We start from the raw sequence: 111,941 nt of genomic DNA, 5'->3' as shown, positions 1-111,941 counted from the left end.
TCGGGATCGTTCTCCTCGTACGCGGCGTCTGCTGTCAGGCGCAGGCGGGCGATCGCCTTGAGGCGCGCGAGCCCGAGGATTTCCCGGCCGATGATGGCGCCGAGCGCGAGAAGAAAGAGACCGAGGCAGGCAAGGCCGACCCAGCCGAGCCAGTCGGCGCGCGTGAAAAGACTGCGAATGAGATCGTCGATGGCAATGCCGATGGCAAGCGACAGAAGCGCGCCGGCCGCGGCGACTGCGAGCCGCCCCCAGCGGATGCCGTTCTTTTTCGGCTCGATGATGGTCGAGACGGCCCGGTCTGCATCCGTTTCCTCGGGATCGAGCTCTTCCCAGACCTCTTCTTCGATCTCGGCTTCCCCGGGCTCGTCGAGGCGGAAGGCTTCCGGGGCGCGGCGGGTCTCCGAGGCGGTCATTGCAGCCGGTCTCCGACAAGAAATTGCAGGGCCTGATCGAGGCGTATGTGCGGCAGTGAGAGTTTCAGGCCGGTTTCACTCCGCTCCACCCGGGGCGGGCGGAAGCGCAGATAGCGTAGCGCCAGCGTGTCGTCGTGGGCTTCCTCTGCAAGGTCCCTCGGCTTCGACTGGAACTGCCGGGCGGCTTCGAAGATCGATTCCGGATCTTTCGGCAAGTCCCCGGGAAACAAGGCGATTTCGCTTGCGCCGTCATAGACTTCGCCCGCGACCTCTTCACCTTCGAGCGGGACTCCGGCGATTGCTGGAAGCTTGCGTCCGCCACGGGTTACCGTCACCTCGCGGGTGGCGCGAACTGCCGCCATCGGCATGACGCTGACCTCGGCACCGGCAAATTCCGCGCGTTTTGCTGCCTTCTCAGTCAGGCGTGCGAGCAGGGCGCCGAGATTGTCGTGATCGGAGCGATGGACATGATCGGCCTTCGTCGCCGCAAACAGGATCTTGTCGATCCGGCGGCTCAAGATCGATGTCAGCCAACTCGCGCGACCCGGCCGGAAGCAGGCGAGGACGTCCGCCAGCGCCTGTTCGAGGTCGCGCAAGGCCGCTGGACCCGCGTTGAGCGCGGCCAGCATGTCGACAAGCACGATCTGCCGGTCGAGTCTCGCAAAATGGTTGCGGAAGAACGGCTTCACCACATGCGTCCGGTAGGATTCATAACGACGCGCCATCATGGCGGCGAGGCTGTCCTGCAGCGGCTCGCGGTCGGGCGAAATATCGAGCGGCGAAAAGGTGAGGGCGGGCGAACCTTCAAGGTCGCCGGGCATCAAAAAGCGACCGGGTGGCAGCATCGAAAGCGCATATTCGTCGGCTCGGGCTGCGCGCAGATACGAGGTGAAGGCGCCAGCGAGCTCCTGCGCCTTCAATTCATCGGCCGGCGCGTCGGGATCGACGCCCTGCAGACGGTGATGCCATTCGGACGCGAGCTCCTGGCGATGCGGTTCGCGTGACATGGCGACAGCCTCGGCCGACCATTCGCCGTAACTCTTGTTGAGAAGAGCGAGATCGAGAAGCCATTCGCCCGGATAATCGACGATGTCGAGATCGAGCCGGCCCGGCCCGAAGGTCCGTTTCCAGGTGCTCGCCGATTCGTATTCCAGGGTGACGCGCAATTCGCTGATGCGTCTCGTCGAACGCGGCCAGATGCGGGCATCGACCAGATTGCGCACATGCGATTCGTAATCGAAACGCGGGACGGCGTCGTCGGGCTGCGGCTGCAGCTTGGCTCCGGCGAGCCTGCCAGAGGCGTAGGCGTCGAAGAGCGGAAGCCGGCCGCCGTGGATGAGATTGTGAACGAGTGCGGTGATGAAGACTGTCTTGCCGGCGCGCGACAGGCCGGTGACGCCGAGCCTCAGGGTCGACGGGCCGCCGAGCACGCCTTCCAGGAGATTGTCGAACGCGTATCTGGCTTCGTCGGCGAGGGTGATGATGGATGCCACTGAGGTTCAGGCTCGTTTTGCGCGCTTTATATGGGCAGAGGCGGTCGCTGGTGCAAAGCGTGCCGTCACGACGTCAGATCGGCTGGCCGGACATATCCCGTCAGGCGTCCTGAGCCCGTCTTCAGCTCCGCCCAGGGCGCGTCGAATTCCAGGATCGAGAGGGTGCCGCTCGGATATTTCACGGCGAGACGCGCCATGTCGTGCGAGGCCCCATCTCCTGCAAGGCTCAAGGCCGCTTCATACGTCATCGGGTTGTGTCCGACGAGGAGACAGCACTCGGCCTTGCCCGCCTCGTCTCGGAGCACCGTCTGATAGTCGCCACCGTTCTCTTCATAGAGCATTTCCGGAAAACGCACGTCTTCCGGAAGCTGCAGGCTTTTGCCGACGAGTTCGAGCGTTTCACGGGTGCGCTTGGACGGTGAGCAAAGCACCAGATCAGGCGCCAAACCCTCCGCAGCCATAAAGGCGCCCATCGCCTCGGCGGCTTCGCGGCCACGCGCATTGAGCGGGCGCTCGAAGTCCGTGCGGGCGCCGGAATGCCAATCCGATTTGGCGTGACGTAGGAGGAGCAATTTCGGCATCATTGCGACTTAGACGAAACGCGGAGGCAGGGGCAAGCTTCACCTCGTTCATGATGCGGCGTCTATTGTCGCGCAGCCGCAGTTTCGCTTGCGTCCGTATCTGGCGCATCCGTGACGAGATGGTAGTCGGCGAGCTCTTCCGGAGTGAAGAGATAGAGCTGGTTCTTCGGCGTTTCCATGGCGTGGATCCAGACGCGCGGGTCGACGCCGAAATCGATCAAGAGGGCCTGGGCTTCGGCGGAAACCCGCTGTGCCTGATCAAACCCATCGGAGAGCGAACCGAGCGCATCTGCGCCCTTCATCGCGTAGATCTGATGAACGCCGATCCAGGCCTTCTTGCCGGCATGGCGTTCAACGCCTGACGCGAAAACGAGGGGGCAGGAGGAGGCGCAATACCCCTCTGCTGCGATCCGGGTGTTGAATTCATGCTCGCGGATCTGGCGGGCCATCGACATGGCGTCGGCGACCGAGCCACCCGGCGAGTGAAGCAAGACCTCCGTCCCTGTGGCGAACTCATTGTCCTGGAGGAAGCGCTCGAATTCTCCAGCACTGCCGGGAACGATGGTGCCTTCCATGGAGATCGTCTCGTCATTGAGTGCGCGGAAGCGAACCGGTTCGGCCTCCTCGAAACTGCGGGGAGGTTGCCGCCTTGGTGCGCCATCTTGATCGGGGGAGACCGGCCGCGTCTGAGGCAGATAGGGGCGGACCTGATCGCCGGGGGCGGGCCGCGGCATGGTGACCGGCTCTCTCGCCGGATTGACGAAAGGATCGCCACGACGTTCGTCGACGATCGATTTCAGATCGAAGCCGACCATTGCCACGGAAAGTGCCACGAGGCCGAAGAAAACGCCTTTGAGGATCGTGCCTTCCGGCAATTGCCGGATGCGTTCTGTAAAACCGGTCTCGGGCGCCACGGCTTCCCCGGCGTTCGAGGGCTCAGGAGCTGACATTGCCGTGGCCGCCGTGCTGCGAGGGTGCTCCGCCTTTCGGTGTCAAAGTGGTGATGTTGCGTGGCTCCGTCGTCTCGGGGTCGCGGGCGGCTGAGGCGGTGGCTTCGGCAGGCGCTAAAACGGCGGGCTCGGTGGCTCGGGCGGGGTCGGCGGCACGCATGCGCTCGTAAAGCCGCATGGCCACGAGCATGTCTCCGGCCGTCATGGCGTGCTCGTCGACATCGGGGTCTTCGTGATGGCGGATCGCGCCATGTACCGCGACCAGCATCAGAACGAGGACGGCCGGCAGAAGGTCGATGGAGATCGCGCCCGCCCAGGAGGGCAGGAAGTCGCTCGCGTAAAGCAGGACCGCTTCAGGCGTCGATAAAGGCACGAAACGCTTCGGCTGGACGGGCGGCTCGGAGAGGATGTTGTCGGCCGCCGTGGCGAGCGCCGCCGATTGCGCCTGCACGGCCTGCGCCACATTGCCGACGACCGCCGTCTGGCGCTGGCGAAGGTCCGCATCATCACCGTCGGCCACGGGGGCGATGAAAGATAGAGAGAGATCCTCTGCGGCACGTTTCACGGCGGGGGCGACCGAAGTCTGCTGCAAAGATGCGATGACGCCGGCCAGCGAAACGGCTTCTTCGGCGAAGGAGTTCGCCCGCGGATCGATCGGTCCGGAGGCCGAGACCAGGCGGCGCATCGAGGCGAGATGCTCGCTGCCCTGATCGAACAGGCTTTTGACGCGCTCGCGCGATGCCGCCACCTCATCGGCAAGACCGCGCAGTTGCTGCGACATCTGGTTGAGGAGCTGCACCACCGTTCCTGACCCTGAGGTGCCGGTGAGCGCGCCGGATGAACGCTCTTCATCGGCGAGGCGGGAAAACCTTTCGGCGGCCATCTGGATGTCGGGCAGAAGCGATTGCGCCGCGAGCGCATTGTTGTGCGCTGCGTCGAGATCCTGGGTGTAATCCTCCACCGTGTTCGCGAGGTGCTGTTCCAGTGCCGCAGAACCTGCGAGGGCCGCGGCGTTCAGCCAGGAGGACATGGCGACGATCATGATCGAGCCGATGCCCATTGCGGCCCATAAAACCCGCCTACCGCCGCGTTCTCGCATGAGAGGCAGGAAGCGCATGAGATAGGTCCAGAAGGCATAGATGCCGACGGAGACCGCCGCCGAATAGATGATCGCCCCGAAAAAGACGATCGAGGCGGAGCCGTCCAGGAGCCCGCGCACGCCCAGATAGGTGTAGACGCCTGAGGCCAGCGCCAGGACGGCGAGGGTGACCTTGGTGGTGAGTTCGAGGCGGTCGATGCTTTCGCGCAGAGCTCGCGCCATGCGGCTTCCCCTTTGTCGCAAAATAGACGGTGCCGCATATTCCGGCCGAGGGGCCCGTGCGACGCGAACGAAACGTGTTCTGTGGCTGCGGTTTATCTGGGGCCGAAGAGGATCGGCTTCCAGAGCTGGTGGAACAAACGCTCCATCGGCCGCCTCCAGCGCATTCGCCGCAAGCTTTCGATTTGCCAGGCAGGGGGTTGCGGCAGTAGGAGCTGCCTTAAAAGGACGCAACGCTGCTGGCTGCCGCGCAAAGAGGCAATCCAGGCCGATGGCGCCAGCGGCAGGTGAGGTGAGATGATGACGATCGGTGCCCAACCGCATGCCGAGAGCTGGTACGCCAGCAAGGAAGAAGGTCCAGTCTTCCCGGTCCTGGAAGGAGAAGAGGACGTCGAGACCGTGGTCGTCGGCGGCGGTCTTGCGGGCATCACCACGGCGTTCTGCCTTGCGCGTATGGGCAAGAGCGTTGCTCTTCTGGAGGCGAACCGGGTCGGCTGGGGTGCCTCCGGCCGCAATGGCGGCTTTGTCTCGCCAGGCTATGCCCAGTCGATCTTCGCCGTCGAAGCCAAGCTCGGTCTTCCGAAAGCCAGAGCGCTGTTCAATATGGGGCGGGCGGGCACGCAGTTCGTGGCGGAACGCCTCGACGAGTTCGGGCTGCAGCATCTCGTGGGTGGTCGCGGCTGGCTCAAATGCGTGCGCTATCCGGCTGAAGACGCGCTGAAAGAACGCGCGGAACGGATGGCGCGTGATTATGGCGTTCATTACCAGGTGTGGCCGCGTGAAGCGGTGCGGGAGACGCTTCAGACCGACCGTTATTTCGGAGCGCTTCACGATCCGGAGCCGTTTCATCTCGACCCGCTCGCCTACAGTCGCGCTCTCTCTGTCGCCGCAGCCGACAGCGGGGCCAGAATCTACGAGGCGAGCCCGGCGACCGGCCTGTCGCGCGAGAGCGGCGGCTGGCGCGTCACCACGCCCAAGGGGGCGCTTCGTGCGCGCCACGTCGTGCTTGCCGGCAATGCGACGCAGGTCGGCCTCTATCCCCCGCTCGAGCACGCCGTCCTCCCGGTTTCGACCTATGTCGTCACCAGCGAACCTCTGGGTGACCGGCTCGACAGGGCGATCCATTTTTCCGGCTGCATCGGCGATACGCGCCGGTCGAGCGACTATTACCGAATCGTCGGCTCAGGCGACGATCGCCGTCTCTTGTGGGGCGGACGCATCACCACGGCGCGCAGCGAGCCGAAAGAGCTCGCTCGGATGCTGACACGGGACATCTTGTCGATTTATCCCCAGCTCGGCGCCTTCCGCATCGAATACGCCTGGGCTGGCCTCATGGGCTATCAGCGCAACAAAATGCCGGTCATCGGGCTCCTGGCAGGTGCCCGCGATGCCGGGCTGTGGGGTGTGACGGCATTCGGCGGTCATGGCATGGGGGCGACCGCCACGGGCGGCAACCTCATTGCTGCGGCGATTGCCACAGGCGACGAGAGTTGGCGGGCGTTCGAGCCGTTTCTGCCGGCCTGGATCGACCGTCTCGTCGGCGGCCGCAACATCTTCGGGCAGGCCGCGACTCAGTTGGTCTATTGGCAGCTGCGCCTGATGGACCGCTGGCAGGAATCCCGGGGCAAATTGTGAGAATGTCAGGCGGCGCGGGCGTGCTGACCGGGGATCTTTGGCGGTTGGGTGCGCGCCAACCTTTCGGACTGGGGCGGGAGGCTCTTTTTCCCGGCAGACGGCTGCTTGAAGACGAGGCCGGCCTCCGAACTCAGGCGGGCCGTGGCGAGAGCCGCGAGCTCGACGCGCAGGAGGTTTGCGAAAGCCCGGCGTTGCGCTTCGAGGCGCTCGACTTCGGCCTCGCTCGTCACCTTGCGCCGCACGGCGTGAAGGGTGGCGATATAGGTTCGCGCCGCCTCATTGAGGGCCGTGCCGTAGGCCTTGGCCGCGAGCTTCCTCCCGGCCTGCAAGGCCGCGCGCTGCTGCGCGATCGCATCCGTGACCATCGCTTCGGCTACAGCCATGGCGTGCAAATGAGCCGCAGAAGAGTTCGCCTGATTGTTCATAAAGGGAGAATGCCGATGACACGGTTAACGTGAGGTTAGCCATGGCCTTTGACCCTACGTCATATCAAAGGTTCATATTCGAACGCTTGCGCGCCAGTGGTCTTGACCGTATAGGGCACGCCAAGGGCAGACGCGGCACTGCGGGGAAGACCGATGGTGTTGGAGGCAGAGAAAATCTATTCGCCAAGCGAAGATGAGCCGTTCATGAACGAGCGCCAGCGCGAATATTTCCGTAAGAAGCTGCAGGCTTGGAAAGAGGAGATTCTGGCCGAAAGCCGGGAGACTCTGCAGGCTTTGCAGCAGGAAAACCAGAATCATCCCGATCTTGCGGATCGGGCATCGTCGGAGACGGACCGCTCGATCGAGCTCCGTGCCCGCGACCGGCAACGCAAATTGATCGCCAAGATCGATGCTGCGTTGCGGCGAATTGAGGATGGCAGTTACGGATTTTGCGAAGAAACCGGCGAACCGATCAGCCTGAAGCGGCTCGACGCCCGACCGATCGCCACTTTGTCGGTCGAAGCGCAGGAACGCCATGAGCGTCGGGAAAGAGTCTACCGCGACGACTGAGGTCTGGGCGGAGATGAATTTTTCTTCGAAGGCGTGAGAATCAAACACCCGGCTGAGCGATCAGCCGGGTGTTTACGTTTTGGATTGAGCGACAGCGCGGGCACCTTTGCGGGCGCCCAGGGCTCAACGGTTCTTCAGATCGCCCGTCAGCTCGCCCAAAAGGCGCGCCATCTCGTCTTCGAGCTGTTCCTGCTCCGACGCCCATTTGCGCTTCGGCTCGAAGGCAACGACGCTCGCCGATTCGTCGTTTTCAAGATTGGCGGTCGAGCGACGCTCCCGCTGCTCCTCGTCGTTTGCCTGATCCTGGCTCTCTCCCGTCTCCGACGAGAGGGGAGCTGGAGCGATCGCAGGCGCTTCCGGTGCGAGCCGTTCTTCGACCCCATGAGCGTCGTCTCGGTGGATCTCCGGCACTTTTGCCATGACCGAGATTTCGTCGCCGCCGCTTTCGGCCTCCGAAACCGTGTCAGGCCTTGCTGGTGAAACGTCCGGGCCTTCCGGTTGCGCACCCGCCGTCACCTGTTCGCTCGTGTGCGTGCGGGGCGTCACATGTTCGGAGAGCGCGCTTTCCAGCTGACTTGCGATGTCTGCAATCGTCGTTGGCTGCGGACGTTCATCTCTCGGGCTTTGGGCATCTCTCGGGGTCTGGGCCTCGGTCAGTCCGACAGGAGTGTCCGACCTTTTTTCTCCGGCCATGGAAATCGTTGGCCAGGTCACCTGAGCGGTGGTCGTTTGTGCCTCTCCCTTATCCTCGTTGAGGGCAGGGGGAACGTTGAGAGCGGAGCGGTCTGCGCCTCCCGGCCTCGCATCGGCCGCATCGCTGCGCTGGGCCGCGATCTCGCCGAAAGCCTCGCCGATTTCCTCTTCAAGCGAGCGGGTATCGGGCTTGGAAGTCTCGGGTTCGGCAGTCTTGGGCTCGGAAGTCTCGGGCTTGGCCGGCGCGACCTCCTCGGTTGCTTCCTTCGAAACCCGGCGGATGTTCTGGAAGAAGCTGACGGTCGCTTTTTCGATCGCAGCAGTTTCCTGAGGGGCGGCGACCAGCTCCGGTTTCGGGTCGGCCGGTTCCAGGTCGGCGGGGGCTCTGCTGACTGGAGCTTTGTCCTGCTGAGGAGCGGGCCGCTTTGCAAAAGGAAGGGTGTTGGAGGGCGTCTGACTGGCCGGCGTCTCGTCCGGCACCGGCTGTCCCGGTTTCGGGGCGGGACTGAAGAGACCCGAAAGCATCCGCGCCCTGAGGGCTGGCGGCATGTCGCCGAAGGGCGTCTCTTGCACGGCCTTGGTTTCATCTTTCGAGGTGTCTGCTGCGAGGTTCTGCGCCGGTGCATTCCTTATCTCGCGGGCTTTCGCGTCGGACGCGTCATGACGCGGCTCTGTCCTGGCGTCCGCGGTCCTGCTTGAAAGGTCTGCCGAGGAGGGAGCCGGGCTGTCGTCCTCGTCCATTCCGAAGCGATAGGCCTCAGGCACGGCGCGCCTCGTGCGAACCGGTTCCGCCTCAGCTTCCGAAACCTCCGCCGCCTCTGGGCGTGGCCTCGAAAGGTTCGGCGCAAGCGGCGCTGCCTGCGCAACGCCATGCCCGGGGCCGTGTTCGGGGCCATATCCGGGCCCACCATCTCCTGAGGCTCGTCGGAGGGCGGGCGCGGGGGCGCGGGGTTCGGCCGGGGAAACAGGGGTCTGTCCCATCGGCTGCGGTGCACTCGATGTGGGGAGATACTCGCCACTGCTCGGTGCGGGCGCGCGATGCGGCGCTTGGTAGTCTGGCATCTGCGGAGCAATCGAAGGGCCGCCTGGCCGCCGGGGTGTCGGCTGAGCCGTCGGCCGGCCGCGCACGATCTGCGATTCGACGACGATGTCCGCCGGGCCGCCAATCATCACGAGATGTTCGACCTGATCGCGCCGGATGAGCAGCAGGCGGCGCTTCTGGTCGATGGCATGGGTTTCCATGACCTGCAGCCGGGAAACCCGCTGCGCACCGGCGCCGCGCCCCGGAACGATGCCGCGCCGGGTGATCCAGACGACAAGTCCCAGGATGACGAGAAGGACGGCTATGGCGAGGAGAATGGGGCCCGCAAATGCCCCTGTTGAAAGATCGGTTAAACCGCGCATGGACGCCTCCTTGACTTACGCTACACTCAACCCACGCGGTCGATATGGCACGATAGCCCGGATATTAAGGCTTTTCAAACGAAGCTGTGCCTTGCGAGTCAGTTGCGAGCTCTCGTCAAGGCTGTCACAAGTCACGCAAAGGCCTGCGGCGTGGTTCGCCGAATCGGCTAATCTCACTTAATGGCCGTAACCAGCGATCCCATGGCAGACAGGCAGAGCACCGAGGCTGCAGAGGCCGGAGAGCGGCGCGACAGCATGATTCGTATTTTCCTCTTGTCGCTCGGACTTCTCGTCGTGGCAGGCTCTTACCTCTTCGTCCCGCCGGAATGGACCGATACCGTTGTGCTCGTGTGCCTCGGTATTCTTTCAACCGTCGGCGTCATGTGCCTGTTCATGGCGGCCGGGGGCCTCATCCGCTTCGTGCGCTCCCGGGTCGCCGACACGCGCGTGCCGGGTCTTCCCGAACAGCTCTTCGAGGCGATCGGCGAGGGTGCCCTGATCGCCGACAGCGCTGCGGGCGCCATCAAGGCCAACCGTGCCTATTATCGCCTCTATGGTGAGGAGAGCGACGATTTGCGCTCCATCGAGCGGCTTTTCGCGGAAAGCCCCGATGCTTCGGAGGCGATCTATCGGCTTTCCGGAGCCGCCGAAAAAGGCCGTCGGGCGATGGAAGAGATCCGTATGCCGGGCGGGATCGGCGGGCAGTCCGGTTCGGCGCGCTGGTACCGGGTCAAGGTGAACCCGATTGCTGGGCGCCCTGAGCTCGCTTTGTGGCTCATCTCCGACATCACGCGCGAGCGGGAGCATCAAGAGAACATTTTTCAGGAACTGCAGAACGCGATCGATTATCTCGATCACGCTCCTGCAGGTTTCTTCTCCATGCAGCCGGACGGCCGCATCCGATATGTCAATGCCACCTTGGCGGAGTGGCTCGGCATCGATCTCGCGGATTTCGAGCCGGGGGCGGCAGAAATCGGCGATTTCGTCACGGCCGAGAGCCTGTCGGTTCTGGAGGCTTCGGGCCAGCGCGGCGAAACCGCGACGGAACGGCTCGAGATCGACCTCGTGCGGGCGAACGGGACACGCAAACCCGTGCGTTTGCTGCACCGCGTGCCGGTTTCGGCCGATGGCACGGTGGGCGCCTCGCGCACGCTCGTTCTGGAAGTTGGGCTTGCCGACGGGGATGCCGGGCTTGCGGCCGAACGGCGGTTCACGCGCTTCTTCAACAACACGCCGATGGCGATCGCCTCCGTCGACCATAGCGGGGCGATCAATCTTTCGAATGCGCGTTTCCTGAAACTCTTTCGCAAGAGCGGTCCCGCCCGCATCGAGCTGACGAGCGTTGTGAAGGCCGCCGACCGCCCTGCGCTCAAGGCCGCTCTCCATGCGGCGATCAACGGTCAAAGCGATATTTCTCCGGTCGACGCGCAGTTTGAGAGCGACGAGGAAAGAAGCGCGCGCTTCTTCGTCAGCCCGATCGTCGAAGGCGAGCCCGGGGAGGACGCGGCGATCGTTTATGCGCTTGAGACGACCGAGCAGAGGGCGCTCGAGGCGCAGTTCGCGCAGAGCCAGAAGATGCAGGCGGTCGGACAGCTCGCCGGTGGCATCGCGCATGACTTCAACAATGTGCTGACCGCCATCATCGGCTTTTCCGACCTGCTTTTGTCGAACCACCGGCCATCCGACCCGGCGTTCGAAGACATTATGAACATCAAGCAGAACGCCAATCGTGCCGCGGGTCTGGTGCGGCAGCTCTTGGCGTTCTCCCGCCGGCAGACGCTGCAGCCGCGCGTCATTCGCCTCGACGAGGTGTTGTCGGATCTCACCGTGCTGCTCGATCGCCTCCTCGGGGAGACCGTCGAGCTCAAGACGGATCACAAGAGCGGGCTGTGGCCCGTCAAGGCGGACCTCAACCAGCTGGAACAGGTGGTGGTCAATCTCGCCGTCAATGCGCGCGACGCCATGCCGAACGGCGGCATGCTTACGATCCGCGCCAGCAATCTGGAGGAGGCCGAGAGCCATCGCTTCCGCCAGGACGGGTTCCGGCCCGCCGATTATGTGCTGATCGAGATCACCGACACCGGCACAGGCATGACGCCGGAGGTGATGGAAAAAATCTTCGAACCGTTCTTTTCGACGAAGGAGATCGGCAAGGGAACCGGCCTCGGCCTTTCCACGGTCTACGGCATCATCAAGCAGACGGACGGCTTCATCTTCGTCGACAGCGAGCTTGGAAAAGGCACGACCTTCTCGCTGCTTCTCCCGCGCTATGTGGCGGAGCGGGAAGCGGAGGAGGAGGTGGCCTCGCCCAAGTCCGAGCCGACCGATCTCACCGGCAGCGCCACGATCCTTCTCGTCGAGGACGAAGAGGCGGTGCGCGCCTTCGCCTCTCGTGCGCTCGCCGCGCGCGGCTATGAGGTGCACGAGGCCGCGTCGGGACCGGAAGCGCTTCGCATCATGAAGGACATGGACGGTGCCATCGATCTCGTCGTATCCGACGTCGTCATGCCGGAGATGGACGGGCCGACGCTCCTGAAAGAGCTGCGCAAGACCAATCCCGCCTTGAAGATCATCTTTGTCTCCGGATATGCCGAGGACGCTTTCGCACGGCATCTGCCCGAGAACGAGGACTTCCACTTCCTGCCGAAGCCGTTCTCGCTCAAGGATCTGGCGATCACGGTGAAGCGTGTCCTGCAGCCTTAGCGGGCGAAAAGGTGCCGGGCGGAGGCCGTTCGATTGGATGGGGGGCGGATAGGGTGAGCTGACGTTCTCCCTTGCCTGTTCATATGTTTTCGGCGAATCCGCCGGCCGAGAGGTGTGTCACATGCGTTTTCCCGAGCGTCTCCTTCAGGGCTATCAATCGTTCCGCGATGGCCGGCTGCCCATCGAGCAGCATCAATATGCCGAGCTCGCAGAGGTTGGGCAGAGCCCGGAGATCATGGTTATCGGCTGCTGCGATTCGCGGGTTTCGCCGGAAGTCATCTTCGATGCCCGGCCCGGCGAACTCTTCGTGGTCCGCAATGTGGCCAATCTCGTGCCGCCTTACTCTCCGTCGGCTTCGCAGCATGGTGTTTCCTCGGCGATCGAATTTGCCGTCGAGGCTTTGAAGGTGAAGCACATCGTCGTTCTCGGACATGCCCGATGCGGCGGCATCCGGGCTTTCGCCGATGATGAGGTTGGCCCGCTTTCCCCCGGCGACTTCATCGGCAAGTGGATGTCTTTGATCGCACCGGCCGCCGAAGAGCTCGGCCCGCGCGATGCGGCGCCGCTCGACGACTACCTGCAGCGGCTCGAGCAGGTATCGGCGGTGAAGACACTCGACAATCTGATGACGTTTCCGTTCGTGAAAAGGCGCGTGGAAGAGGGCTCGCTCCAACTCCATGCGGCCTATTTCGCGGTGGCGACCGGCCTTCTGATGGTGCGGCGTCCAGACAGCGATGTCTTCGAGCCCGTAGGTGCCGCAGCGCCGGGAAATTAGGCTTTCCGGCGCGCCTCTTTTGGCCCGCCGAGAGGGGATGCGGCGGTGTTGACGCTATAGAACAAATAGAGTACGAAATTCTCTGAGGAGCGGGTGGTCATCCGCTGAACTTTAGAGGATAGTCCGATGGCGAATCCGTTGCGTGTAGTCGAAGGAGGCAAAGAATCCATGGATCGAACCAAGGCTCTGGACGCTGCTCTCAGCCAGATCGAGCGCTCCTTCGGCAAGGGGTCGATCATGCGGCTCGGACAGGAGGGGCAGGTCGTCGAGGTTGCCACGATCCCGACCGGTTCGCTCGGACTTGATATCGCGCTCGGTGTCGGCGGTCTGCCGCGCGGGCGTGTGGTCGAGATCTACGGGCCGGAATCCTCGGGCAAGACGACGCTGGCGCTGCACACCGTGGCGCAGGCGCAGAAGAAGGGCGGCATCTGCGGCTTTATCGATGCCGAGCACGCGCTCGACCCGATTTATGCGCGCAAACTCGGGGTCAAACTCGATGATCTCCTGATTTCGCAGCCGGATGCCGGCGAGCAGGCACTCGAAATTGCCGATACGCTGGTGCGGTCGGGCGCCATCGACGTGCTTGTCGTCGATTCGGTCGCGGCCCTTACGCCGCGCGCCGAGCTTGAAGGCGAGATGGGTGATTCGTTGCCCGGCATGCAGGCGCGGCTGATGAGCCAGGCGCTCAGAAAGCTGACGGCCTCGATCTCGCGCTCGCATACGATGGTCATCTTCATCAATCAGATCCGCATGAAGATCGGCGTCATGTTCGGCAGCCCGGAAACGACGACGGGCGGCAATGCCTTGAAGTTCTATTCCTCCGTCCGCCTCGATATTCGCCGGATCGGTGCCATCAAGGACCGCGACGAGGTCGTTGGCAACCAGACCCGGGTCAAGGTGGTGAAGAACAAGCTCGCGCCGCCGTTCCGGGAGGTTGAGTTCGACATCATGTATGGCGAAGGCATTTCCCATACGGGCGAGCTGCTCGATCTCGGCGTGAAGGCCGGTATCGTCGAAAAATCCGGTTCCTGGTTCTCCTACGACAGCCAGCGTCTCGGTCAGGGACGGGAAAACGCGAAGAACTTCCTGCGTGAAAACGAGGATGTCGCCAACGCCATTGAGAAGGCGATCCGCGAGAACGCCGGTCTCATTGCAGACGAGCTTCTGGATGGTCCGCGCCAGGAGGATGAGGGCGGCAAGGCGGCCAAGGCCTGAGTTTTGCCTGCCGTTCGTCCTCTTGGCTTCGCTGGCATCTGCGAGCTGGCGGGGTGAGCGAGCGGGATCTCTTCATCAAGATGTCTTCATAGGGAAAGCCCGCTTCTGGCGGGCTTTCTGGTTTTTGGGCTATTGCATCTTCGGTCTTTTTCTTTCGCCCGTGTGGCTTTTCTGGTGATGTCGGCAGGGTCGCGCCGTTCGGAGTGTCACCGGAGAGCGGGCGCGGCCGATGGACGCCGACGTTTGTGGCTGGTCGGCTTCTCACCGGACGAGAGCGGGTATTTGCGGCGGCTTGTCGGACTGACGCGTGAGTTGCACAGCTTGCGGTGTTGCGGTGTCGTTTGGCGCCGGGTCGAGCCATGTGGACAGTTCTCTGGCCCATCGCTAAAACCACCGCCTGCGGGCTTTCGGTGATCCGATGACGGTGGTGATCCGACGACAGCCCGGAAATTCCATTACTTCGGTGCCGGCCGTAGATGTTCGGTGGCCATGAGGTCCAACCACAGGTGTTTCGCCAGATGATCGGCGTCAACGAGATCCGCTCTGCGTTCCTCGACTATTTTTCCAAGCACGACCACGAGATCGTCGCTTCCGGCCCGCTCGTGCCCCGCAACGACCCGACCTTGATGTTCACCAATGCGGGCATGGTCCCGTTCAAGGACTTCTTCACGGGGCGGGCGAAGGCACCGTATCAGCGCGCAGTCACCTCGCAGAAATGCGTGCGGGCGGGCGGCAAGCACAACGATCTCGACAATGTCGGGTACACGGCGCGCCATCACACCTTTTTCGAGATGCTCGGGAATTTTTCCTTCGGGGATTATTTCAAGCAGCGCGCGATCGAGCTTGCCTGGAACCTCGTCACCAAGGAATTCGGGCTCGACCCGAAGCGGCTTCTCGTCACCGTCTATGCCGACGACGAAGAGGCGTTTTCGCTGTGGCGCAAGATTGCGGGTCTGCCTGAAGAAAAGGTCATCCGTATCGCGACCTCGGACAATTTCTGGCAGATGGGCGAGACGGGACCCTGCGGCCCCTGTTCGGAGATTTTCTACGATCACGGTGCCGAGATCCCCGGAGGGCCTCCGGGCTCGCCCGACGAGGATGGCGACCGCTTCATCGAAATCTGGAACCTCGTCTTCATGCAGTTCGAGCAGGTGGCGGGCGGAGAGCGCCACGAGCTGCCGCGGCCGTCGATCGATACGGGCATGGGGCTCGAGCGGATCGCGGCCGTTCTGCAGGGCGTGCACGACAATTACGATATCGACCTCTTCCGGCATCTGATCGAGGCCGTGGAAGGGGCGACGCGCGCCAAGGCGACGCTGGAGAACCGTGCGAGCCACCGCGTGATCGCCGATCATCTGCGGGCGACGAGCTTTTTGATCGCCGACGGTGTGCTGCCGTCGAACGATGGGCGGGGCTACGTGCTGCGTCGCATCATGCGGCGGGCGATGCGGCACGCGCATCTTCTCGGCGCCGAGGAGCCGGTGATCTATTCGCTGGTCCCGACGCTCATGCGCGAGATGGGGGGCGCCTATCCGGAGCTGATGCGCGCGGAGGCTCTCATCACCGAGACGATCCGTCTGGAGGAGAGCCGTTTTCAGCGTACGCTGTCGCGCGGGCTGAGCCTTCTCGATGACGCGGCGGGCTCGCTTCACAAAGGCGACATGCTCGACGGCGAGACCGCCTTCAAGCTCTATGACACGTATGGATTTCCGCTCGACCTGACGCAGGATGCGCTCAAGAACCGCGGCATCAGCGTCGATCTCGCGGGCTTCAACGATGCGATGGAGCGTCAGCGCGCCGAGGCCCGGGCAAGCTGGGCCGGATCCGGCGAGGCTGCGACCGAAGAAGTCTGGATGGCGCTCAAGGAAGAGCATGGCGCCACCGAATTCCTCGGCTACGGCACGGAAACGGCGGAGGCCGTCACCCTCGGTTTCGTCAAGGACGGTGAGCGCGTGTCGGAGCTTGGTGCCGGCGATGCGGGCGCGGTGGTGGTCAACCAGACGCCCTTTTATGGCGAATCAGGCGGCCAGGTCGGCGACACCGGCGTCATCCGCAGCGAGGCGGGCGGCGTCTTCCGCGTGGAGGATACGCAGAAGAAGGCGGACGGGCTTTTCGTGCATTTCGGGCGGATGGAGGAGGGCAAGCTCTCCCTCGGCGACAATGTCCGCATGATCATCGAAGGCAGGCGCCGCACGACGATCCGCGCCAACCACTCGGCGACGCATCTTCTGCACAAGGCGCTGCGTGACACGCTCGGTCCGCATGTGGCTCAGAAGGGGTCTCTCGTGGCTCCTGAAAGGCTGCGGTTCGATTTTTCGCATCCGAAACCGATGAGCGAGGAGGAGCTGCGGCTCGTCGAGGACCGGGCGAACGCCGTCATCTTGCAGGATGCGCCCGTGACGACGCGGCTGATGGATCGCGAAGCGGCGATTTCCGCGGGGGCCATGGCGCTCTTCGGCGAGAAATACGGCGATGAGGTACGGGTCGTCTCCATGGGCACGGAAGTGGGCGCTGATAACGGCGAGACGAAACCCTATTCGGTGGAGCTTTGCGGTGGCACTCATGTCGGCGCGACGGGCGAAATCGGCCTCGTGAAGGTGTTGAGCGAAGGGGCGGTTGCCGCGGGCGTGCGCCGCGTCGAGGCTCTGACGGGCGAGGCGGCACGCCGCTATCTCGCCGAGCAGGACAGGCGCGTGAAGGATCTCGCCGGTCGTCTCAAGGTACGCCCGGAAGAGCTTGTCGAGCGTGTCGACGGTCTCATGGAAGAGCGCAGGCGGCTCGAACGCGAGCTCGCGGAAGCGAAGAAGCAGCTGGCCATGGGCGGCGGCAAGGCGGGCGCCGAGCCCGTCAGAGAAATCGGCTCAATCAAGCTGATGGCGCGCCTCGTCGAAGGCGTCGCGCTCAAGGATCTGCGTGGCATCGTCGATGAGGGCAAGCAGGCCGTCGGATCCGGCGTCGTCGCCATCGTGGGTGTCAACGACGGCAAAGCGGGTCTCGCCGTCGGCGTCACGAGCGATCTGACGGACAAGTTCAACGCCATCGACCTGGTGCGGCTCGGGTCTGAAGCCCTGGGCGGCAAAGGCGGTGGCGGGCGCCCGGATATGGCGCAGGCTGGTGGTCCGGATGCCGGCCAGGCCGAAGCCGCACTCGCGGCGATCACCGCGCGGGTCGAAGAACTCGCGGCATAGGCCTGTTTTGTTAAAAGGGCGGGCGCGGCGCCGTTGAAGATCGCCGCCCCATCTTTCAGGCTGTTGCTTTCGGGCTATTTGTGACGGCGGTTTTCGGCGATTTGCCGAAGACCTTCCTGGTCGACGATCGCCACCTTCTGGCGCCCGCTCTTGACGAAACCAGCCTCTTCCCAGGCGCTGAGGAGCCGGCTGACCGTGTGAAGCGTGGTCCCGGTCATCTCCGCAATGTCCTGGCGGGTGATCGGGAAATCGATTTCCACCCCATCTTCGGTCGGGCGCCCGGCCTGTTCGGTGAGGCGCAGAAGCGCCTGCGCCACGCGCTGCTCGACCTGCTGGGTTGCCATTTCCACGACGCGGGCCTGCGTTTCCTGCAGGCGGGCGCCGACCGTGCGCGAGGCGTTGTCGGCAAAGGCCGGAAAACGCGCCGCAAAATCGGCCCAGAGATGGGTCGGCCAGGTCAGCACCACGCAATCGACGGCGGCCACGGCGCTGGCGGGATAGGATTTGCGGCCAATCGCCGGCGCGATGCCGAAGAGCTCTCCGTCGTTGATGTAGCGGGTGATCACCTGGTCGCCGCCGGGCGTGGTGCGGACCACGCGCACATGCCCGTTCAGGAGAAGGTGGAAGGAATGCGCCTCCGCCTCCTGCTCGAAGATCGTCGTCTCGCGGGGATAGCGGGCGGAGCGAGCCGTTTTGAGGATGACGTCGAGATCATCTGGCTGCAGCCCCGCGAAGAGCGGCAGATCCTGGATGAGCGACCGATCGAGAGCGGGCAAACAGGTCTCCCTCGCAAACCGCGGAACGCAGTGCCGATCTCCGTTCTAAACGGCTTGAGCGGCGGAGGAAAAGCGGTTCGCGAAGAAGTTCTGCCGTATCGGAAGACAATGCCAGGGCGGTCGAGGGCGGTGGCCGCTCGTTTGACGGCCTCACGGGGTCGCGTGTCGGCGTCGTCCCCACAGGATCGGTGCGTAGCGGAGCGCGAAGGCGAGAAAGGCGAGGCTCCAGACGACGCCGCCGAGCGTGATGAGTGCGGCATAGAGGCCGATCGCGAAGGTCGCGGCGATTCGGAGGACGGCGCCTAGGCTGACGGCTCCATAGAGCGCCCGCGTCCAGCGGTCCGCGTGGATCGCGCGGCCCGTATGGCCGAGGCTTGCGCGCGTCATGATGGCGAGCGTCATGGTGCCGATCGCACCGGCCGTCAGCGCATGAATGGCGGCGCTCTGCGTGATCAGCGTCGGTGCAATAATGGAGCCGCCGACGAGGACGAGCGAGATTGCGAGCCAGAGATAGCCGAGATGCAAGACAAGGACGATCGGTTCGCCGACGGTGGCGTGTCCGCGCCAGCGCGACAGGCGCAGACCGAGAAGGAGGCCTGCCGCGAGCCAGAGGATGCCGGTCACGGGGGCATAGGGGAAGACGACCCAGGCGGGGATGGCGGCGAGCGTTGCGAGAAGGGCGATCTTGTCGATCCGGCCGAAAGGCGCCGGCAGATTTTTGTCGCCACTCTTCACGAGCCAGTTGCGGGTGAAGCTCGGGGTTACGCGACCGCCGATGAGGGCGATGAGAAGTGCGATAAGGCCGAGAGCGAGACGCACGGCGTAGCCGGAGGAGATGAACCCTGCGGCCTCTGTATGGAAAAGCGCGTTGGCGAGCGCGAACACGGAAAGAATGACGGCGACCGGCATGTTCTTCCAGTTCTTGCCGGCAACGACTTCGCGGACGATGGCAAATGCGAGGGCTACGGGAAAGGCGAGATCGAGCGCAAACGCGAGTGCAGGCATGGCCACGAAGGCTGAGGCGATGCGCCCGAGAAGCCAAAGCGCAACGAGGCCGAGCAATGGTTTTCCGCTCAAAGGGAGGCGGCCCGTCCAGTTGGGGACGGCCGTTAGAATGAAGCCGGCGATGATGGCTCCGACATAGCCGAAGATCATCTCGTGCTCGTGCCACGAGAGCGCGTCGAACGGGCCCGTGGGGCTGCCGCCTGCAAAATACATCCACAGCCAGAACGGGATGGCGAGGCCAGCGAAGAGTGTGCCGGCGAAAAAGAAGGGCCGAAAACCGTAAGACAGGATGGGGGCCACGTCCAGGCTGCGGCCACGCGTGTCTTTGTTGCTGACGCCCTCCGCCCGCTCGCGCCGCGGAACGGAACGGTCGATGAGGGTGGCGTTAATCCTGTCGGTGATCGGGCACATGATCGTCTCTCGCTTGCTTGCGCCAAGACTAGCGGGAGCGGACAGAACGTCTTTGCGCTTCGGCAAATTGCGGAAGGGGAGGCCGGACCGGACAGGGAGCCCTCACGACGACCTCTCGCCCCCCTCTCAGTTCGTCGCGCCGAGGCTTCCTTCGGCGGGAGCCGCCTGACGCTCCAGATAGGTTCGGGGCGGCGTGCCGAGAACGCGCTTGAACATCGTCGTGAAGGCGGCCGGATTGTCATAGCCGAGATCGATCGCGACGGCCGTCACGGCCTCGCCGGCGGCCAACCGCGGCAAGGCCGCCATCAGACAGGCCTGCTGGCGCCAGGCGACGAAACTCAAGCTCGTCTCACGGCGAAAAAGGCGGGTGAAGCTCCGCCGCGACAGGCTGAGAGCTTCGCTCCATTCATCGATCGTGCTGTGCGGCGTCGGATGAAGCAGGAAGGCGCGGCAGAGCCGCAGCAAAGGATCGGTCTTGGGCAGCGGGAGCGACAGCGGCAAGGCCGGCAGGCGGTGCATTTCGTGTTCGACGAGCCGCATGAGCGCGGCGTCCCGCTCGTCGAGCTCGCCGTGCCGCGGCAGGGCCACCGCTTCGGCGAGCAGGTTGCGCATGAGGGGCGAGATGCCGACGACCTGACAGCGGGCCGGCATCGCTTCGGCGGCCTCGGGAAGGAGATAGAGGCTCTGGATCTTCACTCGACCCAGCATGTGAACCTCATGGACCACCTGAGGCGGGATCCACATGCCGCGCTCGGGCGGCATCACCCAGGCTCCATCGCGCGTGACCATCATCACGACGCCGGTCGAGCCGTAGAGGAGCTGGCCTCTGCGATGATTGTGCGGCGCGATGATCTGGCCGTCCCGATACTCGGTGCCGAGAGCGATCACGCGGCGCGGAATGTCATCTGCGAAAGGGAGAAGGGGAGGATTTTTCAAGATCGTGGCCCAGACTCGTAGGACAATGACCCTAATGCGGTGGCGGGCCGCCGTCGATGGGGCTTGCTAGGCGGTCTCCCCAAAAGCCGGCAGTCGCCGGCTGAAATCCGCACAGGCTCGAAAGGCCCCTTGAATGACCTCCGTCACTGCCTCCCGTTCCGGTTCCGGCGGTACCGCCTTTGCGGTGCTGGGCGCGGCGAGCTTCTGCCATCTTCTCAATGACATGATGCAGTCGCTGGTGATTGCGGCCTATCCGATCTTCAAGTCGGAGTTCGACTTGAGCTTTGCGCAGCTCGGCCTTTTGACGCTCACCTATCAGGCGACCGCGTCGATGCTGCAGCCGCTCGTCGGTCTCTATACCGATCGCCGGCCGCAGCCTTATTCGCTACCCGTGGGCATGAGTTCCACGTTGTGCGGGCTTCTCGCGCTCGCATTCGCGTCGAGCTATCCGGGCCTTCTCGTGGGCAGCGCGCTTCTCGGCATTGGCTCCTCGATCTTTCATCCGGAATCGTCGCGCCTGGCACGTCTCGCCTCCGGCGGTGCGCACGGGCTCGCACAGTCGATCTTCCAGGTTGGCGGCAATGCCGGCGCCTCGCTCGGTCCCATCGTCGTCGCGTTTTTCGTTCTGCCGCGCGGCCAGGAGAGCATCGCCTGGTTTGCGCTCGTGGCGCTATGCGGGATCATCGTGCTGACGCGGCTCGGCGGCTGGTACAAGCGTCATGTCGAGCGCCGACCGGTGGCGCGGCGGGCCAGTGGCGAAGAGAGCGGGCTCGGCCGTCGCGAGATCGCGCGTGCCCTGATGCTCCTCTTCGGTCTGATCCTCTCGAAATATTTCTACCTCGCGAGCTTCACGAGCTATTACGTCTTCTACCTGATGCACCGCTTCGGGCTGCCTCAGGGCGAGGCGCAGCTCTACCTGTTCGTGTTCCTCGCGTCTGTGGCGGCGGGCACGTTGATCGGCGGGCCTGTGGGCGACCGCATCGGGCGCAAGGCGGTGATCTGGACATCGATTGCCGGTGTTCTGCCCTTTACGCTCGTTCTGCCCTATGTCGGGCTTCCTGCCACCGCCGCCCTCAGCGTTTTGATCGGCCTCATTCTCTCGTCGGCCTTCTCCGCGATCGTGGTCTACGCGCAGGAATTGATGCCCGGGCGGGTCGGGATGGTCTCCGGCCTCTTCTTCGGCCTCGCCTTCGGGCTGGGCGGGATCGGGGCCGCGCTGGTGGGTGTTCTCGCCGATTGGACGAGCATTGAGTTCGTCTACAAGATCTGCGCCTTCCTGCCGGCGATGGGCTTTCTTGCTGCCTTCCTGCCGGATGCGGAGGGGGGCCGCCGGGCGCGTCGGCAAGCCCGCCTCTCGGCCAGCGAGTCCGAGCGCTGACGAGCCCCCAAAGAAAAAGGGCGGCTCGCCGCCGCCCTTCATTAATCGTGTCAGAAAGACTGGGCCGTCAGCCCATGGCCTTCTGCAAATTGGCGTCGATCTTGTCGAGGAAGCCGGTCGTCGAAAGCCACGGCTGGTCGGGGCCGACGAGCAGGGCAAGGTCCTTCGTCATGGCGCCCGATTCGATGGTGTTGACCACTGTCCGTTCGAGCGTGTCGGCGAAGTGCTTCAGTTCCTGGTTGTCGTCGAGCTTGGCGCGGTGTGCGAGACCGCGGCTCCAGGCGAAGATCGAAGCCGTCGAATTGGTCGAGGTCTCGCGGCCCTGCTGGTGCAGACGGAAGTGCCGGGTGACGGTGCCGTGCGCGGCCTCCGCTTCGACCGTGTTGCCATCCGGCGTCATCAGCACCGAGGTCATCAGGCCGAGGGAGCCGAAGCCCTGCGCGACGGTATCGGACTGCACGTCGCCGTCGTAGTTCTTGGCCGCCCAGACGAAGCCGCCCGACCATTTCAGCGCCGCCGCGACCATGTCGTCGATCAGCCGGTGCTCGTAGGTGATCTGGCGCGCCTCGTATTTCTCCTTGAACTCGGCTTCGTAGATCTCCTGGAAGAGATCCTTGAAACGACCGTCATAGGCCTTGAGGATCGTGTTCTTGGTCGAGAGATAGACTGAGTAGCCGCGCATCAGGCCGTAGTTGAGGGAGGCGCGGGCGAAGTCGCGGATCGATTCGTCGAGGTTGTACATGCCCATGGCGACACCGCCGTCGGGGAAATCGAACACTTCGTATTCCTTGGAATCCGAGCCATCCTTGGATTCCCAGCGCATCGTCAGCTTGCCGGCACCCGGGACGACGAAATCCGTCGCCTTGTACTGGTCGCCGAAAGCATGGCGGCCGATGACGATCGGCTTCGTCCAGCCGGGGACGAGCCGCGGCACGTTGGAGCAGATGATCGGCTCACGGAAGACGACACCGCCGAGAATGTTGCGAATCGTGCCGTTCGGGGAGCGCCACATCTTTTTGAGGCCAAATTCTTCGACGCGGGCCTCATCCGGCGTGATCGTGGCGCATTTGACGCCAACCCCGACCTTCTTGATCGCCTCGGCCGCATCCACCGTCACCTGATCCTCGGTGGCATCACGGTTCTCGATACCGAGATCGTAGTACTGGAGATCGAGGTCGAGATAGGGGTGGATGAGCTTTTCCTTGATGTAGTGCCAGATGATCCGTGTCATCTCGTCGCCGTCGAGTTCGACGACGGGGTTCTCCACCTTGATCTTCGCCATGGATTTTCCTGTCTGCGTTGCTCGGTGCTGTGCGAGGGGCCGGAGCGGCTTTTCCGCACATTCAGATCAACGGGCGTATAGCAAACGCCCTCCGCCGCGCAAACACGGCGAAGGGCGAGAAATCGATTCTCTCATGAGGCTCGTCGCGAGCCTGCCGCGTTCAGGTCATAGGAGACCCGCGAGCGAGAGGATGATGATGATGATGGCGACCAGGCCAACGAGGTAGACAATATTGCGCATGGCGGGTGGCTCCGTGGCTATTGAGGCTTATAAGCGCTGTTGCGTCGAAGGTGCCGCTCAGGCGAGGCCGAGCAGCGACAGAACCGCCACGACGATGACGATCAGACCAACGATATAGATAATGCTTCGCATCATGCCCTCTCTCAGTGTGCGTTCAATTCAGCTTTGCGGTGACAATTCCCGCTTTGCGACATGGTTCCGCGGATTTCTTGGCCCGCTGGGTCAAAGGAGGGGCGCGTGAGCGGCGAGAGCGGGGCAAAAACCGCTCAAGTCCCTGGGCCTGCAATCATCCTCGTCGAGCCGCAACTTGGCGAGAATATCGGCATGGTCGCCCGGGCAATGGCGAATTTCGGTCTGTCCGATCTGCGCCTCGTTGCGCCACGTGACGGCTGGCCGAACGAAAAGGCGCGCGCCGCGGCAAGCCGGGCCGATCATGTGATCGACGCGGTCAGGGTCTATGACAATGTCGCAGATGCGGTCGCAGAGCTTCGCTTCGTGCTCGCGACCACAGCCCGCACGCGCGAGATTCCCAAAGAGGTTCTGGGTCCGCGCGAGGCGGCGGCTGCCTTGCGCGAACACGAAAGCCTCGGTCAGGAGACCGGCCTCCTGTTCGGTCGCGAGCGCTGGGGGCTCGTCAACGAAGAGATCGCCTATGCCGACAAGATCGTGACGTTTCCCGTCAATCCGAGTTTCGCTTCCCTCAATCTGGCGCAATCCGTGCTTCTGATGAGCTACGAATGGCTGCAATCCGGCCTCGGCGAGGGCGAGCTTCCGACGCGGGCGGGGCTTCCGGAGCTCGATGAGATGCCGGCGCCGAAAGCGGAGCTGGTCGGTTTGATGGAGCATCTGGAGAGCGCGCTCGAGCCGACAGGCTATTATCGCACCGAAGAAAAGCGCCCTGTGATGGTCCGCAATCTGCGCGCCATGCTGCAGAGGCCAGGGTTCACGACCACCGAAATCCGTGCGTTGCGCGGCGTGGTGGCCGCGCTCGAGGGCCGTAAAACGAAGCGCGATATCGCGAGAGCGGCCGGCGAAGAGGATGAGTGACGAGAATGCATGACGCCGGCCCGGTGCTGGTGTTCGATTCCGGCCTCGGCGGACTTTCCGTCGTTCGGGCGATCAGCCAACAAATACCTCGCATCCGTCTCGTCTATGTGGCCGACGATGCAGCCTTTCCCTACGGGGATTGGGAAGACGACCAGCTGCGCACGCATATCGTCGAGCTGATGGGGCGCCTCATCGCCCAGTATCGCCCGACGGCGGTCGTCATTGCCTGCAATACGGCGTCGACGCTCGTTCTGCCGGCGCTGCGGGCCCGATACGACATTCCCTTCGTCGGTACGGTCCCGGCGATCAAGCCGGCCGCCGAACAAACCAAGACCGGGATCATCGCGGTGCTTGCAACGCCGGGCACGATGCGGCGCGATTATACGCGCGACCTCATCCGAAAATTCGCCTCGCTCGTTCATGTGCGGCTCGTCGGTGCGCCGTTGCTGGCGGCGTTCGCCGAAGCGCGGATGCGGGGCGAAGGGATCGACGAGCGGGCGCTCGCAGAGCAGATCGAACCATGCTTCGTGGAGCTCGAGGGACGGCGCACCGATATGGTCGTCCTCGCCTGCACGCATTATCCGTTCCTGGCCGATCTTTTCGATCGGCATGCGCCATGGGCGGTGTGTTTCATCGATCCGGCACCAGCCATTGCGCGTCGGCTGGCGAGTGTTCTGGAAGGCCGCCGGGTGGATGGCGGGCCGGGGAGTGCCGCATTTACGAGCGGCCGGCCGGTACCGGCGCCGGTATTGGATATCCTGCGGCAGTATCGATTGGCTCCAGCTTAAATCTGGGCGGCATTTTCGCCGGCACGCCCGCAGGGAGACGGACGCACCGGCGATGCCGATTGCTCGGCTTCAAAAGGTGATTACTCGGCTTTGAGGAAGTCGCCGACGTCCAGGAGCACGAATTCGTTGTCGTCGGCCTTGTTCAGGGATCGGCCCGCCGAGAAGGGCAGGTTGTTGTCGTTGCCGACGATGATATGCGTCGGGTCGACCACATCCACATTCTCGATCGTCACGAAAGGCATGTCGTAAAAGCCTTCGCCGCCGCCCTGCACTTTCTTGCCGTCGGTGTCGTCGATCTTGAGAAGGTCGATGTAGCCGATCTTGCGGACAGGCCCGCCTTCCATCTCGTCGGTCATCTCGATCTTGTAGATGCGCTTCAGCCTGGCCGGATTGGCGAAGCAGTCGGTTGCCGTCGACTTCGGATCGTCACAAGCCTCGTCGGCGGAGCCGGCGCCATTGTCGCGCTCGATGACGAGGCCGTGCGTGTCGTCGATCATGTTGAAGTCGCCGATCGCCTCGCCGCCCTCGGCAAGCGGATAGAGCCAGGAGCGGCCGGTCCATTCGCCCTTCGCCACATCGAATTCGATGATGCGCAATGCCGGATGGCCGTCGACCTTTTCGACTTCGCCGTCGACATAGATCGGGCCCTCCAGAAGGCCGTAGAGCTTCGACTTGTCGGGGGATGAGGCGAGACCTTCGTAACCGCCGGAGCGCTTCAGATTGAAGGCGGGCATTTCGGTCGTCGGATTGCCAGGCAGGCGCAGGAAGGGATTGTCCGGCGAGGTGACCGGCTTGTCGCCGATTTTCGTCTCGACGAGCGTTTCGAGTTCTCCGTCCGTGTTGAATTTGAGGAGATAGGGGCCGAACTCCTCGCCGATCCAGAAGCCGTCTTCGACCGGCTGGATCGATTCGACGTCGAAATCGGCACCGGTCAGATACCGGCTTTCCGAGCCTTCGTTGACGATCGGGAAGGGTGCCACCTCGTTCGGATCGGACAGGAAAACGGTGCCGAGCCGGTTCACCTTGTTCGCGTCCCAGTCGAACGACAGATGATGGATCATCAAGGCCGCATCGGCCGAATTGATCTTGGAGCCGAAACCGTTGTCGGAGAGTGACCAGAAGGTGCCGTCGTCCATCTTCTTGATACCGGAGAAGCCCTGGATCGGCTGGCCGTCGAACGGCATGTCGAGGCCGGTCGGTCGCGTGCCGTCCTTGCCCGCGATTTTTGTGTCGCCGGCGCGATGGAAATCGGAGGAGGTGAACTTTGCGGAGGTGGCGAGGCTCGCCGGAGCGTCCTTCGGCGGCTCGACGAAAGTGGCTGCCGGCAGCACGGCATGCGCTTCGAGCTTCGCCGGGAACGCCTTCTCCTGCGCGTTCGCGTGGCTCAGAAGAGCGGCGGAAGCGGTTGCCGCCAGAAGGAATGTGCGCATCATCAATGTGGCCTCTCATTTCGGGTGCGCCTGGGCGCGCCAGGCTCTTCCATGAAGACGGCTTTCGTTGCAGGCCGTTGACGGGCGGATGAAGCGACGATGAAGAGCCCAGGAAGGCTTGCCGCCGCGGTTGGTGTTTGACAGCAGGCGATAAAACCCATAAGTGAGCCGCGGCCCGGCGCTTTCAGCGCGCGGGGCCCGCACCCGTGGGGTCACTTCCGCCAACTTTTGTTCGGATCGGAATTTCGGCGAGCGCTTCGCCGAGCCCCTGTCAGTCGTTTGTCCGCATGTGCGGCACGGGCGGCAGAGGAGGGCGCGTTTCGAAACGCGAAACGGTAAGGATATCAGCGTTATGAGCAAGCGCCAGAGCGCCAAGTACAAACTTGATCGCCGCATGGGCGAAAATATCTGGGGTCGCCCGAAGAGCCCGGTCAACAAGCGTGAATACGGCCCGGGCCAGCACGGTCAGCGCCGCAAGTCGAAGCTTTCGGACTTCGGTGTGCAGCTGCGCGCCAAGCAGAAGCTGAAGGGCTATTACGGCGAGATCCGTGAAAAGCAGTTCCGCAAGATTTACGACGAGGCCGCGCGCCTGAAGGGCGACACCTCGGAGAAGCTGATCGGCCTGCTGGAGAGCCGTCTCGATGCGATCGTCTACCGCGCGAAGTTCGTGGCGACGGTCTTTGCGGCACGGCAGTTCGTCAATCACGGTCATGTCCGCGTCAACGGCCAGAAGGTCAACATCCCGAGCTATCGCTGCAAGCCTGGCGACGTGATCGAAGTGCGTGAGCGCTCCAAGCAGATCGCCGTCGTGCTCGAGGCGACCGATCTCGCCGAGCGTGACGTGCCGGATTACATCGATGCCGATCATAACAAGATGACGGCCACCTTCACCCGCGTGCCGGCCTTCTCCGAAGTGCCGTATCCGGTGACGATGGAGCCGAACCTCGTGGTCGAGTTCTATTCGCGCCAGTAAACGGTTGCGATCACAAAGCTTTTCAAGGGCCGCCTTTGGGCGGCCCTTTTTGTATCCATGGGCTTGAGCGAGGGGTCGGCTTCGGTGAAGGTGCGGCGATGACCGAAGTTCTGGACGATGTCGACGACGTGCTGGACGGGGCTGTGCCTCAGCCCGAGCCCGAGGAAGCTGCGGAAGCGACACATCCGCTATTCCGCAATGCGCCGGGCAGCGTCGTCTTCAAGAAGCTGCGCAAAAGGCTCCTGCGCGAAGTGCGCGAGACGCTCTCGACCTACGGCATGGTCGAAGAGGGAGCCCGGTGGCTCGTCTGCGTGTCCGGCGGTAAGGATTCGCACGGGCTTCTTGCCGTGCTTCTCGACCTCAAATGGCGCGGGCTTTTGCCGGTTGATCTGCTCGCCTGCAATCTCGATCAGGCCCAGCCGTGCTTCCCGGCCGAGATCCTGCCCGACTATTTCAAGCGACACGGCATTTCCTACAGGATCGAGCGGCGCGACACCTATTCGGTGGTGACGGAAAAGATCGCGCCGGGGCAGACGATGTGCGCGCTGTGCTCACGCCTCAGACGCGGTCATCTTTACCGGGTCGCGCGCGAGGAAGGCTGTCAGGCCGTCGTTCTCGGCCATCACCGGGAAGACGCGCTCGAGACCTTCGTCATGAACATGCTGAACGGCGGCCGGCTTTCCTCGATGCCACCGAAGCTCAAGAACGACGCGGGCGATCTCCTGGTGCTGCGGCCGCTCATTCGCTCGGCCGAAGCGGATCTGGAGCGTTTCGCTGCGGGCCTCGAAGCCCCGATCATCCCGTGCAATCTCTGCGGATCGCAGGACGGGCTGGAGCGCCAGCGGGTGAAAGACATCCTGGCAGAATGGGAGCGCGAGCGGCCCGGCACCAAGGCCAACATGCTGCGAGCGCTCGCGCATCTGCGTCCCTCGCATCTGCACGATCCGACCCGCTTCGATTTCGCCGCTTTGTAGGTGAGGGGCGCTTCTTGCGCTCAGGCCATGGCGCGCCCGGTTCTGCGCGCTTTTTCGTTACGAATAGCGCTGGCGAAACAGAACGCCGTGTTCGGCGACGAGCACGGTCGCGATCGCCAAACCAGAAAGAATGGTGAGACCGAAGGCGAAGGGCGTGACACTGCCATTGTAAAGGTAGCCCACGAACGCCCCGAAAAAGCCGCCGCCGAAGGTCTGCATGAAGCCGAGCACGGAGGAGGCCGTTCCGGCGACATGGCCGAGCGGCTCCATGGCGAGTGCGTTGAAATTGGTGCCGACGAAGCCGAAGAAAAAGAAGGCCGCGCTGATCAACGGAAAAAACAGCCAGAATGGCATCGGGCCAGCATAAATGACCGACAGGATGGCCGTGACGAAGCTCAAGACGCAGAAGCTGATCAGCGCCGTGTGAGCGAGGCGGCGCATGCCGAAACGGCCGACAAGGCGGGAATTGGCGAAAGAGGCGCCCGCGATCAGGACGGCGCTGCCGGAGAAAGCCACGGGAAACCAGGGGCCTAGGCCAAAGACCTCGACAAAGATCTGTTGCGACGAATTGAGGTACGAGAACAGGCCCCCGAAGGCGAGAGCGGTTGCAAAGGCGTAGCCGAAAGCCTGCCGGTTGGTCAGCACGATGCGGAAGGCCTCGATGACCTTGCGTCCGTTGAGAGGGCGGCGGTTCTCGTCGGCAAGCGTTTCGGGCAGGCGCATTCCAGACCACAACAGGACGATGGCGCCGAAGATTGCCGTGAAGAACAAGATCCAGTGCCAGCTTGCGACGAAGAGCACGAGCTGGCCAAGGGTCGGGGCAAAGATCGGCACCGCCATGAAGACCATCATGACCAGCGACATGAGGCTCGCCATCTGCCGTCCGCCGAAGGTGTCGCGCACCACGGAGATTGCGACGACGCGGGTTGCGGCTGCGCCCATTCCCTGCACCGTCCGGCAGGCGAGCAGAATGCCGAAATCGGGCGCGAGCGCCGAGGCCGTGCCCCCGACGACATAAATCACGAGGCCCGCGAGCAGGATCGGGCGGCGGCCGAAGCGGTCGGCCAGTGGACCGAAGACGAGCTGGGCGATGCCAAAGCCCACCACGAAGGCCGTGACGACGAATTGCCGGGAGTTCTGATCCGCGATCGAAAAGCTGCCTGCGATGTTGTCGAGGGCCGGCAGAATGATGTCGATCGCCATGGCATTGAGCGCCATCATCGAGGCGGCGAGAGCGACGAACTCGACATAGGGAATTGTCAGCCGGGAGGCGGCAGGCGTGGAGGATGGCATTGAAACGGTCTCCCCGGGCAGGACGCAGTCCCGCGCGGAACGAGTGCGGCAGAATTGTTGGGAGACCGGGTTCTAGGGCCGGCGGCGGACCCCTGCAAGGTCACGGGATGAGCCGAATGCCCATTCCCTCCGCCGGGAAGCGGGTCGCCTCACAATGAAAGAGCCGGCTTTCGGCCGGCTCGGTCTTTGCAAATGAGATAATCCGCAGCCCGATCTGGCCTGCGATCGGGAGCCTCGCTTATTCAGCCGCAGCTCCCGTCAGGCATCTCTGAGCGGTGATCGAAGACGCGTGAGTGCGACCTCCGCTCGCCCTTACGCCGCTTTGGCGACGCCTTTTTCTTCCATCAGGTTCTGCAGCTCGCCCGCCTGGAACATCTCGCGGATGATATCGGCACCGCCGACGAACTCGCCCTTCACGTAAAGCTGCGGGATGGTCGGCCAGTTGGTGTAGTCCTTGATCCCCTGGCGCAGATCGTCGGATTCCAGGACATTGATGCCCTGGTAGGCGACGCCGAGATAATCGAGGATCTGAACGGTCTGGCCCGAGAAGCCGCATTGCGGAAAGGTCGGCGTGCCTTTCATGAACAAGACGACATCGTTGGACTTCACCTGGCTATCGATCCATTCGTTGATCGCTGACATGATCGCTGGTCCTCCAGACTGCGGGCGCGGCCGCGCAGTCTCGTCGGTTATTCCGGGATGCTGGTCTGCAGGGCGAGGGCGTGCAATTTGCCACCCATGTCTCCCTTGAGCGCCTCATAGACCATCTGATGCTGCTGCACGCGGCTCTTGCCGCGAAAGCTTTCGGATACAACCTCTGCGGCGAAATGGTCGCCGTCGCCGGCAAGATCCCTGATCGTCACACTCGCATCGGGAAATGCTTCGCGTATCAGACGCTCGATCTCCCCTGCATTCATCGGCATTCTTGGTTGCTCCTCGTGCGTATGCGCCGAATGTGGTCAATCGACCCTGAAACGTCAATCCGGCGACCCTGAAAGGTCAATCTCGCCTTTCGCATGGGGAGGGCCGTTCAGGCCCCCGCCATGTATTTGGGAAACCAGCCTTCGAAGGCTTCGCGAAGCGCGGCGACGGCGGCCGAGCCGGCATTGCGGAACGTCAGCGCATCGCCCGCCACTTTGCCGATCTGAACGGCCGGTACGCCCGCCTTCGCGGCGGCCTGCATAACTGTCTCCGCCTCTTGCGGCTCAAGCGTCACGACATAGCGAGCCTGATCTTCTCCGAAGAGAGCGCGATCGGCACGCCCGGGCGCTTCCTCGATTTCGGCTCCGAGGTTGCCGGCGAGTGCCATTTCGGCAAGCGCCACGGCAAGCCCGCCATCGGAGCAATCGTGCACGGCGGTGACGGTGCCCTCGTGAATGAGACCGCGGACGAAATCGCCGTGCTTCATCTCCCTGGCGAGATCGACACGCGGCGGGGCGCCTTCCTCGCGGCCGAAAATCTCTCGCAGATAGACCGACTGGCCGAGTTCTGAGCCCCAGCTTTCGGCGTCCGCACCGATGAGGAGGATGACATCACCTTCTTGTTTGAACGAGATGGTGGCCGCCTTCTTCCAGTCATCGAGAAGGCCGATGCCGGCGATCGTCGGGGTCGGCAGGATCGCCTGACCGGAGGTCTCGTTGTAGAGCGAGACATTGCCGGAGACGATCGGGAAGGAAAGCGCCTTGCACGCCTCGCCCAGCCCCTGCAGCGCCTTCACGAAGACGCCCATGATCTCCGGCTTTTCCGGATTGCCGAAATTCAGATTGTCGGTGACGGCGAGCGGCGTTGCGCCGACGGCCGTGATGTTGCGCCAGCATTCGGCAACCGCCTGCTTGCCGCCCTCGAAGGGATCGGCTTCGACATAGCGCGGGGTTACGTCGGAGGAGAGGGCGAGCGCCTTGTCGCCCTTCGCGCCGAAGCTCCGGTCGATCCGGACGACGGCGGCGTCGCCGCCCGGCCGCACGACGGTGTTGCCCTGGACGAGGTGGTCGTATTGCTCAAACACCCAGCGTTTTGACGCGAGGTCCGGCGTGCCCATCATCTGGATGAGGGCGAGGCCGAGATCGCCGGGCGCTGGAAGGGAGGCGAGGTCGAGCGGTGCGGCCTTGGCAGGCTCCACCCAGGGACGGTCGTATTCCGGCGCCTCATCGCCCAGATCCTTGATCGGCAGGTCCGCCACTTCCTCGCCATAGCGCGACACCCGGAAGCGGAGATCGTCGGTCGTCTCGCCCACCTCGGCAAAATCGAGGCCCCATTTCTTGAAGACCGCCTCGGCCGCGCCGCGCTTGTCGGGGCGCAGCACCATCAGCATGCGCTCCTGGCTTTCCGACAGCATCATCTCATAGGCCGTCATGGCGCGTTCGCGGGTCGGTACCTTGTCGAGGTCGAGACGGATGCCGAGATCGCCCTTTGCGCCCATTTCGACGGCGGAACAGGTGAGACCGGCGGCGCCCATATCCTGGATGGCAACGACGGCGCCTGTCGTCATCAGTTCCAGGCAGGCTTCCAGAAGACGTTTTTCGGTGAAGGGGTCTCCGACCTGCACCGTCGGGCGCTTCGACTGCGTCTCTTCGCCGAACTCGGCGGAGGCCATCGAGGCGCCGCCGACGCCATCGCGTCCGGTCTTGGCGCCGAGATAGACGACGGGAAGGCCGACGCCTTCCGCCTTGGAATAAAAGATCGCGTCCTTCCGGGCGATGCCGAGGGCGAAGGCGTTGACGAGGCAATTGCCGTTGTAGCGGGGATGGAAATTCACCTCGCCGCCGACCGTCGGCACGCCGAAGGAATTGCCGTAGCCGCCGACACCGGCGACGACGCCCGCCACGACGTGGCGCGTCTTTTCATGGTCCGGCTCGCCGAAGCGCAGCGCATTCATCGCCGCCACGGGCCGTGCGCCCATGGTGAAGACATCGCGCAGGATGCCGCCGACGCCGGTCGCAGCCCCCTGATAGGGCTCGATGTAGGAGGGGTGGTTGTGGCTTTCCATCTTGAAGACGGCCACGAGACCATCGCCGATATCGACGATGCCGGCGTTCTCGCCAGGGCCGCAGACGACCTGCGGTCCGCTCGTCGGCAGCGTCTTCAGCCACTTCTTCGAGCTCTTGTAGGAACAATGCTCGTTCCACATGGCCGAGAAGATGCCGAGCTCGGTGATCGTCGGCGTGCGCCCGATCAGTTCCAGGATCCGCTCGTATTCGTCGGGCTTGAGCCCGTGGGCGGCAATGAGGTCTTCGGTGATCTCGGGCGCGTTCTGTGGATGCATGTCTCTGCCTGATGCTTCTGGCAGCCGTGTCTTAGCGCGTGATGGCCCTCGACACACCCGCTCTTGCGAAAAATCCCCATGCATGGAGGCGCAGCAGGTTTTGGGCGTCGCCGGAAGCGTTCAGAGCGACCGCCTCAATTGTAGCTGTCGTAGGCGGCCGGACCCTGATCCAGAAGGCGGCGGAGCGTGCGGAAGCCCTCGGCCGTGCGGTCGCTATCCTTCACGGTGGTGAAACCGACGCGCACGCCATGGAAGGAGGTGTCGGAGCGGACCGGCTTGTACTCATCTTCCTCGTCGATGCGGATGTTCTCGCCCAGCGCGGCATTCTTGAACGTGCCGGAAAGCCACGGCTCCGGAAGATTGAGCCACAGGAACGGGGACACGTCGTCCAGATAGACGTCGAGGCCGGAGAAAATCTCGCGCGCCAGGCCAACACGCCGTGCGATTTCCGCCTGGGTCTTCGCCATCAACTCGAAAGCCGCGCCGGAGGCGATCAGCCGGGCGACGAGCTCGGCCATCAGGAAAGGTTTGCCGCCGGTCAGCATCTTGTGGGCGATGTTGATGCGATTGGCGAAATGCGGAGGGCAGGCGACGAAGCCGCCGCGCAGGCCGGCCGCGACGGCCTTCGACAGGCTGCTCACATAGAAGACGCGCTCGGGTGCAATCGATGCAATCGGTGGCGGTCCTCCTCGCGACAGGACCCCATAGACCGCGTCTTCGATGATGTAGGTCTGATGGCGATAGGCAATGTCGGCGATCTCCCGTCGGCGCGTTTCGCCCATTACGGCGAGAGTGGGGTTCTGCAAGGCCGGCATGACGAACAGGATTTTCGGGTGCTGCTGTGCGCAGAGGCGCTCGAAATCCTCCGCTATCGGGCCTTCGCGGTCGGCGGCCACCTGCACGGGGCGCCGACCGAGGAGTGCTACGCTGCGCGCGATCGAGGCATAGGTGAGGGGCTCGAAGGCGATGCGATCGCCCGGCGACGTCACCGCGGCGACGATGGTCATGATGGCGGCATGGGCACCGAATGTCGGGACGACGTCTCCCGGAGATGGCTCCCAGTCGTGTCGTGTCAGCCAGCGGGCTCCTGCCTCGGCCCATCGTTGCGGCACGTCCCGAATGTAGTTGGAGACCGCGTTCGGGTATTCCCGGCATATCTCGCCGGTCAGCCGTGCCATCACAGCCGCTGCGCCGTTCTCGGGCGCCGCCGTCGTGTCGAATCTGAGGGCCCCCCCCGGCCCCGGCCGATCGCCGGTGGCATAGGTGATCGTGGGCGGCAGAGGCGCCTGGCGCGCATGCGCGGCCTGCACATAGGTGCCGCGACCGACTTCACCGGACACGAGGCCTCGCTCCCGGGCGAGGGAATAGGCGCGGCTCACCGTACCGATGGTCACGCCGATATCAAAGGCAAGATTGCGCTGTGGCGGCAGCCTCGTGCCGGCGGGGAGCTGACCCGCGTCGATCGCCCGCTCGAGCTGCTCGGCGAGGCGGACATAAAGCGGCCCCTGGCCGGTGGAGAGATCGGGAAGCCAAGTTGTCATGGTGTCAATGTTGTATATTGCACCATTTGGCGGGGTCAATCAAAACATTGCCTGTCGCAAGTCGTGCTGATGGAGACGAACGATGGGTTCAATTGCTACATTTTCCGGTGTCAGGCTTTCCCGCTTTCAGCAGGCGCAGCTGGGCATGCGAATTGCTGTGGCGCGCCTGTCGACACGGCTTGTGCTGATCATGCAGAGGCGGCGCACGAGGCGGGCGCTCCTGTCGCTGACCGACGACCAGTTGAAGGATATCGGCGTCTCAAGAGCCGATGCGTATCACGAGGGGCTTCGCCGTCCCTGGGACCTCTAGGCTTCGCGCTCGCGCCCTGGCAGGTGCGTCGCCGCTCGGCGGGACGCATGCTCCATCTTCAAGGGAAAACTCAGAGTCTTTTGAGGCGCTTCTGCGCTTTGATTGAGACCTTGAATCAGGCTGTGCAGGCGCTGGAGCCAGCGGACCAGCGCGCGATGTCGGCCCGTATCCGCGGAGCCGCCTCGGTGGCGAGGAGCGGACCAAAGAGTTTGACTTCGGCGCCGCGTCCGTCCTCCTGAGCCTGGACGACGAGCCGCGGCAATCCGCCGGGCTCGTTCTTCGGCAGGACGAGAATGCGCGGCTGCCCGGAATAGGAATTGAGTTCCGGCGCGTAGATGTAGGAGGCGAAGGTCGCATCGCCCGCGAACCAGCATTGCCCCATGGCGCGGGCGATGCGCGTCGATGCATCGAGCGGGCGATCGCTGGCCGAATAGCTCAGATAGTCTTTTTGAGCCTGGGTGCAGCCGGCCGCGACGAGTGTCGCGATGACGATGCCGGCAAATCCGCGCAATGGGGAGCGGATTGGCCGAGCCTTGCGGCCGGATGAGCCGCTCAAGCGGCCTTCTCCTGCAGGCCTTCCACAAGCCCCTTGAAAAGGGCGAGCCCGTCGTCGCCGCCATGTGCGGCTTCCACGAGATCTTCCGGGTGGGGCATCATGCCCAGCACGTTGCGGCGTTCATTGGTGATGCCGGCAATGTCGCGCTGCGAGCCGTTGGGATTGGTGCCGTCGGCGTAGCGGAATACGACCCGATCATCGGCTTCGAGCCGATCGAGAGTCTCCGCGTCGGCGAAATAGTTTCCGTCGGCATGGGCCACAGGGCAGCGGATCACCTGGCCGGGACGATAGAGGCTGGTGAAGGGGGTCGCCGTGTTCGTCACCTTGAGCTTGACCTCGCGGCAGACGAATTTGAGCGAGGCGTTGCGCATCAATGCGCCGGGCAGAAGGCCCGCTTCGCACAGGGCCTGAAATCCGTTGCAGACGCCGAGCACCATGACGCCGTCATTGGCGCGCCTGGCCACGTCGCGCATCACCGGAGAATGGGCGGCGATCGCGCCGGAGCGCAGATAATCGCCGAAAGAGAAGCCGCCAGGGAGCACGATCAGGTCGACGCCGGAAGGCAGGCTCGTCTCTCCGTGCCAAACGATGTCGGCATCGCGCCCCGAGACGAGGCGGAGTGCCGCCGCCATGTCGCCTTCGCGGTTGGTGCCGGGAAACTGGATGATGGCGGCTTTCATGCGTGTATCCGATTTGTCAAAGAAGCCAGCGAAAGGCGCGACGAAGCTCCGCCTCTGCGTTCGTTAGATAGCATCGGCCATGGGCGATAAGAACCCGTTCCGGTTTGCGCTCCAGCATTTCTTTCACGGTCTGGCGCAGCTTCTTTTTGTGGCCGAGAAAGGTGAGGCGAACGTCGCGTGGCGTCGAACCGTTCGGATCCAGCACGCCGCCGATCTTCATAAGCGGCGGCATGTGGCGGCAGGTGACGCGGTCGCGCTCGAAGTTCTCGATCATGTCGGTCAGAACGAGCGTTTCTGACGGAACATGGAAGAGCTCGAGCTCCGTCATGAAGCTGCCGATGAGCGGAAACAGCTCGACTTCACCAGCCCATGCCGCCGGGGCTTCCTCGCAGAGTTCCGCATCGAAGCCTGAAAACCGCTCTTTTGCGGCCTCGCGTACGCCGGGGGCGGCATAGGCGATCGCGTTCGGGAAGCGCGCCTTCCACTCGCCGATCCACCAAAAATGCAGACGGTTCGGGGCGACGAGGAAGCGGACCTCTCCGAGTGCCGCGAGGGCCTCGACGAGATCTTCGCTGAGTGGCGTCGGGGAGTGCAGGAGAAGGGCGCCGTCTGCAAGACGGATCACGGTCATGCGGGTCGTGAACGGCAGCGTGCCGACGACGTAGCTCATTGCGATCTCCGGCCCGTCGACGATCCACACATTCTCGGCGATGGGCTTGAGAGCGTTGAGCGGCTCGTAAGGGATGAGACAGGTCATCTGGCGGTTCTCCGAAGGATGAGTCGTCCCTCTCTCAGATCAACTTGGCGGGCATATGACGGTGCGTCTGCCGCGAGAAGCCGCTTCAACCTGCCTGCAGATCGCCTGGGGGAGGAGCTTTCCGGATTTTTTGTTCCGTCGGCCATTCCGGCGGACGGTAACCGCCGACCATCCATTCCAAAACGCGACAGGCGATTGGATTGGGCGGCCTCGCGGTTGCCACGCTTTCGGCTTCCCATTTGCGCACGGTACGTCCGTTTGTGTTGAGGATTGTGCCAAGTTCTGACGCCGAGAGGCCTAATCTCCGCCGAGCCTCTTTGAATTCGCGGGGAGTCCTTATCACTTTATAACGCCAGTCGCCGAGAGTACGACTATCGTGCCGACAATCGTAGCAAATATAAAGATGTTCACTGCAAGAGCAGCCTGAAAGACGTCTGCCTTTGTGACTGCACGCTCTTCGATCTGATCAAGGCGTCTGGCAAGCGCGTCAATTTCGGTTTCGGTCATATTATGTGTCACCGTTCAAGCCGCGATTTGGAGGAGCTTGTTGTCCTCTGATGTGCGCAATATAGACCTGTCGGGCCTCATGACTAAATGCGTCTTTGCGTCTCCGATCGTCTCAGAACACGCTTTCGTTCGGTGGCGACGAAAGCTAGGCGGTTGTTGAGTTTATCTAGGAGGCAGGCGTTTTCGAGGCGCTGCGGTTTCCGCCCGTGCCGCGATTACAGCATTTCGATGCGATAATCTTCGATCACGGTGTTGGCGAGAAGCGTCTCGCACATTTCGCGGATGCGTTCTTCGGAGGCGCCGTCCGGCGCGAGTTCGATGTCGATGACCTTGCCCTGGCGCACCGATTCGACACCGGAGAAACCGAGAGCGCCGAGCGCGCCCTGAATGGCCTGGCCCTGCGGGTCCAACACGCCGTCCTTCAGCGTCACGAAAATGCGGGCTTTCATGCCATCTTCCGCGCCGGTTCGGCCGGGCGGCCCCTCTATGCTGCGGTGCTGCCGACTGCGTCGGCTCCGTCTGAATAAACAAAAACGCGGCGCCGGGGCGAGCCCGCGCGCCGCGCGATCAACATGTCTTTTTGAGGCCCACGGACGGTGCCGAGCCTACTGAACCAGGACAGGGCCCGTGCCGGTGACACGCTCGTTGGAGTTCAACAGGCCGAGCCGGCGCGCAACTTCCTGATAAGCCTCTAGGAGGCCGCCGAGATCGCGGCGGAAGCGGTCCTTGTCGAGCTTCTCGTTGGAGCTCATGTCCCACAGACGGCAGGAATCGGGCGAGATCTCATCGGCGACGACAATGCGCATCATGTCGTTCTCAAAGAGGCGGCCGCATTCCATCTTGAAATCGACGAGGCGGATGCCGACGCCGAGGAAAAGGCCCGACAGGAAGTCGTTCACACGAATCGCGAGCGACATGATGTCGTCCATCTCCTGGGGCGTCGCCCAGCCGAAGGCCGTGATGTGTTCTTCCGACACCATCGGATCGTCGAGTTCATCGTTCTTATAGTAGAATTCGATGATCGAGCGCGGCAGCGGTGTGCCTTCGTCGATGCCGAGCCGCTTCGAAAGCGACCCTGCGGCAACGTTCCGGACAACGACCTCGAGCGGGATGATCTCCACCTCGCGAATCAACTGCTCGCGCATGTTGAGACGCCGAATGAAATGGGTCGGGATGCCCATGTCATTGAGATTGTTGAAGATGTACTCGGAGATGCGGTTGTTCAGAACGCCCTTGCCATCGACGATTTGATGTTTCTTGGCGTTGAACGCGGTCGCGTCATCCTTGAAATGCTGAATGAGCGTTCCCGGCTCCGGCCCCTCGTAGAGGATCTTGGCCTTGCCTTCGTAGATGCGGCGACGACGGTTCATAGGTTTCAGTCTAACGATCATGATGAGGAAAGATGGGCTGGCGAGTGTCGGCTCCGAAGCGGCGATCCGCCATTTGCTGTCGGAACCTAGCCGAAAGCTCGGGGAAGCACAATGTCGTGTTAACGGCGGCGGTTGGCGGCATTGCGGAGCGCATACTCTACCGTTAACAGAGCCGTAGTCGTGGGAGGGAGTGAGCGGCTATGACAACATTCGACGATCGCGAAAACGCTTATGAGAATAAGTTCGCGTATGACGAAGAGCTGAAGTTCAAGTCGATCGCGCGGCGTAACCGTCTTCTTGGCCTGTGGGCTGCTGAAAAGCTCGGAAAAGATGGCGAAGATATGGAGACTTACGCTCGCGAGGTGGTGAGGGCAGATTTCGCCGAACCTGGTGAAGAAGATGTCTTTCGCAAGGTAAAGACCGATCTGGAGGCGGGCGGCGTGTCCTGCTCCGACGAAGAGCTGCGTCAGCTCATGCGCCGTTTCCTGGTGGAAGCGGCCGAGCAGATCGAGGCCGCACGCTGAGCGAGGACAATAACGCCAGGAAGCTGCCGACGCTCGCGGGACGACTGCGGGCGGGCGAGAAACTCGTTTCCGCCTGGTCGGGCCTTCCTGATCCGCTCGTGGCCGAGACGCTCGCAAGGCTCGGCTTCGATGCGGTCACGCTCGATATGCAGCACGGCTTTCATTCGACCGAAAGCGTGCTGAGGGGAATCGCCGGTGCGGCACTCGCCGGCAAGCCTGCGATCGTGCGCATCCCGGTCGGCCGCTTCGACATGGCGAGCCGCGCGCTCGATATGGGCGCTGCGGCGGTGATTGCTCCGATGATCAACGATATCGACGATGCGCGTTCCTTTGCGGCGGCGACGAAGTTTCCTCCGCTCGGCGAACGCTCCTGGGGGCCGCATCGGGCCATGCAGCTTTCGCGGCATGGGGACGTCTCGACGTTCATGCGGACAGCGGATGGCGAGACGCTTTCCTTCGCCATGATCGAAACCCGCAAGGCCTTTGACCGTCTCAACGACATTCTGGACGTCGAGGGGATCGATGGCGTTTTCGTCGGCCCTGCGGATTTTTCCATCGCCTGGAGCGAAGGGGCGAAGGTCGATCCTCGCCTTGAAGAGATGATGCCGGCAATCGAGGCGATCGCAGCGGCTGCGGATCGGAGCGGCAAGCTCGCCGCCATCTATGCGGCAGATCCCGGCCTTGCCGGGCGCTACCGCCAGATGGGGTACCGGCTCGTGGCGACCGCGTCCGATACTGAAAGTCTGGTTTTGGGGGCCACGAGCCTTCTGGAGCGTGCGAAGGCGGAATAAAGCCGCTCGCCTCCGCCACTCCGGCGCCCGCCACTAAAGACTCGCACGGGACATTCGGGCGGCTCCGCTTCGGGGTCGCGCCTGCCTGCGGTCGAGGCGGCCTAAAGAACCTGACGCAGGATGATAAACCCGATCGCAGAGAGGATCGCGGCTGCTGGCAGGGTCACGACCCAGGCAAAGGCGATCGGCCGCATGAGCTTCCAGTTCGTCTGACGGTTGACGAGGCCGATCCCTAAGACCGAACCGATCAGGATATGCGTGCTCGACACCGGCAGACCGAAGATCGAGGCAAGCAGGACGACGGCGGACGCGGACAGCTCGGCGGAGAAGCCCGAAGCCGGATGCATGGTCGTCAGGTTGTGCCCGACCGTCTGAATGACATGTTTGCCGATGAACCAGAGGCCGGCCACGAGCGCGACGCCGAAGGTGATCATGGCAAGCGCGGGCACCGGCACATTCTGCTCGATCGAGCCGCTGCGCAAAACGTCAAGGATCGCGGCGAAGGGACCAATGGCGTTGGCAATGTCGTTGGAACCGTGGCTGAAGGCGAAGCCGGCGGCGGTGAAGACCTGCATCCAACTGAACAAGAGAAAGGTCGCGCGTCCGAGCGGCTCACTTTTCAGGAGCCTGGCGACGACGAAGACGGCCATCCACACGGCGATCCCGGCCATCGCGATGATCAGGAGATCTTCGACGAGGCTGAGGCCGAGATGCAGGTTCTCCAACCCTTTCAGGAGAAGCACAGCAGCGATCACCATGGCGCCGAAAGATGCGATCGGCGGGACGAGCTTTTCGAGCGCGCGGTGGGGCCGGAGCTGTTCGCGCCGCTCCTCGATGCGCTGCAGCTCACGGTAATAATCGGTCTCGAGGTTCTCCGGCCCCAGATCCTTGTCGGCGACCACATTCATGTCGCGCGTCAGAGCGTGGGTGTAGGAGAGCTGCTGGATTTCTGACAAACGTTCGAAGGCTTCCTTGTGCTTCTTGTTGTGCTCGATCTTCGCCTGGCGGATCTGATCGAGCTTGGCGTTCATCGTGTCATTGTAGGAAAGAATGCGCTTCTTGATCTGCCAGAACAGCAGATAGGCGACGGCACCGCCGAGAAGCGGTGAGAGAACCCAGGAGACCACGATCTGGGCGACCTTCGTCCATTGGACGAGAGAGAAGGCAGCCTCGGGCCCGCTCATCAGGATACCGAGCGTGATCGAGCTGCCGACGATCGCGCCCACGATCGAATGCGTGGTCGAAACGGGAAATCCGCGCGTGGTGGCGAAGAGCAGCCAGAGCGCGGCGGCGATCAAGGCCGACATCATGATGAAGACGAAATCCGCAGGGGCGACGTCGAGATTGCCCAGTTCGACAATGCCATCGCGGATGGTGTCGGTGACGGCGCCGCCGGCGATGACCGCGCCGCTGACTTCGAAGATTGCAGCGACGGCAAGCGCCTGGCGGATGGTCAAAGTGCCGGCGCCGACGCTGGTGCCGAACGAATTGGCGACGTCATTGCCGCCAATATTGAAGGCCATGAAAACCCCGAAGAGGGTAGCCGCGACGAGGACGGTGCTGCGATGGCCGTCGGTGTAGCCGTTTGCCCAGAAGAGAAAATACCCGGTTACGCCGACAAGGAGGACGAGAAAGACGATGCTGAGCCAGGAAAGCTCGTCGCGCAATCGTGTCTGCGGCTCGCCTGTATGGATCTCTGTCGCCATTCGATCGCTCTGCCTTTCCGGCGACCGTTTGCGAGGGGAAAATCCTCAATCTTCGTCATAAGTTGTCGCCGCTTCTAGGACTAAGCGGCTGGCGATTACATGCGTGTGACGTCTGATTTGATGCGGCGCGTGAAAATACTTTCGCGGCTTAAGAAGTTGCGCGTCCGCTGTGGTCGAAGCCACCGGCCTCGGCCCCCGTCATCGGAGCGGCAACCGGATGCTTCTGGAAAAACGCCAGCGCGTCTTTGATGTCGCGGAGGAGAAGTCTGCCGAGATCGGCGCTGAAGCCATGGCGGACGAGAATGCGCTGCACAGCGAGGTCTTCGCGCTCGTGCGGCATGGAATAGGCCGGAACCTGCCAGCCGCGCGTGCGCAGGCGATCGGCGAGATCGAAGAGCGTGAACCCGGGATTGAGGCCCTCTTTCATCGACCAGGAGACGGCCGGGATGCCGTCGGTGCCGCCCTTGTGGATCATGTCGAAGAGGCCGAAGCCCGCAATCGCTTCGGCGAGAGCCGCGGCATTGGCGTAGCAAGCCTCTTGCACGCGGCGGTAGCCTTCGCGGCCGAGGCGCAGGAAATTGTAATACTGGCAGATGACCTCGCCGCCCGGCCGGGAGAAGTTGAGCGCGAAGGTGGGCATGTCGCCGCCGAGATAGTTGACCCGGAAGACGAGGTCCTCCGGCAGGTCTTCGGCCGTGCGCCAGAGAGCCCAGCCGACGCCGAGCGGGGAGAGCCCGAATTTGTGGCCGGAGGCGTTGATCGATTTCACGCGCGCTAGGCGGAAGTCCCAGGCGAGACCGGGCACCACGAAGGGGGCGAGAAAGCCGCCGCTCGCCGCATCGACATGCACGTGAATATCGAGCCCGGTTTTGTCCTCCAACGCGTCGAGTGCCGCGCAGACCCCGACGACATCCTCATACTGGCCCGTGAAGGTGACGCCGAGGGTCGGAACGACACCGATCGTGTTCTCGTCGCAGCGCTTGATTACCTCGTCGGGGGAGAGGATGAGGCGATCGCCCTGCATCGGGATCTCGCGCAGCTCCACATCCCAATAGCGGGCGAATTTGTGCCAGCAGACCTGCACCGGCCCGGTGACGAGGTTGGGTCGGTCCGCCGGCTGACCGGCCTGCCGTCGCCTCTCACGCCAGCGCCACTTCATCGCCATGCCGGCAAGCATTGCCGCCTCGCTCGAACCTGTGGTCGAGCAGCCGACGGCGGCGCCGTCCGGGGCGTTCCAGAGATCTGCCAGCATGCGGACGCAGCGGCCTTCGATTTCGGCCGTCTGCGGGTACTCGTCCTTGTCGATAATGTTCTTGTCGGCCGTTTCGGCCATCAGGCGAGCGACTTCGGGCTCCATCCAGGTGGTGCAGAAGGTCGCGAGATTCTGGCGCGAATTGCCGTCGAGCATGAGCTCGTCGCGGATCGCCGCATAGATGTGGCGGGGATCGTGCTCGCCTTCCGGCAGCCGCATCTTCGGAAGCTCGCGGATCGAATCCGCCGAGGCATAGATGTCGTCGATCTCGGGCGAGGAGGTTTTGTGCCGAGGCTTCTGGTGGTGGAGGGGCATATCGGCCTCCCTGGTGGCGCAGCGTCGTTTCGTCCGCAGAGCTTCGCCGCTTCGGGTTGCCAGAGAATGACCGGCCGCGGTTTTTGCGACCGGGAGGCCGTCAGAGCTGTCCCATCATGCGGGCGAAGACCATCAGGCCCTCCGGCCAGGGCCCGTGGCCGGAGTCTGAGTTCATATGCCCGGAATCGCCGCCGTCGATGAAAAGAGCGCCCCAGGCAGCGGCCCAGTCCTCCGACGTCTCGAACGCGCAATAGGGATCGCTGCGGCTTGCGACGACCAGGGTGGGGAAGGGCATTGGCTCTCTTGGAACCGGGAGAAATGTGCGCCCCTCCGGGAGCTCGTCGCCGCAGAGATCAAAGTCTGGCGGGGTCACCAGAAAGGCCGCGCGCACCGCCGTACCAGCGAGATGCGCAGCCGCATGCACGATGGTGAGCGCGCCGGCGGAATGGCCGACGAGCACGACCGGTCTTTTGGCGAGCTTCACCGCGGCGATCAGATTGGCCGTCCAATCGGACCGGTCGGGTCGCGACCAGTCCTGCTCGATCATCTCTGCAGTCCCGATCTGTCTCGCCCAACGCGCATACCAATTGTCGGGCTTCGGACCGTAGAGGCCGGGGTGGATCAAAATATCGGCTTCGCGGGCTTTCATGCGCTCGAGACTTGGTGAAGCGGTGGGAGGGCGTCGTGCAGCTCAGTTTGCGCCGAAAACGCGGGCAAAGATCGTGTCCACATGCTTGGTGTGATAGCCAAGATCGAACATCGCCTCGAGCTCGGAAATCGGAATCTTTTGAGTCACCTCCGGGTCGGCCTTCAACTCGGACAAGAAGTCGGCGCCGCGCTCCCATGTCTTCATGGCGTGCTTCTGGACGAGGCGGTAGGAATCTTCGCGCGACATGCCGGCCTGGGTGAGGGCGAGCATCACGCGCTGCGAATTGTGCAGGCCGGCAAGCTTGTCGAGGTTCTGCTGCATGCGCTCGGGATAGACGACGAGCTTCTCGATGACGCCGGCGAGGCGGGCGAGAGCAAAATCGAGCGTGATCGTGGCGTCGGGGCCGATCATGCGTTCGACGGAAGAATGCGAGATGTCGCGCTCATGCCAGAGCGCCACGTTCTCCATGGCCGGCACGGAGAAGGCACGCACCATGCGGGCGAGGCCCGTGAGGTTTTCCGAAAGAACCGGATTGCGCTTGTGCGGCATCGCCGAAGAGCCCTTTTGGCCCGGCGAGAAATACTCCTCCGCCTCCAGCACTTCGGTGCGCTGCAGATGCCGGATTTCGGTCGCGAGCCTTTCCATCGAGGAGGCGATGACGGCAAGCGTGGCGAAGAAGGCGGCATGGCGGTCGCGCGGGATCACCTGCGTGGAGACGGGTTCCGGCTTCAACCCCATTTTCTCGGCGACGTATTCCTCCACCTGCGGGTCGATGTTGGCAAAAGTGCCGACGGCGCCGGAGATGGCGCAGGTGGCGATCTCCGCGCGTGCGGCGACGAGGCGCTCGCGGTTGCGGGCAAACTCCGCATAGGCCTGGGCGAGCTTCAGCCCAAAGGTCGTCGGCTCGGCATGGATGCCGTGCGAGCGGCCGATCGTCGGCGTATCTTTGTGCTCGTAGGCGCGGGTCTTGAGAGCGTCGAGCAAACGGTCGAGATCCGCGAGCAGAAGATCTGCCGCGCGCGCAAGCTGCACTGAGAGACAGGTGTCGAGGACGTCGGACGAGGTCATCCCCTGATGGACGAAACGCGCCTCCGGTCCGACGATCTCCGAAAGATGCGTGAGGAAGGCGATGACGTCATGCTTCACCTCGCGCTCGATTTCGTCGATGCGCTCCACATCGAAGGTGGCGGAGCCGCCCTTTTCCCAGACTTTTTCCGCAGCGTCCTTGGGCACGCGTCCCATTTCGGCCATGGCGGAGAGGGCATGCGCCTCGATCTCGAACCAGATGCGGAATTTCGTCTCGGGCGACCAGATCGCCACCATCTCGGGGCGTGCATAGCGCGGAATCATGGGAAGGCTCCTTCAATCGCCCTTCCGTTTAATGACGGTATCGGGCTGGGGCAACGGCAACGGCACCGCTTGCTGGCGCTTCCGGCCTCGCAATAGGTATGAGGGCGGGCGGGTGACCGATGGGATTGCGCCTGCACGGGAAAATGAAAGCTGCGATTCTTGCGGGAACGGCATGAGATGGTAGACGCGGAGGTGCGGGCAGCAAGTCGGCTGCTTGAAGGAGGAAAAGCGTGAAGCCGTGTCTCATGCTAGACGTCGACGGCGTTCTGGTCCACGGGCATCCTGAGGGAGATTCCTGGGTCGAGAACGTGGAGCGCGATCTCGGTGTCACGCCTGCGATCCTGGAGACCTGCTTTTTCGAGCCACACTGGGCCGATGTCATCGTCGGCAAAAAGCAGCTTCTGGACGTGCTGGAGAGGTGTCTGCCGCCCGTGGCGCCCTGGCTCGCGCCGCAGGACTTCGTCGATTACTGGTTTGCCCACGACAATCTGCTCGACGAGGCTCTCGTGTCGGAGGCGGACAATCTGCGCCGCCACGGCATGCTCGTGTTTCTGGCGACGAACCAGGAGCATATGCGGGCGCGCTACCTGATGGAGCATCTTCGCCTTGGCGAACATGTCGATGGGATCGTCTATTCGGCCGCCGTCGGCGTCAGGAAGCCCGACCGGGCCTTTTTTGATGCCGCTCTAAAGCAGAGCGGGTCGGTCGCCCGGAACACCGTTCTCGTGGACGATATGCGCGCAAATGTCGAAGCGGCGCGTGAGGCCGGCTGGATGGCGATCCAGTGGACACGCGGCAAGAGCCTCGTCGGCCTCCTAGAGGCCGAGTGCGCCTGCGACGCCGAGGCCTGAGCCTGCGGTCAGCGAGCCCGGCGAAACTTCATGGCTCTTGATTAGCCGGAGCACAAGCGGCGAGATCCGTCGCGAGGCGAGGAGTGCTCAAATCTGTCGGCGCCGTCTCCAGGCTCTTTCATGAGGGGGGCGAGAAGGATCGAAGCCTGCGGATTTCAGATTGGCGCCCGGCGACGGCTGGATGCGAAGAATGCGGAGAAGAAATAGGCGGTTGCCCTCACGCCTCCCGGATCGGCAGGGAGGGGGTGTCTTTCACGGTGGCGACGACGATGCGCGACTGGACATCGGTGACGAGCTCGTTGTCGAGGAGCTTGGAGCGCAGGAACCAGTCATAGGTGTGGATGTCGGTGGTGACGATCTTGAGCAGATAATCGACCGCACCCGTCACCCGCTCGCAGACGAGCACTTCCGGCCAGGAATTCACAAGCTTGTCGAATTTTTCCATGTTCTGCCGGCTCGGCACGCCGAGCTTGACGAAGGCGTAAGCGACGAAATCGAGCCCGACCGCGTTGCGCTCCACCAGCGCCACGACGGCGCGGATGATGCCCTCTTCTTTCAGTCGCTTGATGCGCCGCCAGGCCGGCGTCTGGCTCATCCCCGCTTCGCGCGCGATATCTGCCACCGACAGGGACGCATCGCGCTGCATGATCCGCAGAATGCGGATCTCGCCTGGGTCAAGTTCAATTTCCTGAGGCCTCTGCACGTTATTTTCTCCTCCCGCCGCGGAAGCTAATTTTCAGGTCTCCGGCCGCTCAAGCCGTATCGCCAAAACGCCCTTTCCAGGTCGGGAGACGATCGCTTTGCGTGTCTGTCGCCCAGTAGACGGCGCGAGCAACCGCCCGTGCCAGAACGACTGGGGCGGCTACGCAGAGCTCCAGCATCATGGAAAGGGGCTCCATGTTCGGATCCGTTTGAGCTTTGCCTGTGGACAATGCGAAGACCGTGTCGCCGTCGAGGGGTGTGTGGGCCGGATAGATCGACAGAGCAAACCCGTCATGTGCGACCATAGCAAGGCGCTTTGCCTCAGCCTTCGTCAACGGCTGATCGGTCGCAATGACGGCAATCGTCGTATTGGCGGCCGGTGTCGGATCGAATTTCGTGATGCGTGCGGCCGTCTCTGGACTGGCTGTGCCTGGAAAACCGAGGCCGCCGAATTCGTGGTCGACCTCGAAAGGGGCTGCACGGAAATGAGGCCCGTCGCCGAACGTCACGGCGCCCACGGCATTGACCGCGACGAAGGCGGCGATGGTGGCTCCCGAGGCGAGCTGCTCGCCGGCATGGCCGAACCCGCCCTTCAGATTGGCGGTCGTCGCACCCGTGCCGGCTCCGAGAGTTCCCACCTCCACCGCTCCCCCCGGCGCCGTTTCCAGGGCGGAGGCGCAGGCGCGATATGCCAATTTGGGGTAGGGGTTGGCGACAGCCGCTCGTTCTTTTGCCGGAAGAAAGCTCTTGTCCCCGCCATTGGCGAGATCGAACAAAATTGCTGTCGGAACGATCGGGACGCGAAGCCCCGCCACCTCGAAGCCGCGACCGTTCTCCGCAAGAAAGGACATGGCGCCATCGGCCGCCGCAAGTCCGAAGGCGGAGCCGCCTGACAGGACGATCGCGTCGACTTTCGACACGCTCGCTTCTGGCTCGGCAAGGCCGAGCTCGCGCGTTCCGGGCGCGCCGCCGCCGATATGCGCGCTCATCATGGCAGGTTCATCCGGCAGGAGGACAGTGACGCCCGATTTCAGAGTTTCATCGGATGCGTGGCCAATGCGCAGACCTGCCGGCATTCCAGAAAAGGGTACCGGATAACGATTCATGCCGGATCAAAACGCAGCGGCAGGCAAAAGAAAAGCCCCGGCGGAGATGCCGCCGGGGCCCATCGAAAAAGCGGGTTAACGCGCTTACGATTTCTTCTCTTCGGTAGCTTTTTCGTCGCCCGCGTTGAGATAATCGTAGCTGCCGTCGTGCCATTCGTAGAAGACGTAGCCCGGCAGCGACACGTCGCCCTTGTCGTCGAAGGAGAGCTCGCCGAGAACCGTGTCGAAGGTTCCGGTGTTCAGAGCTTCGTTGACTTCGTCATAATCGGGCGCGCCGGCTTTTTCCGTGGCCTGAGCCCAGGCCTGAATCGCGGCGTAGGTGTAGAGGACGTAACCTTCGGTCGGCTTGCCGGCATCTTCCAGCTTCTTCACGATCGGGGCGGCCGTCTCGCTCTTCCGCGGATCCGGCGAGAAGGTCATCATCGTGCCTTCGCCGGCATCGCCGGTGATGGCCCAGTATTCGTCGGTGACGAGGGCGTCGCCGGAGATCAGCTGCACATCCATGCCCTGATCCTTCATCTGACGCGCCATCAGGCCAGCTTCGGTGTGATAGCCGCCGACATAGAGGACGCCGATGCCTTCCTGCTTCAGCTTGGACACGAGGGCCGTGTAGTCCTTTTCACCAGCCGTGTAGGCCTCGTACATGTCGGCCTTCTTGCCGGCTGCTTCCATCGCTGCCTTGGTCTCGTCGGCGAGGCCCTTGCCGTAAGCCGTCTTGTCGTGGATGACGGCGACTTTCTTGTCCGGATAATGCTCGGCAATGAATTCGCCGGCGACCTTGCCCTGCTGGTCATCACGACCGCAGACACGGTAGGTGCCGCCGTCCGGGTTCGGGCGCTCATCGGTAAACGTCGGGTTGGTCGAAGCCGGGGAAATCTGGACAATGCCTTCTTCCGCATAGACCGCGGAAGCCGGGATGGACGATCCCGAGCAGAAATGGCCCGCGACGAAGACGACGCCCTTGCCGGCCATCTGGTTGGCGACGGCCACAGCCTGCTTCGGGTCGCAGGCGTCGTCGCCGATTTCAAGAACGAGTTTCTCGCCGAGGACGCCGCCCTTCTCGTTGATGTCTTCCACCGCCTGCTGGGCGCCAGCCTTCATCTGCTCGCCGAAAGAGGCGTACTGGCCGGTCATCGGCCCGACCGTGGCGATCGTGATATCGGCCCATGCCGCACCCGTCATTGCGAAGCTCAAAGCGACGCCTGCCAACAATGCTTTTTTCAATGGATTCTCCCTCTTTCTTAGATGGCACCATGATCTAAAAGACCCGCGGTGCGCGTGCGGGTGATTGAGGCGAACCTCAATTGTCTCGATCTAAGCCCATTCTCTTCCCGGATGGTACAGCTTTTGCTGACATCTGGATCTACGCCTAGACCTTGCGTTTCCAGCCAAACGGCCCTGAACGGTTGTAAAGGAAACTATACTGCTCGCTCATCTGGTGCGAGCGATTCATCTGCCGGGCCGCGGCTGCAATCAGCATCAATGCGATGAAGTCGACGACATAGTAGTGAAGACCCGTTGCAAAGCCGACGGGCGGCAAGAGAAACGTGCCACCGAAGAGGCTGTAATGGATGAAGCGTACAGCGAGAGACAGAAGCGCGATATAGACGGCAAGACGCAACCAGGAGCCCCAGGTGAGCGCGACGGCACGCCCTGTCATCCAGGCCGCAAGCCCGCCGAGCACGAGCGTGACGAGCGCGAATTCCGTGAGCGAAACTTCCCAGATCAGGTTCATTCGGCCGCCTCTTTTCTGCCGCCCTCGAGATAGGCCGCACGGACTTCCGGCCGCGCCAGAAGCTCTGCTCCCGTGCCCGACATCGTGATCTGCCCGTTGACCATGACATAGCCGCGATGCGCGAGCCGGAGCGCGTGAAACGCGTTCTGCTCGACGAGGAACACGGTCAGGCCCTCTTCTCGGTTCAGCTCCTTGATGACTTCGAAGATCTGTTTGACCACCATCGGCGCGAGGCCGAGGGAGGGTTCGTCGAGAAGCAGCAGGCGAGGCCGGCTCATCAAGGCGCGGCCGATCGCAAGCATCTGCTGTTCACCGCCGGATAACGTTCCCCCGCGCTGATGCTGACGCTCCTTGAGCCGCGGGAAAAGGTCGAATACCCGCTGAAGATCGGCATCGAAGCTCGCACCGTCGGTGACGAGAGCGCCCATCTGCAGGTTTTCCATCACCGTCATGCGCGGGAAGATGCGACGACCTTCAGGAGACTGCGCGATGGAGCGCTGCATGATGTCATGCGTCGGCAGGTGGGTGATGTCCTCGCCATCATAGACGATGCGCCCCTTGCGGGCCTGCGGGTTGCCGCAGATCGTCATCATCAAGGTGGACTTGCCGGCGCCGTTGGCACCGATGAGGGTGACGATCTCGCCTTCGAAGACGGCGATATCGACGCCGCGCAGGGCGATGATGTTGCCGTAATAGGTCTCGACGCCTTCAACGGCGAGAAGCGGATTTTGGCCGGTCATGGCTTCGTCTCCTGCTCGCCTGCGGGCTCTCCGGCAGAGGCGGTCTTTCCGGCCGCAGCCGCGGCTGCGGCTTCAGCTTCTGCCGCGGCGACCTCCTTGTCCTCGACGCCGAGATAGGCGGCGATCACCGAGGGATCGTTTCTGACGTAATCGGCCGAGCCGTCGGAAATCTTCTCGCCGTAATCGAGCACGACGACATGGTCGGAAATCTCCATCACCACGCCCATATCGTGTTCGATCAGGAGCACGGATGTGCCGGCTTCCGATCGAATGAACTGAAGAAGCTCGTTGAGCTCGCTCGATTCGCGCGGGTTCAATCCCGCCGCCGGTTCATCGAGGCAGAGAAGCTGCGGGTCGGTGCACATTGCACGGGCGATCTCAAGCCGGCGCTGGTCGCCATAGGGCAGGGCGGCCGCAGGTTCATCGGCGCGCTCCTTCAGGCGAATGTGCTCCAGCCAATAGACGGCCTTGTCGATCGACTTCTGCCTTGCCTTACGGAACCCCAGCAGGTTGAAGATCCCGCCGATGGTGAATCCCGAGGCGGCCATCAGCGCGTTGTGCTGGGCGACGAGCAGATTTTCCAGAACCGTCATGCCCCCGAAGAGGCGGATGTTCTGGAAGGTGCGGGCGACCTTTGCATCGCGTGAGATGCAGAAATCCGGCATCCGCTCCAGCAGGAAGATAGCTCCCTCGGAGGTGCTCATCGATTGCTCACCGCTTTCCGTCAGCTTGCGGACCTCCGCGTCGGAGATGGTGCTGCCGTGGCGCATGATGATGCGCCCTTCGGTCGGTTTGTAGAACCCGGTGACGCAGTTGAAGACGGTCGTCTTGCCGGCACCGTTAGGTCCGATGAGGGCGGTGATATCGCCCCGACCGACGTTGAAGGAGAGATCGTCGACGGCCACGAGGCCGCCGAAGCGCATGGTCAGGTTTTCGACCGTGAGGACCGGGCTTTCGTCCCAGCGTCCCGGCTCGCTGACATTGTCTTTGAGTGCTGCGGACATCAGTGGCCCTCACCTTGAGAGACCATATCGGCGCTGATCGTCTGACGTTCCTTCAAAATGGCGGATGGCTCGCGCGTGGCGATGAGGCCGCGGGGACGCCAGACCATGATGATCACCATCAGAAGACCGAAGATCAGCATGCGGTATTCGGCGAAATCACGGAAGAGCTCGAAGCCGCCGATCATGACGATTGAGGCGATGACGACGCCCATCTGCGAACCAAGGCCGCCCAGCACAACGATTGCCAGGATCAGTGCCGATTCCATGAAGGTGAAGCTTTCCGGCGAAATGAAGCCCTGACGCGTGGCGAAGAAGGCGCCGGCGAAGCCACCGAACATGGCGCCGATGGCAAAGGCCGTCAGCTTCGTATTGGTGGTGTTGATGCCGAGCGACCGGCAAGCGATCTCGTCTTCGCGCAGCGCTTCCCAGGCGCGCCCCAGCGGCAGTTTGCGGAGCCTGAGCGTCACCAGGTTGGTGATCATGGCAAGCGCCAGGATGATGTAGAAGAAGTAGGCCTGCTTGTAGGCGGAATCGTAGCCGACCCCGAGAAGGCCGGGCAGGTTTTCCGCTCCCCGCTTGAATTCCAGCCCGAAGAATGTCGGATCGGGAATGCCGGAAATGCCGTTCGGTCCGCCGGTGAACGTGTACCAGTTCAAGAGCACGACGCGGATGATTTCACCGAAAGCGAGTGTGACGATGGCGAGATAATCGCCTCGAAGCCGCAGCACCGGGAAGCCGAGAATGAGGCCCCAGCAGGCCGCCAGGATGCCCGCGATCGGAAGGGCGAACCAGAAGCCGACTTCGAAGAACTGGGCGAAGAGGGCGAAGGAATAGGCGCCCACCGCATAGAAGGCGACGTAGCCGAGATCGAGGAGGCCCGCGAGGCCCACCACGATGTTCAGCCCCCAGCCGAGCATGATGTAGGTGAGAACGAGCACGCCCAGATCGATGAATTGCTTATCCTTCATCGGGAAGAGGGCGAGGATGATGACCGGATAGAGGACCGCCGCGACCAGTGCCACGACGCCGACCGATTTCGAATGGCGCGCGAAATGCTCAGATAACGGTGTGCCTTCGCCGGAGCCGAAGGCGCGCAGAAGAAGCGGCCTCGTTCCGGCCTTGGTGGCCGGCCGCCACAGCAGAATGCGAAAGAGGAGACGGCCGACGAAGACGACGACGATGGCGGTGCCGAAGGCTTGCCAGCGGGTCGACAGGTCCAGTCCACCGATCGCGATGTCAGTGCGGAAGCCGATGAAAAAGAGGAAGAGAGCTGCTGCGATCGCGGCGGCGATGGCGGCATCCTTCAAGGCAGCGGCGATTGCGGAAAGACGCTGCGGTTCTTCGACGAAGGGGGGCTCGCCGGCATAGCCGGCGACGCGCTGTTCCCACTCCACCAAGGCGCCTGGCGCCTGCTGTTCGTCGGCGCTGCCTGCCTGGTTTATGTTGGACATGTCAGACTTTCTCGACTTCCGGTTTGCCGAGGAGCCCGGAGGGCAGGAAGATGAGCGTGATCGCCAGGATCGAGAACGCCGCCACGTCCTTGTACTCCACCGAGAAGTATCCGGACCAGAAGGTCTCGATGAGACCGATAGCGAGACCTCCGAGCATCGCGCCCGGCAGAGAGCCGATGCCGCCCAGAACCGCCGCTGTGAAGGCTTTCACGCCGGCGATGAAGCCGATGTAGAAGTCGATCACGCCGTAGTAGAGCAGGAACATGACACCTGCGACGGCCGCAAGTGCGGCGCCCATGACGAAGGTTAAAGAGATCGTCCGGTCGACGTTGACGCCAAGCAGCGACGCCATCTTGGCATCCTGCTCGCAGGCCCGCTGAGCGCGTCCGAGCGAGGTCTTGGAGATCAGCATCGAGAAGCCGGCCATCAAGACGACGGTCGTGACGATGATGATGATCTGCATGTAGGAGAGCTGCACCACGATGTTGCCGGCTTCCGCATCGCCCTGCATCAGGGTGATGCCTCCGGTGATCTGCGGCGGCAGCGGCTTAACGCGCGCGCCCTGCGTCAGCTGCACGAAGTTCTGCAGCGTGATCGACATGCCGATGGCGGTGATGAGCGGCGCCAGGCGGAAGGAGCCGCGAAGCGGCCGGTAGGCCAGGCGCTCGACTGTCCATCCCCAGACGGAGGTGAAGATCATCGCGATGATGAGGACTGCAAGCAGGATGAGCGGCAGTGCCGTCACTCCGATTGCGAGCATAATCAAGAATACGGTGAGGGCGATGAAGGCGCTCACCATAAAAATATCGCCATGGGCGAAATTGATCATGCCGATGATGCCGTAGACCATCGTATAGCCGATGGCGATAAGGCCGTAGATCGAACCGAGCGTGACGCCGTTGATCAGCTGCTGAACGAAATATTCCATCGTTCTTTAATTGTACCCCTCTTATGGCCATTATTTTATTATAGGCTCACGTTCGAGTGCGGAACACTCGAACGCCAAAGAGGTCAATCGTTTAGCAAGCCGTCACACTGTGCACAATATGCGGCGGTGGACGGTGTGACGGTTTCGACGAAAGTCTGAAATATTCAGATTATGGAAGACGAACGGCGATACCGGCTCGCACCGTGTCTACAGATGGTTCGAAGCTCGCCGCACCTGCAACGACATCGCCGGTCACGTCTTCGAATTCGTCGTGGAGATACTCGAGCCGCCCAAACACGTGATCGGTAATCGCAACGTCGACGCCAGCACCGACCGTCCAGCCCTTCGCGGGCTCGACATTGAGCGAAGAGGTGCCTTCCTGCTGGAAGTGGACTTGCGTGATGGCAAAACCGCCCGCGAGGTAGGGCAGGAACCGGTCCCAGGCATAGCCGATACGGCCACGCACATGCGCATCCCACATCGGCTCCTTGTCGAGCCTCACGCCCGCGATGGTCGAGGTCGATTCGCCCTGACGGAGGCTGAGATCGGCATCGAGGCCCGTGACGACATTGCCGAACTGGTAGTTCGCACCAAGGAACATGCCCGTGCCGAAGCTGCCGTCGCTCGCATCATCGCTGCCGAGGCCGGCGATCTCTGCGTCGTCCTGGAGCATCGATGCGCTGACCATCGCACCGCCGTAAAAGCCCGACCAGGTGTTTCCGGGCTTCGTCAGGAAGCTTTCGGGATAGTCCTTAAAGCCGTTGCCGAGAGCGAAGATGATGGCGCCACGAAACTGTTGGGCCTCCGGCTCGAACTTCGTCGAGCCGCCGCTGAACACGTAATCCTCGGCGCCGAAGCGGGTGTAGAGGTATTCCGCGCGCAGGCGGATCGGATAGTAGACCGCAACTTCGAGACCGGCGCCGACCGACCAGCCGAGATGGCGGGTTACATCGCCCTGGGTCATCGGCGCGAGCGAATGGCCATGGATCTCGGCCACGCGGCCGCCGGCCATGACGTACGGCATGAAGCGGCCCCACGTATAGCCGAGACGCCCATAGACACCGGCATCCCAGATGTAATCGCTGCCCACTGAGACGGATGCATTTTCCGTCTTGGTCTCGTGGATGGTGATGTCACCTTCCAGGCCGAGGACGACATTGCCGAAGAGCCAGTTGTAGCCGCGCAGTCCGCCGCCGGAAAAACCGCCATGGTCGCTCATGGAGAAGTCGGTGCCGGCGGGGGTCCGACCGTCGATATTGTCCGACGACCAACCGAAATGCATGCCGGTGTAGAAACCCTCCCATTGCGACACGGACACCGGAGAGGTGACAGGAACATAGGGTGCGGGCGCTTCTGGAAGATCGGCGGCGAGAGCGGGGCCTGCAAGGACGACCATGCCGAAGACGGCTGTTCCAAGACCACGCATCCAAATCACCTCGAGCTTCCGCGAACTTCGCAATCGAGGGCAGCTATCTTCCCCGCAGGATCAGGCGTCAATTGAACGAGCCTGCCGAGGTGCAGTTCACGAAACGGTGTTGCCGATCGGCCATAGAGCCCGGGAAGGCGGTCGGTGAATATTCCGGGCTGGTCCTTTGTGCAGTACGGGGCCTGCGGTTTTCGCAAGCCCCGAGGTCGCGAGCCCCGGCATTCGTGGAGGCCTTCGATCAGTTTCCGCGTAGATACGAGAAGACAGCGCGGTTGAATTCCGCCGGCGCTTCGACGGCCGACAAATGCGCTGCGTGCACGATCTCCTTGCGGGCGCCTACGATGTTGTCGGCAATAAGTTCGCCGTCCTGGGGAGGTGTCGAGGGATCACTGTCGCCGATGAGGATGAGAACGTCCGCCTCGATCGCCGACAGGGTTGGACGCAGATCCATGTCGCGGATCGCGGCGCAGCAGCCGGCATAGCCATCGGGTTCGGTTGCCCGGATCTGCTCTGCGATGCGCTCCACTTCATCGGGATTGTCGCGGCGAAAGGTGGCTGTGAACCAGCGTTCGGTGACGCCGTCGACCAGGGCTTCCATGCCGTTGTCAGTGACGGCCTTGATGCGCTCGTTCCAGAGGTCGGCTGGTGGCATATGGGCGGACGTGTTGCACAAAGCGAGTTTGCCAAATCGCGCCGGGTGATCGCGCGCCAGGACGATGCCGGTCATACCGCCCATGGAGAGGCCGCAGAAATCGGTCTTGTCGATCTTCAAAAGGTCCAAGAGCTCGACGACGTCCTGGCCGAGGCGTTCCATGGAGAAGGCGTCTGCCGGGATGGGAGAGCGGCCGTGACCGCGCTGGTCGTAGCGGATGACCCGAAAACTGGTCTCCGCCTCGTCGACCTGGGCGTCCCACATGGCGAGATTGGTGCCGAGCGAATTGGAAAAGACGAGGGGCGGCGCCGAGCGGTTGCCGGCTTCCTCATACCAGATGCGGGCTCCATCGCTTAACTCACAAAACGGCATTCGGATTCTCCTTTGCGCGATTGTCGTGGAACGAGAGGGGTTTGGCAGGCAGGTCTAAGAGTTTGATTCCGCTTTAAGCCGCCGGCGAAACGATTCCTCTCGTCGCTCGGGCCGGTCGCAGACTTAGGCTTCGCCTGCGGCAGAGGAAAGGCGGCTGGGGCGTTTTCATCAGGCGGATGGTCTGGGGAGCGGCTTGATCTATACTGGTAGCGAGAGCCCAAGCCGATAGGAGCCCCATGTCCGTCCGACCCTTGCCGCAATCGATCGACGAGACGCTCCAGCTTTTGAACGGTGCCGGATATGTCACCGACCGCTCGCTCGCGACCGTCCTCTTCCTGTCTCTCAAGATGGGCCGGCCACTCTTCCTGGAGGGGGAGGCAGGCGTCGGCAAAACGGAAATCGCCAAGGTCTTGTCGCAGACGCTCGATCGCCGCCTGATCCGACTGCAATGCTATGAAGGCCTCGATGTTGCGAGCGCGGTCTATGAGTGGAACTACACGGCGCAGATGATCGAGATCAGGCTCGCGGAGGCCGCCGGTGATAGCGACCGGCGCATGCTTGCGGAGGATGTGTTCTCCGAGCGGTTTCTCATCAAGCGTCCGGTCCTGCAGGCGTTGGAGCCGGATCTGAACGGGCCGCCGATTTTTCTCATCGACGAACTCGACCGTGCCGACGAGGCATTCGAAGCCTTTCTCCTGGAAGTTCTGTCCGACAATCAGGTCACGATCCCCGAGATCGGGACGATCCGCGCGCCCGAACCGCCGGTCGTCGTCGTCACCACCAACCGCACACGTGAGATCCACGACGCTTTGAAGCGGCGCTGCCTTTATCACTGGGTCGATTATCCGGACGCCGAGCGGGAGCTGCGCATCGTCAACGAGCGCGTGCCGGGCGTGCGCGAGCGGCTTGCCCGCGAGGTCGTCGGCTTCGTTCAGCGGCTGCGTCGGGAAGATCTGTTCAAGAAGCCGGGTGTTGCGGAGACGCTCGATTGGGCGAGCGCGCTCACCGAGCTCAACATGGTGGCGCTCGATCCGGAGGTGATTTCCGATACGCTTGGCGTGCTTCTCAAATACCAGGACGATATCGGCCGGATCGAGGGAAGCCGCTCGAAGCAGCTTCTGGACGAGGCGCGGGCCGAGCTCGCCGCTGCCGAGTGAGGGACGGGTAGCGCCGTGACGGAGACAGGCGGCAAGATCGCCGACAACATCGTCTATTTTGCCCGGGCGCTGCGGCGCGCGGGCCTACCGGTCGGCCCCGCTGCGGTCGTCGATGCGATCCGTGCGGTCGAGGTTGCGGGCATTTCTTCGCGCGACGACTTTTATTGGACCCTGCATGCGGTTTTCGTGAACAAGCGTGCCGATCGCCCGGTTTTCCATGAAGCTTTCGAGCTGTTCTGGCGCGAGCGCGGGCTCGTGGAGAAGATGCTCGAGCTCTTGTCGCCGGTGGCCCCGCCACGGCCCGCGCAGACTGGAAAGCCGAAGCCTGGGCAGCAGCGTGTCGAGGAGGCGATGCAGGCGCTGAAAGAGCGCCGCGAGGAAGAGGTCTTTCCCGAAATCGAGATCGATGCACGCATGACGGTGAGCGAGAAGGAGATTTTGCGCCGCAAGGATTTCGCGCAGATGAGCGCCGAGGAGATCGCCTCCGCGATGCGTGCGCTCGCCTCTCTGCAGTTTCCCGACGATCAGATCGTGACCCGGCGGCTTGTCGCTGCGACACGGGGCAAGGTCGATCCGCGCCGGACGGTCCGTGCCACCATGCGTTCGGCCGGCGATCTGATCCTGCCGCAGGCGCGCAAGCGGAAAGTGCAGGAGCCGCCGCTCGTGGCGCTTGCCGACATTTCCGGTTCGATGAGCGAATATTCCCGTGTGATGCTGCATTTCCTGCATGCGCTGTCGTCGCGCCGGAAAGTTCACTCGTTCCTTTTCGGTACGCGGCTCAGCAACGTGACGCGGCAACTGCGCTACAAGGATCCCGACGAGGCGCTTGCAGGCTGCTCCGAGGCGGTCGTCGACTGGTCGGGCGGCACGCGTATCGCCGACGCGCTGCACGTCTTCAACCGCGATTGGTCGAGGCGGGTGCTCGGGCAGGGCGCGACGGTGCTTTTGATCACCGACGGGCTGGAGCGCGAAGAGGGGGCGGATCTCGGGGCGGAGGCAGCGAGGCTAGGCCGCTCCTGCCGTCGCCTGATCTGGCTCAATCCGCTCCTGCGTTTTGAACAATTCGAGGCCAAGGCCCGTGGCATTCGCGCGATCCTGCCCCATGTCGATGACTTTCGGCCGGTGCATTCGTTGGGGGCGATCGAGGATCTGGTGAAGGCCTTGTCGACACCGGCCAAGAGGCCGCGCCCGGCATTGAGCCGGGCCGCCTGAGGGAGAGGACCATGGCAGAGATGTTGGAACACGACGCGCTTGCCACAGCTGAAGCCTGGCGTGCGGCCGGACGGAAGGTGGCGCTCGCCACCGTCGTCGAGACCTGGGGTTCGGCGCCGCGGCCTGTCGGCAGCCACCTCGTCATCGACGAAGAGGGCAATTTCGAAGGCTCGGTTTCGGGAGGCTGTGTCGAAGGCGCCGTCGTCGGCGAAGCGCTCGAGCTTCTGGAGAGCGGGGCGACGAAAATGCTTGAATTCGGCGTTGCCGATGAGACGGCCTGGCGGGTCGGTCTCTCCTGCGGAGGCCGCATCCGCGTCTTCGTCGAACCGGTGGCGTGATGGAGCTGTCGCTTCTCAAGGCGCTCAACGAAGAGCGCGCCGCCCGCCGCGCCGCCGTCCTCGTCACCGATACGGCAAGCGGCGAGGCACGTCTCGTCAAAGAGAGCGAGGCTGCGGGAGATCCGCTCGCGGGGGAGATTTCAAGGCGTCTTCGCTCCGGCCGATCCGGGATGCTGGAGGATGGCCGGACTTTTCTGACCGTTGCGGTGCCGCCGCCACGGCTCGTCGCGATCGGGGCCGTGCATATCAGCCAGGCCCTGGCGCCGATGGCGAAACTTGCGGGCCTCGACGTCACGATCATCGATCCGCGCACGGCCTTTGCGACGGAAGAGCGGTTCCCGGGTGTTTCGCTCATCGCGGAATGGCCTGAAGAGGCGCTCAAAAGTATCCCCTTCGATGCCTATACGGCGGTCGCGGCGCTCACCCATGATCCGAAGATCGACGATTTCCCGCTGCGGGAGGCGCTCGCCGCCGGCTGTTTCTATGTCGGGGCTCTCGGGAGCCGGAAGACGCACGGCAAGCGTGTGGAGCGGCTTCTCGAAGCCGGTGTCGGCTCAGCCGATGTCGAGCGGATTCATGCGCCGATCGGTCTCGACATCGCTGCGGCCTCGCCGGCCGAAATCGCCGTCGCCGTTCTTGCGGAAGTGATCGCGGCGCTCCGCAAGGGCCCGTCGATGGCACGTGAGGCCGCTTGAAGTTCGGCCCGATCGCGGTCGCAGAGGCCGAGGGTACGATCCTGGCTCATAAGATCCGGGCAGGCGACCTGTCGCTGAAGAAGGGCGCGCGGCTGAATGCCGAGGACATCGCACGGCTTCAAGCTGCCGGGATCTCTGCGGTCATTGCGGCGCGGCTCGATGCAAGCGACCTCCATGAAGATCAGGCCGCCGAACGCATCGCCCGCGCGATTGCCGGCGGGCATCTCCGCATCGAGGCGCCGTTCACCGGACGCTGCAATCTTCACGCCGAAGTCTCTGGAGTCTTTAGAGTCGACAAAGATCTGATCGACGCCCTCAACCGGATCGATCCGGGGCTGACGGTGGCAACGCTTGCGCCGTTCGAAGCGGTCGAAGCGGGCCGCATGATCGCGACGGTGAAGATCATCCCCTTCGCACTCTCTGAAGAGGTTCTCGAGACGGCCGAGAGGCTTCTCGCGAGCCATGAACCGCCCTTATCCGTGGCGGCGTTCCGTCCTTGCCGGGTCAGCCTCGTTTCGACATGCCTGCCATCGACGCAGGCGAAGATGCTCGACAAGACGCGGCGTGTGCTGGAAGCCCGGCTCGAGAAGGCGGGGGCGAGCCTCACCGACGAGACGCGCGTCGCGCATGTGACCCAAGCATTGGCGGAGGCGTTGCGGAAGCCGGCGTCGGAAGGTGCGGATATCATCGTCGTTTTCGGGGCGTCCGCGATCACCGATCAGAACGACATCATCCCGGCCGCGCTCCGTATGGCCGGCGGTCGCGTTCTGCATTTCGGCATGCCGGTTGATCCGGGCAATCTTCTCCTCATTGGCGAACTTGGCGGCCGCCCTGTGATCGGGGCTCCCGGTTGCGCCCGCAGCCCGAAGGAGAACGGATTCGACTTTGTGCTGAATCGCTTCCTGGCGGGACTTGAGGTCAGGCCTGAAGACATCATGGGTATGGGGGTCGGGGGTCTGTTGTCGGAGATCGTATCGCGGCCGCAACCTCGTCAGCCGTCCGAGGGGGATGGCGGCGTGGCCGCCATCGTGCTCGCGGCCGGGCGTTCGCGGCGTATGGGCGGTCCGAACAAGCTTCTCGCCCGGTTCGACGACGTGCCGCTCGTGCGTCGCACCGTGGAGACGGTCACAGCTTCCGGCGTCTCGGAGGTCGTGGTGGTCACCGGCCATATGCGCGAGGCAGTGGAAGAGGTCCTTGAAGGAAGCGGAGCGCGCCTCGTTCACAATCCCGATTTTGCCGAAGGGCTCGCAAGCTCTCTGCGGGTCGGATTGCGCGCCTTACCGGAGGGCGTGTCGGGTGCGCTCATCGTGCTTGCCGATATGCCGGGGCTGACACGCGAAGCGATTGTCCAGATGCTCGCCGCCTTCGAGCCCGACGCCAGCCGCAGCATCGTGCTTGCGACCGCGTCCGGAAAACACGGCAATCCGGTTCTCTGGGCGCGCCGCTATTTTGACGAGTTGTTGCAGGTGAGCGGTGACACCGGCGGCCGGCATGTGATCGGGCTTCATCCCGACGACGTCTTTGAGGTCGAGATCGGCGCGGCCGCGCGGCTCGACGTCGACACGCCCGAGGCACTTGAGGCTGCCGGTGGCGTGATCGATCCGGCACGCGAAGGTTGATCCTGGTCATGGCGCGGTTCGGAGCTGTGGCTATCCTGCGCTCATGAGGGGATCGATCGCATTGGCGGGTCTGCTTTTGCTGGCAACGGCGCAGGGCGCTGCGGGCCAGAACATCGCCCGCGGCGAAGCGCTGGCCGAAGAGTATTGCTCCCGCTGTCACGCCGTCGGATCGACGGGCACGAGCCCGATGCCGCCCGCACCAGCCTTCCGCGATCTGTCCGAGCGCTATCCGATCGACACATTATGGGAAGCGCTTGCCGAGGGCATCGTGACCGGCCACCCGGCCATGCCGGAATTCCGCTGGCCGCCTGCCGATATCGACGATATTCTTGGCTATATCACCTCGATCCAGCCGTCGGAGGACGGTCCGGCTGCTGGCAGCACTCCTGAGTGAAGGCTGCTAAGCCATTGTTCGACATTATGATTTCGACCAAGGGCTAGTAGACTTTTAATCTATGAGACGCAATCATTGCACCTCCTGATCCAGGAGGAGAGCATGCAGCAAAGTCGCGAGGAGAGTGATCTCGGCCTTCAGCTCGCCGGTTACGGCCTGACCACCGCCAACGTTCTCTACTACATGCCGGAGCGCCCGAAGCTCATTCAAAGCTTCGTCTGGCAGTTCTACGATGTGGCACCTGACCATCCGCGGCTGGAGCGCTTCCTCGACTACTGGCGGCGCGAGATCGATGCGGCCATCCATTCGGTTGAGATTGCCCATGAGCGTCTGATCAAGCCCTCGGAATGGCGTCTCGCGACCTTCGAAGGGCGGCTCAACTAATCTCGAAAGGGATTGTGAGGCGCGTGGCGCTCCCTTGACTTTCCAGTGGCTGGAACCCTTATCCAGCAGGAAAGCGTGGGAGTTGGCGCATGAATATCGGCGATGCGGCGCAGGCCTCCGGCCTGCCCCCCAAAACGATCCGCTATTACGAGGATATCGGGCTCGTACAGCCGGACCGGCGCGGCAACAATTACCGCGACTATTCCGATACCCACGTCCACAATCTGCAATTCCTGGCGCGCGCCCGCTCTCTGGGTTTTTCCATCGAGGAATGCCGTCAGCTTCTGTCTCTCTACGGAGACCGCTGCCGGGCGAGTGGCGACGTGAAGGCGATTGCGATCCGTCATATCGGTGAGATCGAGCGCAAGATCGCCGAACTTCAGGCGATGCACGATACGCTGTCGAACCTCGTCGAGGCCTGCCATGGCGACCATCGGCCAGATTGCCCGATCCTGCAGGATCTGGCCGGGGACCGGACATGACGCCGAAGGCGGTTTCCTTTGTCGTTCTGGGCCTTGCGATCGCCGCTTTCCTGGCCATCCGGGCGTTCGTGGCGGGGGACGGTGATGTTCGGGTCGCGAACGTCAAAGTGCCGGAGCTTTCGTCCGACGCTGAGACGGGCAGGGCGCTCTTTGCGGAGAACTGCGTCGCCTGTCATGGCGAGAATGCCGCGGGGACAGAAGCCGGGCCGCCTCTCGTGCATGCGGTCTACGCGCCTGAGCATCACAGCGATCAGGCGTTTCAGCTTGCCGTGGCGCGCGGCGTGAGCGCGCATCATTGGAGCTTTGGCAACATGGCGCCGGTAGAAGGTCTGTCTCAGACGGAGGTGGACAAGATCGCCGCCTATGTGCGCGAATTGCAGCGCGCGAACGGGATTTTGTGAGCGCCGACGACGCAGCCGTTACATCAGCCCCATGCCGCGGAAGCTCGCATGCCCGTCGCGGCCGATGATGATGTGATCGTGCACGGTCACCCCCAAAGGCTTGCCGACGTCGATGAGCGTCTTCGTCATCTGAATGTCGGCCCGAGACGGTGAGGGGTCGCCGGACGGGTGGTTGTGCACCAGAATGAGGGCGGTCGCCGAGAGTTCGAGGGCGCGACGCATCACTTCCCGGGGATAGACCGGGGTGTGGTCGACCGTGCCCCTCTGCTGCACTTCGTCGGCGATGAGTGCGTTCTTCTTGTCGAGGAACAGGATGCGGAACTGCTCACGATCCTCAAACGCCATCGTCGTGCGGCAATAGTCGAGAAGCGTCGACCAAGAGCCAAGAACCTGACGGCTTCTGACTTCGTGACGACCAAGACGTTCGGCGAAGGCGCGCATCAATTTCAGCTGCAGGATGACGGCGTCGCCGACGCCATCGATTTCCTTCAGGCGTGTCGGCGATGCCGCCAGAACTTCTCCGAGCGAACCGAAGGTGGCGAGCAGAGCCTTGGCGATCGGCTTGGTGTCGCGCCGGGGCAGGGCGCTGAAGAGGGCGAGCTCCAAAAGCTCGTAATCCGCCAGCGCGTCGGCTCCTGCCTCGCGAAAACGGTTGCGCAGACGGTCTCGGTGGCCGTGATAATGGACCTGGCCGGGGCCGGCTTCTTCGAAATCAAAGCCCACGGAGGTCTCAGGGCCGGCCGTAGCCGGCCGGCGACAGCGTGAAGATTTCCACCCCGTCCTCCGTAACGCCGACGGAATGCTCGTATTGTGCGGTGAGAGATCTGTCGCGCGTGACCGCCGTCCAGCCGTCGTTCAGGAGTTTGACGTGCGGACGGCCGAGATTGATCATCGGCTCGATCGTGAAGATCATCCCAGGTTCGAGCGCGAGCCCTTCGCCGGGACGCCCGTAATGCAGGATATTCGGCGGCTCGTGGAAGGCCAGCCCGACGCCGTGGCCGCAGAAATCGCGCACGACCGAACAGCGCTCGGCTTCCGCGTAGCTTTGGATGGCGTGACCGATATCGCCGAGCGTCGCGCCGGGTTTCACCGCGTCGATCCCGCGCATCAGGCACTCATAGGTGACCTCCATCAGCCGTTCAGCCGCCCGCTTGATCTGGCCGACCGCGTACATGCGGCTTGAATCGCCATGCCAGCCGTCGAGGATGAAGGTGACATCGATATTGGCGATGTCTCCCTCTTTGAGTGGTTTATCGTTGGGAATGCCGTGGCAGACGACATGATTGAGCGAGATGCACGAGGCCTTGCGGTAGCCGCGATAATTGAGCGTTGCCGGGAGTGCATCATGCTGAAGCGCGAAATCGTAAACGAAATCGTCGAGCTCTTGCGTGGTGACGCCCGGTTTGACGCGCTCGGTCAATTCATCGAGGCAGGTGGCAGCGAGCTGACCGGCCCGGCGCATGCCGACAAAACCTTCCTCGCCGTAGGTATGGATGGAGGCCTTTTCGCGCTGGCCTGAAAGTGCGTTCTGCATAGGATGGAACCGTCCTTATTCGGCGACAAGCTAGCCGATTGAGGCGCCCCTTTTAAAGGGGAGATGGAGTATTTCGCCTTCCATATGGGGAAGGGGCGGGCGGCAAGCCAGATTGGACTTGCCGGCGGCTACGACAAAGGGCACTCAGTCTCAATGAGCGAGATCGAAGCGAGTATCGCACACCCGACCCTGGCCGCGCCTCGGGCAGCCATGCTGGTGATCGGCGACGAGATCCTGTCGGGGCGCACCAAGGACAAGAATATCGGCACGCTTGCCGATTTCTGCACCGACCTCGGGATCGATCTGGAGGAAGTGCGGATCGTCGGCGATCAGAAGCATGCGATCGTGGCGGCGCTGAAGGCGCTGTCGGCGGCGTATGACATCGTCTTCACCTCCGGCGGTATCGGGCCGACGCATGACGACATCACGGCGGATGCGGTTGCGAGCGCGTTCGATCGTCCGCTCATTCATCATCCCGAGGCGGTTCGGATCCTGCGGGAGCGGGCCGAGGCGCGCGGTTGGGAGCTGAACGAGGCGCGCCTCAGAATGGCGCGGACGCCGGAAGGCGCCGACCTCATCGCCAATGCGGTCTCGGGCGCCCCCGGCTTCAAGATCGGCAACGTCTATGTGATGGCGGGCGTGCCGGCTGTGATGGAGGCAATGCTTGCGGCACTTGCGCCCATACTGCCGCATGCCGCGAAGATCATGTCTGTGACGATCGAGGCGGGACGCGGGGAAGGAGAGATCGCTGATTGGCTCTCCGACCTTCAGGACGAGCACCCGGAGGTGCGTTTCGGTTCCTACCCCTACCAGGACGGAAGGCGCTTCACGACCCGCATCGTGATCCGCTCACGGGATGGAGAGGCGCTAAAAAAGGCAGCCGAGGCCGTGGAAAGCCGCCTGCAAAGCGGATAAGAGGCCGGAAAGAACGAGAGAGATATGGTGCAAGAAAAGGCCTTCCCGGTTTCCTGGGAGCAGTTTCATCGCGACGCGCGGGCGCTGACCTGGCGGCTCGCCGGCGCCGGCCCCTTCGAGGCGATCGTGTGCATCACGCGGGGCGGGCTCGTGCCGGCGGCCGTCGTGTCGCGCGAACTTGAAATCCGGCTGATCGAGACGGTCTGTGTCGCGTCCTATCACGACTACAAGACCCAGGGCACGACCGAGGTGCTGAAGCCGATTTCGGAGCAGGTGCGCCATCTCGGCGGGGCGGGCGGCAAGGGTGTCCTCATCGTCGACGACCTCGTCGACACCGGAAAGACTGCCGCCATCGTGCGAGAAATGTTGCCGGATGCGCATTTCGCTACGGTCTATGCAAAACCCAAGGGGCGCCCGCTGGTCGATACGTTCGTTACGGAAGTGTCCCAGGATACCTGGATTTATTTCCCGTGGGATCTGGGGCTGAGCTTCCAGCCGCCGATCTCCGGCGCACCCAGCTGACGCCACGCGCGCAGGCGACATCTTGCTTCGGTATCAACCTATCCTGGCGATAACCGGCCTCCTTCTGGTGGCGCTGGGCGTGGTGATGATTCTGCCGGCCCTCGTCGATCTTTCGGCTGGCAATCCCGACTGGATGGTGTTTGCACTCTCAGGCGTCGTGACGGCCCTCGTCGGTGCGGTCTTCGCCATCGCGGGACGCGAGGACGAGCCGGTCGGTCTCAACCTCAAGCAGGCCTTCATTCTCACCACCGTCCTGTGGTTCGTACTGCCGGGGTTCGCGGCTCTGCCGTTCCTCGGCCTCGATGTCGATTATGCGGACGCCTTCTTCGAGACGGTCTCCGGCATGACGACGACGGGTTCCACCGTCCTCACGGGCCTCGACAGTCTGCCGCCCGGCATTCATCTCTGGCGCTCGCTCCTGCAATGGATCGGCGGCGTCGGCATCGTCGTCATGGCCATCATCATGCTGCCGTTCCTGAAGGTCGGCGGTATGCAGCTCTTCCACGCGGAAAGCTCCGACCGTTCGGAGAAGGTGCTGGCAAAGTCGTTCGATCTCGCCGCCTGGATCGGCGGCATCTATGTCGGTCTGACGCTCCTCTGCGCGCTCGCCTATGCGGCCGGCGGCATGACCTTCTTCGATGCGATCTGCCATGCGATGACGACGCTCTCGACCGGCGGCTTTTCGACCCACGACGCGTCCTTCGGTTATTTCGGCGACAATCCGGAGCTTCTTTGGACGGGCAGCTTCTTCATGCTGGCGGGGGCCATGCCGTTCGTCGCCTATATCGGCGCTTTGCGTGGCCGGCCGTATGAGATCTTTCGCGATCCCCAGGTGCGGGCGCTGGTCGGTCTCCTGGTGATCGTGTGTACGGGCCTTGCGTTCCAATTGACGCTGACGGGCGAGTTCACGTTCGGCCAGGCTCTGCGGCACTCCACCTTCAACGTCGTTTCCGTGGTGACGACGACCGGCTATGCCTCGCTCGATTACACGCAGCTCGGCACCTTTTCGGTCGGGCTCTTCTTCGTGCTCACCTATGTGGGAGGCTGCACCGGGTCCACGGCCGGCGGCATCAAGATCTACCGTCTCGTTATCCTGTGGGAGATCATCCGGCGCCAGATCCGGCTTCTCGCCCATCCTTCGCGCGTCGATCCGCTGCGCTATGCCGGTCGTCGTATCCCGGCCGATGTTCCGCCCTCGGTTCTGGCTTTCCTGACGCTTTATGTCGGGACCACGGTGATCATCACGATGATTCTCGCGGCGCTCGGCCTCGACTTCGTCACCGCCATTTCCGCGGCGGTGACTGCGGTCGGCAATGTCGGTCCTGGGCTTGGCGAGATCGTGGGCCCGGCTGGCAATTTCGGGTCGCTTCCCGACGCCGCTAAGATCGCGCTCACCTTTGCGATGGTGCTCGGGCGACTGGAGCTCTTCACGGTCCTGGTGCTTTTCGACCCGGCCTTCTGGCGCTGGTGAGACGCCTCTTGCCGGCCGTCATAAGCCCGGCTAGGCAAAAGTGCTACGCGCGGGCGTGGCGGAATAGGTAGACGCAAGGGACTTAAAATCCCTCGGTTGGAAAACCATGCGGGTTCGAGTCCCGCCGCCCGCACCATTCTGCCATGTCAGTTCTCTGCTCCCCCTTGTTGGAAAGGGCAGGGACCGGGCCGCTCGATCTCAAGCCGTGATGTCGTAGAAGGCCAAAGAAAAACCCGCCGGCCGGAGCCGACGGGTCGTGTCTGTCTGAGTGAACGCTGGGTGCTTACTGCACGCCTTCGTATTCCGGCGCGTCTTCCAGCTGATTCTCGGTGGCATTGATCGAATAGCGGGTTTCGCCGTTCGCATCCTTCTGGACGTTGAGCGTGTCATACTCAACCGCAACCGGCTTCTCGCCGATGCCCAGGAAGCCGCCGACATCGATGATCACAGCGCGGACATCGCCATTCTGGCCGACAATCACATCGTCGATATCACCGACGCTCTCGTCGTTGGTGCCATAAACAGTGGCGCCCATAATGTCCTCGGCACTCATGCCGCTCGGCTGTGCACCACCCGGAACGGACTTGCTCGAAGCCATGTCGTTCTGATCGCGCGAAGCGGTGGTCATCGATCCCGCGCCGGCACTTTCATTTGTGCCCGATGTGGTCGTGTCGGTCTGACGGTTCTGTGCCGTCTGGGAGCCCGACGTATCGGCATTCATGTCGCTGGTGTTGCTTGCGACATCTCCATCCTGGCCCGACATATCCCACTTCGGCGCGTTCTCCAGTTCGGCCCGCGTCATCGGGATCGTGAGGCGCGGCTCATCCTCGTTCGATGCCTGGGTCATTTCGACCTGGTCGAATTTGACGGCCACAGGCTTCTCGCCCACGCCGAGGAACCCGCCCACATCGATCACGATCGAATCGATCTTGCCGTTGTCTGCAAGGATGACATCGTCGATTTCGCCGACGCTCTGCTGCTGAGCGTCCGGGTTGGCGGCGAGCTGGTTATTCTGGCCGCTCTGCCCAGTACCCGTGGAGCCGTCGCCAGTCGCCGAAGCCGGACGGTTCGTCGCCATTTGTTGGCTGGTGCTATCGCCGGAAGCCGTTCCATTCGTGCCCATGGCCGTCGTCTGGCCGCTGGCGTCGGTCTGGACCTGGTCCTGCATATCAGTCACGGGTTCGCCGCTCGCCATAGTGTCGCTCTCGCCCATGGCTCCGCTCGCCTGACCGCTGTCAGTGTTGTTCTGCAGGGCCTGCTGCTGACGCTGACGCGCTTCACTGCCGCTGGAACCCGCACTCATCGCATCCTGACCCGTGGTCGACGAGTAGACTTCCCGTCCGAGCCAGTCGCTCAGGCGGGTTTCGCCCTGCTCCGGTTGCGCAAACGCGGTCTGACGATCCTGGCCGCTCATTGCGCTGTCGTTGGTCGTCTTTGTGCTCGAGGCTGTCTGCTGCGACTGATCCTTCGTCATGGCCCCGCTTGCAGCGCCAGCCGAAGAGGCGGTCGTCGCGGAGGCATCCGTGGAGCTCGCGCTGTCGTTGCCGCCTTCTTTCTGCATATTCGCATAGCTGCGCTGGTTGTCGTTCTCCTGGAACTCAGGAGCGTTCTTCAGTTCTTCCTCGGTGGCATCCACGACCAGGCGCATTTCGCCATTCTGATCCTGGGTCACCTGGAACTGATCGTAATCCAGGGCGACTTCTTTTTCGCCGAGGCCGAGAAAGCCGCCGACGCCGATAATAGCGGCAGTGATGTTGCCGTTCTCGTCGACGAGAAGATCGTCGATATCGCCGACTTCTTCAGCGTCCGGTCCGGCCGAGGAGTAGACGGTCTGGCCCATCCAGGATGAGGCGAGATCCTCGCCCTGCTTCTGCTGCGTCTTGACGCCCTGGGTGGTGGACTGAGCCTGCGTCGTCTCGTTCTGAGTAGCCGGCTGCGTCTGGGCGATCGCGCCGGTGGTCAACAGTGCGGCAATCGCCGTACTCGCCATCAATGTGCGGATCATATAGTAATCTCCTTGCATCTCGGATGCTATTGAGGCCGCGCGGATATGTGTGGAAGCCGTTCGCGCGGCCGTTACCACCCGACAACGTTAAGTGGTCGATCGGGTTCCGATTGCGGAGATGTATTACGCTCCGAAATGCTTAGGCGGTAAAAGAATATAGCCAATCCTGGCGGCGCATCAAAACTTCGCCAGGAAGCGCCAGAAGCGCTGTGTTCCTGAGGCCCGCGACGAGACTGGGCATGGTGTAGATCTGGAGATTGTTCTCCGCCATGGACACAACCTTACGGACGCGTGGCTTGCGCGCAAGCTCGTAGCGAGCGAGTTTTCCAGAGAGCGCTCCGTCGCCTGCGAGCTCGGCGGAAAGCGTCGCGGCATCCTCGATCCCCATCGCGCCTCCCTGAGCGGCTGTCGGCAGCATGGCGTGAGCGGCATCGCCGAGGAGAACAGCACGTCCTTTTGTCCAGGCGAGGCTCGGGTCGACGGTCTGGAGCGGCCAGGGCAGCCATTTGTGGCCTAGGGTCTCAGAGCCGAAAAATGCTGTGAGCTCGGGCGCCGCATGGGAGAGTGCAGGTCCCGATTGGCCGGTCGCTCTTTGCGGCTCGATTGCCACGATGTTGAGGCGTTCGCCCCGCCGGATGGGATAGTGAACAACGTGCCAGCCGGGGCCCATCCATAACGTGGTGCAACTCGTATCGAGCCAGTCGGGCGCGGCCGAGACGTCGATGCTCACGCGCCAGGCGACATGTGTCGAAGAGGAGGGGTCGGCCCCGGAGACGAGCTTTCGGCGTACGACCGAACGAAGCCCGTCTGCTCCGACGACGAGATCGGCGTGATGTTCCGTGCCGGCAGCCTCGAAGGCGACACCGCTCTCTTGCTCGTCAAAAGCCTCCACACCTGCGCCGAGATGAAGGCGCACCGTGGCCTCTTTGCGAACTGCCTTCAAAAGGACGTCTTGCAGGTCGGCGCGATGGATCAGCCAGTAGGGCGCGCCGTAGCGCGCTTGCGCCCATTCTCCCAACGGGAGCGTTGCGAGGAGGTTGAGGCGCTGGCCGTTGCCGATCTGCAGCTTGTCAGGCGCGACGACGCATCTGCCGAGTTCCTCTCCGAGTCCCAGCGCGAGGAGAATCCGGGAGGCGTTGGGCGACAATTGGATGCCGGCGCCCACTTCTTCCAACGTCTCGGCACGCTCGAAAAGATCGAGCTCGAAGCCCCTGCGCGCCAGCGAAAGTGCGAGAGTCAGGCCGGAGATGCCGGCCCCGATGACGGCGATGCGCATTCTATAAGAAAGGGCAGGGACGGGTGCCCATGCTCCCCTCCAGCCTCATTCCTGGTAAACGGCTTCGGTCGGACGCGCCTGCTTCGGGCTGAGCGAACGATCGAGCTTGTAGAGGGTCGAGCAGTACGGGCAGATGATTTCGTGCTCGTCGCCCATGTCGAGGAAAACATGCGGATGGTCAAACGGGGGCAGAGCGCCGATGCACATGAATTCGCTGGCGCCGACCGAAATCGCCTCCACTCCGCCGGTATTATGAAAATGCGGAACCACGTTCTCCGCCATCGTCACTCGTCCTGTGCGCTGTTGCTAGTTTGCGGAACATAGGCGTGCACGGGCGGCGGGCCAATGTCAAAATTCCAGCTCCTCGCGGTGCCGGCTCGTGCATCGCGTTGACCGTCTGCCACATGAAGGGCTAAGCGGCGGCATGATCCATTCGCACGTCCATCCTTCTCATGCCCTCCTTTGAAACGTCAGACGGCGTCGCCATCGCCTATCTCGACCAGGGAGAGGGCGAACCGCTTCTCCTTATCCATGGCTTCGCTTCGAGCCACCGGGTCAACTGGCAGTCCACCGGCTGGGTGTCGGCCTTCAATGAGGCCGGATATCGCGTCATCGCGCCTGACAATCGCGGCCATGGCTGGTCCGACGCACCGCATTCCGCCGACGCCTATGGCATGGACCGGATGGCGCGGGATATGCTGGAGCTTCTCGATCATCTCGGCCTCGAACGAGCCCTCATGATGGGATATTCGATGGGCGCGCGGATCGCCGCGCATCTTGCCGTCGCCGAACCCGAGAAGGTTGAAGCCCTCATCATCGGCGGGCTCGGCGATCAGCTCATCCAGGGGTTCGGCGAGGCTGATGACGTTGCAGCCGGCATGCGCGCCACCTCCATGGACGAGGTCGTTGGCGAGACCGCAAAAGGATTTCGTGTCTTCGCCGAACAGACGGGTTCGGATCTCCTGGCGCTTGCCGCCTGTATGGAGGCGGGCCGCGAGAACCTTACTCCCGATATGCTCGGCAAGCTCACCATGCCTGTGCTCATCGTCGTGGGGTCCGAGGATGAGGTGGCCGGCGATCCGGAAGCGCTGGCAAAACTCATCCCCGGCGCCGAGACCGCGATCATCCCGCGGCGTGACCACATGCGCGCGGTGGGGGACAAGGCGACCAAGGCCGCCGTTCTGGAGTTTTTGGAGAGGCTGCGCAAAGCAGCTTAACGGCGTCAGCGCGTGGTGGGCGATGGGTGCGAACCGGCGCCGATCATGTCGGCGAGCTGTTGACCCCGGGTCGCGCCGGCATATGCTGATTTTCAATGGAAGCTATATAACACGGTGCGTGGTCCGCGAGAGCGGTGGCGAAGGCAGAGAGAGCCTGCAAAACCTCTCTGGCCAACTGGGCGCACCGCACCAGATATCCGGGCGCCGGAGAACCGGATCGTGACGCAGCGAGAGGAGCCGATATGGCTGTCGAACAAACCCGCCTGAGCTCGGGAGCCGAAACGGTCGATCCGGTCTGGGCGCAGCTGCGCCGCGAAGCCGAGGACATCGTCGCCCGCGAGACCGTGCTGGCCGCCTTCATCTATTCGACGATCTTGAACTATCCGCGGCTGGAGGATGCGGTCGCTCACCGTGTCGGCGACAGGCTGCGCCATCCCGGCATTTCGACGGGCCAGATCATCCGGTCCTTCGGCGAGATGTATGAGGATCAGCCGGAACTGTCGGAGGTTCTGCGCATCGATCTGATGGCCGTCTATGACCGCGATCCGGCTTGCGAGCGGCTGATCGAGCCGGTCCTCTATTTCAAGGGTTTCCACGCGATCCAGTCGCACCGGCTGGCGCATTGGCTTTGGCAGCAAGGTCACAAGGATTACGCGCTTTATCTGCAAAGCCGGGCTTCGGAAGTTTTCCAGGTCGATATTCATCCCGCCGTTCCTCTCGGCCGGGGGATCTTCATCGACCACGCGACGGGTATCGTGATCGGCTCCACGGCCGTGATCGAAGACGATGTCTCGATCCTGCAGAACGTGACGCTCGGTGGGACAGGAAAATCCTGTGGCGACCGCCATCCGAAGATTCGTCATGGCGTCCTCATCGGCGCCGGCGCCGAGGTTCTCGGCAATATCGAAATCGGCCATTGCTCGCGTGTGGCGGCCGGCTCGGTCGTGTTGAAACCGGTGCCGCCTATGGTCACGGTTGCGGGCGTGCCGGCGCGAATCGTCGGAAAAGCGGGCCGCGACGAGCCCGGTCGTTCCATGGATCAGCTCTTGCGCGAGGCGGAGCAGGGCAGCGACGACGTTTCCGGCTGAGCCGGTTGAGATCGGCTCCTCGTTATGTCAGGACGGGCCAAACCAAGTTAAAGGGTGTCGCGTTGAGCATCGACGAACTGAAAAAACTCCAGGCCTACCTGCAGAGGCTTTTCGACAACGAGAAGATCCAGGTGAAGGCTCGGCCGCGGAAGGACGATTCGGCGGAGGTGTTCGTCGGCGAGGAATTCGTCGGCCTCATTTTCCGGGACGATGAGGATGAGGATCTCTCCTACAATTTCTCGATGGCGATCCTGGATTTCGACCTGCGCGCCTGACGGCCGTCGAAGACGAATCTGACGGGAAAATGCGGGCGGTCGCGGCGAGCGGCCGCCCGTATCTTATTGCGCCCATCCGAGACGGTTACGATACCTTTCCAGCGATCGCGACGTGCACCTTGATGTGCTTCGTCGTCTTGCGCCGCGGGGAAGCAGGGCCTGAGATCGTGTGTCTCGGACTTGTGGTGGCGGGGCTGTGGAGTGCATGTTCAGGCACGGTGTTTCTCAGTTCCTGGTGGCTGCCCGCACATGAGCATTTATTGTCTGAAAGAACGGAAGCCTGACCTGCCCGAGAGCGGGGCGTATTGGATCGCGCCCTGCGCAAGTGTGATCGGCGACGTGCGCCTGGGAGAAGACGCGAGCATCTGGTTCGGCGCTGTCCTGCGGGGCGACAACGAGCCGATCACCGTCGGCCCTCGTTCCAACGTTCAGGATCTCAGCGTCATCCATACCGATCCCGGGTTCCCCTGCACGATCGGTCGCGATTGCACGATCGGCCACCGCGCCATCCTGCATGGCTGCACGATCGGGGATTTTTCACTCGTCGGGATGGGCGCGATCGTTCTGAACGGCGCCAAGATCGGCCGTTTCTGTCTGATCGGCGCCGGCGCCCTCATCACCGAGGGCAAGGAGATCCCAGATTATTCTCTCGTCGTCGGTTCCCCGGGCAAAGTGGTGCGCACGCTCGACGAGGCTGCGCAGGAGGGCCTGCGGGAATCGGCCGCGAGATATGTCGACAACGGCCGACGCTTTCGGGAATCGCTCGGAGAAATATAGAACGCTCCTGCCTGGCACCCAGAATTTCCCCGCTCGATAAAGCGCCGGCCGGGGACGGGAGAGTTTGGAGGCGACCAGGCTAGGTCAAATTCAGCGTACGCGACCTGTGGCGTCGAGCGGCTGCCAGCGGGAATCGTCGATGGCGACCCACTTCTTCGGATCCGCGATGTCCTGCCGTTTCACGTAACGGTAGCCGGTCTCGCTCCACAGCCGGATATCGGAGACCTTGTTGTCGAGCACGTAGTCGCCGCGATCGGTGCGCACCACGAGCACAGCATGGCCGGCGCCCACTTCGTCGAAAACGACGGCGACCAGAAGGTCGGATGTGGGCCAGCCGCGTGCCACGAGCTGCTTGCGCTTCAGAAGTACGTAATCCTCGCAATCGCCGTAGCCCTGCGGGAGTGTCCAGACTTCTTCCTGCCCATAATATTCTTCGTCCGTCACCGCTTTGACAGTGTCGTTGACGTAATTGTTGACTCGCACAAGATCCTGCCAGCGCGACGGCGTCAGCTGTATGGGCGAGCGGCCGCCATGAACCGCGCATTCGTCCGGAAATGATTTGCAGAAGGCACGATGTCCGATGGGTGGCGAGGCATAGCGTCCCGTGCGCATAACCGGCGCGCTGATGCTGCCCGTGATCCTGATGCCAAGACCGGAGCTTGTCTGTTGGGCCTGGACCTCCGCCGGGGCCGCCACAAAGATGGCGAGGGCAAAAGCTGCCCCAAGCATTGTTCCGGTCACTCTGTTCAACCGCATATCGCGATCCCCCGTTTTGGGAGACCGTATCCCCGGCCGCTTATGCGTGGGCTAAGCGGTTCTTTCGGAGTTTCACGCTTTCGGCAAGCTCTTCTTTACGCTGCCTACCATTTGGTTGAAATCAGGAAGTTTTCCTGAAATTGTCGGCAAGTTGAAGTGCTTTTACATCGGAGTCGATTATCGGTCTGGTTAAAAAGATGTTGTTACGAAGAGGGGCAAAGAGGGGCGTCATAGACTCCCGTCTGTGAAGAACTCTTCCTCGATAATCTGCTCGATCTCTTCTTCCGACATGATGCGCATAAATTCGATGGCGATGCCGTCGCTAAAATGGCGTACGACGCGTCCTCCAAGTCGGCCGAGATTGACGCGGGAGCCGATCGGCGGGCGCTCTGAAATCGCCAGCGCTGCGCCGGTCTTCGACATATCGATGATCTTGCAATCGACCTGCCTGCCGCCGGGCAGGGTGACCCGCGTTTCCGTGGTGGCCGGCACACGCCGCACGGAGCGGCGGTCGTCGCGGAGCTTGAGCACGTCGCGGCGTCCGAGCCAGGCGAGCGTATTCGCGAGCTTTTCCCGTTTGCGCGCAGACGCCGTGATCGTGATGGCGAAGCCATTTTGCGTGTGCCGCGTAATGATGCCTTCGATGCGCCCAATCTGCTCGGCATAGATGATGATCTTCTCGCCGACATTCCCTTTGAGAGGACTGATGATCGCCGCCCCGCCTGCGGAGACGTTGCGCATCTCGCACGGGTTCTCTTCCTGATCCGCAAACATGCAGCGGCCGAGCAGGTTGACCTCGACACGCTCGTGTTGACGACGATTGCCTTCGGGGTCCTCCACGGTGATGTCCACCGTCTCTTCGGGCATGTCAGTGTCTGTGGAAGCGATGGTCATTGCTCGTGAAGCCAGGCGCCTGTGGCAAAACTATCATAATGCAAGTTAACCATCTGTAAGCGTGTGTGGCAGAAAGAAACAGTGTTTTTCCAAGTCTTTTCCTTGCCCGGACGCTCTGTGCTTGCGAAGGGTGAGCCGTAATCCCCCCCGATGCTCCACCTTTTCGCCTGTCTCCGAAGAAGCGACCCGCCCATGCAAGAACGAGAACGAGAGAGAATGTTCAACCTGCCGACGGTCCTCGTATGGACGGTCGGTGCGCTCCTCATCGTGCATGTCATCCGCGCCCTGTTGCCTTACCAGAGCGACGTCGAGGTGCTCATGACGTTCGGCTTCGTGCCGGCACGCTATACGGGTGCGGCTTCATTCCTTCCTGGAGGGATCGCTGCCTGCTTTTGGACGCCCCTCACTTATGCGCTGCTGCACGCCGACTGGCTGCATCTCGGCGTGAACGTTCTTTGGATGCTGAGCTTCGGGAGTGCCGTGGCGCGGCGTTTCGGAGCCTCGCGCTTCCTCGTCCTGCTGCTGGTGACGATCGCCGCGGGTGCGCTCGCGCAGTTTCTGGCGATGCCGGGGAACGAGACCCTCGTCATCGGAGCTTCCGCTGGCGTCTCCGGCATTACGGCTGCGGCCGCGCGTTTCGCCTTTGCGCCGGGCGGTCCTCTGGCGGGGGGAGGCGCGCGCCCGGAAGCCTACCTCGTGCCAGATCCTGGTCTGAGAGCGAGCCTTCTCAATCCGTACTCCGCTTTCTTCATTTTGATGTGGTTCGGCATCAATCTCCTGTTTGGAGTCGGCGGGCAGATGCTCCCGGGTGTGGGAGGCGCGATCGCCTGGCAGGCCCATATCGGCGGGTTTCTCGCAGGCCTTCTTCTTTTTCCTTTTTTCGATCCGGTCGGACGCCAAACTCGTTCATAGGCTCCTAGGAATCTTGGTTCTTTGAGAAAACTCGATCTCAGAAGAGTTCAAACTTATGCCGTCTCGCCCTAGGATACCGATAAGCGGACGAAACAAACGTTCGCATTCGGGCAAATGTCCGCATTCGGGGAGGACTAGATATGCATGTACGGCAATTGCTGGAGAGCAAAGGCAATGACGTCGTGACGTGCCGGCCGCAGATGAGCCTGCACGAAGTCGCCGTCACATTGTCAGAACATCGTATCGGCGCGGTCGTCGTGACCGAGGACGCGGCCATCAAAGGTATTTTGTCGGAGCGCGACATCGTCTCTGCTGTCGCCCGCGAGGGGGCGGGGGCGCTCAGTCAGCCGGTGGCCAATTTTATGACGGCGCGCGTGCGGATCTGCCGAATGCATCATACGACCGACGATCTCATGGAAATGATGACCAATGAGCGGTTTCGCCATCTGCCCGTCGAGGAGGATGGCAAGCTCGTCGGGATCATCTCGATCGGGGACGTAGTCAAACGTCGGATCGCCGAGGTGCAGAACGAAGCCGAAGCGATCCGGGAATACGTGACGCAAGGATGATCGGAACGCCTAATCGCGAATGCGGAGGCGCAGTCCCTCGGGCGTTGCCTCCGCGGTGCGGTAAAAGCAGCCGGTGCGGCCGGTGTGGCAAGTCCTGGCGCGATCGGCGACCGCAACGCGCGCGAGAAGGCAATCCTGGTCGCAGTCGATCCTGAGTTCGATCAGCTTCTGGATGGCGCCAGAGGTCTCGCCCTTCTTCCACAGGGAGTTCCGAGAGCGGCTGAAATAGTGCACCTCGCCAGTGGCGAGCGTGAGATCGATAGCCTCGCGGTTCATCCACGCCATCATCAGGACGTCGCCGCTTTCGGCATCCTGGGTGATGCAGGGCAGGAGGCCCGCTTCGTTGAAGCGGGGCCGGAAGTCCTGCGTCTCTTCGATGGCGACCTCGGGAGAGGCCGTTGCTTGATCATCCTTCATCGACACCGGCGTCCGTGATCAGCGGCCTGTCGGACGCACGAGATTGAGGAATTTTTCGCGTTCGGCTGCCTCTTCATGGAAGAGGCCGGTGAAGCGCGACGTCATGGTGGACGAGCCCTGCTTCTGCACGCCACGCATCGACATGCACATATGTTCGGCTTCCACCATCACCGCGACGCCGCGCGGGCTCAAAGCGTTTTCGAGCGCATCGGTGATCTGAGCCGTCATCGTCTCCTGCGTTTGCAGGCGGCGCGCAAAGGCTTCCACGACGCGAGCCATCTTCGACAGCCCGACGACGCCGTCGTTCGGGTAATAGGCGATATGCACATGCCCGAAGAAGGGGAGCATGTGATGCTCGCAATGCGAATAGAAGGCTATGTCGCGGACCAGCACCATGTCGTGATAGCCGCCCACATCCTTGAAGGTGCGCGCGAGCAATGTCCCCGGATCCTGGGGGTAGCCGGCGTAAAGCTCCTCATAAGCCGAAACCACGCGCCGCGGCGTGTCGCGCAGACCCTCGCGGTCGGGGTCGTCCCCGAGCCAGGCGATCAGCGTTCGCACGGCAGCTTCTGCCTCCTCGCGGCTTGGCCTTCGACCCGCCACCGCGGCCGAGGAGAAGAGCTTCAACGTGCTGTCCATCTTGCGTCCTTTCGAGACGTGCCGGCCGCTCTCGGGTGGAGGTGTGACGCCGGCCTGTCGAACCTATATAAGGCGAAGTAATGATTTTGCCCAAGCTCGGCCACCCCCCGAGCGGAGTGACCTATGATCGACGACGTCTATAACGCCAAAATTCTGGAATTCGCAGGGAACATTCCCCGCATCGGACGGCTCGCCGATCCCGACGCGAGCGCCAAGGCGCATTCGCGGTTGTGCGGCTCGACGGTCACCGTCGATCTCAAGCTGGAGGATGGCCGGATCGCGGATTTCGCGCATGAAGTGAAGGCCTGTGCACTTGGCCAGGCGTCTTCCTCCATCATGGCGCGGACGGTGATCGGTTCGACGCCCGACGAGCTGCGGCAGGTTCGTGAGGAAATGCGCGCCATGCTCAAGGACAACGGGCCGTCGCCGCAAGGCCGCTGGGCCGATCTTCGTTTTCTCGAGCCGGTGCGCGATTATAAGGCGCGGCATGCCTCGACGATGCTGACATTCGACGCCGTCGTCGATGCGCTCGATCAGATCGAGGCGGCGGGCCACGCAGGTTCGTCCTCGTTCGAGAAGGGGCAGAGCCGGAAAGCGGCCGGCGCCGGTCAGGCCGCGTGACGCTATGGAGAGGGCCGAAGGATCAGAAGGCGGTCGGCTGAAGCCGCGGCGTTTCTCGCCCGTCGCCAGTGGTCTCCTCGGACTGATCAGGATTTATCAGCTCTCGCTGTCCTCGATCATGGGCCGCACGTGCCGGCATTTGCCGAGTTGTTCGGAGTATACGAGCGAGGCGATCCGCACCTTCGGCGCCTGGCCAGGGCTTTGGATGGGGCTTGCCCGCTTCTCGCGCTGTCATCCTTTCGGCAGCAATGGGCTCGACCCGGTGCCAGCCCGCTTGCCCGATAATGCCCGCTGGTATACGCCGTGGCGCTACGGCCTATGGACGGGCCGACACATCACCGAACGCTTTTCGGATTGAACTATGGAGCGGGCCGATGGGCCCGGACTTTGCTGTCATGAGCCGGATTAGACTTCCCGACGGCCAGGAGCGCAGCTTGCCCGAAGGGGCGAGCGGTGCCGATCTCGCTGCGTCGATCTCCAAATCTTTGGCGAAGAAAGCCGTTGCCGTCGAAGTCGACGGGCAGCTCGCCGATCTCGCCGACAGGCTGCCGGAAGGCGCTACGGTGAAGATCGTCACGCGCGAGGATCCGCAGGCGCTGTCCCTCATTCGTCACGATTGCGCCCATGTCCTCGCGGAGGCCGTGCAGGAGCTCTTTCCCGGCACGCAGGTCACCATCGGGCCTGTGATCGAGGACGGCTTCTATTACGACTTCTTCCGCCAGGAGCCGTTTTCGACCGAGGACTTCACCGCCATCGAAGCGAAGATGCGCGAGATCATCGCGCGCAACCGCCCCTTCACGAAGGAGGTGTGGGACCGCGACGAGGCGAAGCGCGTCTTCGGCGAAATGGGCGAGCAGTTCAAAGTGGAACTCGTCGATGCGATTCCCGAAGGCGACGACGTCAAGATCTATCGCCAGGGTGACTGGTTCGATCTCTGCCGCGGCCCGCATATGGACTCGACCGGCCGGATCGGGGACGCCTTCAAGCTGACGAAACTGGCCGGCGCTTATTGGCGCGGCGATTCCAGCCGCCAGCAGCTGCAGCGCATCTACGGCACCGCCTGGACCTCCAAGAAAGAGCTGGACGCCTATCTCACCATGATCGAGGAGGCGGAAAAACGTGACCACCGCCGTCTCGGGCGCGAGATGAACCTGTTTCATCTGCAGGAAGAGGCGCAGGGGTCGGTCTTCTGGCATCCGAAGGGCTATGCCGTGTGGCGGGTGCTGGAGGATTACATTCGCCGGCGCCTCGATGAGGATGGCTATGTGGAGGTGAAAACCCCGCAGCTTCTCGATTCGAGCTTCTGGGAGAAATCCGGGCACTGGTCGAAATTCCGCGAAAACATGTTCGTGGTCCCCGATCAGACCCCGAATACGGACGAAGATGGGCCGGTTCTCGCCGACGAGGTCGATACCTGGCTGGCGCTCAAGCCGATGAACTGCCCGGCGCATGTGCAGATCTTCAAGCACGGGATCAAATCCTACCGCGACCTGCCGATCCGCATGGCCGAATTTGGCTGCTGCCATCGCAACGAAGCGCATGGTGCACTTCACGGGCTGATGCGCGTCCGGCAGATGACCCAGGACGATGCGCACATTTTCTGCACGGACGAGCAGGTGGTGAGCGAGACCGAGCGCTTCCTGAAGCTGTTTGCGCGCGTCTATACCGATATGGGTCTCACCAATATCCGCTATAAGCTCGCGACCCGGCCGGAGACCCGTGCCGGCGACGACGCCACCTGGGATCGTGCCGAAAAGTCGCTTGCCGATGCTCTGACGGCGGCCGGCGTGGAGTTCGAGATCGCCGAAGGCGAGGGGGCGTTCTACGGCCCGAAGCTCGAGTTCCACCTGACCGACGCGATCGGACGGACCTGGCAGTGCGGCACGTATCAGCTCGATTATGTGCTGCCGGAGCGGCTTGATGCGTCTTACGTCGGCGAGGATGGCGAGCGTCACCGTCCGGTGATGCTGCATCGTGCCGTCTTCGGAACCTTCGAGCGCTTCATCGGCATCGTTCTGGAGCATTATGCCGGGCGCCTGCCGCTCTGGCTTGCGCCGGTCCAGGCGGTGGTCGCGACGATCGTCTCGGAAGCCGACGATTACGCGCGCGAGGTTGAGGAGAAGCTGAAGGCTGCGGGCCTTCGCACTGTCGCCGACCTCAGGAACGAGAAGATCAATTACAAGGTCCGCGAGCACTCGGTCGGCAAGGTGCCGGCGATGCTCGTCGTCGGCCGTCGTGAAGCGGAAGAGGGAACGATTTCTCTGCGCCGTCTCGGCCAGAAAGATCAAATGACACTGCCTCTCGAAGAAGCGCTTCGCCGCCTGAAGGAAGAGGCGACGCCGCCTGATCTTCGGCCGGCCGGGGAAGCCCAGGCCGCCGCGGCATAAGTCTCAAAGTGCCTGGCTCTAACGAGCCAGGCGCATCCCCTCCGGGCGAACCAGGTCGGTCAGCCGGACTTCGACGTCGCGGTTCATGCCGGCCTTGATCTCGAAATCACGGGCATAGGTCGTGTCGTCGTGGCGCGCGACCGCGGTGTAGGTGCCTTCGGCAAGGATGATGTGAGGGAAGGCGCCGACCGATTCGTGAATCGTGTCGCCGCCCTGCGTCAGAACCGTCCAGCGTGTGTTGGCGAGCGCTTCGCCGCCCTCCTGTTCCACCAACTTCAGCGTCACCTCGGCACCGGCATGGTGGATGACCGCCTCGGTCAGCTCGCCGGGTTTCACCTCGATTTCCGCACGCACAATGGCGTTGAGGGTGCCGTAACGGCTGACGACGCTGTAAGTGCCCGCATGCAGCCGCACGATGTGACCGGCTTCCGCGTCGGGCGTGACGAGCTCGCGCTTGTCGTTTTCCGCCTCATAGAAGATCTCGAAGGTGACCTTGTCCTCGTCGACGGGGAAGTCGTCACCGACCACGGCCGAAAGCCGAAGCCCTCCCGCCTCCAGAACGAGATCCTCGGTCTCCGGAACGCCGTTCAATTCGATGCGCTGGGTGGCGCCCGCCCGGCCAAAGGCGGCATGCACATAATAGGCGCCGTCGGGCAGGGTGAGTCGCGCCGTTCCGCCGGATGACGTTGCGATCAGCGGCAGGCTGCCGTCTTCGCTCGGTGTGGTGCCGAAGATCCTCCAGGTCAGACCCTGGGTAAGGTCGAGGCTGTCATCTGTCAGGCGCGCATTCAGCGTGAGGACGTTGTCGCCGAGCAGCAATCCCTTTGCATCGCCGTCCGGATTGTCCGGAAAGATGATGGTTTCTTCCGGTCCGGGCAGATTGAACTCGCTCGAAGGCGCGACGAAGTCGAGCTTGTGAGGCAGATCTTCCTGCCGGGGAGGCGGGGGCCCGTCCTTGCGAAAGATGCTCCTTGGCTCGTCTCCTTGCGGAGGAGCGCCCGGCCCGAGATCTGAGGGGCCAGGCCCGAAAAAGCCTGCTCCGCCACCGCCCAGGCCGTCTTGAGCATAGGCTGGTGCGGCTGCGAGCGCTCCGCCGAAGGCGGTCGCCATGGTCGCGAAAGCTAGGACAATAGCCGGGGTGAAGCGGATCATCGGCTCATGCTGTTGATGGTTCTTCCTGGTCGTAAGCGGCGAACCATGTCGATTTCAAGGTTGAAACGGCCCGAGCCATGATGGAAACCGTTCGGCGCAAAGGCAAAATGACACAGGCGACGATGCACGACCTTCTCGACCATCTGCGCAAACGTCGGAGCACACCCTCCGTCCAGCTTGGCGATCCGGGGCCGGATCCAGAAACGTTAGCCGATATTCTGACCATTGGTGCGCGTGTGCCCGACCACGGCAAGCTCGCACCCTGGCGCTACATTATCTATAGCCGCGAGGACCGGCAACGTTTGGCGGAAACGCTGAAAGCCTTGGTTCTGAAGAGCGGTGACCCGGAAGCCGAACGCAAAGCGGGAAAGGCCGCCCAGTTTGCGGTTGCGCCGGTCGTCATCGGCGTTGTCTCGACAGCGGCCGCGCATGCGAAAGTGCCGGTCTGGGAGCAGGAGCTGACGGCGGGCGCCGTTTGCATGAACCTCCTGCACGCAGCCGCGGGCCACGGTTTCGGCGCCCAATGGCTGACGCAGTGGTTCGCCTTCGATGCGGAAGCGCTTCGCGCGCTCGGCGTTGGTGAGAACGAGAAGCTTGCCGGCTTCATCCATATCGGGACGGCGAGCCAGGAAACGCCGGAACGCGACCGGCCGGATATCTCCGCGCTCACGACTTTCTTTTCTAGCTGAGGATTTTAGATGCGTTATACGCCGCGCCTGCGGGACCACGGGCTCGCACATGATCCGTTCAAGGCGATCGTCGCGCCCCGTCCGATCGGCTGGATTTCGAGTCTCGATCCGGAAGGGCATCTCAATCTCGCGCCCTATTCCTTCTTCAACGCCGTCTCCAACGATCCTCATATCGTGATGTTCTCGTCCTTTGGCGAGAAAGACAGCGTGAAGAACATCAAGGCGACAGGCGAATTCGTGTGCAATCTCACGACGTTCGATCTCCGCGAAGAGATGAATGCGACCTCAGCCGCCTATCCTCGCGGGGTGAGTGAGGCAGAAGAGGCGGGGCTCGCCATGGAGGAGAGCGCCGTCGTCAAGCCGCCGCGCGTTCGCGATGCCCCGACGGCGCTCGAATGCCGGCTTCTCAAGGCGGACCGTCTCGCCGGTCTCGACGGGCAGTGGTCCGGCAACATCGTCGTTTTCGGGGAAGTCGTCTCGATCTATGTCGATGACCGCTTCATCCGCGACGACCGCTTCGACATGGCGGCGGCCCGCACGATCGCGCGCTGCGGCTATTTCGACTATGCCGTGGTCGACGGTGTCTTCGAGATCATTCGCCCGAAGGATCCGAAGGTGACGGGCTGACGATCTTACTGATCTGGGTGATCTGAGCGGCGCGTGCGACAAGGCGTTCGGCTCGTCGCAGATCGCTCTGATCGCAGGCATGCCCCTCGATCGCGAGCGCGCCCGGGTTCCCTGCTTCTCGGAACGTGGCAATCAGGGCCTCGGCCGCCGCGACCGCGTCGGGGCCTGGCGTAAACGCAGTGTTGATCGCCGCCACCTGTGAGGGATGGATGGCGATCTTGCCTGCGAAGCCTGCGTCAGCAGCCTTCGCCGCTTCGGCGGCAAGCCCCCCTGAGTCGGCAAAGTCCTGATAGGGGCGATCGATAGCAGCGACATGTGCTGCACCGGCGGCAAAAAGACACAGATTGCGTGCGAGCGCAGACGGGTTTCCCCAGTCGCCGTCTTCTTTTCTCGCGCCTTGGCGCCCGATTCCCGCCAGAGACCGACTGCCGCACCAGACAAGGCCGCAGAGGCGCGCAACGTCGCCGGTATAGCTTCCGAGCGCCAAGACGGAATCGGGCCGATCTCCTGCGATTGCGAGAATGCGTGTGCCGCCGTCTGGGAGACGGTGAAGCGCTTCGCGAACGGCGATGCGGGCGCCGAGGAGCACGACATCGTCTTTTCCCGCTGCGGCCGACAGCACGATGCCGGCCGGCGCTCCGGTCATGACGTGGTCGAGATCGCCCTCGCTCAGGGGGCTCGCGAGAGCGTTGATGCGCACGAAGAGGCGAGGGCGCAGGAGACCGCCGTGCGTGAGCAAGAAGGCGGTCGCCAGCTTTCGGGCCTTGCCCTTGTCCTTCGGCGCAACCGAATCGGCGAGGTCGAGAATGAGTGCGTCGGCGCCGCTCGTCAGCGCTCTCGCGAGCTTCCGCTCGCTGTGTGCTGGCACGAGGAGGTAGGAGCGCATCATTTTTCACCCATCGTTGGGGTCATAGCTGGGGACTGAGGAGGGCGCTGCGCAAAGGCCGACGCTATGGTGAACCGATCATTAATCATCCCCGTGCACGATCCATATCGAGGAGAGTGTCTTGATGATCGTCGAACGGTTTTTGACCTGGATCGAAAGTGCCGCACCGAGGCGACGTGTGGAAGCCGCGAGTGCGCTCGCACGTGCTTTTCTCACCTCCGAATTGTCGCCGGAGGAGCATGACGGCCTCGAAGCCGCGATGACCATCTTGCTCGACGATCCGAATCGTCTGGTCCGTCTGGCGCTCGCGGAACAGCTCGCAGACAGCGAGATGGCGCCGCACCATGTCATTCTCGCGCTGTCTGCAGATCACTTTGAAGTGGCGACGATCGTGGTCGAACACTCGCCGCTTCTCCTCGACGGCGAACTCGTCGATCTCGTGGCGACACGCGAGCCGGAAGTGCAGGCGGCGATCGCGCGTCGCAGGACTGTGTCGCGCGCGCTTGCCGCCGCGATCGCGGAAGTCGGCTGCCTGGAAGCCGTGATGGATCTCCTCTGCAACGACGGGGCCTGCGTGGCGCGTTTCTCCCTCGACCGTATCGTCGAACGCTATGGCCACGAGGCGGAGCTGCGCGAAATGCTCTTGGCGCGCAGCGATCTGCCTGTGGGCGTGCGCCAGGTCCTTCTGGAAGATCTGGCTGACAGCCTGTGCGCCTTCGTCTCCGCGAGAGGCTGGCTTTCTCCGATGCAGGCGCGTGCGGTTGCCGACGAAACGCTCGAACGCGCGGTCCTCGTCTTGGCCGAAGACGCCGGACCTGCGGGTCTCGTGCAACTCGTCAACCGACTTCTCGATTCGGATCAGCTGACCCCCGTGCTCCTCGTGCGCGCGGCGGTCTGCGGACAGATCGATTTCTTCGAGCAAGCGATCGCCGCGCTTGCCGATATGCCGCGACGGCGGGTTTCCGCTCTCGTGGCCGCCGGGCGCTCCTCCGGGCTCGGCGCACTTCTTCGAAAGGCCGGACTGCCCGCGGGCGCCGTGCCTGTCATCGTGACCGTCATGGAGGTCCTGCGCGACCTCGATTGCGAGGCCGGTTCCGGTCACGATTATCGACGCGCCACCCGGCTGATCGACGCCGTGCTCCTGCGTTACGGAGCCCGGCCGACGGGTGAACTCGACGATCTTCTCGCTCTTCTGAGGCGTCTTGCGATGGATGCAAAGCGTGATGCGGCGCGCGGCTACGCCCTTCAGATCAAGGCGGCCGCCTGAGCGTCAGTAGCGGAACTGCTCGGCCAGGATGCGCTCGTCCCAGCCGTGATCGGGATCGAACATGATAAAGCCGGTCACCGTCTTGTCTTCGACGATCGAAACCTGACGCACGCTCTTGAATTCCGTGTGGTCGGCGACCGCATTGACCGGCCGCTTGTCGGTCTCGAGCACTTCGAGCGTCACTTCGGCCCGATCGGGCAGCAGGGCGCCGCGCCAGCGACGCGGCCGAAACGGACTGATCGGGGTCAAGGCCAATAAGGGTGCGTTGATCGGGATGATGGGCCCGTGGGCGGAGAGATTGTAGGCCGTCGAGCCTGCCGGTGTCGCAAGCAGGATGCCGTCGCAGATAAGCTCTTCGAGGCGGACATGGCCGTCGATCGTGATCCTCAGCTTTGCGGCCTGATAGGATTGGCGGAAGAGCGCCACTTCATTGACGGCGTGCGCCGTGATCGTTTCGCCGTCCGCGGTGAGAACGCTCATGCGCAGCGGATGGACCGGCTCCACCTTCGCTTCCGAAATGCGTTCCATCAGACCTTCCGGCCTGTACTCATTCATCAGAAAGCCGACGGAGCCGCGGTTCATCCCATAGATCGGCTTGCCCGAATCCATGTGTGCGTGCAGCGCCTGCAGCATCAACCCGTCGCCGCCGAGAGCCACGACGACATCGGCATCTTTGGGCGGGACCTCGCCATAGGTTTCCCGCAAAAGGTCTGCCGCCCCCACGGCCTCGGGCGAATCGGAGGACATGATGGCGATCTTCTTGATCGGCGATACGATCGTCATGACGGGCGTGTCGGTAGCGGCGGTTGTGGCGAGCCCAGCTTCGGGTCACGTTTCGCCTAGCACGGAGCCGGCCGCTTCGGCAAAGCTGTAGTTGCGTGCGGATCCTGGAAGGCCCTCGCGGACACGGAAATCAAAGGCGAACCACCATGGAAGACGAAGAGCCGCGGAAGCACAGTGTGGGCGGGCTGCAGGAGACGGGGCAGTTGATGCTTCTCTATATTCCGTGCCCGGACATGGAGACGGCGAAAGAGCTCGCTGCAGCCGCGGTTTCCGAAAGGCTGGCAGCCTGCGCCAATATCCTTCCCACAATGGTCTCCGTCTATCGCTGGCAGGGCGCCATCGAGGACGAGGAGGAGACGGTGTTGATCCTGAAGACGCTGCCCGAGAGGGAGGCGGACCTGCGACGCCTCATCGAGGCGAGGCACCCTTATGACGTCCCGGCCATCCTGACGCTTGCCACGGTGCAGGTGAACACACCCTATCTCGAATGGGCGCAGGCGGAGACGGCATGAGTCGCAGCCGCAAGCGCGGGCTCCTCGTGTCTCTCTCCGGTCTTCCCGGTGTCGGCAAGTCAAGCATCGCGAGTGTGCTGGCCGCAGAGATCGAGGCCATCTGGCTTCGTATCGATTCCATCGAGAACGCCATTCGCGCGTCCGGCGTCGTGGATGACGATATGAAGGATGCCGGTTACCGCGCGGCCTATGCCGTTGCCGCGGACAATCTCGCCCTGGGTCATCGCCTCATCGCCGATTGCGTCAATCCGTGGATGCTGACCCGCGATGTGTGGCGCGAGGTCGCGCGCACAGCCGACGCAGAGCTTCTGGAGGTGGAGATCATCTGTACGGATCGTGATGCGCACCGCCAGCGGGTCGAAACCCGAATGATGGTTTCAAACGGCTGCGCAGGACCGACCTGGCAAGAGGTTGTGGCGCGGGATTACCGGCCCTGGACGCGTCCCGTCCCGGTGGTCGAAACCGCGGGCAGAAAGGTTTGCGACTGTGCGGCCGATATTCGGCACATGCTGGCGCTTTAAGGGGCTCGCCTGCGCAATCAGGCGGCGCCGCGTTGTCTTTCTTCGATCAGCATGTCGTTGATCGCTTCTGGCGGGACCGGCCCGGAAAACAAGAAGCCCTGGATTTCGTCGCAGCCGATGAAACGCAGATATTCGCGCTGCCGCTCGGTTTCGACGCCTTCAGCCGTCACCAAAAGTCCAAGCGCGTGGCCGAGTTCGACGATCGCGTCGACGATCGCGGTCGAATCGGCCGTTTCTCCGATCGGTTGCACGAAGGAGCGGTCGATCTTCACTTTGTCGACCTTCAGCATCCTGAGCCGGTTGAGGCTCGAATAGCCCGTGCCGAAATCGTCGAGCGCGACCCGCACGCCATGGCTTCTCAGATGCAGCAATTCCTCTGCAGCACTTCTGCCTTCCTTGAGGAGGACGCTTTCCGTGATTTCGATTTCGATCTGGTTCGGATTTACCCTTTCCTCGTGCATGATCCGGAGCAGGCGCCCGGCAAGCCCGTGCCGTTCGAACGAGCATGGCGATATGTTCACGGCGATGGTCAGCTTCGGCCATTCGCGCGCCTGACGACAGGCGTGGCGCAGAACCCACTCGTCGAGCTTGGCCACGAGGCGGGTGTCTTCAGCGAGGCCAATGAAGGCGCCGGGCAAAAGGAAGCCGAGCCGCGGGTGACGCCAACGCAAAAGCGCTTCCACCCCGCGAATTTCGCCGTCGCGCCCCGCCACTTGCGGCTGATAGTGAAGGACGAGATCGCGACCGCCCCGCAGCAGCGTCGCCGCAAGTTCTTCTTCGATGAGATGGCGGGCGCGCAGGGCTTCGTCCATCTCCTGGGAGAAGGCGACGAAGCGGTCGCGGCCTTCGCGCTTGGCCGCATAAAGCGCAATGTCGGCGCGCCTTAGAGATTCACTTCGAGGCATGTCGGGATGAAGGAAGGTGTAGCCGATCGAGACGCCGACATGGGCCGTGCCTCCTGCGATCGAGAAAGGCGCGTTGGCGCATGCGAGGATGCGCTCGCAGATCAGCGAGATATCGTCTGGCGTGGCGAGATTGCGAAGAAGGATGGCGAATTCGTCGCCGCCGAGGCGCCCCAGCGTGTCGTTTTCGCCGAGCAGGCTCGTGACGCGGTCTGCGAACTGCTGGATGACATCATCGCCCGCTGGATGCCCGTAGGTGTCGTTCACTTCCTTGAAGCGGTCGAGATCGGCGAAAAGGAGGGCAATGGTCTCTCCGCCTGCCAGAGGCAGGACGCGCTCCAGCTGTTGGATGACGCCTGAGCGATTGGGCAGGCCGGTCAGCCCGTCGTGCGACGCGAGATGGAGTGCGCGTAGGCGCCCAGCCTCGATCTCGGCCGAGCTTCGGTAGACGTTGCGGGCGTAGAAGGCGATAAGCGCAAGCATCGCGAGACCCGCGATCACGGCTGTCGGAAGCACCTGGTTGAGGATTTCGCGACCGGGCAGGTCAGGTGCCCAGGCGAGATAGGCGAGCGTGTTGCCCTTGTGGTCCAGAACCGGCAGAGAGGTTTCCTCGAACCTCTCTGGCTCTTTCGCCTGGATGCGGGCCCTGGTCAGAAGGTAGCCGTCACGTATGTGATCGAGGAAGGCGCGGTCGATGAACTGCACGCTGACGAGCACGTACTCCGAGCCTGGTGTGACACGCAGCTCTTCCGAATAAGCCAGGAGCGGGAGGAGGCTAATGATCGCGGGACGTCCGCCGATCATCTTGACACTGCGCTCGACGACGGCGTCGCGGCCTTCGACTTCCGCGAAACGGCGGTGGAGGGTCGCCAGTTCGGGCTCTACGATGTCCAGCACCTCACGGGCATTCCTGAGATCCGCTGCCCTGCCTCCTTCCATGGCGTAGATTGGGCGGTTGTCAGGGGCGACGACAAGGGTGCGGTCGTGGGCGAAAAACTGATACATCCATTCGCCGAGATTCTCGTGAATCCACGGCATATCTCGGGCGTTGACCGCCTCCACGGCTTCATCCCACCATGTGATGCTTTTTTGCTCTTCGGAGACACGTGCCTCCTGGGCCTCCATGGCATGGCGCACGAGCTGCTGCTGTCTTTCGATGGAGACATGGTCCGTGCCCACGAGCGCTTGCAGAACGACGAACAACATCCCGCCAACAGCCAGGAGGGCGAACAGGCTCATCACCCACAATACGTGGGTGGAAAGCGCTTTCGCCTTGCGGATAGCTCCCATGTCGAAACCTCTTTGAATCGAGATCTAATGGGATGTCTGTCTGATCTGAGGCTGACCTCCTGAACGCAAAGCGTCGGGGCAAGGCAAGATGTGGTTGAGAAAGAACGAATTTCAGGCGTGGTTGGGTGCTGCCGCTGGGACTTCAGCGGCTCCCGGTCAGCGGCGCTCCTGGTCTGGCCGCAGCCAGGCAAAACCGTAGGGCGCGAGCCTCAGGCTGGCGCCTGGTTTCAAGTCGCGAGGGGGGGCGCCGGGTCCGAAGAGAACGGAGGTATAGGCGGTCTCCCCGGTCTCGCTTTCCTGCGCGGGTTCGAGAGTTACCTCCACATCCTGGTCGGAAAGGTTGTGATAGGTGCAGGTAACGTTTCCTTTCCATTCGCAACGCATGGCGAGGACTCGCGTATCGCCATCCATCAGCGTCCATTCTCCCCATCCGATCTCCGGCAGAGAACGGCGAATGCGCACGAGCTCTCGCACGAAGGAGAGGAGTGATTCCGGGTCGTGCATCGCGTCGGCGATGTTGACCTTGTCGTAGGCGAAAGGGCCGTCGCTCAGGACAGGACGAACGAGAGCCTCGGGATCGGCTGAGGAAAAGCCGCCGTTCTTGCGGTTCGACCATTGCAACGGCGTGCGCACGGAATTGCGCTCCTCAAGGCTTAGGTCGTCGCCCATGCCGATTTCCTCGCCGTACCAGATGACGGGTGTTCCGGGCAGCGCAAACATGAGGGCGTAAGCGAGCTTGAGGCGGCGCACATCGCCTTCGAGCATCGGTGCGAGGCGGCGACGGATGCCCCGATCATAGACGATCATTCCGGGGTCGGGCGCCATCGCGTCGAAAACCTCCTGGCGCTCTTGCGAGGACAAGCGGCCGAGATCGACTTCGTCGTGGTTCCGGAGGAAGGAGCCCCACTGACCTTCCACAGGCAGATCCGGCATGATCGACATGATGCGGCGGATCGGCTCGGCGTCGCGGCGCGTCATGGCCAGGAACATGTGCTGGTTCAGCATAAAGTTGAAGACCATGTGCATGCGGTTGCCGTCTTCGCCGAAATAGCTCGTCACCTCCTTCATGGTGACGTTAGCTTCGGCGAGAAGGACCGATTCCGCCTTTCGCCAGGAGAGGAAGCGGCGCATGTCAGAGAGATACTCGGCCGGGTTGCGGGCCGGTGCGTGATCAAGGCCGAGATATTCGATCAGGAAGGGCACGGCATCTATACGGAAGCCCGAGACGCCGAGCTGCAGCCAAAAACCCATGATCTTGTCGATCTCTTCGCGCACCGCCGGGTTGGCGATGTTGAGATCGGCCTGGTGTTTGTAGAAGCGGTGAAGGTACCAGGCCTTGGCCTTCTGGTCGTAGGTCCAGATCGCCTCTTGCACGCCGGGAAACACGATGCCGTCGTGGATGTTCTCCGGCTTTTCCTCCGACCACACATACCAATCGCGATAGGGGGAGTTGGGGCCGGAGCGGGCGCTTTGGAACCAGGGATGGTCCGTCGAGGTGTGGTTGACGACGAGGTCGACCAGCACCCGCAGGCCTCTGTCTGCCGCTGCGCGCGTGAAGGCGACGAAATCCCCGAGTGAGCCGAGACGTGGATCGACGTTGTAGAAATCGGAAATGTCGTAGCCGTTGTCGCGGTTGGGTGTCGGGTAGAAGGGCAGGAGCCAGATGCAGGTCGCGCCCAGCGCCTCGATGTGATCGAGGCGATCGGCCAGCCCGCGGAAATCGCCGACGCCGTCACCATTGCCGTCCATATAGGCGTCCACATCAAGGCAATAGATGACAGCGTTCTTGTACCAGAGATCGAGCATTGCAGGGCTCCTGCCTTAGGTTTGAGATCAGTCGGCGAGTTCGATGATGAGGCCTTCGTTTGCCGGTATCTCGATGGTGCCGGAGAGCTCGTCGCCGCCCTCTCTTCCGAGGCAAGACACGAGGACGTGGCCACGCACGCCCTCATCCAAAATCGACCGATGGGTGGTGCTGCCGAGGTTGAGGACGATCAGAAAGCGCTCCTCGCCGTGCTCGCGGCGAAACGCGAGGATGTCTCCATTGGCCGTTACGGGCACATAGCGTCCGATGGAAAGAGCCTTTCGCTCGCGCCTCAGCTCGAGCAATCGCTTGTAGAGGCAGAGAAGCGAGGATCGATCCTGCTTCTGGGCGGCGACGTTGCGGTCGCTCTCTCGGTGATCCACCGGCAGCCAGGGCTCGACAGTCGAAAAGCCGACGTGGTCGCTCTCATCCCATTGCATCGGGGTGCGCGCCGGATCGCGATTGAAGCCGAGGCCCGGCTCGTTCTTCTCCCACGGATCCTGCACGCGTTCGGGAGGGATCGGGACCTGCACCATGCCGATCTCATCGCCGTAATAGAGCGTGGGCGTGCCTCGAAGGGTGAGAAGCAGCAAAGCCGCAACCCGCGCCTGGGCGGGGCCGAGACGATCGGCGATGCGCGCCTGGTCGTGGTTTCCGAGCACCCAATTCGGCCACCCGCCTTCGGGAAGCGCCGTCTCGTATTCGCGGATGAGATTGTCGATGTGGCGGGCATCCCAGGCCGATTGTAGGAGCTGGAAATTGAACGGGAGGTGCGCGCCTTTGAGGTCGTGGCCGTAATAGGCCATCAAGCGCTCGATCGGCAGATAGATTTCGCCGATCAGGACACGCTCGTCGTACTCTTCGAGCACGGCGCGCATCTCAGCGATCACCTCGTGCACTTCCGGCTGATCGCAGGAATGAACCTCGAGCAGGCGATTGAGCTCGCGCTGATGCGGCTCGTAGGCAGGATTGATGGGGTTGTCGCGCAGGTTGGCATCCTTGATCAGGTGCCAGATCACGTCGACGCGGAACCCATCGACACCCCGGTCTAGCCAGAAGCGCAGGGCGTCGTGCATGGCCCACCGCACTTCCGGGTTTCGCCAGTTGAGGTCGGGCTGCTCCTTCAGGAAGGCATGGTAGTAATACTGGCCCGTCGCTTCGTCGAACTGCCAGGCGCTGCCACCAAAATTGGAGATCCAGTTGTTCGGGGGGCCACCGTCCGGAGCCGGGTCGCGCCAGATATACCAGTCCCGTTTCGGGCACTCGCGCGAAATGCGGCTCTCCTGAAACCAGGGGTGCCGGTCCGACGTGTGGTTCGGCACGAAATCCAGGATGAGCTTCATGCCCGCTTTGTGGATGTCGGCGCTCAGGCGGTCGAAATCCTCAAGCGTCCCGAAGATCGGATCGACGTCGCAATAATCGGCAACGTCGTATCCGAAATCGGCCATCGGAGAGAGACAGAAGGGCGAGATCCAGACGGCGTCGACGCCGAGCCAGGTGAGATAGGGAAGGCGTTGGCGGATGCCTTCCAGGTCGCCGATGCCGTCGCCATTCGAATCTTGAAAAGATCGCGGATAGATTTGGTAGATCGTTCCATGCTGCCACCACAGAGTGTCGGACATCTCGCCTCTTTCTCTCGCTCTTTCTTTGCTGTGAAACCGTCGTCGTCCGTCGCAAGCTGAACGCGTGAGGCCGCGCGAGGTTCGCATCTTCGGAAAACCGATTTCGCTTGGAGGCCAGCGGGTTTCGCCGGCCGGAAAGTTGGCGTTCCGAGGTTCTGTTAGGCGACGGCTAAGACATCTTGACGAAGATGTGGGCGAAGCAATCGAAAATCCGAAGAAGGGCGCCGGGGGACAGTCTCAGTGAAGCTATCAATTCGTTTTGTTCTCAATAGGCGGTGGACGGCACTGTCTCACTACGTGATGCTTTTGCTTGTTCTCGTTCTCATGAGTGCTCCGGGCGATGCATTTGCCCAAACCTCTGACGGAGAACCGGCCGCCCCTGACGAACAGACGCAGGAGCAAGCATCGCCGCGTGCAGTCGATGTCGGGCTTTACATGAGCCCGCCTTTTGTCATGAAGCAGGACAACCGCTATGAGGGCATGGCGATTGATCTCTGGGAGACGATCGCCGGGCGACAGAACTTCAAAACGAACTACCAGCCCTATCCGACCATTGCGGCACTTCTAGACGCGACGGCTTCTGGCGAGATCGACGTTGCGGTTACCAATCTCTCCATCACCGAACAGCGCGCCCTCCGGATAGACTTCACCTATCCCTGGTTCGACGCCGGCCTTCGGATCATGATCAACGAGGATGCTGGGGCCGGCTTCAGCGAGGTCGTGTCGGGGTTGAGGGATAGCGGCTTTCTGAGAGCCTATCTTTGGCTCGCCTTCGTCATTCTCGTGGCGACCGTCCTGAGCACCCTCTATTATCGGCGCTTCGATCCGGAGTTTCCTAAGACGTGGCCCGATTCGCTTGCCGAGGGCTTTTACTCCGTCATGTCGGTGGCGACGTCCGGGCGGGCTCCGATCCGCAAGAACCTGTTCGGCTGGGTCGGCCGGGTCTGGGCAGCCCTCTGGCTCGTCTGCGGTGTCGCTGTCGTCGCCTATCTGACGTCGACTGTCACGAGCGTCATGACGGCGATTTCGATCAACAGTCAGATCGACAGTCTAGCCGATCTGCCGGGAAAAACCGTCGGAGTGTTCAAGGGCGGTGTTTCGGAGGCTTTCGCCCAGCAGGCCTTTCTCGAGACGCGGGCCTACAATGATCTCGAAGGGGCTGTGGCCGGTCTCCTTGATGGCGATATTGATGCGATCATCGCCGATGCGCCTGTCCTGGAATATTACGCCCACACGCATCAGGACGAGCCGCTCGACGTCGTGGGTCCGATCTTCGAGCCGGACAAATATGGTTTCGGCGTCAGCCGAAATTCCGGTCTGACGCGAGATTTGACCGTCGAGGTCCTCTGGGCCGAAGAGAGCGAGCTGGTGGAGCGTTTGCGCACGCAGTATTTCGGAGACGATCCCTCCTGAGCTTTCTGCATCGCGGTCGGGGCGGTCCGCTGTCGTCGAAGGCGTCCATGCCCGTGGTCGTGCCTTCGGCGCTCGACGAGGCTCGCGATCCGCGCCATGAAGGAGCCTTCACGTGTTCGCGGCAGTCGGGGCGGTGCATCGATCGCTCTGGCTTCGTCCGCGCCAGAATGAAGAGCCGGCTGTGGTTGAGATCAAGAGTGAACGGCTGATCGCAGATTTGCGGCGCCTCGCCGAATTCGGAAAGTACAAGACCGGGGTCGATCGGATCGCATTTTCGCTGGCCGATGTCGCGTCGCGCGACTGGCTCAAAGAGAGGCTGAGCGAAATCGGTCTCGTCGTGAAGCAGGATCGTTTCGGCAATGTCTACGGGGCGTGGCCGGACGTCGACCGGGCTCTGCTGCTCGGTTCGCATTCCGACACGGTGCCGCGTGGCGGCTGGCTCGATGGTGCCATGGGTGTCATCTACGCGCTCGAAGTCGCGCGGGCATTTCGCGAGAGCGGCACGAGCGTGCCTGTCGGTATCGATGTCATCGCCTTCCAGGATGAGGAGGGTACCTATCTGCCTCTCCTCGGCTCCAAGAGCCTCGCCGGGCTCCTGTCGGAGGGGGACGTTGGGCATGCGCACCGATCGGATGGCGAGGCGCTCACCTCTGCCATCGCTTCGGCAGGTTTCTCGGGCGATCCGATCGTCGCCGACAGGCGTCGTCTCATTGGTTTCCTCGAGGGCCACATCGAACAGGGACCGCGGCTTCTCGCTGCCGGGCGGAGGATCGGCATCGTCACCGGCTTTGCCGGCACGCGCCGAATGAGCGTGAAGGCGGAGGGGCGTGCAGATCACGCCGGAACCACGCCAATGACGATGCGCCGCGATGCCGGCCGCGCGATCTTCGCTTTCGCGTCCTGGGTGGATTCGGCCTTTCTGGAACTCTCCGGAGCGGAGACCGTGTGGAATATCGGCAGTGTGGCGTTGAGGCCGGGCGCCCCGAACGTCGTGCCGTCTCAGGCCGAACTTGCGCTGGAGTTTCGCGACGGCGACCTGGAGCGGCTGGAGCGAATGGAATCGGCGGTGCACGACAAGGCGGCGGGACTTCAGCGCGAGACCGGGCTTGCTGTCTCCGTCGACGTGACCACGCGAGTCCCTCCGACGATGACCAATGCAAAACTTGCGGGGGAACTCGCCGAAGCGGCCGCAGATCTCGGCGAACAACCGATGCGGCTTGCAAGCGGAGCCGGTCACGACTGCATGATTATCGGTCAGACGATGCCGGCGGCGATGTTTTTCGTACCGAGCATCGGTGGACGCAGCCATGATATCGACGAAGATACGGCCGAAGAAGATATCGTCTTCGGCTGTCGGATGCTGGCTCGTACGGTCGAGCGATTGATCTCAAACGAGCTGCCGTGACGAGGGGAAGAACAATGCGCGCCATTCAACGTCGAAAGGACACCTCCTCTCCGAACGTCGCCTCGAAGGTCGTGACGCAAGCCGCGTTGGCGCTTGGTCTTTTCGCCGTTCTTGGAACGCTTGGCGGATGCGGGATGGGCCGCACGGTGTCGGATACGTCCAATACGTTCGATGACCTTTCCGGCCTCGCTCAGAAATGGCACGAGCCGGACCGAAAGGCAGATGACGGGAGCCCGGCTTCGGAAACGGAGCCCGCGTCGCGTTAGCCTCCGGCGAGGCATTCCGACTGCGAAGTCCAGAATCGTCTCAACGACTTCGATCGAAACGTTCATCCAAGCATTGCGGCTGAGGGCGGGCAGGGCGCTTCACCCCGAATGGCCCTTGGTTTGCCCTTGGGGACTCTGTGTGACGTCGTGGTCGTGTGAGGGAGGCCCGATGTCGCCTCCTTCATTTATGCCTCGTTGATGCGATCCGCCAAAAACGCGAATGGCCCGTTTATGGCCTCCGCTCCCATCCTCCGGTCACGTTCCGGATGATGGAGATGAAATGCTCGACGTTTTCTTTGTCGGCCTCGCACTTGGATTTTTCGCTGCCGCGGCCCTTTCGCTGCGCCTCATCGAGAGGCTTTGAGCGATGGCTTTCGACCTTGTGCTCGGCGCTGTCGTGGCGCCCGCCCTTCTCGGCTATCTCGTCTGGGCGCTCCTCAACCCAGAAAAGCTTTGAGGTGCGACCATGTCGTCCGACATCCTGCTTTTCATCGTCTACTGCGTTGCGGTCACGGCGCTCGCCTGGCCGCTCGGCCTCTTCATGGCGCGGCTCTTTTCGGGAGAACGAACAGTCCTGACGCCGGTCCTCGGCCCGATCGAGCGGCTTTTCTATCGCACCGGCGGCATCGATCCCGAGGCGGGTCAGAATTGGGCACGCTACGCGGCCGCCTGCCTCGCCTTCAACGCGGTCGGCTGGCTGATCCTCTATGCGATCCTGCGGCTGCAGGGCCACCTGCCGCTCAACCCGCAAGGTTTTGGGGGGCTTGCGCCCGATCTCGCTTTCAACACGGCGGTCAGCTTCGTCACCAACACCAACTGGCAGGCCTACGGAGGTGAGACGACGCTTTCGTATCTCAGCCAGATGGCGGGGCTGACGGTGCAGAACTTCGTCTCGGCCGCGACCGGCATCGCCGTCGGTGCCGCCGTGATCCGAGGCTTCGCCGGTCGCGCGTCCGATGGCGCGGATGCGCGCAATCTCGGCAATTTCTGGGTCGATCTCACCCGGGCGGTTCTCTACCTGCTCTTACCGCTCTCGATCCTCTTCACGCTCTTTCTCGTCTGGCAGGGGGTGCCGCAAAACCTGTTCGCCTATGTGGATGCCACGACGCTCGAGGGCGCACGGCAGACGATCGCCCAGGGGCCAGCAGCGGCGCAGATCGCCATCAAGCAGCTCGGCACCAACGGCGGCGGCTTCTTCAACGCCAATTCCGCCGTGCCTTATGAAAACCCGACGCCGCTTTCGAACTTCGCCGAGATGGCGGCGATCCTCCTCATCCCGGCGGCCTTCACCTTCATGTTTGGTCGCATGGTGCGTGATATGCGCCAGGGCGTGGCGATATTTGCCGCCATGGGCATCCTCTTTCTCGGCGCGCTGGCGCTCACCTATGGGGCGGAGAGCGAAGGCAATGCGCTCTTCGCGAACCTTCCCGTTGAGCAGGCTGCCGGCAATATGGAGGGCAAGGAAGTTCGCTTCGGCGTCGGCGAATCGGCGCTCTGGGCGACGGCGACGACTGCCGCCTCCAATGGCTCGGTCAATTCCATGCACGATAGCTTTACGCCGCTCGGTGCTCTCGCGCCGATGCTGCTCATGCAGGTCGGCGAGGTGGTCTTCGGCGGTGTCGGCTCCGGCTTCTACGGCATGCTCGCCTTCATCGTGCTGACGGTCTTCCTGGCCGGATTGATGGTCGGGAGAACGCCTGAATATCTCGGACGCAAGATCGAGACGAGAGAGGTGAAGCTCGCCGTCATCGCCTTCCTGGTGATGCCGCTCGGCGTCCTCGTCTTCGGCGCCGCGGCCGCCACTCTCCCGGTGGCGCTCGCCTCGCTCCAGGATAAAGGCCCGCATGGGCTGTCGGAGATCCTTTACGCCTATTCCTCGGCGACGGGGAACAACGGCTCCGCCTTTGCGGGCTTCGGGGCCGCCACGCCCTTCCACGACACGCTCCTCGGGATTGCCATGCTCCTCGGCCGCTACGTCTTCATCGTGCCGATGCTGGCGATCGCCGGCTCGCTGGCGGCCAAGAAGAAGGTCGCGGCCTCGGCCGGCACATTTCCGACGGACGGTCCTCTCTTCGTCACACTTCTCGTCGCGGTCGTCCTGATCCTCGGCGGGCTCACCTTCTTTCCGGCGCTCGCCCTCGGGCCGATTGCCGAACACACGGCGATGCTCGCCGGGGAGACGTTCTGATGCCGCAAGCTCCTTTGCAGGCCGCAACCCGCGGCGATCTCCCGAGCGCCGACGCCGCGGCCCTCCATCAGCATCCTGTCAGAAAGCCAGGCACCATGCGCAGAAAGCCCGACATTTCTCTCTTCGACATGCAGGTGACGGGGCCGGCTTTGCGCGTGGCGCTCGTCAAGCTCGACCCGCGTCATCTGATGAAGAACCCTGTCATCTTCGTCACGGAGGTGGCGGCGGCGCTCTCCACGCTCCTTTTCCTGCGCGGCCTCGTGACCGGTGCCGACGAGACGGCGGTGGTGGGCCAGATCGCAGCCTGGCTCTGGTTCACGGTCTATTTCGCGACCTTTGCCGAAGCGATGGCGGAAGGTCGTGGCAAGGCGCGGGCGGACACGCTGCGGGCGACGCAGACAGAAACGCCTGCGAAGCTTCTCGCGGCACTCGACGCGATGGAGACGCGGACAGTTTCGAGCCACACGCTGAAACCCGGCGATCTCGTTCTCGTCGAAGTGGGCGACATCGTCCCGGCGGATGGTGAGATCGTCGACGGCATCGCCTCGGTCGACGAATCGGCGATCACCGGCGAATCCGCCCCCGTCATTCGTGAGGCGGGGGGCGATCGCTCCGCCGTCACCGGCGGTACGCGCCTCGTCTCCGACTGGCTGAAGGTGAAGGTGACGTCGAAGCCGGGCGAGACGTTTCTCGACCGCATGATCGCGCTCGTGGAGGGAGCGGAACGGCAGAAGACGCCGAACGAGGTGGCGCTCGGGATCCTGCTTGCCGGCATGACCATCATCTTCCTGATCGTCACCGCGACGCTCGAGCCTTTCCTGCTTTATTCCGGCGCGACGGTTCCTGTGGCCTTCCTGATCGCGCTTCTCGTCACTCTCATCCCGACGACGATTGGAGGTCTTCTCTCGGCGATCGGGATTGCCGGCATGGACCGGCTGGTGAAGGCGAACGTCATTGCCAAGTCCGGTCGGGCTGTCGAGGCGGCGGGCGATGTCGACACGCTTCTCCTCGACAAGACAGGAACGATCACCTTCGGCAACCGGATGGCCGACGATTTTCTGCCGGTTTCGGGCGTCGATGAACGGCAGCTTGCCGAGCTCGCCCATCTCGCTTCGGCGGCAGACGAGACGCCGGAAGGAAAATCGATCGTCGACCTTGCCCGCAAGCGCCTCGGCCGGCAGATCGATCACGACGACCGCGTGGTCGCGGCTATTCCGTTCAGCGCGCAGACCCGCATTTCAGGGGCGGATCTGAAAGACGGGCGCGCGATCCGCAAAGGGGCGAGCGACGCGATTCTCGCCTGGTGCGACAAGGCGCCGACGCCGGAGCTTTCGCGCCTCATCGAACGCATCGCCCGCTCCGGGGGCACGCCGCTCGTCGTCGCCGCCGACCGCAAGCCGATCGGCGTCGTGCATCTGAAGGATGTGGTGAAGCCCGGTATCCGCGAGCGCTTTGCCGAGCTCCGGCGCATGGGGGTGCGCACCGTCATGGTGACGGGCGACAACCCGCTGACGGCCGCTGCGATCGCGGCCGAAGCCGGCGTCGACGATTTCCTGGCGGAGGCGACGCCGGAAAAGAAACTCGAACTCATTCGCGCCGAGCAGGCGGGGGGCAAACTCGTCGCCATGTGCGGCGACGGGTCCAACGATGCGCCGGCGCTGGCGCAGGCCGATGTCGGCGTCGCCATGAATTCCGGCACGCCCGCCGCCAAGGAGGCCGGCAATCTCATCGATCTCGACAGCGATCCGACGAAACTCATCGAGATCGTGCTCGTGGGCAAGCAGCTGCTGATCAGCCGCGGTTCGCTCACGACCTTCTCGATCGCCAATGACGTGGCAAAATATTTCGCGATCCTGCCGGCGATTTTCGTCGCCGCTTATCCAGGTCTCGCAGCGCTCAACGTCATGCGCTTGGAAAGCCCGGCAAGCGCCATTCTGTCGGCGGTGATCTTCAACGCGCTCGTCATCATCGCGCTCATCCCGCTCGCCTTGAAGGGCGTGCGCTATGCGCCGGCGACGGCCGCGAGCCTCTTGCGGCGCAATCTTCTCATCTACGGCCTCGGGGGGCTGATCGTGCCCTTCATCGGCATCAAGGCCATCGACCTTTTCATCACCTCCATCGCAATCGTCTGAGCAAAGCCATGATCGACCAGCTTCGCCCTGCCATCGTTCTTTCGGTTCTCATGACCGTGCTTCTCGGCCTCTGCTATCCGCTCGCCATGACCGGTCTCGCTCAAACGCTGTTTCCGGCCGAGGCCGCCGGCAGCCTCGTCGAGCGCAACGGACAGGTCGTGGGATCCCGTCTGGTCGCCCAGACATTTTCGGCTCCGGGCTATTTCCATCCGCGGCCGTCGGCCGGTGACGTCGATGCCGGCGCGTCCGGAGGCAGCAATCTCGGTCCCACCAGCGCGGCCCTCCTCGAGCGGGTTTCGAGCGAGGCCGAAAGGCTCAGCCGGGAAGCCGGCGGTACGCGCGTGCCCGTCGATCTCGTCACGACATCGGGCAGCGGTCTCGATCCGCACATCTCTCCGGAAGCGGCCTTCTTTCAGGCGCCGCGTGTCGCCAAGGCGCGAGACCTTCCCCTGCAGCAGATGCGCGACCTGGTCGCGCGTCATATCGAGGGGCGCAGCCTCGGTCTTTTCGGCGAGGCACGCGTGAATGTTCTTGCGCTCAACCTGGCGCTCGACGAGCTTCGGCCAGCCGGGAATAACGGCGTGCCGGTGGCGGAAGGGGCGATCAGCAGGACGCAATGAACGAGCCGGATAACCGTCCTGAGCCTGAGGCTCTTCTTGCGGAAGCATCGCGGGAAGGAAGGGGGCGGCTCAAGATTTTCCTCGGCGCAGCGCCCGGCGTCGGCAAGACCTATTCCATGCTCGAAGCAGCGCGCGAGCGCCGCACGGCAGGGCTCGACGTTGCCGTCGGCGTCGTCGAAACGCATGGCCGCGCCGAGACGGAACGCCTTGCAGCCGGGCTTGAAATCATCCCGAGGCGGCGCGTCCTCTATCGCGGTCGGTTTCTCTCCGAGATGGACGTCGATGCGATCCTGAAGCGTCGGCCGGGTCTCGTCCTAGTCGACGAACTCGCCCACACCAACGTTCCGGAAAGCCGGCATCCGAAGCGCTGGCAGGATGTGGAGGAGCTGATCGGCGCGGGCATCGACGTCTATACGACGCTCAACATCCAGCACCTGGAGAGCCTCAACGACGTCGTCGCGCGCATCTCCGGCGTGCGTGTGCGCGAGACGGTGCCCGATCGCGTCGTCGAACTGGCGGATGAGATCGAGCTGATCGACCTGCCACCCGATGAACTGATCGAAAGGCTGCGTGAGGGGAAGGTCTACGTCCAGGAGCAGATTGCGCGGGCCATCCAGAACTTCTTCTCCAAGGGCAATCTGACGGCTCTGCGCGAGCTTGCCATGCGCGTCGCGGCCGATCGCGTCGACGCGCAGATGATGGCGCATATGAAGAGCCACGCGATCCCGGGACCGTGGCCGACACAGGAGAGAATCCTCGTTTGCGTCAACGAATCGCCGGTCGCCGGCGTGCTGGTACGGGCCGCCAAACGGGCTGCCGACCGCGGCCGCTTTCCGTGGATCGCGGTGCATGTCGTCACCCCGGCCTCGGAGAGCCTGCCGGAGGCCGCGAAGGATCAGATCGCCGAGACGCTGAGGCTCGCCGAGACCCTCGGCGGCGAAGTCGCTTCGCTCAACGCAGAATCGCGCATCGCGCAAGAGATTCTCGCTTTTGCACGCTCGCGCAATGTCAGCCGCATCGTCGTCGGTCGGCCGCGCATGCGCACCTTTTCAGCGCGGTTCTTTCGCGAGAACGTGGCGAACGAGATCATCCGGGCCGCGAGGGATTTCGAGGTCACGGTGATTGCCTCGGACGCTACGCGAGCGCGTCGCGACAAGGTGAGGGCGCCGCATCTCTTTCCGACCTGGGAGGCGGAAGCCTATGGGGTGGCGACCGTGGCCGTTCTCGCGAGCAGCGCGATTGGCGCGGCGGTCCATCGGGCTCTGCCGGTGGAGAGCCTGTCGCTCCTCTACCTCGCCTCGGTGATCGCCCTCGCCACGCGGTACGGCCTCTGGCCCTCGATCTATGCGAGCGTCCTGTCCTTCCTCGCCTACAACTACTTTCTGACCGAGCCGTATTATACGTTCAGCGTCCACAGCGAGACGGTGGTCCGCACCCTTTTCCTCTATCTCGCCGTGGCGATCGCGACCGGCAATCTCGCGGCGCGGCTGCGCGCGCAGGTGAAGGCACAGCGCAACATCGCTAGGCGTACGGCCGCGCTCTATGATTTCAGCCGCAAGATCGCGAGCGCAGCGTCCCTCGACGATGTGGTCTGGGCGGCCGTCCACCACGTTGCCTCGACGCTGAACTGCTCCTCGCTCATCCTCGGGCCCGGCCCGGACGGGCAGCTGACCATCCTCGGCGGCTATCCGCCCGAGGATCAGCTCGAGGCGAAGGATCGCGGAGCGGCCGAATGGGCCTGGGAGCATGGAGAAATCGCCGGCTGGGGCTCGCCGACACTGCCGGCGTCTTCGTGGCTGTTTCTGCCGCTCAAGACGGCGCATGGCCGGGAAGGGCTGCTCGGCGTCAGCTTTGCGCGCTCGCAGCCGCTCGCTCCCGACGAGCGCCGCCTCCTGGAAGCGCTCGTCGATCAGGTGGCGATCGCCGTCGAGCGCACGCGTCTGGCGGCCGACATGGAGGAGACGCGGCTTCTTTCGGAGACGGAGCGGCTCCGCGCGGCGCTTCTGTCGTCCGTCAGCCACGATCTGCGCACGCCGCTCGTTTCCATCATCGGAGCCGCTTCGGGTCTCCTGGAGGCCGATGAAGCGCTCGGCCCGTCGGGTCGCGTGGCGATGGCCGAAACCATCCGCGACGAGGGCGAGCGGCTCAACCGCTATATCCAGAATCTCCTCGACATGACGCGTCTCGGCTATGGCGCATTGCATGTCCGGCGCGACTGGGTCGACATGCGGGAGGTGGTGGGCCGCGCCGTTCGTCAGCTTCGGCGGCGCCTTGCGGAACATACCCTCGCCATCGAGCTGCCGCGTGACTTGCCCATGGCTGCGGGTGATCCCGTACTTTTAGAGCAGGTCATCGCGAATCTTCTCGACAATGCTGCGAAATATGCCGAGGCCGGCACCGAGATCGCGGTTTCGGGCCGCGTCGAGGCGGGGCAGCTTCATCTCTCGGTGCGTGACGAGGGCCCGGGCATCCCGGTCGAGGACCGCGCCCGTGTGTTCGACATGTTTTATCGCGTGCGTGCCGGTGACGCGCAGAGAGCCGGCACCGGCCTCGGGCTCGCCATCTGCAAGGGCATCGTGGAGGCACATGGCGGCGAGATCACCATCGGCACGGGCTCGGGCGGCCGCGGAACCGTCATAAATGTGAAGCTCCCTCTTGCTCCCGAGGTGCCGAAGAAGGCGACGGCAGAACCATGAGCGCCACGCGTATCCTGATCGTCGACGACGAGCCGCAGATCCGGAAGTTCCTCCGGGTGGCGCTCGGAGCGCATGGTTTTGAGGTTTTCGAGGCGGAGAATGGACGCAAGGGGGTGGAGGCCGTCGCCTTGAAGGAGCCCGACCTCGTCATTCTCGATCTCGGTCTGCCCGATATCGATGGCAAGGAGGTGATCACGCGCCTTCGCGAATGGTCGAACCTGCCGATTCTCGTGCTGTCCGTCAGGGAAGGCGAGGATGAGAAGGTCGCCGCCCTCGATGCCGGGGCGAACGACTACGTGGTCAAGCCTTTCGGAATCCCGGAGTTTCTGGCGCGCGTGCGGGTTCTCCTGCGTCCCGCGCGAAAAACCGGAGAGGACAGCGCCGAGATCGTGGTCGGTGATCTGAAGCTCGATCTCGCCCGCCACGAGGTGTCGCTGGCGGCGGAGAAGCTCAAGCTGACGCCGAAAGAATTCGAACTTCTGACCTACCTGATGCGCAATGCCGGCCGCATCCTCACCCATCGGCAGATCCTGACGAGCGTCTGGGGGCCTGCGAATGCCGACGACGTGCAGTATCTGCGCGTCTTCGTCGGACGTCTGCGCCAGAAACTCGGCGATGATCCGGCGAGCCCCCGCTACATCCTGAACGAGCCCGGGGTCGGCTACCGCTTCCTGCGCCCGGAGGAGTGAGGGCGGCGTGCTGAAACTCACGCCCGCCGCCGCTCCAGGTGATTCTTCCTAAATCACGTTATAAACCAATATGATGTTTGGTTTTGTTAATGTCATATGGGGGCCGTTGCCGTCGCTCCGTGGCTCCGCAGAACGCCGGCTCGCCTGTCACTGGTTTCCGCTAGAGTTCGGTGCCGGCTCTGTCTGCGGAAGCACGGCCGGAGCGATCTCCGTCTGGCCGGGAGCAGGTGCCGAATCCGCCGGCGGTGCGACGGGCGCCTGACCTGTCATCATCTCGTCGGCAGAGGCGGCGGGCCTCTCCTGGTCGGCAGGTGTGGAGGCCTGATCTGGCGCCGACGTTGTGCCAGATGGCGAAGCCGCCTCTGGCGATTGCTGCGGGCTGGAGCTGCCTGCTGCCGATCCCGAGGTTGCACCGGAGGCTCCGGCACTGCCCGCAGACGCGGCCGAGACCTGATCGGTGCCGATCGGTTGGGGGGTCACGGAGCCGTCGGCGGCTGCCACGCGCCAGACTGTGTTGCCGGCGTCATCGGCGATCAAGAGAGCTCCGGTGCCGTCGATCCCAACACCGACCGGGCGGCCATGCGCTTCGTCGCCATCAATGAAACCGGTCACCACATCTTGCGCCATGCCAGAGGGTATACCGTTCTCAAACGGGATGAAGACGACCTTGTAGCCGTTGAAGAAGCTGCGGTTCCAGCTGCCGTGCTCGCCGACGAAGGCGCCGTTGCGATAGGCTTGTGGCAGGGCAGAGTTCAACGAAAAGGTCATGCCCAAAGGCGCGACGTGACTCGAGAGGGCGTAGTCCGGCGCGATCGCCTTCTCCACCATATCGGGCCTTTTTGGGCGGACGCGCTCGTCGACATGGTCGCCGTAATAGCTCCACGGCCAGCCGTAAAAGGCGCCCTGCTGGACGGAGGTCATGTAGTCGGGGACAAGGTTCGGCCCGAGTTCGTCGCGCTCGTTGACGACCGCCCAGAGCGCGCCGGTCTGCGGATTGAAGGTCAGGCCATTCGGGTTGCGGAGTCCCGAGGCGTAGACCCGCGCTGCGCCGGTTTGACGGTCGACCTGCCAGATTGCGGCGCGACCTTTTTCGGCCTCCAGTCCGTTTTCCAGGATGTTGGAGTTGGAGCCGACCGACACGAAGAGGCTCTGCCCGTCCGGGGAGAGGGCGAGATCCTTCGTCCAATGATGGTCGATCGGTCCGCCTGGAAGCGGAGTGAGCACTTCCGGCGAGGCCGAAATCTCGGTGTCTCCGAGCGCGTAGGGATAGGTGAGGATGGCGTCGGTTGCGGCCACGTAGAGCGTGCCGTCAGCCCAGGCGACGCCGAAGGGGGAGTTCAGTCCGGTCAGAAGATCGTGACGCTCGTCTACGGTTCCGTCCCGGTCGGTATCGCGCAGGAGCGTGATGAGATTGCTTTCCTTCGTATCGCCGCCCCCGCCATGAGCGAAGGACATGATCCATCCGCGGATGATGTCCTTGGGGCGCGACACGGGTTCGCCTCCTGGACCTCGCGATTGGATGACGAGAACGTCGCCATTCGGCAGCGTGTGCAGCGCCCGCGGATTGGCGAGATCCTGGGCATAGGCGGTGATGGCGAGACCATCGGGGACGGACGGTGTTTCGCCCTCGTTCCAGCCGATCACCTCCGCCACATTCATGTTGGCAATGAGCGGAGGATCAGGCTCCGGGAGAACCGGGTCGGGACCGATCTGTTGCGAAATGTCGAAGTCTGAGCCGTCGTCACCGCAACTCGCCAGCATGGCGGTCAGGAGAACGCTGCCGGCAAGGGCGAGGGTGCGGCCGGCGAAGGTGTTGTGTGAGCTAGGCATGGTCGCCATCTCCTCGGTGACTCCTTGCAGTCATGGAGCGACCGAGAAATCCGGTCGCTATCATAACGAGGACGGTGAGAATGGAGAGGGTGAGGCCCCACGGAACGACGGCCGTCCAGCCGTCACCCGCATGGATGAGGCTGTTGATGAAGGCGAGCACGAGAACGACGATGCTGCCGATCGCGTGCGGCCAGGCTGCACCGCTTCTGCGGGCCGACCTGCGGACGAGAATGTCGATGATACCGACGATTGCGGCGAGGACGCCGACGACGAGGCCGACGAAGAGGAGCCATGCGGAGAAATTCTTCCACATGAGATTGGCCGTCTGCCAATAGGCGAGGTCCGTGAGGAGGGCCAGCGTGAAACAGACGGTCGGGAACTGGACCAGCACTGCGTGGATCGGCTGCCCGGCGACGGCGTCGTCCGCGGCGGGATGTGATTGCGCCATGGATTGCACCTTCCGATTTGTTCGGTGGCATTGGACTGAGTGACAGTGAAATGACCCGTGGCCGCGCTTTCAGTTCCATCAGTTTCCGGGAGCCGGATTTCGCGATCCGGTCAATCAGGGGTTGTTTCGCCTGGCTCTCGATTGTCGAAGTGCGGACCGGGATCGGCTGAGACGGATATCGTCGTCACGACCGGTGAGGTTGGAAGATCTAAAAAGGCAAGGAAACACAGAGGCATAATGCCGCGGATGAACATCAGGGCACGATGCGCGGCGGCTCCAGAGAGCACGCATGCGGGCCATTTGAGACGTCGGAAGCGACGACAAAGCGCCTGAGATCGGTCGCTTCCGCGGTTGTCCGGACGATCCTGCCTGGACCGTTCAGGCAATCGTGACCGGTCGCCAGCCTGCGGCGCGGGCCAAAGCCCGTCCGATTTGCCGACATACTACCCCTCATCGCTAGACGGGAGCCTGATGACGCTTCAGATGATGGCGCACTGATCCGAAACTGGATGCGATGTCGCTTGGGGCTTGATGCGATGGCGCGAAGGGACCGGTTTTCAGCTCCGGGCAACGCCGGACCTAAAAATGCGGGGGAGCTCTTCGGCTAAGGAGGCCAAGACGATGAGCGCCATGCATACGTTTTCACTCAAGACAGAGGTTGTCTCTGGGGTGGGTACCCTCGAGCGACTTCGTGAGTTCCAGGGCGAGCGGGTCGGTATCGTCACCGATGCGCTTATGGTGAAGCTCGGTGTGGCGGACCGGGTGCGCCAGTACCTTTCCGGCTCCGCCGTCACGATCTACGACAAAGTCACCCCCGATCCGCCCATTGCCAGCGTCAAGGAAGGGGCCAGGGAGCTTTCCGCCTTTCGCCCGACGATCATCATCGGCCTCGGCGGCGGCTCGGCTATCGATGCAGCGAAAGCGATTCTGGCCATCCTGCGGGAGATGAACAGCCGGAGCCGCATCACCTTCATCGCCATTCCGACGACGAGCGGCACCGGCTCCGAGGTGACGGCTTATTCGGTGATTTCCGATCCGGACAAGGGCACGAAGTTCCCGCTCGTCTCCGACGAATTGATTCCGGATATCGCGCTGCTGGAGCCGGAATTCGTGCGCACCGTGCCGCCCCAGATCACGGCGGATACGGGCATGGATGTGCTGACCCATGCTCTGGAGGCCTATGTCGCCCATTGTGCGACCGATTTCTCCGATGCTCTTGCCGAGAAGGCCGTCAGCCTGACCTTCAAGAACCTCCCCGTGGTTTTCGCCGATGGCCAGAACGTCGAGGGCCGGATTGCGATGCACAACGCCTCGTGCATGGCGGGCATGGCGTTCAACTCGGCCGGGCTCGGTCTCAACCACGGGCTGGCGCATGCCATCGGAGGCCGTCTGCATATTCCGCACGGGCGCATCAACGCCATGCTCCTGCCGTACGTGATCGCGTTCAATGCCGGTCTCGACAAGAACTCTGCGGAGCCTGCGGCAGAGCGCTACGCGCGTTTGGCCCGGCTGCTCGATCTTGAAGGCGAGACAGCCCTGCAAGGCACGCAGAATTTGATCGACGCGATCGTGGGCCTGAACAAGCGCTTTGGAGTTCCGTTGACGCTCAAGGCTTTGGGCGCAGACATGGCTGTGCTGGCTGAGAGCAAAGATGCGCTGGTTGCTTCCGCCTTGGCGGATTTCTGCACGTCCGGAAATCCGCGCAAGGCGAGCGCGGAGGATGTCAGGCGGATCATCGACAAGGTGGCTGGCTGAGGCGCCCACCCTGTCGATTCCCGGGCGATTAAGGCGCCGCCCGGCTCTTGCCAATCTCGTTGAGCCGCCTTCGCCGTCTCTCGGCGGCTCTTTCCTGGCGTTGCAATTTTACGGGAAAATGGGGGAATCCACACTTGGCGCTCGATTCCCCGGGACTGGGCTTATGCGCAGTCCAGGCCGCCAGACAAAGGCCGCGCCTCAACGGCGCGGCCGGGCGCTCTCTGGGGTGAGAGGGCTCTGTGGGGCCGTACAGGCTCTTGTCGCCCAATCCGTTCCACGGACCGGGACTAAAAACCGCAGTCTTTTCAAAGTGAAAATGGTGCCGGCTGAGGGACTCGAACCCCCGACCCCCTGATTACAAATCAGATGCTCTACCAACTGAGCTAAGCCGGCATGGCGCGTGACGGCGGGATCCGCCTGTGGCTTCCGGGCGCCTTCAGAGCTCCAAATTCGGCCATTTGAAGCCGCCTGGAGCGGATATTCCCTAACCGCTCCTTCTGACAGGCGCAACAGCTTCGTCGGCGTGCCCGCAAGCCTGTCACCATGAGCGCCTTTCGGACAACATGCGCTGCCAACAACGCCGCACGATCGGCGTCGCGATGCCCGTCGGGGGCGGAGCATGGGGCGGCGACGCTTGGGAGGCGGAAGCCGCGAATCGACCATGTTCCGACGCCTGCGGGTAAAAGAAACGTGATCGGACCTTTTCACTGGGGAACATGCAGCTGCTTAATTTGTTAGCATTCTAAGAATGGTTGGCCGCACGAGAATCTTGTGGTGCGGTCCTCAGGAGATTTTCGTTATGCAATCCAGGTCTACTCGGGCAGCAATCGCGATCGCGGCAGGGCTTTCGATGGTGATTGCATCTCTCTCGCCGACAATGGCAGCAATGCCTCGCGCTCCCCAGGCTTCGCCGGCGAGTGGCGTCGAAGCCCCGCTGATTAAGGTGCAGGATCGGCACTGGCGCGGCGGCCATCGCATAGGACCTCGGGTCCCGAGCCGTCATTACCGGGGCCACCGATATCGCGGCCATCATTACCGCGGGCGGCATCACTATCGCGGACGGCATTACAGATATGGGCGACACTATTACCGGCATCGCCACAGGAACAGCATAGGAGCGGGTGTCGCCGGCTTGGGCCTCGGGCTTGCTCTTGGCAGCGCCATGGCGCAGCCGCGCTATTATGCGGCTCCGCCGGCCTATGCCGGCGCGCGGCCCGCCCCTTGGTCGCGCGAATGGTATGCCTATTGCGCCTCGAAGTACCGCAGCTTTGATCCGCGCAGCGGCACGTTCCAGCCCTATCACGGCCCGCGCCGCCTCTGCCGCTGAGATACCTCAGAGGCTTTCGGAGCGGCTCGCTTCGTAAAGCGCGATGGCTGCCGCATTGGAGACATTGAGACTTGCGATCGGCGGGCGTGTGGGAAGCCGCACGAGCCGATCGCATGTCGCAGCGGTTTTTTCACGCAGGCCTTTGCCTTCGGCGCCGAGCACGAGAACGGCGGGTTTCGGCACGGGCTTATCTCCGAGCGCGTCTGTGGCTTCTCCATCGAGCCCCAGAAGATGAAAGCCTGCGTCGCGCAGTTCCTCCAACGCATTGGAGAGATTTCTCACCCGCACGATTTCTACATGCTCCAGCGCGCCGGAAGCGGTCTTCGCAAGAACGCCGGTCTCGGGCGGCGAATGGCGCGCTGTCATGATCAGAAAGCTCGCGCCGAAGGCGGCGGCAGAGCGGAGGACCGCGCCCACATTGTGCGGGTCCGTCACCTGATCGAGCGCGACGATCATGTCGGCTCCGACGCAGTCCGATAGTTCCGGCTCGGGGAGGGGATCGCAGAAAAGCGCGACTCCTTGATGCACCGTGTCGGCGCCGAGGAGTTTGTCCATCTCGCGGGTGGAGGAGGGTTCCGGCCATTCCATGTCGGGCACGAGCCCTTTCAGCCGGTTGAGCGCATTGGCCGTTGCGACGAGCCGATGGATCTCTCTTTTGGGATTCTTCAAGGCTTCGCTGACGGCGTGAAAGCCGTAGATGACCGAAGGCGAATCGGCCGGGGGCGTGCGTGGGCTTCGTCGAGTGGGCCGTCCGCTCTTCTCGCCGGGGCGACGGCGCCTTCTCATATTCGTATCGTTGGACATCGCTTGCTTGCTCAATTTACCGGCTTCTCCCTTCGCACCGAACTTCAGGGAATGGCAACGGTGGGCTTTCGTGTTGCGGGCGTTGACAGGCCGGGGCGCCACCTGCATATACGCCGCCACCGACGGTTTCGGTTGACCAACCGAGACCTCGCTTTCGCCAGTCGTTTCGACGGCCGCACCGGAGGGGTGCCCGAGTGGCTAAAGGGGACGGGCTGTAAACCCGTTGGCTATGCCTACGTTGGTTCGAATCCAACCCCCTCCACCAGCGGCCCGCGAAGCGCTGTGCGGGTATAGCTCAATGGTAGAGCAGCAGCCTTCCAAGCTGAATATGCGGGTTCGATTCCCGCTACCCGCTCCAGATTTCGACAAGAGCCGAACCTGGACCCGCTTTCCCGTCGTGCATCGACTGCGTCGTGCGAAGATGGGTGCGTCACTTTGGGCTCTGCTGCATGATTCCGCCGAGATCCTGCCGCCTCATCTTTATGGCTTCTTGCCAGGATGGTCTTTGTCGCGTGCATGTGACGCACGGCCTCTTGCACCATCGCGCGGACCATCGTACTAGGCGCGCCGAAAATCCCCGTCGAACTCAGCCTTGGTAGAGGGAAATGGCAAAAGAGAAATTTTCGCGCACGAAGCCGCATGCGAACATCGGGACGATCGGTCACGTCGACCATGGCAAGACGACGCTGACGGCAGCGATCACGAAGTTCTTCGGCGAGTATCGGGCTTACGACCAGATTGATGCGGCGCCGGAAGAGAAGGCGCGCGGCATCACGATCTCGACGGCGCATGTCGAATACGAGACGGAAAACCGTCACTACGCACATGTCGACTGCCCGGGCCACGCGGACTATGTGAAGAACATGATCACGGGCGCGGCGCAGATGGATGGCGCGATCCTGGTTGTGTCGGCGGCCGACGGC

At 63.1% G+C, this 111,941-nt stretch carries 108 protein-coding genes and 4 tRNA genes (1 of these 112 running past the window's edge); 56 read left to right on the top strand and 56 right to left on the bottom strand.

Features of this window, described 5'->3' with window-relative positions; translation table 11 throughout:
• From NYQ83_RS08735 to NYQ83_RS08715, 5 genes are all read right to left on the bottom strand, one after another.
• Window positions 1–413 carry the beginning of a YcjF family protein gene (locus NYQ83_RS08735; protein WP_128291650.1) on the bottom strand. Its footprint begins 637 nt before the window's first position, so only the first 413 of its 1,050 coding nucleotides appear in the window; it begins with the start codon at window positions 411–413; the stop codon falls past the left edge of the window.
• On the bottom strand, window positions 410–1,906 hold the full coding sequence (locus NYQ83_RS08730; RefSeq protein WP_128291651.1) for a YcjX family protein: 1,497 nt from the start codon (window positions 1,904–1,906) through the stop codon (window positions 410–412). The genes NYQ83_RS08735 and NYQ83_RS08730 overlap by 4 nt, the downstream gene beginning before the upstream one ends.
• Window positions 1,907–1,971: 65 nt before the next feature.
• Window positions 1,972–2,478: a SixA phosphatase family protein gene (locus tag NYQ83_RS08725; RefSeq protein ID WP_261214147.1), complete on the bottom strand. Its 507-nt coding sequence runs from the start codon at window positions 2,476–2,478 to the stop codon at window positions 1,972–1,974.
• A 71-nt stretch (window positions 2,479–2,549) separates the two neighbouring features.
• Window positions 2,550–3,437 (bottom strand): hypothetical protein, encoded by an 888-nt coding sequence (locus tag NYQ83_RS08720; RefSeq protein WP_261214145.1) that lies wholly within the window; start codon window positions 3,435–3,437, stop codon window positions 2,550–2,552.
• Window positions 3,424–4,758, bottom strand: coding sequence for a hypothetical protein (locus NYQ83_RS08715; protein ID WP_261214143.1), 1,335 nt, complete (start codon window positions 4,756–4,758; stop codon window positions 3,424–3,426). Before NYQ83_RS08715 ends, NYQ83_RS08720 begins: the two co-directional genes overlap by 14 nt.
• Window positions 4,759–5,052: 294 nt before the next feature.
• Here NYQ83_RS08715 and NYQ83_RS08710 point away from each other — a divergent pair, with 294 nt between their 5' ends.
• Window positions 5,053–6,390 (top strand): NAD(P)/FAD-dependent oxidoreductase, encoded by a 1,338-nt coding sequence (locus NYQ83_RS08710; RefSeq protein ID WP_261214141.1) that lies wholly within the window; start codon window positions 5,053–5,055, stop codon window positions 6,388–6,390.
• A gap of 5 nt (window positions 6,391–6,395) precedes the next feature.
• Here NYQ83_RS08710 and NYQ83_RS08705 read toward each other — a convergent pair whose 3' ends face one another.
• A complete protein-coding gene (locus tag NYQ83_RS08705) occupies window positions 6,396–6,773 on the bottom strand; it encodes a hypothetical protein (RefSeq protein ID WP_261214139.1) in 378 nt (125 codons plus the stop codon).
• A 195-nt stretch (window positions 6,774–6,968) separates the two neighbouring features.
• Here NYQ83_RS08705 and dksA point away from each other — a divergent pair, with 195 nt between their 5' ends.
• Complete coding sequence (gene dksA, locus NYQ83_RS08700; RefSeq protein ID WP_092811269.1) at window positions 6,969–7,385, top strand: RNA polymerase-binding protein DksA; 417 nt, start codon at window positions 6,969–6,971, stop codon at window positions 7,383–7,385.
• A 123-nt stretch (window positions 7,386–7,508) separates the two neighbouring features.
• On the opposite strand, the gene NYQ83_RS17835 is transcribed toward dksA, so the two are convergent.
• Window positions 7,509–9,329, bottom strand: coding sequence for a hypothetical protein (locus NYQ83_RS17835; protein WP_409976994.1), 1,821 nt, complete (start codon window positions 9,327–9,329; stop codon window positions 7,509–7,511).
• Between NYQ83_RS17835 and NYQ83_RS08690 the strand changes: the two genes are divergently transcribed.
• The 5 genes from NYQ83_RS08690 (at window position 9,255) to alaS (ending at window position 17,363) form a co-directional block, all read left to right on the top strand.
• Window positions 9,255–9,461 carry a hypothetical protein gene (locus NYQ83_RS08690; protein WP_261214133.1) on the top strand — a complete coding sequence of 69 codons (207 nt, stop codon included), beginning with the start codon at window positions 9,255–9,257 and terminating at the stop codon, window positions 9,459–9,461. The two genes, NYQ83_RS17835 and NYQ83_RS08690, sit on opposite strands and share 75 nt — an antisense overlap.
• Window positions 9,462–9,683: 222 nt before the next feature.
• On the top strand, window positions 9,684–12,185 hold the full coding sequence (gene cckA / locus NYQ83_RS08685; RefSeq protein WP_409976983.1) for a cell cycle histidine kinase CckA: 2,502 nt from the start codon (window positions 9,684–9,686) through the stop codon (window positions 12,183–12,185).
• Window positions 12,186–12,306: 121 nt separating this feature from the next.
• Complete coding sequence (locus tag NYQ83_RS08680; RefSeq protein ID WP_261214130.1) at window positions 12,307–12,960, top strand: carbonic anhydrase; 654 nt, start codon at window positions 12,307–12,309, stop codon at window positions 12,958–12,960.
• A gap of 126 nt (window positions 12,961–13,086) precedes the next feature.
• Window positions 13,087–14,175, top strand: coding sequence for a recombinase RecA (gene recA, locus NYQ83_RS08675; RefSeq protein ID WP_128291660.1), 1,089 nt, complete (start codon window positions 13,087–13,089; stop codon window positions 14,173–14,175).
• A gap of 518 nt (window positions 14,176–14,693) precedes the next feature.
• Window positions 14,694–17,363: an alanine--tRNA ligase gene (gene alaS, locus NYQ83_RS08670; RefSeq protein WP_261215147.1), complete on the top strand. Its 2,670-nt coding sequence runs from the start codon at window positions 14,694–14,696 to the stop codon at window positions 17,361–17,363.
• 74 nt (window positions 17,364–17,437) lie between these two features.
• On the opposite strand, the gene NYQ83_RS08665 is transcribed toward alaS, so the two are convergent.
• The 3 genes from NYQ83_RS08665 to NYQ83_RS08655 form a co-directional block, all read right to left on the bottom strand.
• Window positions 17,438–18,139 (bottom strand): Crp/Fnr family transcriptional regulator, encoded by a 702-nt coding sequence (locus NYQ83_RS08665; protein WP_261214127.1) that lies wholly within the window; start codon window positions 18,137–18,139, stop codon window positions 17,438–17,440.
• A gap of 150 nt (window positions 18,140–18,289) precedes the next feature.
• Window positions 18,290–19,555: an NnrS family protein gene (locus NYQ83_RS08660; protein WP_261214125.1), complete on the bottom strand. Its 1,266-nt coding sequence runs from the start codon at window positions 19,553–19,555 to the stop codon at window positions 18,290–18,292.
• Between the two features lie 126 nt (window positions 19,556–19,681).
• Entirely contained in the window at window positions 19,682–20,491 is an 810-nt protein-coding gene (locus NYQ83_RS08655; protein WP_261214123.1) for an AraC family transcriptional regulator, read from the bottom strand.
• 133 nt (window positions 20,492–20,624) lie between these two features.
• Between NYQ83_RS08655 and NYQ83_RS08650 the strand changes: the two genes are divergently transcribed.
• Window positions 20,625–21,869: an MFS transporter gene (locus tag NYQ83_RS08650; protein WP_261214121.1), complete on the top strand. Its 1,245-nt coding sequence runs from the start codon at window positions 20,625–20,627 to the stop codon at window positions 21,867–21,869.
• Between the two features lie 67 nt (window positions 21,870–21,936).
• Here the strand turns inward: NYQ83_RS08650 and NYQ83_RS08645 are convergent, their stop codons facing one another.
• Window positions 21,937–23,151, bottom strand: a complete 1,215-nt coding sequence (locus NYQ83_RS08645) for an NADP-dependent isocitrate dehydrogenase (RefSeq protein ID WP_261214119.1) — start codon at window positions 23,149–23,151, stop codon at window positions 21,937–21,939.
• Window positions 23,152–23,628: 477 nt separating this feature from the next.
• Here NYQ83_RS08645 and NYQ83_RS08640 point away from each other — a divergent pair, with 477 nt between their 5' ends.
• Window positions 23,629–24,438: an RNA methyltransferase gene (locus tag NYQ83_RS08640; protein WP_261214117.1), complete on the top strand. Its 810-nt coding sequence runs from the start codon at window positions 23,629–23,631 to the stop codon at window positions 24,436–24,438.
• A 5-nt stretch (window positions 24,439–24,443) separates the two neighbouring features.
• Window positions 24,444–25,226 (top strand): glutamate racemase, encoded by a 783-nt coding sequence (gene murI / locus NYQ83_RS08635; RefSeq protein ID WP_261215145.1) that lies wholly within the window; start codon window positions 24,444–24,446, stop codon window positions 25,224–25,226.
• An 80-nt stretch (window positions 25,227–25,306) separates the two neighbouring features.
• Here murI and NYQ83_RS08630 read toward each other — a convergent pair whose 3' ends face one another.
• Complete coding sequence (locus NYQ83_RS08630; RefSeq protein ID WP_261215144.1) at window positions 25,307–26,656, bottom strand: esterase-like activity of phytase family protein; 1,350 nt, start codon at window positions 26,654–26,656, stop codon at window positions 25,307–25,309.
• Between the two features lie 352 nt (window positions 26,657–27,008).
• On the opposite strand from NYQ83_RS08630, the gene rpsD reads away from it, so the two are divergent.
• Both rpsD and ttcA read left to right on the top strand, forming a co-directional pair.
• Window positions 27,009–27,629 (top strand): 30S ribosomal protein S4, encoded by a 621-nt coding sequence (gene rpsD / locus NYQ83_RS08625; RefSeq protein ID WP_092816678.1) that lies wholly within the window; start codon window positions 27,009–27,011, stop codon window positions 27,627–27,629.
• Window positions 27,630–27,727: 98 nt separating this feature from the next.
• On the top strand, window positions 27,728–28,603 hold the full coding sequence (gene ttcA, locus NYQ83_RS08620) for a tRNA 2-thiocytidine(32) synthetase TtcA (protein WP_261214115.1): 876 nt from the start codon (window positions 27,728–27,730) through the stop codon (window positions 28,601–28,603).
• Between the two features lie 57 nt (window positions 28,604–28,660).
• On the opposite strand, the gene NYQ83_RS08615 is transcribed toward ttcA, so the two are convergent.
• From NYQ83_RS08615 to NYQ83_RS08595, 5 genes are all read right to left on the bottom strand, one after another.
• Complete coding sequence (locus NYQ83_RS08615; RefSeq protein ID WP_261214113.1) at window positions 28,661–29,896, bottom strand: multidrug effflux MFS transporter; 1,236 nt, start codon at window positions 29,894–29,896, stop codon at window positions 28,661–28,663.
• A gap of 312 nt (window positions 29,897–30,208) precedes the next feature.
• Window positions 30,209–30,538, bottom strand: a complete 330-nt coding sequence (gene grxD / locus NYQ83_RS08610; protein WP_234628322.1) for a Grx4 family monothiol glutaredoxin — start codon at window positions 30,536–30,538, stop codon at window positions 30,209–30,211.
• Window positions 30,539–30,585: 47 nt separating this feature from the next.
• Complete coding sequence (locus NYQ83_RS08605; protein WP_092816322.1) at window positions 30,586–30,819, bottom strand: BolA family protein; 234 nt, start codon at window positions 30,817–30,819, stop codon at window positions 30,586–30,588.
• Between the two features lie 107 nt (window positions 30,820–30,926).
• Complete coding sequence (purL, locus tag NYQ83_RS08600; protein WP_261214111.1) at window positions 30,927–33,158, bottom strand: phosphoribosylformylglycinamidine synthase subunit PurL; 2,232 nt, start codon at window positions 33,156–33,158, stop codon at window positions 30,927–30,929.
• Window positions 33,159–33,292: 134 nt separating this feature from the next.
• On the bottom strand, window positions 33,293–34,699 hold the full coding sequence (locus NYQ83_RS08595; RefSeq protein ID WP_261214109.1) for a PLP-dependent aminotransferase family protein: 1,407 nt from the start codon (window positions 34,697–34,699) through the stop codon (window positions 33,293–33,295).
• Window positions 34,700–34,781: 82 nt separating this feature from the next.
• On the opposite strand from NYQ83_RS08595, the gene NYQ83_RS08590 reads away from it, so the two are divergent.
• Complete coding sequence (locus tag NYQ83_RS08590; RefSeq protein ID WP_314733300.1) at window positions 34,782–35,009, top strand: DUF1127 domain-containing protein; 228 nt, start codon at window positions 34,782–34,784, stop codon at window positions 35,007–35,009.
• A gap of 115 nt (window positions 35,010–35,124) precedes the next feature.
• Here the strand turns inward: NYQ83_RS08590 and NYQ83_RS08585 are convergent, their stop codons facing one another.
• From NYQ83_RS08585 to purC, 6 genes are all read right to left on the bottom strand, one after another.
• Window positions 35,125–35,565 carry a hypothetical protein gene (locus tag NYQ83_RS08585; protein WP_261214107.1) on the bottom strand — a complete coding sequence of 147 codons (441 nt, stop codon included), beginning with the start codon at window positions 35,563–35,565 and terminating at the stop codon, window positions 35,125–35,127.
• A complete protein-coding gene (gene purQ / locus NYQ83_RS08580) occupies window positions 35,562–36,245 on the bottom strand; it encodes a phosphoribosylformylglycinamidine synthase subunit PurQ (RefSeq protein WP_261214106.1) in 684 nt (227 codons plus the stop codon). The genes NYQ83_RS08585 and purQ overlap by 4 nt, the downstream gene beginning before the upstream one ends.
• Window positions 36,246–36,261: 16 nt before the next feature.
• Window positions 36,262–37,002: a DUF4336 domain-containing protein gene (locus NYQ83_RS08575; RefSeq protein ID WP_261214104.1), complete on the bottom strand. Its 741-nt coding sequence runs from the start codon at window positions 37,000–37,002 to the stop codon at window positions 36,262–36,264.
• Between the two features lie 339 nt (window positions 37,003–37,341).
• Entirely contained in the window at window positions 37,342–37,509 is a 168-nt protein-coding gene (locus NYQ83_RS08570) for a hypothetical protein (protein WP_261214103.1), read from the bottom strand.
• Window positions 37,510–37,724: 215 nt separating this feature from the next.
• On the bottom strand, window positions 37,725–37,958 hold the full coding sequence (gene purS, locus NYQ83_RS08565) for a phosphoribosylformylglycinamidine synthase subunit PurS (RefSeq protein WP_261214102.1): 234 nt from the start codon (window positions 37,956–37,958) through the stop codon (window positions 37,725–37,727).
• A 156-nt stretch (window positions 37,959–38,114) separates the two neighbouring features.
• Window positions 38,115–38,879 carry a phosphoribosylaminoimidazolesuccinocarboxamide synthase gene (purC, locus tag NYQ83_RS08560; protein WP_128291678.1) on the bottom strand — a complete coding sequence of 255 codons (765 nt, stop codon included), beginning with the start codon at window positions 38,877–38,879 and terminating at the stop codon, window positions 38,115–38,117.
• A 200-nt stretch (window positions 38,880–39,079) separates the two neighbouring features.
• Between purC and NYQ83_RS08555 the strand changes: the two genes are divergently transcribed.
• Together NYQ83_RS08555 and NYQ83_RS08550 are read left to right on the top strand one after the other, a co-directional pair.
• Window positions 39,080–39,403, top strand: a complete 324-nt coding sequence (locus tag NYQ83_RS08555) for a DUF1476 domain-containing protein (protein ID WP_261214100.1) — start codon at window positions 39,080–39,082, stop codon at window positions 39,401–39,403.
• A 23-nt stretch (window positions 39,404–39,426) separates the two neighbouring features.
• Window positions 39,427–40,194, top strand: a complete 768-nt coding sequence (locus tag NYQ83_RS08550) for an HpcH/HpaI aldolase family protein (RefSeq protein WP_261215142.1) — start codon at window positions 39,427–39,429, stop codon at window positions 40,192–40,194.
• Window positions 40,195–40,295: 101 nt separating this feature from the next.
• Here the strand turns inward: NYQ83_RS08550 and NYQ83_RS08545 are convergent, their stop codons facing one another.
• The 4 genes from NYQ83_RS08545 to purB all read right to left on the bottom strand — a co-directional run bounded on the left by NYQ83_RS08545 (window position 40,296) and on the right by purB (window position 45,466).
• A complete protein-coding gene (locus tag NYQ83_RS08545) occupies window positions 40,296–41,900 on the bottom strand; it encodes an inorganic phosphate transporter (protein ID WP_261214098.1) in 1,605 nt (534 codons plus the stop codon).
• A 148-nt stretch (window positions 41,901–42,048) separates the two neighbouring features.
• On the bottom strand, window positions 42,049–43,467 hold the full coding sequence (locus NYQ83_RS08540; RefSeq protein ID WP_261214097.1) for a glutamate decarboxylase: 1,419 nt from the start codon (window positions 43,465–43,467) through the stop codon (window positions 42,049–42,051).
• A gap of 100 nt (window positions 43,468–43,567) precedes the next feature.
• Entirely contained in the window at window positions 43,568–44,116 is a 549-nt protein-coding gene (locus NYQ83_RS08535) for an RBBP9/YdeN family alpha/beta hydrolase (protein ID WP_261214096.1), read from the bottom strand.
• A gap of 42 nt (window positions 44,117–44,158) precedes the next feature.
• The gene (gene purB, locus NYQ83_RS08530) at window positions 44,159–45,466 is read right to left on the bottom strand and encodes an adenylosuccinate lyase (protein WP_261214094.1); all 1,308 of its coding nucleotides are present in this window, start codon (window positions 45,464–45,466) and stop codon (window positions 44,159–44,161) included.
• Between the two features lie 230 nt (window positions 45,467–45,696).
• Here purB and NYQ83_RS08525 point away from each other — a divergent pair, with 230 nt between their 5' ends.
• Window positions 45,697–46,317, top strand: a complete 621-nt coding sequence (locus NYQ83_RS08525) for an HAD-IA family hydrolase (RefSeq protein WP_261214092.1) — start codon at window positions 45,697–45,699, stop codon at window positions 46,315–46,317.
• 217 nt (window positions 46,318–46,534) lie between these two features.
• Here the strand turns inward: NYQ83_RS08525 and NYQ83_RS08520 are convergent, their stop codons facing one another.
• The 10 genes from NYQ83_RS08520 to pcaD all read right to left on the bottom strand — a co-directional run bounded on the left by NYQ83_RS08520 (window position 46,535) and on the right by pcaD (window position 56,433).
• A complete protein-coding gene (locus NYQ83_RS08520; RefSeq protein ID WP_261214090.1) occupies window positions 46,535–47,020 on the bottom strand; it encodes an Lrp/AsnC family transcriptional regulator in 486 nt (161 codons plus the stop codon).
• A 49-nt stretch (window positions 47,021–47,069) separates the two neighbouring features.
• A complete protein-coding gene (locus NYQ83_RS08515) occupies window positions 47,070–48,125 on the bottom strand; it encodes a P1 family peptidase (protein WP_261214089.1) in 1,056 nt (351 codons plus the stop codon).
• A gap of 84 nt (window positions 48,126–48,209) precedes the next feature.
• On the bottom strand, window positions 48,210–49,349 hold the full coding sequence (locus tag NYQ83_RS08510) for a branched-chain amino acid ABC transporter substrate-binding protein (RefSeq protein ID WP_261214088.1): 1,140 nt from the start codon (window positions 49,347–49,349) through the stop codon (window positions 48,210–48,212).
• 145 nt (window positions 49,350–49,494) lie between these two features.
• Entirely contained in the window at window positions 49,495–49,860 is a 366-nt protein-coding gene (locus tag NYQ83_RS08505) for a DUF6867 family protein (protein ID WP_261214086.1), read from the bottom strand.
• Window positions 49,857–50,600, bottom strand: a complete 744-nt coding sequence (locus tag NYQ83_RS08500) for an ABC transporter ATP-binding protein (protein ID WP_261214085.1) — start codon at window positions 50,598–50,600, stop codon at window positions 49,857–49,859. The genes NYQ83_RS08505 and NYQ83_RS08500 overlap by 4 nt, the downstream gene beginning before the upstream one ends.
• Window positions 50,597–51,604, bottom strand: coding sequence for an ABC transporter ATP-binding protein (locus tag NYQ83_RS08495; RefSeq protein WP_261214084.1), 1,008 nt, complete (start codon window positions 51,602–51,604; stop codon window positions 50,597–50,599). Before NYQ83_RS08495 ends, NYQ83_RS08500 begins: the two co-directional genes overlap by 4 nt.
• Window positions 51,604–53,055 carry a high-affinity branched-chain amino acid ABC transporter permease LivM gene (gene livM, locus NYQ83_RS08490; RefSeq protein WP_261214083.1) on the bottom strand — a complete coding sequence of 484 codons (1,452 nt, stop codon included), beginning with the start codon at window positions 53,053–53,055 and terminating at the stop codon, window positions 51,604–51,606. Before livM ends, NYQ83_RS08495 begins: the two co-directional genes overlap by 1 nt.
• Window position 53,056: 1 nt before the next feature.
• Window positions 53,057–53,983, bottom strand: a complete 927-nt coding sequence (locus NYQ83_RS08485) for an ABC transporter permease subunit (RefSeq protein WP_261214081.1) — start codon at window positions 53,981–53,983, stop codon at window positions 53,057–53,059.
• A gap of 169 nt (window positions 53,984–54,152) precedes the next feature.
• Window positions 54,153–55,409, bottom strand: coding sequence for an outer membrane protein (locus NYQ83_RS08480; protein ID WP_261214079.1), 1,257 nt, complete (start codon window positions 55,407–55,409; stop codon window positions 54,153–54,155).
• A 238-nt stretch (window positions 55,410–55,647) separates the two neighbouring features.
• Window positions 55,648–56,433: a 3-oxoadipate enol-lactonase gene (gene pcaD, locus NYQ83_RS08475; RefSeq protein WP_261214077.1), complete on the bottom strand. Its 786-nt coding sequence runs from the start codon at window positions 56,431–56,433 to the stop codon at window positions 55,648–55,650.
• Between the two features lie 236 nt (window positions 56,434–56,669).
• Between pcaD and NYQ83_RS08470 the strand changes: the two genes are divergently transcribed.
• The 9 genes from NYQ83_RS08470 (at window position 56,670) to NYQ83_RS08430 (ending at window position 63,115) form a co-directional block, all read left to right on the top strand.
• The gene (locus NYQ83_RS08470) at window positions 56,670–57,590 is read left to right on the top strand and encodes an AAA family ATPase (protein ID WP_261214076.1); all 921 of its coding nucleotides are present in this window, start codon (window positions 56,670–56,672) and stop codon (window positions 57,588–57,590) included.
• A gap of 15 nt (window positions 57,591–57,605) precedes the next feature.
• Complete coding sequence (locus NYQ83_RS08465) at window positions 57,606–58,802, top strand: vWA domain-containing protein (protein ID WP_261214074.1); 1,197 nt, start codon at window positions 57,606–57,608, stop codon at window positions 58,800–58,802.
• 11 nt (window positions 58,803–58,813) lie between these two features.
• Window positions 58,814–59,140: an XdhC family protein gene (locus NYQ83_RS08460; protein WP_370642313.1), complete on the top strand. Its 327-nt coding sequence runs from the start codon at window positions 58,814–58,816 to the stop codon at window positions 59,138–59,140.
• Entirely contained in the window at window positions 59,140–59,835 is a 696-nt protein-coding gene (locus tag NYQ83_RS08455; RefSeq protein WP_261214072.1) for an XdhC family protein, read from the top strand. Before NYQ83_RS08460 ends, NYQ83_RS08455 begins: the two co-directional genes overlap by 1 nt.
• On the top strand, window positions 59,832–61,454 hold the full coding sequence (locus NYQ83_RS08450) for a molybdopterin-binding/glycosyltransferase family 2 protein (RefSeq protein WP_261214071.1): 1,623 nt from the start codon (window positions 59,832–59,834) through the stop codon (window positions 61,452–61,454). The genes NYQ83_RS08455 and NYQ83_RS08450 overlap by 4 nt, the downstream gene beginning before the upstream one ends.
• A gap of 61 nt (window positions 61,455–61,515) precedes the next feature.
• On the top strand, window positions 61,516–61,848 hold the full coding sequence (locus tag NYQ83_RS08445) for a c-type cytochrome (protein ID WP_234628297.1): 333 nt from the start codon (window positions 61,516–61,518) through the stop codon (window positions 61,846–61,848).
• 102 nt (window positions 61,849–61,950) lie between these two features.
• Complete coding sequence (locus tag NYQ83_RS08440) at window positions 61,951–62,232, top strand: usg protein (RefSeq protein WP_234628296.1); 282 nt, start codon at window positions 61,951–61,953, stop codon at window positions 62,230–62,232.
• An 89-nt stretch (window positions 62,233–62,321) separates the two neighbouring features.
• Window positions 62,322–62,714 (top strand): Cu(I)-responsive transcriptional regulator, encoded by a 393-nt coding sequence (gene cueR, locus NYQ83_RS08435; protein ID WP_261214067.1) that lies wholly within the window; start codon window positions 62,322–62,324, stop codon window positions 62,712–62,714.
• The gene (locus NYQ83_RS08430) at window positions 62,711–63,115 is read left to right on the top strand and encodes a c-type cytochrome (protein WP_261214065.1); all 405 of its coding nucleotides are present in this window, start codon (window positions 62,711–62,713) and stop codon (window positions 63,113–63,115) included. The genes cueR and NYQ83_RS08430 overlap by 4 nt, the downstream gene beginning before the upstream one ends.
• Before the next feature lie 18 nt (window positions 63,116–63,133).
• Here NYQ83_RS08430 and radC read toward each other — a convergent pair whose 3' ends face one another.
• On the bottom strand, window positions 63,134–63,838 hold the full coding sequence (gene radC / locus NYQ83_RS08425; RefSeq protein WP_261214064.1) for a RadC family protein: 705 nt from the start codon (window positions 63,836–63,838) through the stop codon (window positions 63,134–63,136).
• Window positions 63,839–63,845: 7 nt separating this feature from the next.
• A complete protein-coding gene (gene map, locus NYQ83_RS08420) occupies window positions 63,846–64,649 on the bottom strand; it encodes a type I methionyl aminopeptidase (protein ID WP_261214063.1) in 804 nt (267 codons plus the stop codon).
• Window positions 64,650–64,823: 174 nt separating this feature from the next.
• Between map and NYQ83_RS08415 the strand changes: the two genes are divergently transcribed.
• From NYQ83_RS08415 to NYQ83_RS08400, 4 genes are all read left to right on the top strand, one after another.
• Window positions 64,824–65,564 carry a competence/damage-inducible protein A gene (locus tag NYQ83_RS08415; protein ID WP_261215141.1) on the top strand — a complete coding sequence of 247 codons (741 nt, stop codon included), beginning with the start codon at window positions 64,824–64,826 and terminating at the stop codon, window positions 65,562–65,564.
• A gap of 24 nt (window positions 65,565–65,588) precedes the next feature.
• The gene (gpt, locus tag NYQ83_RS08410) at window positions 65,589–66,086 is read left to right on the top strand and encodes a xanthine phosphoribosyltransferase (RefSeq protein WP_092816248.1); all 498 of its coding nucleotides are present in this window, start codon (window positions 65,589–65,591) and stop codon (window positions 66,084–66,086) included.
• Window positions 66,087–66,108: 22 nt separating this feature from the next.
• Complete coding sequence (locus NYQ83_RS08405) at window positions 66,109–67,557, top strand: TrkH family potassium uptake protein (RefSeq protein WP_261214061.1); 1,449 nt, start codon at window positions 66,109–66,111, stop codon at window positions 67,555–67,557.
• Between the two features lie 49 nt (window positions 67,558–67,606).
• A tRNA-Leu gene (locus NYQ83_RS08400) sits at window positions 67,607–67,693 on the top strand.
• Between the two features lie 147 nt (window positions 67,694–67,840).
• On the opposite strand, the gene NYQ83_RS08395 is transcribed toward NYQ83_RS08400, so the two are convergent.
• The 3 genes from NYQ83_RS08395 to NYQ83_RS08385 all read right to left on the bottom strand — a co-directional run bounded on the left by NYQ83_RS08395 (window position 67,841) and on the right by NYQ83_RS08385 (window position 71,120).
• The gene (locus NYQ83_RS08395) at window positions 67,841–69,562 is read right to left on the bottom strand and encodes a PRC-barrel domain-containing protein (protein WP_261214059.1); all 1,722 of its coding nucleotides are present in this window, start codon (window positions 69,560–69,562) and stop codon (window positions 67,841–67,843) included.
• Window positions 69,563–69,701: 139 nt separating this feature from the next.
• Window positions 69,702–70,838 (bottom strand): FAD-dependent monooxygenase, encoded by a 1,137-nt coding sequence (locus tag NYQ83_RS08390; RefSeq protein WP_261214058.1) that lies wholly within the window; start codon window positions 70,836–70,838, stop codon window positions 69,702–69,704.
• A gap of 45 nt (window positions 70,839–70,883) precedes the next feature.
• Entirely contained in the window at window positions 70,884–71,120 is a 237-nt protein-coding gene (locus tag NYQ83_RS08385; protein WP_128291707.1) for a zinc-finger domain-containing protein, read from the bottom strand.
• A gap of 170 nt (window positions 71,121–71,290) precedes the next feature.
• On the opposite strand from NYQ83_RS08385, the gene NYQ83_RS08380 reads away from it, so the two are divergent.
• From NYQ83_RS08380 to NYQ83_RS08365, 4 genes are all read left to right on the top strand, one after another.
• Window positions 71,291–72,055, top strand: a complete 765-nt coding sequence (locus NYQ83_RS08380; protein ID WP_261214056.1) for an alpha/beta fold hydrolase — start codon at window positions 71,291–71,293, stop codon at window positions 72,053–72,055.
• Window positions 72,056–72,297: 242 nt separating this feature from the next.
• Complete coding sequence (gene cysE / locus NYQ83_RS08375; RefSeq protein ID WP_092816238.1) at window positions 72,298–73,143, top strand: serine O-acetyltransferase; 846 nt, start codon at window positions 72,298–72,300, stop codon at window positions 73,141–73,143.
• Between the two features lie 62 nt (window positions 73,144–73,205).
• Entirely contained in the window at window positions 73,206–73,418 is a 213-nt protein-coding gene (locus tag NYQ83_RS08370) for a DUF3126 family protein (RefSeq protein WP_092816236.1), read from the top strand.
• 249 nt (window positions 73,419–73,667) lie between these two features.
• Window positions 73,668–74,195, top strand: a complete 528-nt coding sequence (locus NYQ83_RS08365; protein WP_128291709.1) for a gamma carbonic anhydrase family protein — start codon at window positions 73,668–73,670, stop codon at window positions 74,193–74,195.
• A gap of 90 nt (window positions 74,196–74,285) precedes the next feature.
• On the opposite strand, the gene NYQ83_RS08360 is transcribed toward NYQ83_RS08365, so the two are convergent.
• Together NYQ83_RS08360 and NYQ83_RS08355 are read right to left on the bottom strand one after the other, a co-directional pair.
• The gene (locus NYQ83_RS08360) at window positions 74,286–74,951 is read right to left on the bottom strand and encodes a transglutaminase-like cysteine peptidase (protein WP_261214054.1); all 666 of its coding nucleotides are present in this window, start codon (window positions 74,949–74,951) and stop codon (window positions 74,286–74,288) included.
• Window positions 74,952–75,179: 228 nt separating this feature from the next.
• Window positions 75,180–75,818 carry a PilZ domain-containing protein gene (locus NYQ83_RS08355; protein ID WP_261214053.1) on the bottom strand — a complete coding sequence of 213 codons (639 nt, stop codon included), beginning with the start codon at window positions 75,816–75,818 and terminating at the stop codon, window positions 75,180–75,182.
• A gap of 243 nt (window positions 75,819–76,061) precedes the next feature.
• On the opposite strand from NYQ83_RS08355, the gene NYQ83_RS08350 reads away from it, so the two are divergent.
• A complete protein-coding gene (locus NYQ83_RS08350) occupies window positions 76,062–76,757 on the top strand; it encodes a rhomboid family intramembrane serine protease (protein ID WP_246008395.1) in 696 nt (231 codons plus the stop codon).
• 140 nt (window positions 76,758–76,897) lie between these two features.
• Entirely contained in the window at window positions 76,898–77,326 is a 429-nt protein-coding gene (locus tag NYQ83_RS08345) for a CBS domain-containing protein (RefSeq protein ID WP_261214047.1), read from the top strand.
• 9 nt (window positions 77,327–77,335) lie between these two features.
• Here NYQ83_RS08345 and hisI read toward each other — a convergent pair whose 3' ends face one another.
• Entirely contained in the window at window positions 77,336–77,743 is a 408-nt protein-coding gene (gene hisI / locus NYQ83_RS08340; RefSeq protein WP_261214045.1) for a phosphoribosyl-AMP cyclohydrolase, read from the bottom strand.
• Window positions 77,744–77,761: 18 nt separating this feature from the next.
• Complete coding sequence (gene folE / locus NYQ83_RS08335; RefSeq protein WP_261214043.1) at window positions 77,762–78,382, bottom strand: GTP cyclohydrolase I FolE; 621 nt, start codon at window positions 78,380–78,382, stop codon at window positions 77,762–77,764.
• Window positions 78,383–78,505: 123 nt separating this feature from the next.
• Between folE and NYQ83_RS08330 the strand changes: the two genes are divergently transcribed.
• Genes NYQ83_RS08330 through thrS form a run of 3 tightly spaced genes read left to right on the top strand, consistent with a single transcriptional unit; the run spans window position 78,506 to window position 81,390 of the window.
• Window positions 78,506–79,003, top strand: coding sequence for an iron-sulfur cluster assembly scaffold protein (locus NYQ83_RS08330; RefSeq protein WP_261214042.1), 498 nt, complete (start codon window positions 78,506–78,508; stop codon window positions 79,001–79,003).
• 4 nt (window positions 79,004–79,007) lie between these two features.
• Window positions 79,008–79,361, top strand: coding sequence for a membrane protein insertion efficiency factor YidD (yidD, locus tag NYQ83_RS08325; protein ID WP_261214041.1), 354 nt, complete (start codon window positions 79,008–79,010; stop codon window positions 79,359–79,361).
• Window positions 79,362–79,398: 37 nt separating this feature from the next.
• The gene (thrS, locus tag NYQ83_RS08320; RefSeq protein WP_261214040.1) at window positions 79,399–81,390 is read left to right on the top strand and encodes a threonine--tRNA ligase; all 1,992 of its coding nucleotides are present in this window, start codon (window positions 79,399–79,401) and stop codon (window positions 81,388–81,390) included.
• Window positions 81,391–81,408: 18 nt separating this feature from the next.
• Here thrS and NYQ83_RS08315 read toward each other — a convergent pair whose 3' ends face one another.
• Window positions 81,409–82,542 (bottom strand): hypothetical protein, encoded by a 1,134-nt coding sequence (locus NYQ83_RS08315; RefSeq protein WP_261214039.1) that lies wholly within the window; start codon window positions 82,540–82,542, stop codon window positions 81,409–81,411.
• A gap of 77 nt (window positions 82,543–82,619) precedes the next feature.
• Here NYQ83_RS08315 and NYQ83_RS08310 point away from each other — a divergent pair, with 77 nt between their 5' ends.
• The gene (locus NYQ83_RS08310; protein WP_261214036.1) at window positions 82,620–83,231 is read left to right on the top strand and encodes a nitroreductase; all 612 of its coding nucleotides are present in this window, start codon (window positions 82,620–82,622) and stop codon (window positions 83,229–83,231) included.
• 9 nt (window positions 83,232–83,240) lie between these two features.
• Window positions 83,241–83,858, top strand: a complete 618-nt coding sequence (locus NYQ83_RS08305; RefSeq protein ID WP_261214035.1) for a flavin reductase family protein — start codon at window positions 83,241–83,243, stop codon at window positions 83,856–83,858.
• On the opposite strand, the gene NYQ83_RS08300 is transcribed toward NYQ83_RS08305, so the two are convergent.
• Window positions 83,824–84,747 (bottom strand): HpcH/HpaI aldolase/citrate lyase family protein, encoded by a 924-nt coding sequence (locus NYQ83_RS08300; RefSeq protein ID WP_261214033.1) that lies wholly within the window; start codon window positions 84,745–84,747, stop codon window positions 83,824–83,826. The genes NYQ83_RS08305 and NYQ83_RS08300 overlap by 35 nt on opposite strands.
• A gap of 121 nt (window positions 84,748–84,868) precedes the next feature.
• Here NYQ83_RS08300 and NYQ83_RS08295 point away from each other — a divergent pair, with 121 nt between their 5' ends.
• Window positions 84,869–86,011, top strand: coding sequence for a DUF2336 domain-containing protein (locus NYQ83_RS08295; RefSeq protein WP_261215140.1), 1,143 nt, complete (start codon window positions 84,869–84,871; stop codon window positions 86,009–86,011).
• 3 nt (window positions 86,012–86,014) lie between these two features.
• On the opposite strand, the gene NYQ83_RS08290 is transcribed toward NYQ83_RS08295, so the two are convergent.
• A complete protein-coding gene (locus NYQ83_RS08290) occupies window positions 86,015–86,794 on the bottom strand; it encodes an NAD kinase (RefSeq protein ID WP_128291722.1) in 780 nt (259 codons plus the stop codon).
• Window positions 86,795–86,940: 146 nt separating this feature from the next.
• Here NYQ83_RS08290 and cutA point away from each other — a divergent pair, with 146 nt between their 5' ends.
• On the top strand, window positions 86,941–87,306 hold the full coding sequence (cutA, locus tag NYQ83_RS08285; RefSeq protein WP_261214031.1) for a divalent-cation tolerance protein CutA: 366 nt from the start codon (window positions 86,941–86,943) through the stop codon (window positions 87,304–87,306).
• The gene (locus NYQ83_RS08280; protein WP_261214029.1) at window positions 87,303–87,827 is read left to right on the top strand and encodes an AAA family ATPase; all 525 of its coding nucleotides are present in this window, start codon (window positions 87,303–87,305) and stop codon (window positions 87,825–87,827) included. Before cutA ends, NYQ83_RS08280 begins: the two co-directional genes overlap by 4 nt.
• 17 nt (window positions 87,828–87,844) lie before the next feature.
• Here the strand turns inward: NYQ83_RS08280 and NYQ83_RS08275 are convergent, their stop codons facing one another.
• From NYQ83_RS08275 to NYQ83_RS08265, 3 genes are all read right to left on the bottom strand, one after another.
• Complete coding sequence (locus NYQ83_RS08275; RefSeq protein ID WP_261214027.1) at window positions 87,845–90,019, bottom strand: putative bifunctional diguanylate cyclase/phosphodiesterase; 2,175 nt, start codon at window positions 90,017–90,019, stop codon at window positions 87,845–87,847.
• 156 nt (window positions 90,020–90,175) lie between these two features.
• Window positions 90,176–91,825, bottom strand: coding sequence for an alpha-amylase family protein (locus NYQ83_RS08270; protein ID WP_261214025.1), 1,650 nt, complete (start codon window positions 91,823–91,825; stop codon window positions 90,176–90,178).
• A gap of 27 nt (window positions 91,826–91,852) precedes the next feature.
• On the bottom strand, window positions 91,853–93,445 hold the full coding sequence (locus NYQ83_RS08265) for an alpha-amylase family glycosyl hydrolase (RefSeq protein ID WP_261214024.1): 1,593 nt from the start codon (window positions 93,443–93,445) through the stop codon (window positions 91,853–91,855).
• Between the two features lie 435 nt (window positions 93,446–93,880).
• Between NYQ83_RS08265 and NYQ83_RS08260 the strand changes: the two genes are divergently transcribed.
• The 8 genes from NYQ83_RS08260 to NYQ83_RS08225 all read left to right on the top strand — a co-directional run bounded on the left by NYQ83_RS08260 (window position 93,881) and on the right by NYQ83_RS08225 (window position 104,854).
• Window positions 93,881–94,858 (top strand): transporter substrate-binding domain-containing protein, encoded by a 978-nt coding sequence (locus tag NYQ83_RS08260; RefSeq protein ID WP_314733299.1) that lies wholly within the window; start codon window positions 93,881–93,883, stop codon window positions 94,856–94,858.
• A gap of 112 nt (window positions 94,859–94,970) precedes the next feature.
• Entirely contained in the window at window positions 94,971–96,263 is a 1,293-nt protein-coding gene (locus NYQ83_RS08255) for a hydantoinase/carbamoylase family amidase (protein WP_261214022.1), read from the top strand.
• Between the two features lie 633 nt (window positions 96,264–96,896).
• On the top strand, window positions 96,897–96,986 hold the full coding sequence (kdpF, locus tag NYQ83_RS08250; RefSeq protein ID WP_261214021.1) for a K(+)-transporting ATPase subunit F: 90 nt from the start codon (window positions 96,897–96,899) through the stop codon (window positions 96,984–96,986).
• 9 nt (window positions 96,987–96,995) lie between these two features.
• Window positions 96,996–98,717 carry a potassium-transporting ATPase subunit KdpA gene (kdpA, locus tag NYQ83_RS08245; RefSeq protein WP_261214020.1) on the top strand — a complete coding sequence of 574 codons (1,722 nt, stop codon included), beginning with the start codon at window positions 96,996–96,998 and terminating at the stop codon, window positions 98,715–98,717.
• A 95-nt stretch (window positions 98,718–98,812) separates the two neighbouring features.
• Window positions 98,813–100,849, top strand: coding sequence for a potassium-transporting ATPase subunit KdpB (gene kdpB, locus NYQ83_RS08240; RefSeq protein ID WP_261215138.1), 2,037 nt, complete (start codon window positions 98,813–98,815; stop codon window positions 100,847–100,849).
• Between the two features lie 8 nt (window positions 100,850–100,857).
• Complete coding sequence (gene kdpC / locus NYQ83_RS08235) at window positions 100,858–101,469, top strand: potassium-transporting ATPase subunit KdpC (RefSeq protein ID WP_261214019.1); 612 nt, start codon at window positions 100,858–100,860, stop codon at window positions 101,467–101,469.
• Entirely contained in the window at window positions 101,466–104,165 is a 2,700-nt protein-coding gene (locus NYQ83_RS08230; protein WP_261214018.1) for a sensor histidine kinase, read from the top strand. Before kdpC ends, NYQ83_RS08230 begins: the two co-directional genes overlap by 4 nt.
• A complete protein-coding gene (locus NYQ83_RS08225; protein WP_261214017.1) occupies window positions 104,162–104,854 on the top strand; it encodes a response regulator in 693 nt (230 codons plus the stop codon). Before NYQ83_RS08230 ends, NYQ83_RS08225 begins: the two co-directional genes overlap by 4 nt.
• Before the next feature lie 147 nt (window positions 104,855–105,001).
• Here the strand turns inward: NYQ83_RS08225 and NYQ83_RS08220 are convergent, their stop codons facing one another.
• Window positions 105,002–106,684, bottom strand: coding sequence for a PQQ-dependent sugar dehydrogenase (locus NYQ83_RS08220; protein ID WP_409976982.1), 1,683 nt, complete (start codon window positions 106,682–106,684; stop codon window positions 105,002–105,004).
• Window positions 106,677–107,132, bottom strand: coding sequence for a DUF2231 domain-containing protein (locus NYQ83_RS08215; protein WP_261214016.1), 456 nt, complete (start codon window positions 107,130–107,132; stop codon window positions 106,677–106,679). Before NYQ83_RS08215 ends, NYQ83_RS08220 begins: the two co-directional genes overlap by 8 nt.
• Before the next feature lie 621 nt (window positions 107,133–107,753).
• Here NYQ83_RS08215 and NYQ83_RS08210 point away from each other — a divergent pair.
• Window positions 107,754–108,887 (top strand): 1-propanol dehydrogenase PduQ, encoded by a 1,134-nt coding sequence (locus tag NYQ83_RS08210; protein ID WP_261214015.1) that lies wholly within the window; start codon window positions 107,754–107,756, stop codon window positions 108,885–108,887.
• 317 nt (window positions 108,888–109,204) lie between these two features.
• Here NYQ83_RS08210 and NYQ83_RS08205 read toward each other — a convergent pair.
• Window positions 109,205–109,280, bottom strand: a tRNA-Thr gene (locus NYQ83_RS08205).
• A 739-nt stretch (window positions 109,281–110,019) separates the two neighbouring features.
• Here NYQ83_RS08205 and NYQ83_RS08200 point away from each other — a divergent pair.
• Entirely contained in the window at window positions 110,020–110,214 is a 195-nt protein-coding gene (locus NYQ83_RS08200; protein WP_246008400.1) for a BA14K family protein, read from the top strand.
• Between the two features lie 6 nt (window positions 110,215–110,220).
• On the opposite strand, the gene rlmB is transcribed toward NYQ83_RS08200, so the two are convergent.
• On the bottom strand, window positions 110,221–111,000 hold the full coding sequence (gene rlmB, locus NYQ83_RS08195; protein ID WP_261214014.1) for a 23S rRNA (guanosine(2251)-2'-O)-methyltransferase RlmB: 780 nt from the start codon (window positions 110,998–111,000) through the stop codon (window positions 110,221–110,223).
• A 198-nt stretch (window positions 111,001–111,198) separates the two neighbouring features.
• Here rlmB and NYQ83_RS08190 point away from each other — a divergent pair.
• From NYQ83_RS08190 to NYQ83_RS08180, 3 genes are all read left to right on the top strand, one after another.
• Window positions 111,199–111,283: transfer RNA gene (locus NYQ83_RS08190), tRNA-Tyr, on the top strand.
• 19 nt (window positions 111,284–111,302) lie between these two features.
• Window positions 111,303–111,376, top strand: a tRNA-Gly gene (locus tag NYQ83_RS08185).
• Between the two features lie 247 nt (window positions 111,377–111,623).
• On the top strand, window positions 111,624–111,941 hold a 318-nt coding region (locus tag NYQ83_RS08180), incomplete at its 3' end, for a GTP-binding protein (RefSeq protein WP_261214013.1).

It is taken from the genome of Afifella sp. JA880 (assembly GCF_025379905.1).
Lineage (GTDB): Bacteria > Pseudomonadota > Alphaproteobacteria > Rhizobiales > Afifellaceae > Afifella > Afifella aestuarii.
The sequence above is the reverse complement of the archived record's forward strand: the minus strand, read 5'-3'. Positions and strand labels throughout refer to the sequence as shown.

Excerpts from the sequence above, each read along its gene's own strand:
- NYQ83_RS08690 (WP_261214133.1), top strand. The coding sequence starts at position 9,255 with ATGTTCGACCTGATCGCGCCGGATGAGCAGCAGGCGGCGCTTCTGGTC.
- NYQ83_RS08215 (WP_261214016.1), bottom strand. The coding sequence starts at position 107,132 with ATGGCGCAATCACATCCCGCCGCGGACGACGCCGTCGCCGGGCAGCCG.
- NYQ83_RS08330 (WP_261214042.1), top strand. The coding sequence starts at position 78,506 with ATGATCGACGACGTCTATAACGCCAAAATTCTGGAATTCGCAGGGAAC.
- NYQ83_RS08395 (WP_261214059.1), bottom strand. The coding sequence starts at position 69,562 with ATGATCCGCACATTGATGGCGAGTACGGCGATTGCCGCACTGTTGACC.
- NYQ83_RS08650 (WP_261214121.1), top strand. The coding sequence starts at position 20,625 with ATGACCTCCGTCACTGCCTCCCGTTCCGGTTCCGGCGGTACCGCCTTT.
- NYQ83_RS08705 (WP_261214139.1), bottom strand. The coding sequence starts at position 6,773 with ATGGCTGTAGCCGAAGCGATGGTCACGGATGCGATCGCGCAGCAGCGC.
- dksA (WP_092811269.1), top strand. The coding sequence starts at position 6,969 with ATGGTGTTGGAGGCAGAGAAAATCTATTCGCCAAGCGAAGATGAGCCG.
- alaS (WP_261215147.1), top strand. The coding sequence starts at position 14,694 with ATGATCGGCGTCAACGAGATCCGCTCTGCGTTCCTCGACTATTTTTCC.
- kdpC (WP_261214019.1), top strand. The coding sequence starts at position 100,858 with ATGATCGACCAGCTTCGCCCTGCCATCGTTCTTTCGGTTCTCATGACC.
- NYQ83_RS08660 (WP_261214125.1), bottom strand. The coding sequence starts at position 19,555 with ATGTGCCCGATCACCGACAGGATTAACGCCACCCTCATCGACCGTTCC.
- NYQ83_RS08275 (WP_261214027.1), bottom strand. The coding sequence starts at position 90,019 with ATGGGAGCTATCCGCAAGGCGAAAGCGCTTTCCACCCACGTATTGTGG.
- rlmB (WP_261214014.1), bottom strand. The coding sequence starts at position 111,000 with ATGAGAAGGCGCCGTCGCCCCGGCGAGAAGAGCGGACGGCCCACTCGA.
- NYQ83_RS08485 (WP_261214081.1), bottom strand. The coding sequence starts at position 53,983 with ATGGAATATTTCGTTCAGCAGCTGATCAACGGCGTCACGCTCGGTTCG.
- NYQ83_RS08440 (WP_234628296.1), top strand. The coding sequence starts at position 61,951 with ATGCAGCAAAGTCGCGAGGAGAGTGATCTCGGCCTTCAGCTCGCCGGT.
- NYQ83_RS08535 (WP_261214096.1), bottom strand. The coding sequence starts at position 44,116 with ATGAAAGCCCGCGAAGCCGATATTTTGATCCACCCCGGCCTCTACGGT.
- cysE (WP_092816238.1), top strand. The coding sequence starts at position 72,298 with ATGGCTGTCGAACAAACCCGCCTGAGCTCGGGAGCCGAAACGGTCGAT.
- NYQ83_RS08605 (WP_092816322.1), bottom strand. The coding sequence starts at position 30,819 with ATGCCGATGAATGCAGGGGAGATCGAGCGTCTGATACGCGAAGCATTT.
- NYQ83_RS08630 (WP_261215144.1), bottom strand. The coding sequence starts at position 26,656 with ATGCGCACATTCCTTCTGGCGGCAACCGCTTCCGCCGCTCTTCTGAGC.
- ttcA (WP_261214115.1), top strand. The coding sequence starts at position 27,728 with ATGACCGAAGTTCTGGACGATGTCGACGACGTGCTGGACGGGGCTGTG.
- NYQ83_RS08595 (WP_261214109.1), bottom strand. The coding sequence starts at position 34,699 with ATGACAACTTGGCTTCCCGATCTCTCCACCGGCCAGGGGCCGCTTTAT.
- NYQ83_RS08305 (WP_261214035.1), top strand. The coding sequence starts at position 83,241 with ATGCGTTATACGCCGCGCCTGCGGGACCACGGGCTCGCACATGATCCG.
- NYQ83_RS08300 (WP_261214033.1), bottom strand. The coding sequence starts at position 84,747 with ATGATGCGCTCCTACCTCCTCGTGCCAGCACACAGCGAGCGGAAGCTC.
- hisI (WP_261214045.1), bottom strand. The coding sequence starts at position 77,743 with ATGAAGGATGATCAAGCAACGGCCTCTCCCGAGGTCGCCATCGAAGAG.
- NYQ83_RS08225 (WP_261214017.1), top strand. The coding sequence starts at position 104,162 with ATGAGCGCCACGCGTATCCTGATCGTCGACGACGAGCCGCAGATCCGG.
- NYQ83_RS08480 (WP_261214079.1), bottom strand. The coding sequence starts at position 55,409 with ATGCGTGGTCTTGGAACAGCCGTCTTCGGCATGGTCGTCCTTGCAGGC.
- NYQ83_RS08715 (WP_261214143.1), bottom strand. The coding sequence starts at position 4,758 with ATGGCGCGAGCTCTGCGCGAAAGCATCGACCGCCTCGAACTCACCACC.
- NYQ83_RS08380 (WP_261214056.1), top strand. The coding sequence starts at position 71,291 with ATGCCCTCCTTTGAAACGTCAGACGGCGTCGCCATCGCCTATCTCGAC.
- NYQ83_RS08310 (WP_261214036.1), top strand. The coding sequence starts at position 82,620 with ATGATGGAAACCGTTCGGCGCAAAGGCAAAATGACACAGGCGACGATG.
- NYQ83_RS08260 (WP_314733299.1), top strand. The coding sequence starts at position 93,881 with ATGAGCCCGCCTTTTGTCATGAAGCAGGACAACCGCTATGAGGGCATG.
- grxD (WP_234628322.1), bottom strand. The coding sequence starts at position 30,538 with ATGTCAGCGATCAACGAATGGATCGATAGCCAGGTGAAGTCCAACGAT.
- NYQ83_RS08210 (WP_261214015.1), top strand. The coding sequence starts at position 107,754 with ATGAGCGCCATGCATACGTTTTCACTCAAGACAGAGGTTGTCTCTGGG.
- NYQ83_RS08355 (WP_261214053.1), bottom strand. The coding sequence starts at position 75,818 with ATGCCCGAAGAGACGGTGGACATCACCGTGGAGGACCCCGAAGGCAAT.
- NYQ83_RS08455 (WP_261214072.1), top strand. The coding sequence starts at position 59,140 with ATGGAGCTGTCGCTTCTCAAGGCGCTCAACGAAGAGCGCGCCGCCCGC.
- map (WP_261214063.1), bottom strand. The coding sequence starts at position 64,649 with ATGCAGAACGCACTTTCAGGCCAGCGCGAAAAGGCCTCCATCCATACC.
- purL (WP_261214111.1), bottom strand. The coding sequence starts at position 33,158 with ATGCATCCACAGAACGCGCCCGAGATCACCGAAGACCTCATTGCCGCC.
- NYQ83_RS08540 (WP_261214097.1), bottom strand. The coding sequence starts at position 43,467 with ATGCCCCTCCACCACCAGAAGCCTCGGCACAAAACCTCCTCGCCCGAG.
- NYQ83_RS08575 (WP_261214104.1), bottom strand. The coding sequence starts at position 37,002 with ATGACCTGTCTCATCCCTTACGAGCCGCTCAACGCTCTCAAGCCCATC.
- NYQ83_RS08460 (WP_370642313.1), top strand. The coding sequence starts at position 58,814 with ATGGCAGAGATGTTGGAACACGACGCGCTTGCCACAGCTGAAGCCTGG.
- purQ (WP_261214106.1), bottom strand. The coding sequence starts at position 36,245 with ATGAAAGCCGCCATCATCCAGTTTCCCGGCACCAACCGCGAAGGCGAC.
- cckA (WP_409976983.1), top strand. The coding sequence starts at position 9,684 with ATGGCAGACAGGCAGAGCACCGAGGCTGCAGAGGCCGGAGAGCGGCGC.
- NYQ83_RS08315 (WP_261214039.1), bottom strand. The coding sequence starts at position 82,542 with ATGATCCGCTTCACCCCGGCTATTGTCCTAGCTTTCGCGACCATGGCG.
- purC (WP_128291678.1), bottom strand. The coding sequence starts at position 38,879 with ATGAACCGTCGTCGCCGCATCTACGAAGGCAAGGCCAAGATCCTCTAC.
- NYQ83_RS08590 (WP_314733300.1), top strand. The coding sequence starts at position 34,782 with ATGGGTTCAATTGCTACATTTTCCGGTGTCAGGCTTTCCCGCTTTCAG.
- kdpA (WP_261214020.1), top strand. The coding sequence starts at position 96,996 with ATGTCGTCCGACATCCTGCTTTTCATCGTCTACTGCGTTGCGGTCACG.
- kdpF (WP_261214021.1), top strand. The coding sequence starts at position 96,897 with ATGGCTTTCGACCTTGTGCTCGGCGCTGTCGTGGCGCCCGCCCTTCTC.
- NYQ83_RS08290 (WP_128291722.1), bottom strand. The coding sequence starts at position 86,794 with ATGACGATCGTATCGCCGATCAAGAAGATCGCCATCATGTCCTCCGAT.
- NYQ83_RS08555 (WP_261214100.1), top strand. The coding sequence starts at position 39,080 with ATGACAACATTCGACGATCGCGAAAACGCTTATGAGAATAAGTTCGCG.
- NYQ83_RS08220 (WP_409976982.1), bottom strand. The coding sequence starts at position 106,684 with ATGCCTAGCTCACACAACACCTTCGCCGGCCGCACCCTCGCCCTTGCC.
- NYQ83_RS08280 (WP_261214029.1), top strand. The coding sequence starts at position 87,303 with ATGAGTCGCAGCCGCAAGCGCGGGCTCCTCGTGTCTCTCTCCGGTCTT.
- NYQ83_RS08545 (WP_261214098.1), bottom strand. The coding sequence starts at position 41,900 with ATGGCGACAGAGATCCATACAGGCGAGCCGCAGACACGATTGCGCGAC.
- NYQ83_RS08430 (WP_261214065.1), top strand. The coding sequence starts at position 62,711 with ATGACGCCGAAGGCGGTTTCCTTTGTCGTTCTGGGCCTTGCGATCGCC.
- NYQ83_RS08505 (WP_261214086.1), bottom strand. The coding sequence starts at position 49,860 with ATGAACCTGATCTGGGAAGTTTCGCTCACGGAATTCGCGCTCGTCACG.
- cutA (WP_261214031.1), top strand. The coding sequence starts at position 86,941 with ATGGAAGACGAAGAGCCGCGGAAGCACAGTGTGGGCGGGCTGCAGGAG.
- NYQ83_RS08230 (WP_261214018.1), top strand. The coding sequence starts at position 101,466 with ATGAACGAGCCGGATAACCGTCCTGAGCCTGAGGCTCTTCTTGCGGAA.
- yidD (WP_261214041.1), top strand. The coding sequence starts at position 79,008 with ATGGAGAGGGCCGAAGGATCAGAAGGCGGTCGGCTGAAGCCGCGGCGT.
- NYQ83_RS08350 (WP_246008395.1), top strand. The coding sequence starts at position 76,062 with ATGTTCAACCTGCCGACGGTCCTCGTATGGACGGTCGGTGCGCTCCTC.
- NYQ83_RS08365 (WP_128291709.1), top strand. The coding sequence starts at position 73,668 with ATGAGCATTTATTGTCTGAAAGAACGGAAGCCTGACCTGCCCGAGAGC.
- thrS (WP_261214040.1), top strand. The coding sequence starts at position 79,399 with ATGAGCCGGATTAGACTTCCCGACGGCCAGGAGCGCAGCTTGCCCGAA.
- NYQ83_RS08500 (WP_261214085.1), bottom strand. The coding sequence starts at position 50,600 with ATGACCGGCCAAAATCCGCTTCTCGCCGTTGAAGGCGTCGAGACCTAT.
- NYQ83_RS08720 (WP_261214145.1), bottom strand. The coding sequence starts at position 3,437 with ATGTCAGCTCCTGAGCCCTCGAACGCCGGGGAAGCCGTGGCGCCCGAG.
- NYQ83_RS08710 (WP_261214141.1), top strand. The coding sequence starts at position 5,053 with ATGATGACGATCGGTGCCCAACCGCATGCCGAGAGCTGGTACGCCAGC.
- cueR (WP_261214067.1), top strand. The coding sequence starts at position 62,322 with ATGAATATCGGCGATGCGGCGCAGGCCTCCGGCCTGCCCCCCAAAACG.
- kdpB (WP_261215138.1), top strand. The coding sequence starts at position 98,813 with ATGCGCAGAAAGCCCGACATTTCTCTCTTCGACATGCAGGTGACGGGG.
- NYQ83_RS08265 (WP_261214024.1), bottom strand. The coding sequence starts at position 93,445 with ATGTCCGACACTCTGTGGTGGCAGCATGGAACGATCTACCAAATCTAT.
- NYQ83_RS08270 (WP_261214025.1), bottom strand. The coding sequence starts at position 91,825 with ATGCTCGATCTCTGGTACAAGAACGCTGTCATCTATTGCCTTGATGTG.
- recA (WP_128291660.1), top strand. The coding sequence starts at position 13,087 with ATGGCGAATCCGTTGCGTGTAGTCGAAGGAGGCAAAGAATCCATGGAT.
- folE (WP_261214043.1), bottom strand. The coding sequence starts at position 78,382 with ATGGACAGCACGTTGAAGCTCTTCTCCTCGGCCGCGGTGGCGGGTCGA.
- gpt (WP_092816248.1), top strand. The coding sequence starts at position 65,589 with ATGGTGCAAGAAAAGGCCTTCCCGGTTTCCTGGGAGCAGTTTCATCGC.
- NYQ83_RS08645 (WP_261214119.1), bottom strand. The coding sequence starts at position 23,151 with ATGGCGAAGATCAAGGTGGAGAACCCCGTCGTCGAACTCGACGGCGAC.
- NYQ83_RS08295 (WP_261215140.1), top strand. The coding sequence starts at position 84,869 with ATGATCGTCGAACGGTTTTTGACCTGGATCGAAAGTGCCGCACCGAGG.
- pcaD (WP_261214077.1), bottom strand. The coding sequence starts at position 56,433 with ATGCCGTTTTGTGAGTTAAGCGATGGAGCCCGCATCTGGTATGAGGAA.
- NYQ83_RS08515 (WP_261214089.1), bottom strand. The coding sequence starts at position 48,125 with ATGAATCGTTATCCGGTACCCTTTTCTGGAATGCCGGCAGGTCTGCGC.
- livM (WP_261214083.1), bottom strand. The coding sequence starts at position 53,055 with ATGTCCAACATAAACCAGGCAGGCAGCGCCGACGAACAGCAGGCGCCA.
- purB (WP_261214094.1), bottom strand. The coding sequence starts at position 45,466 with ATGATTCCGCGCTATGCACGCCCCGAGATGGTGGCGATCTGGTCGCCC.
- NYQ83_RS08385 (WP_128291707.1), bottom strand. The coding sequence starts at position 71,120 with ATGGCGGAGAACGTGGTTCCGCATTTTCATAATACCGGCGGAGTGGAG.
- NYQ83_RS08495 (WP_261214084.1), bottom strand. The coding sequence starts at position 51,604 with ATGTCCGCAGCACTCAAAGACAATGTCAGCGAGCCGGGACGCTGGGAC.
- murI (WP_261215145.1), top strand. The coding sequence starts at position 24,444 with ATGCATGACGCCGGCCCGGTGCTGGTGTTCGATTCCGGCCTCGGCGGA.
- NYQ83_RS08345 (WP_261214047.1), top strand. The coding sequence starts at position 76,898 with ATGCATGTACGGCAATTGCTGGAGAGCAAAGGCAATGACGTCGTGACG.
- NYQ83_RS08470 (WP_261214076.1), top strand. The coding sequence starts at position 56,670 with ATGTCCGTCCGACCCTTGCCGCAATCGATCGACGAGACGCTCCAGCTT.
- NYQ83_RS08680 (WP_261214130.1), top strand. The coding sequence starts at position 12,307 with ATGCGTTTTCCCGAGCGTCTCCTTCAGGGCTATCAATCGTTCCGCGAT.
- NYQ83_RS08360 (WP_261214054.1), bottom strand. The coding sequence starts at position 74,951 with ATGCGGTTGAACAGAGTGACCGGAACAATGCTTGGGGCAGCTTTTGCC.
- NYQ83_RS08615 (WP_261214113.1), bottom strand. The coding sequence starts at position 29,896 with ATGCCATCCTCCACGCCTGCCGCCTCCCGGCTGACAATTCCCTATGTC.
- NYQ83_RS08570 (WP_261214103.1), bottom strand. The coding sequence starts at position 37,509 with ATGACCGAAACCGAAATTGACGCGCTTGCCAGACGCCTTGATCAGATC.
- NYQ83_RS08390 (WP_261214058.1), bottom strand. The coding sequence starts at position 70,838 with ATGCGCATCGCCGTCATCGGGGCCGGCATCTCCGGCCTGACTCTCGCA.
- rpsD (WP_092816678.1), top strand. The coding sequence starts at position 27,009 with ATGAGCAAGCGCCAGAGCGCCAAGTACAAACTTGATCGCCGCATGGGC.
- purS (WP_261214102.1), bottom strand. The coding sequence starts at position 37,958 with ATGAAAGCCCGCATTTTCGTGACGCTGAAGGACGGCGTGTTGGACCCG.